The 115,343-nt window shown below is 55.9% G+C and carries 86 protein-coding genes, 1 tRNA gene and 2 pseudogenes (2 of these 89 cut by a window edge); 48 read left to right on the top strand and 41 right to left on the bottom strand.

What is annotated here, in order from left to right; translation table 11 throughout:
• The 8 genes from RIKMI_RS0102595 to RIKMI_RS0102560 form a co-directional block, all read left to right on the top strand.
• Positions 1-5,591, top strand: the 3' portion of a protein-coding gene (locus RIKMI_RS0102595) for an N-6 DNA methylase (protein ID WP_004291462.1). It extends 226 nt beyond the left edge of the window; the window shows 5,591 of its 5,817 coding nt (coding positions 227-5,817); the start codon falls outside the window, past its left edge; the stop codon is at positions 5,589-5,591.
• Positions 5,592-6,248: 657 nt separating this feature from the next.
• The gene (gene tet(Q), locus RIKMI_RS0102590) at positions 6,249-8,174 is read left to right on the top strand and encodes a tetracycline resistance ribosomal protection protein Tet(Q) (protein WP_004291466.1); all 1,926 of its coding nucleotides are present in this window, start codon (positions 6,249-6,251) and stop codon (positions 8,172-8,174) included.
• Positions 8,174-10,492, top strand: a complete 2,319-nt coding sequence (locus RIKMI_RS0102585; RefSeq protein ID WP_004291467.1) for a hybrid sensor histidine kinase/response regulator — start codon at positions 8,174-8,176, stop codon at positions 10,490-10,492. The genes tet(Q) and RIKMI_RS0102585 overlap by 1 nt, the downstream gene beginning before the upstream one ends.
• Positions 10,485-11,807, top strand: coding sequence for a sigma-54-dependent transcriptional regulator (locus RIKMI_RS0102580; RefSeq protein WP_004291471.1), 1,323 nt, complete (start codon positions 10,485-10,487; stop codon positions 11,805-11,807). Before RIKMI_RS0102585 ends, RIKMI_RS0102580 begins: the two co-directional genes overlap by 8 nt.
• A 279-nt stretch (positions 11,808-12,086) precedes the next feature.
• Positions 12,087-12,509, top strand: a complete 423-nt coding sequence (locus tag RIKMI_RS0102575) for a dihydrofolate reductase family protein (RefSeq protein ID WP_004291474.1) — start codon at positions 12,087-12,089, stop codon at positions 12,507-12,509.
• A 238-nt stretch (positions 12,510-12,747) separates the two neighbouring features.
• Positions 12,748-13,353, top strand: a complete 606-nt coding sequence (locus RIKMI_RS0102570) for an RteC domain-containing protein (protein WP_004304269.1) — start codon at positions 12,748-12,750, stop codon at positions 13,351-13,353.
• Between the two features lie 301 nt (positions 13,354-13,654).
• Positions 13,655-14,785, top strand: a complete 1,131-nt coding sequence (locus tag RIKMI_RS0102565) for an ATP-binding protein (RefSeq protein ID WP_004291480.1) — start codon at positions 13,655-13,657, stop codon at positions 14,783-14,785.
• A 16-nt stretch (positions 14,786-14,801) separates the two neighbouring features.
• Positions 14,802-18,056 carry a P-loop NTPase fold protein gene (locus RIKMI_RS0102560; protein WP_004291481.1) on the top strand — a complete coding sequence of 1,085 codons (3,255 nt, stop codon included), beginning with the start codon at positions 14,802-14,804 and terminating at the stop codon, positions 18,054-18,056.
• Between the two features lie 131 nt (positions 18,057-18,187).
• Here RIKMI_RS0102560 and mobC read toward each other — a convergent pair.
• From mobC to mobA, 3 genes and pseudogenes are all read right to left on the bottom strand, one after another.
• Positions 18,188-20,198 (bottom strand): annotated as a pseudogene (gene mobC, locus RIKMI_RS14800) (conjugal transfer protein MobC).
• Between the two features lie 30 nt (positions 20,199-20,228).
• A complete protein-coding gene (mobB, locus tag RIKMI_RS0102550; protein WP_004291483.1) occupies positions 20,229-21,476 on the bottom strand; it encodes a conjugal transfer protein MobB in 1,248 nt (415 codons plus the stop codon).
• Positions 21,455-21,883, bottom strand: coding sequence for a conjugal transfer protein MobA (gene mobA, locus RIKMI_RS0102545; RefSeq protein WP_004291488.1), 429 nt, complete (start codon positions 21,881-21,883; stop codon positions 21,455-21,457). The genes mobB and mobA overlap by 22 nt, the downstream gene beginning before the upstream one ends.
• A gap of 421 nt (positions 21,884-22,304) precedes the next feature.
• Here mobA and RIKMI_RS0102540 point away from each other — a divergent pair, with 421 nt between their 5' ends.
• From RIKMI_RS0102540 to RIKMI_RS15265, 19 genes are all read left to right on the top strand, one after another.
• The gene (locus RIKMI_RS0102540; protein ID WP_004291492.1) at positions 22,305-23,354 is read left to right on the top strand and encodes a ParA family protein; all 1,050 of its coding nucleotides are present in this window, start codon (positions 22,305-22,307) and stop codon (positions 23,352-23,354) included.
• Between the two features lie 2 nt (positions 23,355-23,356).
• The gene (locus tag RIKMI_RS0102535) at positions 23,357-23,797 is read left to right on the top strand and encodes a DUF3408 domain-containing protein (protein ID WP_004291503.1); all 441 of its coding nucleotides are present in this window, start codon (positions 23,357-23,359) and stop codon (positions 23,795-23,797) included.
• A 2-nt stretch (positions 23,798-23,799) separates the two neighbouring features.
• Positions 23,800-24,153: a DUF3408 domain-containing protein gene (locus RIKMI_RS0102530; RefSeq protein ID WP_004291505.1), complete on the top strand. Its 354-nt coding sequence runs from the start codon at positions 23,800-23,802 to the stop codon at positions 24,151-24,153.
• A 16-nt stretch (positions 24,154-24,169) separates the two neighbouring features.
• Positions 24,170-24,898 carry a hypothetical protein gene (locus RIKMI_RS0102525; protein WP_004304280.1) on the top strand — a complete coding sequence of 243 codons (729 nt, stop codon included), beginning with the start codon at positions 24,170-24,172 and terminating at the stop codon, positions 24,896-24,898.
• Between the two features lie 201 nt (positions 24,899-25,099).
• A complete protein-coding gene (locus RIKMI_RS0102520) occupies positions 25,100-25,417 on the top strand; it encodes a DUF4134 domain-containing protein (RefSeq protein WP_002560983.1) in 318 nt (105 codons plus the stop codon).
• 10 nt (positions 25,418-25,427) lie between these two features.
• Entirely contained in the window at positions 25,428-25,760 is a 333-nt protein-coding gene (locus RIKMI_RS0102515) for a DUF4133 domain-containing protein (RefSeq protein WP_004291514.1), read from the top strand.
• A complete protein-coding gene (locus RIKMI_RS0102510) occupies positions 25,757-28,261 on the top strand; it encodes a TraG family conjugative transposon ATPase (RefSeq protein ID WP_004291515.1) in 2,505 nt (834 codons plus the stop codon). Before RIKMI_RS0102515 ends, RIKMI_RS0102510 begins: the two co-directional genes overlap by 4 nt.
• Before the next feature lie 40 nt (positions 28,262-28,301).
• The gene (locus tag RIKMI_RS0102505; RefSeq protein WP_004291516.1) at positions 28,302-28,682 is read left to right on the top strand and encodes a DUF3876 domain-containing protein; all 381 of its coding nucleotides are present in this window, start codon (positions 28,302-28,304) and stop codon (positions 28,680-28,682) included.
• Positions 28,683-28,705: 23 nt separating this feature from the next.
• Positions 28,706-29,335 (top strand): DUF4141 domain-containing protein, encoded by a 630-nt coding sequence (locus RIKMI_RS0102500; protein WP_004304283.1) that lies wholly within the window; start codon positions 28,706-28,708, stop codon positions 29,333-29,335.
• Positions 29,336-29,338: 3 nt separating this feature from the next.
• On the top strand, positions 29,339-30,343 hold the full coding sequence (gene traJ / locus RIKMI_RS0102495) for a conjugative transposon protein TraJ (RefSeq protein WP_004291518.1): 1,005 nt from the start codon (positions 29,339-29,341) through the stop codon (positions 30,341-30,343).
• Positions 30,344-30,374: 31 nt separating this feature from the next.
• On the top strand, positions 30,375-30,998 hold the full coding sequence (gene traK, locus RIKMI_RS0102490) for a conjugative transposon protein TraK (RefSeq protein ID WP_004291519.1): 624 nt from the start codon (positions 30,375-30,377) through the stop codon (positions 30,996-30,998).
• Positions 30,999-31,025: 27 nt separating this feature from the next.
• Positions 31,026-31,313, top strand: a complete 288-nt coding sequence (locus tag RIKMI_RS15090; protein ID WP_018697145.1) for a TraL conjugative transposon family protein — start codon at positions 31,026-31,028, stop codon at positions 31,311-31,313.
• Positions 31,294-32,646, top strand: a complete 1,353-nt coding sequence (traM, locus tag RIKMI_RS0102480) for a conjugative transposon protein TraM (RefSeq protein ID WP_004291521.1) — start codon at positions 31,294-31,296, stop codon at positions 32,644-32,646. Before RIKMI_RS15090 ends, traM begins: the two co-directional genes overlap by 20 nt.
• Positions 32,647-32,680: 34 nt before the next feature.
• Positions 32,681-33,667 (top strand): conjugative transposon protein TraN, encoded by a 987-nt coding sequence (traN, locus tag RIKMI_RS0102475; protein ID WP_004291522.1) that lies wholly within the window; start codon positions 32,681-32,683, stop codon positions 33,665-33,667.
• A gap of 2 nt (positions 33,668-33,669) precedes the next feature.
• The gene (locus RIKMI_RS0102470; RefSeq protein WP_004291523.1) at positions 33,670-34,245 is read left to right on the top strand and encodes a conjugal transfer protein TraO; all 576 of its coding nucleotides are present in this window, start codon (positions 33,670-33,672) and stop codon (positions 34,243-34,245) included.
• 7 nt (positions 34,246-34,252) lie between these two features.
• Entirely contained in the window at positions 34,253-35,155 is a 903-nt protein-coding gene (locus RIKMI_RS0102465) for a toprim domain-containing protein (protein WP_004291524.1), read from the top strand.
• A complete protein-coding gene (locus RIKMI_RS0102460) occupies positions 35,152-35,655 on the top strand; it encodes a DUF3872 domain-containing protein (RefSeq protein WP_004291525.1) in 504 nt (167 codons plus the stop codon). Before RIKMI_RS0102465 ends, RIKMI_RS0102460 begins: the two co-directional genes overlap by 4 nt.
• Positions 35,652-36,179 (top strand): glycoside hydrolase family protein, encoded by a 528-nt coding sequence (locus RIKMI_RS0102455; RefSeq protein WP_004291526.1) that lies wholly within the window; start codon positions 35,652-35,654, stop codon positions 36,177-36,179. The genes RIKMI_RS0102460 and RIKMI_RS0102455 overlap by 4 nt, the downstream gene beginning before the upstream one ends.
• A 64-nt stretch (positions 36,180-36,243) precedes the next feature.
• Positions 36,244-36,633, top strand: coding sequence for a hypothetical protein (locus tag RIKMI_RS15265; RefSeq protein WP_004291527.1), 390 nt, complete (start codon positions 36,244-36,246; stop codon positions 36,631-36,633).
• Between the two features lie 33 nt (positions 36,634-36,666).
• On the opposite strand, the gene RIKMI_RS0102445 is transcribed toward RIKMI_RS15265, so the two are convergent.
• The 12 genes from RIKMI_RS0102445 to RIKMI_RS0102390 all read right to left on the bottom strand — a co-directional run bounded on the left by RIKMI_RS0102445 (position 36,667) and on the right by RIKMI_RS0102390 (position 43,804).
• Positions 36,667-36,975, bottom strand: coding sequence for a hypothetical protein (locus tag RIKMI_RS0102445; protein WP_004304290.1), 309 nt, complete (start codon positions 36,973-36,975; stop codon positions 36,667-36,669).
• 53 nt (positions 36,976-37,028) lie between these two features.
• Complete coding sequence (locus RIKMI_RS0102440; protein ID WP_004291529.1) at positions 37,029-37,274, bottom strand: DUF6956 domain-containing protein; 246 nt, start codon at positions 37,272-37,274, stop codon at positions 37,029-37,031.
• On the bottom strand, positions 37,271-37,504 hold the full coding sequence (locus RIKMI_RS0102435; RefSeq protein WP_004304291.1) for a DUF3873 domain-containing protein: 234 nt from the start codon (positions 37,502-37,504) through the stop codon (positions 37,271-37,273). The genes RIKMI_RS0102440 and RIKMI_RS0102435 overlap by 4 nt, the downstream gene beginning before the upstream one ends.
• Positions 37,505-37,523: 19 nt before the next feature.
• Positions 37,524-37,781, bottom strand: a complete 258-nt coding sequence (locus RIKMI_RS0102430) for a hypothetical protein (protein ID WP_004291531.1) — start codon at positions 37,779-37,781, stop codon at positions 37,524-37,526.
• A 24-nt stretch (positions 37,782-37,805) separates the two neighbouring features.
• Complete coding sequence (locus RIKMI_RS0102425) at positions 37,806-39,137, bottom strand: PcfJ domain-containing protein (RefSeq protein WP_004291532.1); 1,332 nt, start codon at positions 39,135-39,137, stop codon at positions 37,806-37,808.
• Entirely contained in the window at positions 39,134-39,550 is a 417-nt protein-coding gene (locus RIKMI_RS0102420; protein WP_004291533.1) for a PcfK-like family protein, read from the bottom strand. Before RIKMI_RS0102420 ends, RIKMI_RS0102425 begins: the two co-directional genes overlap by 4 nt.
• A gap of 13 nt (positions 39,551-39,563) precedes the next feature.
• Positions 39,564-39,785, bottom strand: a complete 222-nt coding sequence (locus RIKMI_RS0102415; protein ID WP_004291534.1) for a hypothetical protein — start codon at positions 39,783-39,785, stop codon at positions 39,564-39,566.
• A gap of 11 nt (positions 39,786-39,796) precedes the next feature.
• Entirely contained in the window at positions 39,797-40,012 is a 216-nt protein-coding gene (locus RIKMI_RS0102410) for a hypothetical protein (RefSeq protein WP_004291535.1), read from the bottom strand.
• Between the two features lie 161 nt (positions 40,013-40,173).
• Positions 40,174-40,560, bottom strand: coding sequence for a hypothetical protein (locus RIKMI_RS15075; RefSeq protein WP_009126113.1), 387 nt, complete (start codon positions 40,558-40,560; stop codon positions 40,174-40,176).
• Between the two features lie 441 nt (positions 40,561-41,001).
• Positions 41,002-42,366 (bottom strand): ABC transporter permease, encoded by a 1,365-nt coding sequence (locus RIKMI_RS0102400; RefSeq protein ID WP_211224109.1) that lies wholly within the window; start codon positions 42,364-42,366, stop codon positions 41,002-41,004.
• Between the two features lie 849 nt (positions 42,367-43,215).
• Positions 43,216-43,569 carry a hypothetical protein gene (locus tag RIKMI_RS0102395; protein ID WP_037291386.1) on the bottom strand — a complete coding sequence of 118 codons (354 nt, stop codon included), beginning with the start codon at positions 43,567-43,569 and terminating at the stop codon, positions 43,216-43,218.
• A gap of 161 nt (positions 43,570-43,730) precedes the next feature.
• A tRNA-Arg gene (locus RIKMI_RS0102390) sits at positions 43,731-43,804 on the bottom strand.
• 81 nt (positions 43,805-43,885) lie between these two features.
• Between RIKMI_RS0102390 and RIKMI_RS12770 the strand changes: the two genes are divergently transcribed.
• Positions 43,886-44,644, top strand: a complete 759-nt coding sequence (locus RIKMI_RS12770; protein ID WP_051214263.1) for a tetratricopeptide repeat protein — start codon at positions 43,886-43,888, stop codon at positions 44,642-44,644.
• A 548-nt stretch (positions 44,645-45,192) separates the two neighbouring features.
• Here RIKMI_RS12770 and RIKMI_RS12765 read toward each other — a convergent pair.
• From RIKMI_RS12765 to RIKMI_RS0102330, 6 genes are all read right to left on the bottom strand, one after another.
• Positions 45,193-46,095, bottom strand: coding sequence for a Clp protease ClpP (locus RIKMI_RS12765; RefSeq protein WP_084135308.1), 903 nt, complete (start codon positions 46,093-46,095; stop codon positions 45,193-45,195).
• A gap of 1,384 nt (positions 46,096-47,479) precedes the next feature.
• Entirely contained in the window at positions 47,480-48,472 is a 993-nt protein-coding gene (locus RIKMI_RS0102360) for a DUF6712 family protein (protein WP_027290312.1), read from the bottom strand.
• Between the two features lie 993 nt (positions 48,473-49,465).
• Positions 49,466-50,662, bottom strand: a complete 1,197-nt coding sequence (locus RIKMI_RS0102350; RefSeq protein ID WP_027290310.1) for a phage portal protein — start codon at positions 50,660-50,662, stop codon at positions 49,466-49,468.
• 779 nt (positions 50,663-51,441) lie between these two features.
• A complete protein-coding gene (locus RIKMI_RS0102345; RefSeq protein ID WP_027290309.1) occupies positions 51,442-52,434 on the bottom strand; it encodes a hypothetical protein in 993 nt (330 codons plus the stop codon).
• Between the two features lie 933 nt (positions 52,435-53,367).
• Positions 53,368-54,828, bottom strand: a complete 1,461-nt coding sequence (terL, locus tag RIKMI_RS12750; RefSeq protein WP_037292072.1) for a phage terminase large subunit — start codon at positions 54,826-54,828, stop codon at positions 53,368-53,370.
• A 437-nt stretch (positions 54,829-55,265) separates the two neighbouring features.
• Complete coding sequence (locus tag RIKMI_RS0102330; RefSeq protein WP_147288448.1) at positions 55,266-55,604, bottom strand: hypothetical protein; 339 nt, start codon at positions 55,602-55,604, stop codon at positions 55,266-55,268.
• Positions 55,605-56,887: 1,283 nt separating this feature from the next.
• Between RIKMI_RS0102330 and RIKMI_RS0102320 the strand changes: the two genes are divergently transcribed.
• The gene (locus tag RIKMI_RS0102320; protein WP_027290306.1) at positions 56,888-57,727 is read left to right on the top strand and encodes a helix-turn-helix transcriptional regulator; all 840 of its coding nucleotides are present in this window, start codon (positions 56,888-56,890) and stop codon (positions 57,725-57,727) included.
• A gap of 822 nt (positions 57,728-58,549) precedes the next feature.
• Complete coding sequence (locus tag RIKMI_RS14780) at positions 58,550-58,924, top strand: hypothetical protein (protein ID WP_147288449.1); 375 nt, start codon at positions 58,550-58,552, stop codon at positions 58,922-58,924.
• 84 nt (positions 58,925-59,008) lie between these two features.
• On the opposite strand, the gene RIKMI_RS0102305 is transcribed toward RIKMI_RS14780, so the two are convergent.
• The 3 genes from RIKMI_RS0102305 to RIKMI_RS12745 all read right to left on the bottom strand — a co-directional run bounded on the left by RIKMI_RS0102305 (position 59,009) and on the right by RIKMI_RS12745 (position 64,472).
• The gene (locus tag RIKMI_RS0102305) at positions 59,009-61,171 is read right to left on the bottom strand and encodes a RelA/SpoT family protein (protein ID WP_037291370.1); all 2,163 of its coding nucleotides are present in this window, start codon (positions 61,169-61,171) and stop codon (positions 59,009-59,011) included.
• 552 nt (positions 61,172-61,723) lie between these two features.
• Positions 61,724-62,761 (bottom strand): UDP-glucose 4-epimerase GalE, encoded by a 1,038-nt coding sequence (gene galE, locus RIKMI_RS0102300; protein WP_027290303.1) that lies wholly within the window; start codon positions 62,759-62,761, stop codon positions 61,724-61,726.
• Between the two features lie 574 nt (positions 62,762-63,335).
• On the bottom strand, positions 63,336-64,472 hold the full coding sequence (locus RIKMI_RS12745; protein WP_084135149.1) for an MraY family glycosyltransferase: 1,137 nt from the start codon (positions 64,470-64,472) through the stop codon (positions 63,336-63,338).
• Positions 64,473-65,153: 681 nt separating this feature from the next.
• Here RIKMI_RS12745 and lysS point away from each other — a divergent pair.
• The 4 genes from lysS to RIKMI_RS0102270 all read left to right on the top strand — a co-directional run bounded on the left by lysS (position 65,154) and on the right by RIKMI_RS0102270 (position 70,234).
• Positions 65,154-66,875, top strand: a complete 1,722-nt coding sequence (gene lysS, locus RIKMI_RS0102285) for a lysine--tRNA ligase (protein ID WP_027290301.1) — start codon at positions 65,154-65,156, stop codon at positions 66,873-66,875.
• Between the two features lie 474 nt (positions 66,876-67,349).
• On the top strand, positions 67,350-68,285 hold the full coding sequence (gene ispE / locus RIKMI_RS0102280) for a 4-(cytidine 5'-diphospho)-2-C-methyl-D-erythritol kinase (protein ID WP_027290300.1): 936 nt from the start codon (positions 67,350-67,352) through the stop codon (positions 68,283-68,285).
• Positions 68,286-68,333: 48 nt separating this feature from the next.
• Positions 68,334-69,881, top strand: coding sequence for an acyl-CoA carboxylase subunit beta (locus RIKMI_RS0102275; RefSeq protein ID WP_027290299.1), 1,548 nt, complete (start codon positions 68,334-68,336; stop codon positions 69,879-69,881).
• A gap of 23 nt (positions 69,882-69,904) precedes the next feature.
• Positions 69,905-70,234 carry an acyl-CoA carboxylase biotin carboxyl carrier protein subunit gene (locus RIKMI_RS0102270; protein WP_051214257.1) on the top strand — a complete coding sequence of 110 codons (330 nt, stop codon included), beginning with the start codon at positions 69,905-69,907 and terminating at the stop codon, positions 70,232-70,234.
• Positions 70,235-70,639: 405 nt separating this feature from the next.
• Here RIKMI_RS0102270 and secA read toward each other — a convergent pair whose 3' ends face one another.
• From secA to RIKMI_RS0102250, 3 genes are all read right to left on the bottom strand, one after another.
• Entirely contained in the window at positions 70,640-73,987 is a 3,348-nt protein-coding gene (gene secA, locus RIKMI_RS0102265; RefSeq protein ID WP_027290297.1) for a preprotein translocase subunit SecA, read from the bottom strand.
• A 1,777-nt stretch (positions 73,988-75,764) separates the two neighbouring features.
• Positions 75,765-77,249 carry a sulfatase family protein gene (locus tag RIKMI_RS12735; protein WP_037291366.1) on the bottom strand — a complete coding sequence of 495 codons (1,485 nt, stop codon included), beginning with the start codon at positions 77,247-77,249 and terminating at the stop codon, positions 75,765-75,767.
• A gap of 39 nt (positions 77,250-77,288) precedes the next feature.
• On the bottom strand, positions 77,289-77,690 hold the full coding sequence (locus RIKMI_RS0102250; protein WP_027290296.1) for a hypothetical protein: 402 nt from the start codon (positions 77,688-77,690) through the stop codon (positions 77,289-77,291).
• Positions 77,691-77,832: 142 nt separating this feature from the next.
• On the opposite strand from RIKMI_RS0102250, the gene RIKMI_RS0102245 reads away from it, so the two are divergent.
• Positions 77,833-78,549 (top strand): S24 family peptidase, encoded by a 717-nt coding sequence (locus RIKMI_RS0102245; RefSeq protein WP_051214255.1) that lies wholly within the window; start codon positions 77,833-77,835, stop codon positions 78,547-78,549.
• A gap of 645 nt (positions 78,550-79,194) precedes the next feature.
• On the opposite strand, the gene RIKMI_RS0102240 is transcribed toward RIKMI_RS0102245, so the two are convergent.
• Both RIKMI_RS0102240 and RIKMI_RS0102235 read right to left on the bottom strand, forming a co-directional pair.
• On the bottom strand, positions 79,195-80,703 hold the full coding sequence (locus RIKMI_RS0102240) for a transglutaminase-like domain-containing protein (RefSeq protein ID WP_027290294.1): 1,509 nt from the start codon (positions 80,701-80,703) through the stop codon (positions 79,195-79,197).
• Positions 80,704-81,202: 499 nt separating this feature from the next.
• A complete protein-coding gene (locus tag RIKMI_RS0102235) occupies positions 81,203-83,623 on the bottom strand; it encodes a TonB-dependent receptor (RefSeq protein ID WP_027290293.1) in 2,421 nt (806 codons plus the stop codon).
• Positions 83,624-84,146: 523 nt separating this feature from the next.
• On the opposite strand from RIKMI_RS0102235, the gene RIKMI_RS0102230 reads away from it, so the two are divergent.
• From RIKMI_RS0102230 to RIKMI_RS0102195, 6 genes are all read left to right on the top strand, one after another.
• Positions 84,147-85,145: an AAA family ATPase gene (locus RIKMI_RS0102230; protein WP_027290292.1), complete on the top strand. Its 999-nt coding sequence runs from the start codon at positions 84,147-84,149 to the stop codon at positions 85,143-85,145.
• A gap of 466 nt (positions 85,146-85,611) precedes the next feature.
• Entirely contained in the window at positions 85,612-86,502 is an 891-nt protein-coding gene (locus tag RIKMI_RS0102225; RefSeq protein WP_027290291.1) for a DUF58 domain-containing protein, read from the top strand.
• A 912-nt stretch (positions 86,503-87,414) separates the two neighbouring features.
• Positions 87,415-88,500, top strand: coding sequence for a hypothetical protein (locus RIKMI_RS12730; RefSeq protein ID WP_051214253.1), 1,086 nt, complete (start codon positions 87,415-87,417; stop codon positions 88,498-88,500).
• Positions 88,497-89,288 (top strand): tetratricopeptide repeat protein, encoded by a 792-nt coding sequence (locus RIKMI_RS0102215; RefSeq protein ID WP_037291360.1) that lies wholly within the window; start codon positions 88,497-88,499, stop codon positions 89,286-89,288. Before RIKMI_RS12730 ends, RIKMI_RS0102215 begins: the two co-directional genes overlap by 4 nt.
• A gap of 1,047 nt (positions 89,289-90,335) precedes the next feature.
• Entirely contained in the window at positions 90,336-91,334 is a 999-nt protein-coding gene (locus RIKMI_RS0102205) for a vWA domain-containing protein (protein WP_027290288.1), read from the top strand.
• A gap of 825 nt (positions 91,335-92,159) precedes the next feature.
• Positions 92,160-93,176 (top strand): vWA domain-containing protein, encoded by a 1,017-nt coding sequence (locus tag RIKMI_RS0102195; protein WP_027290286.1) that lies wholly within the window; start codon positions 92,160-92,162, stop codon positions 93,174-93,176.
• 455 nt (positions 93,177-93,631) lie between these two features.
• Here the strand turns inward: RIKMI_RS0102195 and RIKMI_RS14990 are convergent, their stop codons facing one another.
• The gene (locus tag RIKMI_RS14990; RefSeq protein WP_169715489.1) at positions 93,632-93,886 is read right to left on the bottom strand and encodes a hypothetical protein; all 255 of its coding nucleotides are present in this window, start codon (positions 93,884-93,886) and stop codon (positions 93,632-93,634) included.
• On the opposite strand from RIKMI_RS14990, the gene RIKMI_RS0102185 reads away from it, so the two are divergent.
• The 3 genes from RIKMI_RS0102185 to recR are packed head-to-tail and all read left to right on the top strand — an operon-like array spanning position 93,866 to position 97,370.
• Positions 93,866-95,764, top strand: a complete 1,899-nt coding sequence (locus tag RIKMI_RS0102185) for a BatD family protein (RefSeq protein WP_051214252.1) — start codon at positions 93,866-93,868, stop codon at positions 95,762-95,764. The genes RIKMI_RS14990 and RIKMI_RS0102185 overlap by 21 nt on opposite strands.
• A gap of 8 nt (positions 95,765-95,772) precedes the next feature.
• The gene (locus RIKMI_RS0102180) at positions 95,773-96,780 is read left to right on the top strand and encodes a tetratricopeptide repeat protein (RefSeq protein ID WP_211224108.1); all 1,008 of its coding nucleotides are present in this window, start codon (positions 95,773-95,775) and stop codon (positions 96,778-96,780) included.
• Positions 96,780-97,370, top strand: a complete 591-nt coding sequence (gene recR / locus RIKMI_RS0102175; protein ID WP_027290283.1) for a recombination mediator RecR — start codon at positions 96,780-96,782, stop codon at positions 97,368-97,370. The genes RIKMI_RS0102180 and recR overlap by 1 nt, the downstream gene beginning before the upstream one ends.
• An 829-nt stretch (positions 97,371-98,199) precedes the next feature.
• Here recR and RIKMI_RS0102170 read toward each other — a convergent pair.
• The 7 genes from RIKMI_RS0102170 to RIKMI_RS15070 form a co-directional block, all read right to left on the bottom strand.
• Positions 98,200-99,465: a DUF2851 family protein gene (locus RIKMI_RS0102170; protein WP_027290282.1), complete on the bottom strand. Its 1,266-nt coding sequence runs from the start codon at positions 99,463-99,465 to the stop codon at positions 98,200-98,202.
• Positions 99,466-99,597: 132 nt separating this feature from the next.
• Positions 99,598-100,632, bottom strand: a complete 1,035-nt coding sequence (locus tag RIKMI_RS0102160) for a TlpA disulfide reductase family protein (RefSeq protein WP_027290281.1) — start codon at positions 100,630-100,632, stop codon at positions 99,598-99,600.
• Positions 100,633-100,799: 167 nt separating this feature from the next.
• Positions 100,800-101,384: a crossover junction endodeoxyribonuclease RuvC gene (ruvC, locus tag RIKMI_RS0102155; protein ID WP_051214549.1), complete on the bottom strand. Its 585-nt coding sequence runs from the start codon at positions 101,382-101,384 to the stop codon at positions 100,800-100,802.
• 401 nt (positions 101,385-101,785) lie between these two features.
• Positions 101,786-102,841: a UDP-3-O-(3-hydroxymyristoyl)glucosamine N-acyltransferase gene (gene lpxD / locus RIKMI_RS0102150; RefSeq protein ID WP_027290279.1), complete on the bottom strand. Its 1,056-nt coding sequence runs from the start codon at positions 102,839-102,841 to the stop codon at positions 101,786-101,788.
• 25 nt (positions 102,842-102,866) lie between these two features.
• Positions 102,867-104,042, bottom strand: coding sequence for a TlpA family protein disulfide reductase (locus RIKMI_RS14200; protein WP_051214249.1), 1,176 nt, complete (start codon positions 104,040-104,042; stop codon positions 102,867-102,869).
• A gap of 760 nt (positions 104,043-104,802) precedes the next feature.
• The gene (locus RIKMI_RS0102140) at positions 104,803-105,420 is read right to left on the bottom strand and encodes a porin family protein (RefSeq protein WP_027290278.1); all 618 of its coding nucleotides are present in this window, start codon (positions 105,418-105,420) and stop codon (positions 104,803-104,805) included.
• Between the two features lie 25 nt (positions 105,421-105,445).
• Positions 105,446-105,688, bottom strand: a complete 243-nt coding sequence (locus RIKMI_RS15070; RefSeq protein WP_027290277.1) for a hypothetical protein — start codon at positions 105,686-105,688, stop codon at positions 105,446-105,448.
• Between the two features lie 27 nt (positions 105,689-105,715).
• Between RIKMI_RS15070 and RIKMI_RS0102130 the strand changes: the two genes are divergently transcribed.
• Positions 105,716-106,450 carry a YebC/PmpR family DNA-binding transcriptional regulator gene (locus RIKMI_RS0102130; protein ID WP_027290276.1) on the top strand — a complete coding sequence of 245 codons (735 nt, stop codon included), beginning with the start codon at positions 105,716-105,718 and terminating at the stop codon, positions 106,448-106,450.
• 1,652 nt (positions 106,451-108,102) lie between these two features.
• Here RIKMI_RS0102130 and bioA read toward each other — a convergent pair.
• The 4 genes and pseudogenes from bioA to RIKMI_RS0102105 all read right to left on the bottom strand — a co-directional run.
• A pseudogene (bioA, locus tag RIKMI_RS12715) lies at positions 108,103-109,392 on the bottom strand (adenosylmethionine--8-amino-7-oxononanoate transaminase); the annotation flags it as partial.
• A gap of 405 nt (positions 109,393-109,797) precedes the next feature.
• Positions 109,798-110,364 carry an aminoacyl-tRNA hydrolase gene (pth, locus tag RIKMI_RS0102115; RefSeq protein WP_027290275.1) on the bottom strand — a complete coding sequence of 189 codons (567 nt, stop codon included), beginning with the start codon at positions 110,362-110,364 and terminating at the stop codon, positions 109,798-109,800.
• A gap of 122 nt (positions 110,365-110,486) precedes the next feature.
• Complete coding sequence (locus RIKMI_RS0102110; protein ID WP_027290274.1) at positions 110,487-111,065, bottom strand: 50S ribosomal protein L25/general stress protein Ctc; 579 nt, start codon at positions 111,063-111,065, stop codon at positions 110,487-110,489.
• 542 nt (positions 111,066-111,607) lie between these two features.
• A complete protein-coding gene (locus RIKMI_RS0102105) occupies positions 111,608-112,195 on the bottom strand; it encodes a superoxide dismutase (protein WP_027290273.1) in 588 nt (195 codons plus the stop codon).
• Positions 112,196-112,295: 100 nt separating this feature from the next.
• Between RIKMI_RS0102105 and RIKMI_RS0102100 the strand changes: the two genes are divergently transcribed.
• The 3 genes from RIKMI_RS0102100 to RIKMI_RS0102090 form a co-directional block, all read left to right on the top strand.
• Positions 112,296-113,426: an ABC transporter substrate-binding protein gene (locus RIKMI_RS0102100; protein WP_027290272.1), complete on the top strand. Its 1,131-nt coding sequence runs from the start codon at positions 112,296-112,298 to the stop codon at positions 113,424-113,426.
• A gap of 695 nt (positions 113,427-114,121) precedes the next feature.
• Entirely contained in the window at positions 114,122-114,412 is a 291-nt protein-coding gene (locus RIKMI_RS0102095) for a DciA family protein (protein ID WP_027290271.1), read from the top strand.
• 34 nt (positions 114,413-114,446) lie between these two features.
• Positions 114,447-115,343 carry the 5' portion of a glycosyltransferase family 2 protein gene (locus RIKMI_RS0102090; protein ID WP_027290270.1) on the top strand. The gene runs 132 nt beyond the window's last position, so 897 of the gene's 1,029 nt are visible here — the first part of the coding sequence; its start codon is at positions 114,447-114,449; its stop codon lies beyond the right edge, outside the window.

Raw genomic sequence — 115,343 nt, 5'->3', positions numbered from 1 at the left:
TGCACAGGCTTATCCGTGAGAACAGCAAGGACGAAACAGAGTACAAGCGGTTTGTGGATTCGCTGAAAGCGTCCGTGCTGACCGCTTTCTACACCCCCAAAGAGATAACCGACACCATCGCGGACGTGCTGGCAGATTACAGCGTCCGCCCCGCCCGTATGCTCGAACCGTCGGCAGGTGTCGGCGTGTTCGTGGATTCCATGCTGCGGCACAGCCCCAATGCGGATGTGATGGCTTTCGAGAAGGATCTGCTCACGGGTACAATCTTGAGGCATCTCTATCCCGACCAGAAAATGCGCACCTGCGGTTTTGAGAAAATCGAAAGACCGTTCAACAATTATTTCGACTTGGCGGTGTCCAACATTCCGTTCGGTGACATTGCCGTGTTCGACGCGGAGTTTCAGCGGAGCGACTCTTTCGGCAGACGCTCCGCCCAGAAAACCATCCACAACTATTTCTTTCTCAAAGGACTGGATGCCGTGCGTGACGGCGGTATCGTGGCGTTCATCACCTCGCAAGGGGTATTGAATAGCACCAAGACCTCCGTGCGTAACGAGCTGTTCAGTCAGGCCAATCTGGTATCCGCGATACGCCTGCCCAACAACCTGTTCACGGACAACGCGGGCACGGAGGTGGGCAGTGACCTGATTGTCCTGCAAAAGAACCTCAGCAAGAAGGAAATGTCGCAGGACGAGCGGCTGATGACCGTGATACAGACGGACACGAAAACCGCCCTGACCGACAACGCCTATTTCATCCACCACCCGGAACGCATCGTGCATACGATGGCGAAACTTGACACAGACCCCTACGGGAAGCCCGCTATGGTTTATCTGCACGAGGGCAAGGCAGCAGGCATCGCCGGGGATTTGCGCCGTATGCTCGACGAGGATTTCCATTACAGGCTTGCCATGCGCTTGTATTCGGGTTCAATCCGGCAGGCAGGAACGGAAGAAAAAGTTGCCGTTCAAAATAAAGTAGAGCGTCCTGCCATAAAATTGGAAACAGTATCCTCGGCGCAGACGGTGGAAACTCCGACAGAAAAGCCGCAACCCGCAGATGAAAAGCCGGAGATAGAACCGCGCCCGCAATATTCCGCAGGCGTGCAGCTCACCCTGCTTGACCTCTGGGGGATGACGGAAGAGGTCAGCCAACCGAAAACCTCCAAAAAGAAAAAGACGGTGAAAAAGGCAGTTACGGCAAAGTCCACTCCGCCCAAACCGAAAGTCACGGTTACACCGACAGCTCCAACTGCAAAACCCGCAATGGAGAATAAGGAGGTGAAAGCGGAGAACACCGCCAAGCCTGCCGACCCGGACGACATCTATGCCACACTGGACTGGGATACCAATCCTCCCATCAACGGTTTCTATGAAATGATGATGGGTTTGACGCCGGAGCGTAGGAAAGAACTTCGGGAACTGGCAAGGCAGCATAACGAGAAACAAGTGGCGGAAAAGACGGAAGTGAAAGCCGTGCCGGAAACTTCCCGTGAGCAGCCACGACAGGAGGAAACACAGCCGGAGGCAGTCGCCGCACCTGCCGTTACAGATACCCCATCGGAAGCGGTGGGGACTTTCCTTTTCCCCGACATCGAAGCGGAAAAGCCGAAGGAGGAAGTCGTGGACCTTTCTCCGCGTGCCTACCACCGCACGCCGGAGATGCACCTGCGCGAAGGGTCGCTGGTGGCTGACCGGGGGCGTCATAACATCGGCTACCTGAAAGACATCACGCCATACGGGGCGACATTCCAGCCGCTCGACCTGAAAGGATACCAGAAGGAAAAGGCGTTGTTGTATGTGTCGCTGCGTGACGCCTACGAGCGTCTGTACCGTTATGAATCGCTCCGGCGCGAGGCAAATGTTCCGTGGCGAGAGCATCTGAATACCTGTTACGATGAGTTTGTCATGCGCTACGGCAACCTCAACGCCAAGCAGAACGTGAAGTTAGTGATGATGGATGCGGGCGGGCGCGACATCCTTTCGCTGGAACGGATGGAAAACGGAAAGTTCGTCAAGGCGGACATCTTCGAGCATCCTGTTTCCTTCGCGGTGGAGAGCCATGCCAACGTAGGCTCTCCCGAAGAAGCCCTGTCTGCGTCGCTCAACAAATATGGTACGGTCAATCTCGACTATATGCGGGAGATAACCGACAGCACGGCGGAGGATTTGCTCACTGCCCTGCAAGGGCGCATCTACTACAATCCGCTCGTGACCGGTTACGAAATCAAAGACCGTTTCATCGCCGGAAATGTCATAGAGAAAGCGGAACGCATAGAGGCATGGATGGGTGACAATCCCGAAAATGAGCGTATGCCGGAGGTGAAGCAGGCGTTGGAGGCTCTGAAAGATGCCGAGCCGCAGCGCATCGCCTTCGAGGATCTGGACTTCAATTTCGGGGAACGCTGGATTCCGACGGGTGTCTATGCCGCCTACATGAGCCGGCTGTTCGACACGGAGGTGAAAATCGCCTATTCCGCAAGCATGGACGAGTTTTCGGTGGTGTGCGGCTACCGCACCATGAAAATCACGGACGAGTTTCTGGTGAAGGGGTATTACCGGAACTATGACGGTATGCACCTCCTAAAACACGCCCTGCACAACACCTGCCCTGACATGATGAAGTCCATCGGCAAGGACGAGCATGGCAACGACATCAAGATGCGCGACAGCGAGGGAATACAACTCGCCAACGCCAAGATTGACGAGATACGAAACGGCTTCTCCGAATGGCTCGAAGAGCAGTCGCCGCAGTTCAAGGAGCGGCTTGTGACGATGTATAACCGCAAGTTCAACTGTTTCGTGCGCCCGCGCTACGACGGCTCCCATCAGACCTTTCCCGACCTCAACCTGAAAGGGCTGGCAAGCCGGGGTATCAAGAGCGTCTATCCCTCACAGATGGATTGCGTCTGGATGTTGAAACAGAACGGCGGCGGAATTTGCGACCACGAGGTGGGAACCGGTAAGACGCTGATAATGTGCATCGCCGCGCATGAGATGAAGCGTCTGAATTTGGCACACAAGCCGATGATTATCGGGCTGAAAGCCAACGTTGCGGAGATTGCAGCCACCTATCAGGCGGCATATCCCAACGCACGTATTCTGTACGCTTCGGAGAAGGACTTTTCGACCGCCAACCGTGTGCGCTTCTTCAATAATATAAAGAACAACGACTACGATTGCGTCATCATGTCGCACGACCAGTTCGGCAAGATACCGCAGTCGCCGGAATTGCAGCAGCGCATCCTGCAAGCAGAGCTTGACACGGTGGAGGAAAACCTCGAAGTGCTACGGCAGCAGGGAAAGAACGTGTCGCGGGCGATGCTGAAAGGATTGGAGAAGCGCAAGCACAACCTTGAAGCGAAGCTGGAGAAGGTGGAACACGCCATAAAGTCACGCACGGACGACGTGGTGGATTTCAAGCAGATGGGCATCGACCACATCTTCATAGATGAGAGCCACCAGTTCAAGAATCTGACTTTCAACACGCGCCACGACCGTGTGGCGGGATTGGGAAACAGCGAGGGAAGCCAGAAGGCACTTAACATGCTCTTTGCCATACGCACCATACAGGAGCGCACAGGAAAAGACTTGGGTGCGACCTTCCTCTCCGGCACGACTATCAGCAACTCACTGACTGAATTGTACCTGCTGTTCAAGTACCTGCGCCCGAAGGAGCTGGAACGGCAGGACATAAGGTGTTTCGACGCTTGGGCGGCGATATTTGCCAAGAAGACGACGGATTTTGAATTTAACGTGACGAACAATGTGGTCCAGAAGGAGCGTTTCCGCTACTTCATCAAAGTGCCGGAGCTTGCCGCCTTCTATAATGAAATCACGGACTACCGCACGGCGGAGGATGTGGGCGTTGACCGTCCTGCCAAGAACGAGATACTGCACCATATACCGCCCACGCCGGAACAGGAGGACTTCATACAGAAACTGATGCAGTTCGCCAAGACGGGCGATGCCACCTTGTTGGGCAGGCTGCCGCTTTCGGAAACGGAAGAAAAGGCGAAGATGCTCATCGCCACGGACTATGCCCGGAAAATGGCACTCGACATGCGCATGATAGACCCGAATTACGAAGATCATCCCGACAACAAAGCGAGTCACTGTGCCAAGATGATCGCGGAGTATTATCAAAAATACGACGCCCAGAAAGGCACGCAGTTCGTTTTCTCTGATTTGGGGACATACCAGCCGGGCGACGGGTGGAACGTCTATTCGGAAATCAAGCGCAAACTGACGGAGGACTACGGTATACCGCCAAGCGAGGTGCGCTTCATTCAGGAGTGCAAGACCGACAAGGCGCGGAAGGCGGTGATAGACGCCATGAACGCCGGGACGGTGCGTGTGCTGTTCGGCTCTACCTCTATGCTCGGAACGGGTGTGAACGCCCAGAAACGGTGTGTGGCTATCCATCATCTCGATACGCCGTGGCGACCGTCCGACTTGCAACAGCGTGACGGACGCGGAGTTAGGGCAGGTAATGAGATTGCCAAACATTTCGCCGGGAACAACGTGGATGTAATCATCTACGCGGTGGAGAAGTCACTGGACAGCTACAAGTTCAACCTCCTGCACTGCAAGCAGACTTTCATAAGCCAGCTCAAAAGCGGTGCGATGGGTGCGCGTACCATCGACGAGGGGGCAATGGACGAAAAATCGGGCATGAATTTCTCGGAATACATGGCGTTGCTCTCCGGCAATACCGACCTGTTGGACAAGGCGAAACTGGAAAAGCGGATCGCATCGCTCGAAGGGGAACGCAAGTCGTTCAACAAGGGCAAGCGTGATTCGGAGTTCAAGCTGGAGTCAAAGACCGGCGAGTTGCGCAACAACACGGCTTTCATAGATGCCATGACGGAGGACTGGAACCGCTTCCTGTCGGTGGTGCAGACCGACAAGGAGGGCAACCGCCTTAATATAATAAAGGTGGACGGAGTGGATTCCGCCGATGAGAAGGTCATCGGAAAGCGTTTGCAGGAGATAGCCAAGAATGCCACGACCGGAGGGTTGTACACGCAGGTCGGTGAACTTTACGGTTTTCCGATAAAGGTGGTGAGCGAAAGGATACTCAAAGAGGGATTGGAGTTCACCGACAACCGCTTCGTGGTCGAGGGGAACTACAAGTACACCTACAACAACGGGCATCTGGCGATGGCTGACCCGTTGGCCGCCGCCCGCAACTTCCTCAACGCGATGGAGAGGATACCCTCCATCATCGACCAGTACAAGGCGAAGAACGAGGTGCTGGAGATGGAGATACCGCAGTTACAGGAGATAGCGGGTAAGGTGTGGAAGAAGGAGGACGAGCTGAAGCAGTTGAAGTCCGAACTTGCCGCCCTTGACCGAAAAATTCAGCTGGAGCTTGCGCCACCCACGCCCGAAGTCGCAGAAAAGGAGAATGAAGGGCAACAGCTCAAGCCGGAAGCGGAAGATGTGAGGAACAGGCAGGCGCAATATCCCGAAAATGCACCGCCGCAGATACGCAGTCCGGCGGATAGTATCGTTGCCAACCATGTCATAATCGGGCGTCCGGGACTGTATGCCAAGGAGGAAACCCGGTCCAAAGGATTGAAAATATAACCTAAGGAATTTTATCTGAAGTATTAATAAGGGCTATCCCAAAAGGTCTAAAAGTAAATTTTATCCTTTCTGCAAGTATCTATAGGATGGCAACTGCATTTTTTTCTTTTTGGGCAGCCCTTATTAAAATTTATTCTTATTTTAGGTTATATACATTCATGTCCATTTATGTAAAAAATTCCTGCTGACCTTGTTTATGTCTTGTCAGTCACCATTTGCAAAACCATATTTGACCCTCAAAGAGGCTGAATTTGATAAGTAACTTGCTACATACTCATAATAAGGAGCTAAATAGAACACGAATGGGAAATACACAAATGCTAAACTAAAGAAGATATTGGCCAAAATAAACGCTATACCGAGAGAGAAACTTGATTTTTCAACTTCCTAAAACGGTGTTGTTCAAACATTTCTACTTATTTGTACTTGCCAGTTGAACCTACGCTTCCCTAATAAAATGTCTATGGTAAAAAGTTAAAAAATCCTCCCACTTTTGTTAGATATATTTTTTTGTGTAATTTTGTAATCGTTATGCGGCAGTAATAATATACATATTAATACGAGTTAGTAATCCTGTAGTTCTCATATGCTACGAGGAGGTATTAAAAGGTGCGTTTCGACAATGCATCTACTGTAGTATATTATTGCTTAATCCAAATGAATATTATAAATTTAGGAATTCTTGCTCACATTGATGCAGGAAAAACTTCCGTAACCGAGAATCTGCTGTTTGCCAGTGGAGCAACGGAAAAGTGCGGCCGTGTGGATAATGGTGACACCATAACGGACTCTATGGATATAGAGAAACGTAGAGGAATTACTGTCCGGGCTTCTACGACATCTATTATCTGGAATGGAGTGAAATGCAATATCATTGACACTCCGGGACACATGGATTTTATTGCGGAAGTGGAGCGGACATTCAAAATGCTTGATGGAGCAGTCCTCATCTTATCCGCAAAGGAAGGCATACAAGCGCAGACAAAGTTGCTGTTCAGTACTTTACAAAAGCTGCAAATCCCGACAATTATATTTATCAATAAGATTGACCGTGCCGGTGTGAATTTGGAGCGTTTGTATATGGATATAAAAACAAATCTGTCGCAAGATGTCCTGTTTATGCAAACTGTTGTCGATGGATCGGTTTATCCGGTTTGCTCCCAAACATATATAAAGGAAGAATACAAAGAATTTGTATGCAACCATGACGACGATATATTAGAACGATATTTGGCGGATAGCGAAATTTCACCGGCTGATTATTGGAATACGATAATCGCTCTTGTGGCAAAAGCCAAAGTCTATCCGGTGCTACATGGATCAGCAATGTTCAATATCGGTATCAATGAGTTGTTGGACGCCATTTCTTCTTTTATACTTCCTCCGGCATCAGTCTCAAACAGACTTTCAGCTTATCTCTATAAGATAGAGCATGACCCCAAAGGGCATAAAAGAAGTTTTCTTAAAATAATTGACGGAAGTCTGAGACTTCGAGACGTTGTAAGAATCAACGATTCGGAAAAATTCATCAAGATTAAAAATCTAAAGACTATTTATCAGGGCAGAGAGATAAATGTTGATGAAGTGGGTGCCAATGATATCGCGATTGTAGAAGATATAGAAGATTTTCGAATCGGAGATTATTTAGGTGCTAAACCTTGTTTGATTCAAGGATTATCTCATCAGCATCCCGCTCTCAAATCCTCCGTCCGGCCAAATAAGCCCGAAGAGAGAAGCAAGGTGATATCCGCTCTGAATACATTGTGGATTGAAGACCCGTCTTTGTCCTTTTCCATAAACTCATATAGTGATGAATTGGAAATCTCGTTATATGGTTTGACCCAAAAGGAAATCATACAGACATTGCTGGAAGAACGATTTTCCGTAAAGGTCCATTTTGATGAGATCAAGACTATCTACAAAGAACGACCTATAAAAAAGGTCAATAAGATTATTCAGATCGAAGTACCACCCAACCCTTACTGGGCCACAATAGGGCTGACTCTTGAACCCTTACCGTTAGGGGCAGGGTTGCAAATCGAAAGTGACATCTCCTATGGTTATCTGAACCATTCTTTTCAAAATGCCGTTTTTGAAGGGATTCGTATGTCTTGCCAATCTGGTTTACATGGATGGGAAGTGACAGATCTGAAAGTAACTTTTACTCAAGCCGAGTATTATAGCCCGGTAAGTACACCTGCTGATTTCAGACAGCTGACCCCTTATGTCTTCAGGCTGGCTTTGCAACAGTCAGGTGTGGACATTCTCGAACCGATGCTCTGTTTTGAGTTGCAGATACCCCAAGTAGCGAGTTCCAAAGCTATTACAGATTTGCAAAAACTGATGTCTGAGATTGAAGACATCAGTTGTAATAATGAGTGGTGTCATATTAAAGGGAAAGTTCCATTAAATACAAGTAAAGACTATGCCTCAGAAGTAAGTTCGTACACTAAGGGCTTAGGCATTTTTATGGTTAAGCCATGTGGGTATCAAATAACAAAAGACGGTTATTCTGATAATATCCGCATGAACGAAAAAGATAAACTTTTATTCATGTTCCAAAAATCAATGTCATTAAAATAATGGAGCGGTCAGGAAATTTCTATAAGGCAATACGGTTGGGATATATACTTATCTCCATTCTTATCGGATGTATGGCATATAATAGCCTCTATGAATGGCAGGAGATAGAAGCATTAGAACTTGGCAATAAAAAAATAGACGAGCTCCGAAAAGAAATAAACAATATCAATATTCAAATGATAAAATTTTCTCTATTGGGTGAAACAATACTGGAATGGAACGATAAAGATATCGAGCATTACCATGCACGGCGTATGGCAATGGACAGTATGCTCTGCCGTTTCAAGGCCACCTATCCAGCAGAGCGCATCGATAGTGTGCGCAGTCTTTTAGAGGATAAGGAACGACAGATGTTCCAGATAGTCCGGTTAATGGATGAACAACAATCTATTAACAAGAAGATAGCCAATCAAATTCCGGTTATTGTACAGAAAAGTGTGCAGGAACAGTCCAAAAAGCCAAAACGAAAAGGTTTCTTAGGCATATTCGGCAAAAAAAAGGAAGTAACTCCAGCAGTATCAACCACTATCCTTCATTCGGTCAATAGAAACGTAATCAGCGAACAGAAAGTGCAGGATCGCCAATTGTCGGAACAAGCCGACAGCCTTGCAGCTCGTAATGCAGAACTTAACAGACAACTGCAAGAATTGATTTGCCAAATAGAAGAAAAGGTACAAACCGAACTGCAAAGCCGGGAAAACGAAATAGTTGCCATGCGTGAAAAGTCATTTATGCAAGTAGGCGGTTTAATGGGATTCGTTCTTCTATTGTTGTTAATTTCCTACATCATCATACATCGTGATGCAAAAAGCATTAAACAATACAAGCACAAGACAACTGATTTGATAAGGCAACTGGAACAATCCGTACAACGGAACGAGGCACTGATAACGTCAAGGAAGAAGGCGGTACATACTATCACCCATGAACTGCGCACACCGCTGACAGCAATAACAGGCTATGCCGGACTGATACGGAAAGAACAGTGTGAGGATAAGTCCGGGCAGTATATCCAAAACATACTGCAATCCTCCGACCGTATGCGGGATATGCTTAACACTTTGCTTGACTTCTTCCGCCTGGACAACGGCAAGGAACAGCCCCGTCTGTCACCCTGCCGGATTTCAGCAATCACGCACACACTTGAAACGGAGTTCATGCCTGTTGCCGTGAACAAAGGGCTGTCCTTGTCCGTGAAGACTGGACACGATGCCATTGTATTGACCGACAAAGAGCGAATAATACAAATCGGGAATAACCTGCTGTCAAACGCTGTCAAGTTCACAGAAGAAGGCGGTGTTTCTTTGATTACTGAATATGATAATGGAGTTCTGACACTGGTCGTTGAAGATACAGGTACAGGCATGACAGAAGAGGAACAGAAACAAGCGTTCGGTGCGTTTGAACGTCTATCAAATGCCGCCGCAAAGGAGGGTTTCGGGCTTGGGCTTGCCATAATGCGTAATATTGTGTCGATGCTTGGCGGAACAATCCGTTTAGACAGCAAGAAAGGGAAAGGCAGTCGTTTCACAGTTGAAATTTCTATGCAGGAAGCTGAAGAACAGCTTGGATATACAAGCAATACACCTGTTTATCATAACAATAAATTCCATGATGTTGTCGCCATTGACAATGATGAGGTATTACTTCTGATGCTGAAAGAGATGTATTCCCAAGAAGGAATACACTGCGACACTTGCACCGATGCTGCGGCACTGATGGAAATGATACGCCAGAAAGAATACAGCCTGTTGCTGACAGACTTGAATATGCCCGATATAAACGGTTTCGAATTGCTGGAACTGTTGCGTTCGTCCAACGTGGGCAATTCACCAACAATCCCGGTGGTTGTGGCAACCGCTTCGGGCAGTTGTAACAAAGGGGAACTATTGGCAAAAGGCTTTGCCGGATGCCTGTTCAAACCGTTCTCCATATCGGAACTGATGGAGGTTTCCGACAGGTGTGCCATAAAAGCGACACCGGACGGGAAACCGGACTTTTCCGCCTTATTGTCCTATGGCAATGAAGCCGTCATGCTGGAAAAGTTGATAACTGAAACAGAAAAGGAAATGCAGGCGGTACGGGATGCAGCAAAAGAAAAAGACCTGCAAAAGCTGGATTCCCTGATCCACCACCTGCGCAGTTCGTGGGAGGTGCTCCGTGCCGACCAACCGCTGAATGTACTTTACGGATTGCTTCGTGGCGATGCTCTCCCGGATGGTGAAGCGTTAAGCCATGCCGTGACTGCCGTGCTGGATAAGGGAGTGGAAATAATACGGTTGGCAGAAGAGGAAAGGAGAAAATACGAAGATGAATAAGACAAAAATAATTGTGGTGGAAGACAACATCGTGTATTGCGAATATGTCTGCAATATGCTGTCACGGGAGGGCTACCGCAATATGAAGGCTTACCACCTCTCAACCGCGAAGAAACATCTGCAACAGGCAACAGATAATGATATCGTGGTTGCCGACCTGCGTCTGCCTGACGGCAGTGGCATAGACCTTTTGTGCTGGATGCGAAAGGAGGGAAAGATGCAGCCCTTCATCATTATGACCGACTACGCCGAAGTTAATACCGCCGTGGAAAGCATGAAACTCGGCTCGATAGACTATATTCCCAAACAGCTTGTGGAGGATAAACTTGTCCCCCTGATCCGTTCCATACTGAAAGAACGTCAGGCAGGACAACGCCGTATGCCTATATTCGCCCGTGAAGGTTCCGCCTTTCAGAAAATCATGCACCGCATAAGGCTGGTAGCCGCCACCGATATGAGCGTGATGATATTTGGTGAGAACGGCACGGGCAAGGAGCATATTGCCCACCTGTTGCATGACAAGAGCAAACGTGCAGGCAAGCCATTTGTGGCGGTGGACTGCGGTTCACTCTCCAAAGAGCTTGCACCGTCGGCTTTCTTCGGACACGTCAAAGGTGCATTTACAGGTGCGGACAATGCCAAGAAAGGATATTTCCATGAGGCGGAAGGCGGCACGTTGTTTCTGGACGAGGTAGGAAACCTCGCGTTGGAAACCCAACAGATGTTGCTCCGTGCCATACAGGAGAGGCGGTATCGCCCGGTCGGAGACAAGGCAGACCGGAATTTCAATGTCCGCATCATCGCTGCTACCAATGAAGATTTGGAGGTATCGGTGAATGAAAAGCGTTTTCGGCAGGATCTTCTGTACCGCCTGCACGACTTCGGGATAACCGTTCCTCCGTTGCGTGACTGTCAAGAAGACATTATGCCGCTGGCAGAGTTCTTCCGTGATATGGCAAACAGAGAGCTGGAGTGTAGCGTGAGCGGGTTCAGTTCCGAAGCACGTAAAGCGTTGCTGACACACGCATGGCCGGGCAACGTGCGGGAACTTCGGCAGAAAGTTATGGGTGCTGTATTGCAGGCGCAGGAAGGTGTTGTCATGAAAGAGCATCTGGAACTTGCCGTGACGAAACCGACCTCTACTGTCAGCTTCGCCTTGCGCAATGACGCGGAGGATAAGGAGCGGATATTGCGTGCGTTGAAACAGGCAAACGGCAACCGGAGTGTCGCCGCAGAACTGCTCGGCATAGGCAGGACAACACTATACAGCAAACTTGAAGAGTATGGACTTAAATATAAATTCAAGCAATCATAGCCCGTAATTCACTGAATTTGGCTATCTTTGCATAACATTTGAGAAAAACGGCGATTGGCAGGAGCTTTTCGCCGCCAACATATAGGATAAGACCGCAAGGCGTTTCAAGCGAAAATCTGGTAAATTGGAACTACGGAGACGATTGCGTGATGCTTATGCTATGCTTACGCATAGCGTGCATTCACGTACTCTCCGTAAAGGCTTTACCAGAGCCATCGCTTGAAGGTAGTGTGAATTGCACGCTACTTTTTTACCCTTGCCTAACGAAAGGAAACGATTATGGGTAAAGTTCAGATTCTCGCCGTACTGACGATGGACGGATGTCTTTCTTCAGAGTTATATGATAAAGCACATCAGGATTTGTGCCTTGACCGTTGCGGTCTTGATGAAATCAGGAAGAAAGCCTTTTACCGTGTGACACCGGACTATTCCATTTCAATGCTGCACGAATGGAGAAAAGACTGCACAAACATCCGTTACCTCGCGGAAGCCACACCGGACACGGCAGACTATATAAACGGACTGCTGCGGATGCACGCTGTGGATGAAATCATACTATACACCGTTCCTTTCATATCCGGAAGCGGACGACATTTTTTTAAGTCGGCTCTGCCAGAGCAACACTGGACGCTTTCCTCTTTGAAAAGCTATCCCAACGGTGTATGTCGCATTATCTATATCCTTGATAAAAAAGCAAGATAGCCAAAATGTGCGGCAAGCATACATTTCTATTTTCAGGAATAGAATAAATGTTCCGATTACAAACAATTTAAGTCGGAGATAATTTGTCCTTGTGAAAAAATACTGAATTTTATACCTCTGAAATCCAGCACTTTGTAAAATTGAGTGTTGGATTTTTTATTTTCTGCCGCGTTTTTTGCCAATTATATTCATGTGCGCACGCAGAAAACAAAGTGTAATTTTCAAAATTGACAGAACCATGAATTATTTCTTGCTGGCGGAAACCGACTTTTTCCGCCTGATAAACGAAGCCGGCGACTGCAATATGGAAACGGCATACACGGCTTTCGCCACCCAAGTGATCGAACTGTGCAACGGCGGCATGGACATGAACCTTACCGTCATCGCGCTTGCCTACATCGAAATCGAGTTGCAGCACCATCCCGTACGTAATCTGTCAGAAGAAAAAAGAGAGATTGCCGCCTACGTCAGCAAGGCTCTGTCTTTCGTAAGAAAGATGCAGAAATTCCTTGCCACGCCCCAAGTGCCACCACTAATATCCGCCAACAACGCAACAGAAACCACCGCCAGCCTTCTTCAATGGACGGGCAATGCCATCGACCTCGTGGAACTTATCTACGGCATAGACGTGATGGGCTGCATCAACAACGGCAATATGCCGCTCAAACAGCTCGCCCCACTTCTCTATAAGATATTCGGGGTTGATTCTAAAGACTGCTACCGCTTCTACACTGATATCAAACGCCGGAAGAACGAAAGCCGCACCTATTTCATTGACAGGATGCAGGAAAAACTGAACGAGAGAATGTTGCGTGATGAGGAGTTGGAGCGGATGAGAAAATAAAAAAATATCCATTACATATGAGAAGACAGGAATACTCGTATCCTGTCTTTTTATTTTCATTTAATTATATATTAATTAGCACAATATATGTGAGTTTTTCATTCCTATAAGGACAAATTTCAGAAACGTATGTCTGGTAAATTATTGAGTCATCATAGTATGAACATATATCATTACTAAAAACAATGAAACAACTTCCATAAGATTGTGGTTGTAAAAATCGCCATTTAATAGCCCGTTTTTTTTGTAAAATTCGCCAATTAAAAAAATATGATTATCTTTGCATTATATTTTATAAGGTATGGAAACAGTAAATAGAATACTTCAAGAGAAGATTACAGCACGAATCGCGCCCAATAAAGCAGTACTGATTTTTGGTGCTCGCCGTGTTGGTAAAACGGTAATGATGCGTAAAATTGTGGACAACTATTCAGGTAGGACGATGATGCTCAACGGCGAAGACTACGACACATTAGCACTATTGGAGAATCGCTCAATAGCCAATTATCGGCATTTATTGGATGGTATTGATTTGCTGGCTATTGATGAGGCACAGAACATACCACAAATCGGTAGTATTCTGAAGTTGATAGTTGATGAAATACCGGGAATAAGTGTCTTGGCAAGTGGTTCTTCGTCATTCGATTTGCTGAATAAGACTGGTGAACCGTTGGTCGGCCGCAGTACGCAATTTCTCCTTACACCATTCTCGCAACGGGAAATCGCACAGACGGAAACGGCACTTGAAACCCGCCAGAACCTCGAAGCGCGCTTGATTTACGGTTCCTATCCCGAAGTAGTAATGATGGAGAACTATGAACGTAAAACAGACTACCTACGTGATATTGTCGGTGCATACCTGCTTAAAGATATCTTAGCAATTGACGGCTTAAAAAATTCGAGCAAGATGCGCGATCTACTGCGATTGATAGCTTTTCAGTTGGGCAGCGAAGTTTCTTACGAAGAGTTAGGTAAACAACTCGGCATGAGCAAGACGACCGTTGAAAAATACCTCGACCTATTGGAAAAGGTCTTCGTTATCTATCGTCTGGGGGCTTATTCGCGTAACCTACGCAAGGAGGTTACAAAAGCTGGCAAGTGGTACTTCTACGACAACGGCATTCGCAATGCCATTATCGGGGCTTTCTCACCGCTGGCCATTCGGCAGGATGTCGGTGCGCTGTGGGAGAACTACATCATCGGAGAGCGGCGCAAAGCGAACTTCAATGAGGGACTGCACAGGGAGTTCTATTTCTGGCGCACCTACGACAAACAGGAAATCGACCTGATTGAGGAGAGTGCCGACAGTCTTACCGCCTTGGAGTTCAAGTGGGGAAATAAAATGCCGGCCGCACCGAAAGCCTTCCAAGAAGCCTATCCCTATGCCGAGTTTCATGTGGTAAATCGGGAGAATTATTTGGAGTTCGTATAATCAATAAATTACGTATATGGAAACAAAACTACAATCCAAACAGCAATATCCGCGGTTTATCCAAAATAAACCGTGTGGTATTGACAAATTCGATGGAGGTTCGCAAGAAAGGTTGGCAAAAACTATTGCTCGCCATTTTTGTCAGAATGATTCATTGGATGAGGAATGTACTTTACCTCGAATTATCGGCATCGAAGGTATTTGGGGATCTGGAAAATCCAACGTGGTTAAAATGTTGGAACGTGAATTATCAGACGACTATTACTTTTTTGAGTATGACGCATGGGGACATCAAGAGGACTTGCAACGCCGCTCTATATTGGAATTGCTTACAAGCAAACTTATTGATGATGGTATCCTATCTGGAAATGCAACAATAAAAGTCAAAGGTGGAGGTACGAAAACCGTATCATGGTCTGAAAAGCTGAAATATTTATTAGCCCGTAAAACGGAGACCGTAACCGAAAAATATCCCCTTATCAGTAATGGTATGGTTGCGGCATTTTTGGTTGCAGTTTTAACTCCGATATTTACATTTATTGCGTATGCAGTAAAACCTACACCCACAACATGGTGGTTTTCTTTATTGTCTATTATCATAGCTGCACTGCCAGTTCTTATTGCATTGTGCGTTTGGAAATGGGCATATAGCAAAGATCATAAATATGGATGGAGTTATATGTTAGCTATTTATCAAGATAAAGTCGAAAAGGACGTTTGCTATGAGACTTTGAGCGAAGACGAACCAACGGTTTACGAGTTCAAAACATGGATGCAAGACATTTCTGATTTTATCAAGGAAAAAGGACAACGTAAATTAGTCCTTGTTTTTGACAACATGGATCGTCTCCCCGCTGAAAAAGTAAAAGAATTATGGTCTTCTATCCATACGTTCTTCGCCGATAGCGGTTTTGAAAATGTTTGGGCTGTTATTCCTTTCGATGAAACACATTTAGCTTGTGCATTCGGAGATGAGACCGACGAACAAACGAAACAACTGACCAAGTATTTTATCAATAAAACTTTCCCTATTGTTTATCGTGTTGCTCCTCCTGTTATTACCGACTATCGAAGTATATTCAACAAACTGTTTGTTGAAGCATTTGGAGAAACAGAAAATGAAGCGAAAGAAACTATAAATCGGATATTCAGATTGGTAAATCCTAATGCCAATGTTAGGGAAATTATATCATATATCAATGAGATGGTCGCTCTTAAACAAGAGTGGTGTAACGAAATTTTGATGATAAACATAGCATTGTTCTGTTTGAAGAAGACGGATATTCTGGCAAATCCAGTAGAACAAATATTGTCCGGCGACTATCTGAATGGCATTCAAACAATAATTAACAATGATCTGCAAACACAACGCGAAATTGCAGCTTTGGTATATGGTGTCGATGTTGAAGATGCTCGACAAATTCCATTGAAAAAATATATTGAAGGCTGCATCAACGGAGAAGAAGACCACGACATAAATCAATATGCAGAGACTAATAAACAATTTGACACTGTATTAGAAGAAGTTATACAATGTATGGACAATGCGCTTATCGATAAGATTATACATTGTTTGCATAAATTAACTCGAAAGAGCGATGTTATTCTGCGTGTATGGCAAAGAATAGCACAATTGAAATTAAAAGAATCCATAGAGAAGCAGGTGTTCCCTGTCGAATACCAAGAACTGCTGTTGCATTTAGACACGGAAAGCCAAAACCATGTGATTGCTCAATTATATAAGAAGATAGTTCGGTTCAATGACTTCAATGGCGGCGACTATTTCAAAACGTTAGATGCAATAGACAGGTTTATTGCGCAAAATAAGTTGGCGTGCGATTTTACGTCATTGATTGAAGCAAAAACAGTCAAGCCAAATACATTTATCGATTATATTCAAGCTGCAAATGCAACAGATGCTGCCTATCGGGATAACGCGACAACTAAAGCATATAAATATTATCAAGTAGCAACAAATTCGGAGGCGCTCGATAATTATTTGGCAAACTTACTACCCGATAATTTCGACCATGCAGATATTGTAAAAACGTTAAAAGATAATTCTACCTATACGTTTCCAACGCTTTTGCAAGCGATCACGAATTGCATTGATGAACAGAATGTAAATAAAGATAATATAGGGGCTATATTTACAACCTATCGTTTATTGGCATCTGACGAAGAAAGACCTTTACCTGTAACGTTAGATTCAACCTACATAAATCAGTTGCATTCTGAATTAGAAACTGATGGCCGAAACATTAAAGAGTCTGGATATTACGATTTAGTCGCCATGCAATTGGCACATGGTCATTCCGTTTCCTTAATAGAGGGTGGAGATATAAAATATGTTGCAGAACTCATGGACTATTATGTGGATCATGGAGACTTATTAGTAAATAGTGTGGGATGGAATATACCGCTATTAAATGAAACACTACAATACATGGTAAATCATAAACTTGGCTATAAATTATTGCTCTCAGACATATTGCCCCAATTTGAAGATATTAAGAACAGAATAGGTGTAACGGATGAGGTATTTATCGAGCATTTAGCAGAGTGGAATACCGATTTGGATAAGTATATCACTAAGAACAATATTAAAGATGTAATTCCTGACGCATCTTTTTACGATTTGACCACTAAAATAAGCAATGTCCTGACCGATCATATCAATAAAATAGCGTTCGAAGCGTTGTCTGAAATAAGTGTTGATACATTATACGCCCAAAGAACAGCACATACATCATATTATTGGTTTGTCGCAATAAAACATTTACTGGCTAAAATCAAATCCTTGCCAGATAACTTGACTGAATTTGGCAAAAAGATTCTGATGGATATTGCTTCTGGAACTCAAAGTTTGAATCCTTTCCCTAATTGTTTCAAGAATATAGTTGAAAGATTGGATAAACGAAAAATTAAATCGACAGTTACCGATATAAGAAATGATTTCTGCATCGGTAAAAAGACTATCAATGCAATAAAGTTTCAATTTTTCGAAACATGGCTTAGATCGCATGGTAATTTGAAAAGTCAAGCTGGAGACGTTATTGATAAAATAGTGAAACCTGTAATTTCCGATGGGGCATGCCGTTCATTGATTCTGCAAAACAAAGATTTTTATATGGATTTAATAAATACAGCAGGGGATGATGCTTATGAATTGAAAAAGAGTCTCCGAAACCTCATACAAAAAGATTCAGATCCGCAATTGGTTAAATTTGTCAATTCGATAGATTCAGTACCTGAGGTTGAAACCGCGTAAGTATTTGTCTAACAAGTCCGAATTTTACGATTTTACCCGTCAGAACTGAAGTGCCCCCCAAAAAAATTGTATCCAACTTTTGGGGGTCACTTCAAACTTCGATAGGGATAATTTTCAATTTTGGGGACTTGTTAGACAGTCTCATTATCTGGTAGCAGTTTACACAGCACCGGATCGTTTTTGATACGCTCCAGTTCCTCCTGCACAATCTGCTTCACCTCTTCCTTGATGCGCCGGTAGTTCGCCTGCACCGTTTCCTTCATGCGGTCGTTGCCGTCCTCGTCCGTGAAGTTTGTAATGACGGGAATTTTCTTGTAGGCACTTTCTTCCCGTTTCACCTTTTCGGCATCCACCACAATCTCGCAATGAAAAATCTTCTGCTCGATACGCTCGTTGAAGTTGTCGGATACAGAACCGACAAACATTCCCTGCGTAAGCCCGGAAATCTTACTCGGTGGAATGAGCGCGTCCATCTGCGTGTTGATGGAGGTGGAAACATCCTGCCGGTTGATGGAGATGGACTGCCGTTTCTGCAACACCTTACCGAACCGCTCGGAGAGCGTCTTGGCTGTTTCCCCCACCACCTGACCGGAGAAAATATTGCCGACAGTGTTCATCACCACTTTCGCCTCTTTGTCCCCGTAGTCACGCACTAACTGGCTGAAATCCTGAAAGCCCAGACACACGGCAACCTTGTTGCTTCGGGCGGTAGCTATAAGATTGTCCAACCCTTTGAAGTATATTGTGGGCAACTCGTCGATGATGACCGATGACTTCAGCATCCCCTTCTTGTTGATGAGCTTCACGATACGGGAATTATACAGACCGAGTGCCGCACCGTAGATATTCTGACGGTCGGGATTGTTACCCACGCAGAGGATTTTCGGCTCTTCGGGATTGTTGATGTCCAGCGTAAACTCGCTGTCTGACATCACCCAGTAGAGCTGCGGTGAAATCATCCTCGAAAGCGGGATTTTTGCCGACGCTATCTGACCCATGAGCTGCTCCGCAGCCCCTCCAAGCCACGCATCCATGAACGGCGAAAGGTAGTTCTCCAGCTCCGGATAAGAGGTCAGTATCGGAAATATATCCTCGTAACGGCGGTTCAGAAACTCGATAGCATGGGGAAACGTGCAAAACTTCCCGTTCTGATAGATTTTGAGATACCAGATAATACTGGCAAACAGAATGATAGGTGACTCCACGAAGAAGTCGCCCTGCTTTTGCACCCACGTTTTATTGAGGTTGAGCATTATTGTGTAGGCACTCTCATAGGCATCCGTAATATCTTCCATAAAATCCGGGTGAATGGGATTGCACCGATGAGAGCGTCGCGGGTCGTCGAAGTTGATCCTTCGGCTTTACCTTGTAGCCGTCCGGGTGGTTCAGCAAATGGTTGTAGGCAATAGTAGATAGGTCGGGATACTTGAAATCGTAGATGTATTGACTAAAGCCCTTTTCAATCTGTTGCTTGATAAAATTGTTTACCACGGCATAGGACTTGCCGCTGCCCGGCGTACCCAACACGATGGACGCACGGAAGGGATTAACTACATTGATCCAACCGTTGTTCCAGCGTTTCCTGTAATAGAAACGTGTCGGCAGATTGACCGAATACTCGCTTTCGATAAGCCTCGTTTCCTGCATGAAACTCTCGTTCTCGTTGTTGAAAACATCCTCCATCAAATTGTGTTTCAACAGGCGGCTCATCCACAGACCACCCATCAACAGGCAGACATAGCCCGTTCCAATGGTAAGGACATACAGTCCCGTCACCGCTTCAAGCGGCAGCGGCAGGGGCAGCAACCACCAGTTCAGGAAAAACAGCACGAACCCGACGGCAAATGCTGTCCAGATTCTCCCCCAAGTGATTTTCTCACCCTTGACACCCTTCGTACCCAGACAGGACAAGGCAAGCAAAAGGACGGAAAACAGCTTCGTGTAGAGAATGGAATGGAACAGCCCCGCCGTGCGGTCGAAGTTCAGAAGGATTTTGTCCACCACGCCGATGTTCACGCCCCACAGCCGGATGGCTTCGTAGCAGAACCAGTACACGTTCATGACCACTAAAATGATACTCACGGCACGCAGAAAATCCATGATTTTCGCCAATGCCCTCAAATCGTCTTCTTGTTGTGACATACATTGATTTTTTAATTGTTGATACTCTGATTACATACCCAAGCCCTTGCGTTTTTTCTTCTTTTTGCGCTTCATCGCCCGGATGAAAGCCTCTTCCTCGGCATCTACCGCCGGACCTTCGGGAGTGAGCAAGCCCATACCGCCCGATATATCTTCACTGTCGTAGGCGGTCTGCCCGTGTGCCTTGTCCGCAGCATCCACAGGGATGGATAGCGGTATCGGCGGTTGTCCGGCGTATGGCAGGGTGAAGTGTTCCTGCAAGGCATTCGCCGAAAGCTCCTTACCCATGCGCGAACCGTTCAGCACGCATCCCGTGCGGTGGTCGATGAAGGTAGCCCCATAGATGCGCCCTTCCTCTGTGTAGCGCAGTACGGTGTCGATGCCCTTCTCTTTGAGTTGGGATACAAATTTGTCCTTGTCATAAGTGCCTTGCAGCACGGAAAGGACGGTGCGTTTCGTCATGTCTGCCAGTTTCCTATCCTTGATTTCCGATTTGGAACGGACAAACTTCTTCTGTACGGCTTCATAGCCTGCGGACTTCCCGAAAAGCGAGGATTTGAACGGGTTGCCCACCTTGTTACCCTTGTCGTCCGTGACGGAATAGACCAGCCCGTGATACTCCCGTCCGCGCACGTTGCCCCTCGCTTCCTCCACCGTCATATTATATAAGGAAAGGAGCGCACGGTATTCGCCCATCGTCTGGAAACGGTACTGCCCATTCAGAGCCTTCACGGTGTTGCCTACCTGCTTCTTCACATCACCTGCCGATGCGGCCACCTTGCGCAACGGATTATCCAATCTCTGATTTTTACGTTCTGCCGGATGCAATCCGTACTTCTGTTCCAGTTCCCTGCGGATACGGTCGCTGCGGCGGTAGAGAAAATCCCGGTTGAGCCTTTTCCCGTTCTCGTCCACGTTGACCGTCACGATGTGCAGGTGGTGGCGGTCGATGTCCTCGTGCTTGAATACAAGATAAGGCTGGTTTCCGAAACCGAGTTTTTCCAGATACTCGCGGGCGATATTCTGCAACTCAATATCGGTCAGCACATCCTCCGGGTGCGGGTTGAGAGAGATATGCACCACCGGCTTCTCGATCTTCATCTGCGGTGGCAGGAAGGTGAGAAAACCCTCCATCGCCTTGCCTATGTCCACCGTTCCCGAACCGTCATTGTAGATGCGGTTGGTGGTGAGAAGCCGCCCCTGCGCCTCGTTAATCTTCTCCCCGTTGTAGGCAATCGCGCCGTACAACGAACTTCCTACACTGATTTTTGCGACCATTTTGCCTCCATTTCCCTTGAAAGTTCCACAATCCGGCGGCTCAGTTTCACGAGTTCGACGGTGTGTTGCTCTAATTTGTAGAGCAACGCCATCGCCTTTTTCTCTGAAAAATGCAGCCTCAGTTCCTTCACGACTTGGTTGTAATTCGTACCCACGGCACGGAATTGTGCATGAAAATCCGACAGTTTGGTGTAATAGTCCACCAACGTCTTGTCCACCTTCAGCACCTTGAACGGTTGCCCGAAGAAGTGCGCTTTGAGGAAAACAGACCGTGCATAGACACCCGATTTTCCGAACATGGCGAGGAAACGGTTGTGTTCCTCCTCGTTGAAACGGACGGTGTACCGGTACACCGCCGGATCAAGTTTGGGATTTCTCCCTGATTTGCTTTTCCTTTTCTCTTTCATATTACTTTGGATTTAGCGGATTGACGGCATAAGCCGCCGCTTCGGATTACAGCACCGCAGTTCTGAAAGGCTTCCCGACTTCGGAGGGAAAGCCCGCCCCCTGCAAGGGCAAGTGCTTTTCGTGGCTGCTCAAAATATTTTGAGCGGCTGAAAAGACATCTTGCTATGTTCAGGTGAACATAAAAATCCGTCAGGGGACGGATTGGGAAAATACCTTTCAGGACTCCGGGCCGCGCGTCATCGGCGAACCCTGCTGTCCGGGTGCAAAGTTACGCCCTTAAAGCGGTATCGGACAGATGCTTGACCCGGTCAATGACTGCCAACCGGCGCAACGTGCCGCCACTTGCCGGAGAAGTGATACAGGTTCCAAAATATACTTGTTTATTTGCAGCATGATTCAAGAAACGAACGATTTGAAGATATGATAAACGGAACATTCAAATACCCGGAAATCCGCTTCTTCGGATACTTGCCGAAACGGATACCCGAACCGTCGGAAACCCGGTTCTCCGACAATTCGGTGACGTATGGATTCAATGACTTCATGACGCAATGTCGTCAATCACCATTTGTCCGACGCACCGCTTCACCACAGAACCGGATACGCGACGACCCGCCTGCGTGTGTAGTCACGGAAGCGGATGGTGCGACAGCCAAATCCGTATGGAAACAGAAAAACAAATCATCAACAATTAAAATAAATGGAACTATGAGTAAGGAAATCTTCGTTGCATTCGCAACACAGAAAGGTGGCATCGGCAAATCCACTGTCACGGCACTTGCCGCCAGCTACCTGCACAACGTGAAAGGCTACAATGTCGCCGTCGTGGACTGCGACGACCCGCAGCACAGCATCCACGGGCTGCGCGAACACGAAATGGGGCTTATCGACAGCAGCACCTACTTCAAGGCTCTCGCTTGCGACCATTTCCGCCGGATCAAAAAGAACGCCTACACCATCGTCAAAAGCAATGCGGTGAACGCCCTCGACGATGCCGAGAGGATGATTGCCACTGAGGACGTGAAACCCGACGTGGTGTTCTTCGACATGCCCGGCACACTCCGAAGCAACGGCGTGATAAAGACGCTCTCGCAGATGGACTACATTTTCACTCCGCTGAGTGCCGACCGCTTTGTCGTGGAGAGTACCCTGAAATTCGTCACGATGTTCCGCGACAGGCTGATGACTACCGGACAGGCGAAAACAAAGGGGCTGCATCTGTTCTGGACGATGGTGGACGGCAGGGAGAGGAACGACTTGTACGGCATCTACGAGGAAGTGATAGCCGAAATGGGCTTTCCGGTACTTTCCACCCGCTTGCCCGACAGCAAGAAGTTCCGCCGTGACCTTTCGGAAGAGCGCAAGAGCGTTTTCCGCTCCACCATCTTCCCGATGGACACGGCACTGCTGAAAGGGAGTGGCATCCGGGAGTTTTCCGAAGAGATAAGCGACATCATCAGACCGCAGTGAGCATGGGCAGCAGGAAAGTGAACACGGAAGGCATCGACGAGGAACTGCTGTTAGCCTCCATCGGGCGGCGCACACAGGACGGGACACTGCGCCCCGCACAGGAAGTACCCGCAGCTGCACCGACCGAAGAGGACACCGCCGCACCGGAACCATCTCCTGTGCAACCCGTAACACGGGAAAAAGCGCAGAGGGAAAGTGGACGCCGGAAAAGGCAGGACGAGGACTACAACGAGCTATTCCTGCGCCGCAACGAGATAAAGACCCGCCAATGTGTCTATATCAGCCGTGACGTCCACGGCAAGATCCTCAGAATCGTGAACGACATCGCCGGAGGGGAAATCTCAGTAGGCGGATATGTGGATACCGTGCTGCGCCAGCATCTGGAACAGCACAAGGAGAGAATCAACGAACTGTACAAGAAACAACGTGAAGATCTGATTTGAAAATGGAAAAAGAAATGACACCGAATGAAAAAAGACCACAGCAAGACTGCGGAGGTATGTTTACCCAAGTGCAGGCGAGTGTGGAAATACTGTCGCCTGTCCCGGTAAGCGGCAAATGCAGTGAGAAGGACTATGAACGCCTGTTCATCCGCGACCCGGAAGTAAAGGCACGTGAGGGGAAGATGGCGTATGTGCGCCCGGAGTACCACGAGCGTATCATGCGTATCACCCGTGTAATCGGGCATGACCGGCTTACGCTGTCCGCTTACATCGACCATGTGCTGACGCACCACTTCAACCAGTGCGAAGATGCGATAAAGAGCCTTTATGCCCGAAATTACAATTCAGTATTCTAACCAAAAACGGAAGGATATGAATTACACAATCAGCATGACAGACATTCTGCTGGCGGTATCGGTCGGCTGCAACCTCTGGTTCCTGTTCCTGCTCCTTTACGAGCGCATCATGGACACGCGGATTGTCCGCTTCTTCAAGGGCATTGTCGGATTATGGCGGTCACTGGACGGGAATGAGGCTAAACGCATAGCGGCACACGAGGAAGTCCCTGCGGAAAAGGCGGACATCATCGGCAAGAGCCGTTTCAGGATGGCATCCACCCGGACAACCGCTGCCATACCGACGCAAGAAGCCGCCACTATTGAAAAAGGCATTGAGCTGTCGGAGGAAGAGGCTACTTTTGACGACGGAAAAACGGGAAACGCATCCCGCCCGGCACAAGTCCCGGAGGAAAAACTCGATGAGACCTTCACGAGCATACCGCCGGAGGAACTGGGATACGGGGACGACGAACCGGAAGAGGACGCCTCGGACACGCCACGGGCTTCGGGCAGCAGCTTTGACGAGATTGACGACGCCTGCAAGACCGCCAAAAACCCGGACGCGACACAGGCGGAACGTGAAAAGGCGGCTAAGGTGTTCACCGACATGGAGGGCACGGAGTTGTACGAGAAAATGATGGAAGGCTCTTCGGAGATAGGCATCCGCATCAAGGGGCTTATCGAGATTCGGCTGAAGAAATCTGAAAAGGAGTTCGTCGTGCCGGACAACATCGAGGAGTTCGACATTCGCAACTATGTATGACAACAATAAAAGAAATGAACATGAAAGAATGACATCAACCCACGCGGCGAGGAAACGCAAGGCGCATCCCCATCCGCAACGGACACGCCCACGTCCGTGGAAACAAACGGGCATCCACTAAAACCAAAGTAAAGAAACAAAGTATCAACCGCCCGACAAAGGACCATCCACCCTTTTGACGGCAAAAAACAAGAACAGTTTATGAACAAGAACATCTTGAAAAACAGAAAAGCAATCCTCTCCGCGGCACTTGTCATCGCCGCAACCGCCTCCGCTTTCGCGCAGGGAAACGGCATCGCGGGCATCAACGAAGCCACCTCTATGGTGAGTTCTTATTTCGACCCCGGAACTAAACTGATATACGCCATCGGTGCAGTCGTCGGGCTTATCGGGGGCGTAAAAGTGTACGGCAAGTTTTCATCGGGCGACCCCGACACCAGCAAGACAGCCGCCTCGTGGTTCGGCGCGTGCATCTTCCTGATTGTTGCCGCCACCATCCTGCGCTCATTCTTCCTTTAATAAATAATGTATGGCTGAATACCCAATCAACAAGGGTATCGGCCGTCCGGTAGAGTTCAAGGGCTTGAAGGCACAGTACCTCTTCATCTTCTGCGGAGGTCTGCTGGCTCTCTTCGTCCTGTTCGTCATCCTCTACATGGTCGGTATCGACCAGTGGATATGTATCGGCTTCGGCGCGGCATCGTCCTCCCTCCTTGTATGGCAGACCTTCGCGCTGAACGCCCGGTACGGTGAACACGGGCTGATGAAATTAGGAGCGGCACGGAGCCATCCCCGATACCTTATCAACCGGCGGCGGATAACCCGTCTGTTCAAACGACAACGAAAGGAAGAAAGACAATGAGGAATACATCGAAAATGACAACACTGGAAAACAGGTTCCCACTTTTAGCGGTGGAGCATGGCTGCATCATCTCAAAGGACGCCGACATCACGGTGGCTTTCGAGGTGGAACTACCGGAACTTTACACCGTGACGGGTGCGGAGTACGAGGCGATACACAGTTGCTGGTGCAAGGCTATCAAGGTGCTGCCGGACTACTCCGTCGTCCACAAACAGGACTGGTTCATCAAGGAACGCTACAAACCGGAGCTTCAGAAGGACGACATGAGCTTTTTAAGCCGCTCTTTCGAGCGTCACTTCAACGAGCGTCCGTACCTGAAACACACCTGCTACCTCTACCTGACCAAGACAACAAAGGAGCGTAACCGGATGCAGAGCAATTTCAGCACGCTGTGCCGGGGACATATCATCCCGAAGGAGCTGGACAGGGAAACCACGACCAAGTTCTTGGAAGCCTGCGAACAGTTCGAGCGCATCATGAACGACAGCGGGCTTGTCAGGCTGCGCCGCCTCTCCACCGATGAGATTGTGGGTACTGAGGGAAAGACGGGACTTATTGAACGCTACTTCTCGCTCATGCCGGAAGGTGACACCACCTTGCAGGACATCGAGCTTTCGGCAAGGGAGATGCGCATCGGCGACAACCGCCTGTGTCTGCACACCCTCTCCGACGCGGAAGACCTGCCGGGCAAGGTGGCTACCGACACCCGTTACGAGAAGCTCTCCACCGACCGGAGTGACTGCCGACTGTCATTCGCCTCCCCGGTGGGGCTTCTGCTCTCCTGCAACCATATCTACAACCAGTATGTGCTGATAGACAACAGTGAGGAAACCTTGCAGAAGTTCGAGAAGTCCGCCCGTAACATGCAGTCGCTATCTCGCTATTCAAGGAGCAACAGCATCAACCGCGAGTGGATAGACCAATACCTGAACGAAGCCCATTCCTACGGACTGACCTCGGTACGGGCACACTTCAACGTCATGGCGTGGAGCGACGATGCGGAGGAACTGAAGCATATCAAGAACGACGTGGGCAGCCAGTTGGCAAGCATGGAATGCGTGCCGCGCCACAACACCATCGACTGCCCGACACTCTACTGGGCGGCGATACCCGGCAATGCGGCGGACTTCCCGGCGGAAGAGAGTTTCCACACCTTCATCGAACAGGCGGTGTGCCTGTTCACAGAGGAAACCAACTACCGCAGCTCGCTCTCGCCCTTCGGCATCAAGATGGTGGACAGGCTCACGGGAAAACCGCTGCACCTTGACATCTCCGACCTGCCCATGAAGCGAGGTATCACGACCAACCGCAACAAGTTCGTGCTGGGTCCTTCGGGCAGCGGCAAGTCTTTCTTCATGAACCACCTCGTGCGCCAATATTATGAGCAAGGCGCACATGTGGTATTGGTGGACACGGGAAACTCCTATCAGGGCTTGTGCGGCATGATCCGACGCAAGACAGGCGGAGCGGACGGTGTGTATTTCACCTACACGGAAGATAAGCCCATCAGCTTCAACCCGTTCTACACCGACGATTACATCTTCGACGTGGAGAAGAAGGACAGCATCAAGACCCTGTTGCTGACGCTCTGGAAGTCGGAGGACGACAAGGTGACAAAGACGGAGAGCGGCGAGCTGGGCAGTGCCGTGAGTGCCTATATTGAGCGCATCCAATCCGACCGTAGCATCGTGCCGTCGTTCAACACCTTCTACGAGTATATGCGTGACGACTACCGCAAGGAACTGGCACAGCGTGACATCAAGGTGGAGAAGTCCGACTTCAACATCGACAACATGCTCACCACCATGCGGCAGTATTACCGGGGCGGGCGTTACGATTTCCTGCTCAACTCCACGGAGAACATCGACCTGCTCGGCAAGCGGTTCATCGTCTTCGAGATAGATTCGATTAAAGAAAACCGCGAACTGTTCCCCGTCGTGACCATCATCATCATGGAAGCCTTCATCAACAAGATGCGGCGGCTGAAAGGCGTGCGGAAACAGCTTATCGTGGAAGAGGCTTGGAAGGCCCTCTCATCGGCGAACATGGCTGAATATCTGCGCTATATGTATAAGACGGTCAGAAAATATTACGGCGAGGCAATCGTGGTGACGCAGGAGGTGGACGACATTATCAGTTCTCCGGTGGTCAAAGAGAGCATTATCAACAACTCGGATTGTAAAATCCTGCTTGACCAAAGGAAATATATGAACAAGTTCGACCAGATACAGGCGTTGCTCGGACTGACGGAAAAGGAGAAGTCGCAGATACTCTCCATCAACATGGCGAACAACCCTTCACGGCTCTACAAGGAGGTGTGGATAGGCTTGGGCGGCACGCAGTCGGCGGTCTATGCCACGGAGGTCAGCGCGGAAGAGTATCTGGCGTACACCACCGAGGAAACGGAAAAAGTGGAGGTTTACCGTCTGGCGGAGAAGCTGGGCGACGACATCGAAGCCGCCATCCGGCAGCTTGCCGAAAGGCGGAGAAACAAGGAATAACTAAAAAACAGAATGTATCAACCAAAAAAGAAAAACGCGTATGAATTTACCAAAAGTGAAAATGCTGCAAGTCAGCAAGTGCCTTATCGGATTGGCGGTCATGATGCTGCAATCCTGCGACGTGGCCGACAACCGCCGCGACATGCTGTGCGGGAACTGGGAGAGCGTGGAGGGAAAACCTGACGTGCTTATCTACAAGGAGGGCGAAGCCTACAAAGTGACGGTGTTCCGTCGTAGCGGTCTGCGCCGCAAGCTCAAGCCGGAAACCTATCTCTTGCAGGAGGAGAACGGCAACCTGTTCATGAACACCGGCTTCCGCATCGACGTGTCCTACAACGAGGCCACGGATGTGCTGACTTTCTCGCCAAACGGGGACTATGTGCGGGTGAAGCCGCAGCCGGGACATCCGACCGAAGAATAACAACCACTAAAATCCAAAGTAACATGAGAACAAGAATAACAATGATTATCTGCCTGTGCCTGCTTTTCGCGGGCAGGGCAAGCGCACAGTGGGTCGTAAGCGATCCGGGCAATCTAGCGCAGGGCATCATCAATGCCTCCAAAAACATCATCCATACCTCCAAGACCGCCACGAACATGGTGAGCAACTTTCAGGAGACGGTGAAAATCTATCAGCAGGGCAAGAAGTATTACGATGCCCTCAAATCGGTGAACAATCTGGTCAAGGACGCCCGCAAGGTGCAGCAGACCATCCTGATGGTGGGCGACATCACAGACATCTATGTGAACAGTTTCCAACGGATGCTCCGTGACGGGAATTTCAGACCCGAAGAGCTTTCCGCAATCGCTTTCGGCTACACGAAACTGCTGGAGGAAAGCAACGAAGTGTTGACGGAACTCAGGAACGTGGTGAACATCACCACGCTCTCCATGACCGACAAGGAGCGCATGGACGTGGTGGAACGCTGCCACTCGAAGATGAAGCGTTACCGCAACCTCGTGAGCTACTACACGAACAAGAACATCTCCGTGAGTTACCTGCGTGCGAAAAAGAAGAACGACCTCGACCGCATCATGGGGCTGTACGGGAACATGAACGAAAGATACTGGTAGCCTATGAAGTTCGACAACCTTCATCAGATTTTACGTTCACTTTATGAGCAGATGATGCCGCTGTGTGGGGACATGGCTGGTGTGGCGAAAGGCATCGCCGGGCTGGGTGCGCTGTTCTACGTCGCCTACCGGGTATGGCAGTCGCTGGCGAGAGCTGAACCGATAGACGTATTCCCGATGCTCCGTCCTTTTGCCATCGGTCTGTGCATCATGTTCTTCCCGACTGTGGTGCTGGGCACGATAAACAGCATCCTCTCACCCGTCGTACAGGGCACGGCAAAGATGCTGGAGGCGGAAACGCTGGACATGAACCGATACCGGGAGCAGAAGGACAAACTGGAATACGAGGCGATGGTACGCAACCCCGAAACCGCCTACCTCGTGTCCAACGAGGAATTTGACAAGCAACTGGAGGAACTCGGCTGGTCGCCCTCCGACATGGTGACGATGGCGGGAATGTATATCGACCGGGGAATGTACAACATGAAGAAGAGCATCCGCGACTTCTTCCGCGAGATACTCGAACTGCTGTTCCAAGCCGCCGCCCTCGTGATAGACACCGTCCGCACCTTCTTTCTCGTGGTGCTGGCGATTCTCGGTCCGATAGCCTTCGCCCTGTCGGTATGGGACGGTTTCCAAAACACGCTCACGCAGTGGATATGCCGCTATATACAGGTCTATCTGTGGCTACCGGTATCGGACATGTTCAGCACCATACTGGCGAAGATACAGGTTCTGATGCTGCAAAACGACATCGAGCGGATGCAGGCAGACCCGAACTTCTCGCTGGATTCGAGCGACGGGGTGTATATCGTATTCCTCTGCATCGGCATCATCGGCTACTTTACCATTCCCACCGTTGCGGGCTGGATTATCCAAGCCGGAGGCATGGGCGGTTACGGTCGCAACGTGAACCAGATGGCGGGACGAGCCGGAAGCATGGCGGGCAGCGTGGCGGGTGCAGCCGCAGGAAACGCAGTCGGACGTGTCGGCAAATTGCTGAAATAATCAATGTGCAATCATAAATTGGAAAATATAAATGGAATTCAAATCACTTAGAAACATCGAATCGTCGTTCAGGCAGATACGCCTGTTCGGTATCGTCTTCCTCTCGCTGTGCGCCGTGGTGACGGTGTGGAGCGTGTGGAACTCCTACCGTTTCGCAGAGAAGCAACGGGAGAAAATCTATGTGCTGGACAACGGCAAGAGCCTGATGCTCGCCTTGTCTCAGGATTTGTCGCAGAACCGCCCGGCGGAGGCACGGGAACATGTGCGCCGTTTCCACGAGATGTTCTTCACGCTATCACCTGAAAAAAGCGCGATTGAACACAACGTGAAACGTGCCTTGCTGCTGGCGGACAAGAGCGTGTACCACTATTATTCGGACTTCGCGGAGAAGGGGTACTACAACCGCATCATCGCCGGGAACATCAACCAAGTGCTGAAGGTGGACAGCGTGGTGTGCGACTTCAACGCCTATCCCTACCGTGCCGTGACCTACGCCACACAGAAAATCATCCGGCAGAGCAACGTCACCGAGCGCAGCCTCGTGACCACCTGCCGCCTGCTGAACGCATCGCGGTCGGATGACAACCCGAACGGTTTTACCATCGAGGGTTTCACCATCATTGAGAACAAGGATTTACAGACTATCAAACGGTAACAGGACATGAAAAGTATCAGAAAATCAATGTGGGGCATGTATTGGAAACTCCACGACAAACGGAAACGCTTGGCGGCAAGTCTCAAAGGGTATCTGGACGGCTTGCCGCCGGAAACACGCCGCCGCATCGTGCTGGGGATGTTCGCCGCCTTCGCGGTGCTTGCCCTTTACACCTTCGGCAGAGCCGTCTATGACATCGGCAGGAACGACGGCTCACATATGGAAACGGGACACGCCGGACGGGTGGAACTGCCGACCCCGGCGGAAACAGGCAATCACTTAACACCTTATTTATATGGAACAGACAAAGAATGAACCGACGAAAGAGAACAAAGCTGCTCCCGAAACGGGGAAACCGAAAAAGGAGCGCGAACCGCTGACAGAGGCGCAACGGCTGAAACGGCAGAAGATGATCGTGCTGCCCGCTATGGTGTTGGTGTTCATCGGGGCGATGTGGCTGATATTCGCCCCGTCCTCCGGCAAGGAGCAACCGCCGGGAACGGACGGATACAACACCGAGATGCCCGACGCTGACAAGGCGAACCGGCAGATTATCGGCGACAAGCTGAAAGCCTACGAGCATGGGGAGATGGAAGAGCGTCAGGAGAGCCGCAACCGTGCCATCGGGCAGCTGGGCGACATGTTCGACCGCGAGATAGCGGGAACGGAGAACGGAGTGGACTTCGACCTCGCCAATCCGGGCGGCAAGGAAGAAAGGGCAAAGCCAGCCACGCCGCAGACCATCCAGTCCTCCGCAGCCGCCTACCGTGACCTGAACGCCACGCTCGGAAACTTCTACGACCAGCCGAAAAACGACAATGCGGAGATGGACGAATTGTTGGAGCGCATCGCATCGCTGGAGTCGGAACTGGAAAGCGAGAGGGGCAAGGCTTCCTCTATGGACGAGCAGGTGGCTCTTATGGAGAAGTCCTACGAGCTGGCGGCAAAGTACATGGGCGGTCAGAACGGAGGACAGCCATCGGCGGAACAGAGGGCAGAGCCAACTACCGTGCAGAAAGGGAAGAAGAACAAGGCAATGCCTATCAGACAGGTGGAGCATCAAGTAGTTTCTTCACTCTCACAGCCTATGAGTAACGCGGAGTTTGTCGCCGCCTTATCGCAGGAACGCAACCGGGGTTTCAACACGGCTGTCGGCACGGCGGAGGTATTGGACAGGAACACCATACCGGCGTGCGTGCATGGGGCGCAGAGCGTGACGGACGGGCAGACGGTAAGGCTGCGCCTGCTGGAGCCTATGGCGGTGGCAGGCAGGACAATACCCCGGGGTGCGGTGGTGGTCGGCACGGGCAAGATACAGGGTGAGCGGCTCGACATCGAGATTACCTCGCTGGAATACGACGGCACGATTATCCCCGTGGAGCTTGCGGTCTATGACACGGACGGACAGCCCGGCATCTTCATCCCGAACTCGATGGAGATGAACGCCGTCCGGGAGGTCGCCGCCAACATGGGCGGCTCGCTGGGAAGCAGCATCAACATCTCCACCAATGCCGGGGCGCAGCTCGCCTCCGACTTGGGCAAGGGGCTGATACAAGGCACGAGCCAGTACATCGCCAAAAAGATGCGAACCGTCAAGGTGCATCTGAAAGCCGGGTACAGGGTCATGCTTTACCAAGAAAAATATTGAAAACAATAAAAATTACCACTAAAATCCAAAAGTAATGAGAAAAGTAATCATCATGTTTGCCCTCGCTATGGGCATCATAACTGCCAACGCGCAGGAGAATGTAACCGTTGAAACGACCAACGGAAGTGAACAACCGACCTTGACGAAGGAGGTCTATCCGCAGAAGGAGGCGGACGGCGACCTATATCACGGGCTGTCACGCAAGCTGACCTTCGACCGCATGATACCGCCGCACGGTCTGGAAGTGACCTACGACAAGACCGTCCACGTCATTTTTCCGGCGGAGGTGCGCTATGTCGATTTAGGCTCGCCCGACCTGATTGCCGGGAAAGCCGACGGAGCGGAGAACATCATCCGTGTGAAGGCTACCGTAAGGAATTTTCCCAACGAAACGAATATGTCCGTCATCACGGAGGACGGCAGTTTCTACACCTTCAACGTGAAGTACGCCGCCGAACCGCTGTTGCTCAACGTGGAGATGTGCGACTTCATCCATGACGGCAGCACGGTGAACCGCCCGAACAACGCGCAGGAAATCTATCTGAAAGAGCTGGGCAGCGAAAGCCCGATGCTGGTGCGCCTTATCATGAAGTCCATCCACAAACAGAACAAGCGCGAGGTGAAGCATATCGGCTGCAAGCGTTTCGGCATCCAATACCTGTTGAAAGGCATCTACACGCACAACGGCTTGCTTTATTTCCACACGGAGATAAAGAACCAGAGCAACGTGCCTTTCGATGTGGACTACATCACTTGGAAAATCGTGGACAAGAAGGTTGCGAAGCGTACTGCCGTGCAGGAGCAGATTATTCTGCCGCTCCGCGCGCAGAACTACGCCACCCTCGTGCCGGGCAAAAAGAGCGAGCGCACGGTCTTCACGATGGCGAAGTTCACCATCCCCGATGACAAGTGCCTCGTGGTGGAATTGAACGAGAAGAACGGCGGCCGTCACCAGTCCTTCGTGATTGAGAACGAGGATTTGGTACGCGCGGGTACCATCAACGAACTTCAAGTACGCTGACCATGAGAAAGTACATCGCAATAATCATCGCGTCGCTTGCCCTTTTTACAGGGCAGGCGCACGCCCAGCGGTGTCTGCCGAAGATGCAGGGCATCGAGGTGAGGGCGGACATGGCGGACGGCTTCAATCTCGGCGGCAAGGACGGCGGGTACAGCTTCGGGGCGGCTCTCTCCACCTACACGAAGAAGGGGAACAAGTGGGTGTTCGGTGGCGAATACCTGTTGAAGAACAATCCCTACAAGGACACCAAGATACCCGTGGCGCAGTTCACGGCGGAGGGCGGCTATTACTTCAAGATACTGTCGGACGCCCGAAAGATTGTTTTCGTCTATGCCGGGGCTTCGGCTCTCGCCGGATATGAGGCGGTAAATTGGGGGAAGAAGGTGCTGCATGACGGCTCCACGCTGCACGACCGGGACGCCTTCATCTACGGCGGTGCGCTGACGCTCGATGTGGAGTGTTACGTGGCAGACCGTATCGCCCTGCTTGCCAACCTGCGGGAGCGTTGCCTTTGGGGTGGCGACACACGGAAGTTCCACACGCAGTTCGGGGTCGGTATCAAGTTCATCATCAACTGACACGGGCATGGAAAGGACGGAAATAGATGCTGTCAGAAGGATGCCGCTTGCGGATTTTCTCGCACGGCTGGGGCATGAGCCTGTCAGAAGGAGCGGTAACGAGCTGTGGTATCTTGCCCCGTACAGGGGCGAGCGCACATCCTCTTTCCGTGTGAACGTGGCGAAACAGCTCTGGTACGACTTCGGTTTGGGCAAGGGCGGCGACATCTTCACGCTTGCCGGGGAGTTTCTGCAAAGCGATGACTTCATGAAGCAAGCGAAGTTCATAGCGGAAGCCGCCAATATGACGGTTGCCGGATGGGAAAAGCCCGTCTATCTCTCGAAGCCGACCGAATCCGTTTTTGAGGATGTGGAGGTCGCTCCGCTGCTCCGCTCACTGCTGACGGAGTATTTAGAGGAACGGGGCATCCCTTACGCCATCGCATCCCGTCACTGCTGCCGCTTGAACTACGGTGTGCGTGGGAAACGGTATTTTGCCGTTGGCTTTCCGAACATGGCAGGTGGCTATGAAGTCAGAAGCCGATATTTCAAGGGTTGCATACCTCCGAAGTCTGTATCACTGGTAAAGGCGAATGACATCCCGGCTGACGAGTGCCTCGTGTTCGAGGGCTTCATGGACTTTCTCTCTGCCGTGACGCTTGGTGTAACCGGTAACGCTGACTGTCTTGTGCTGAACTCAGTCGCCAACGTGGAGAAGGCGGCGGGATTGCTGGACGGATACGGGCGCATCGGCTGCTTCCTCGACCGTGACGAAGCCGGACGGCGGACGCTTGCCGCACTTACCATGCGATACGGGGAACGTGTCACCGACCGTTCCTCCCTCTATGACGGTTGCAAGGACTTGAACGAGTACCTGCAACTGACAACGAAAAAACAGAAAAACAACCATCTAAAAATCGAAGAACAATGAACATACTGAACAACAGAAACAAGAGAACATCAATATTCAAGGCAGTGGCGTTATGCCTGATAGCCGCCATGTCATTCACCCTCGTGTCATGTGACGATGACATGGACATCCAGCAGTCCTATCCCTTCACGGTGGAGGTCATGCCCGTGCCGAACAAGGTAGTAAAGGGGCAGACAGTGGAAATCCGCTGTGAACTGAAAAAGGAGGGCGACTTTTCGGGTACGCTCTATACCATCCGCTATTTCCAGTTCGAGGGGGAAGGCTCGCTCAAAATGGATAACGGCATCACCTTCCTGCCTAACGACCGCTACCTGCTGGAGAACGAAAAATTCCGCCTGTACTACACGGCGGCGGGTGATGAGGCGCATAATTTCATCGTGGTGGTGGAGGATAACTTTAGCAACTCCTACGAACTGGAATTTGACTTCAACAACAGGAATGTAAAGGACGACGATCTTACCATCGTTCCCATCGGCAACTTCAGCCCCTTGTTGAAATGATGCGTGTATTCATGACAATGCTCTGTTCACTTCTGACGGTCTGTTCTGTGTCCGCGCAGATCAGCCGCCAAGAGGGAACGGACGGGCAGGCGGCAATCTACCGACTGCCGCTTATGGAACGTGCTTTTTTATGCTGCCGCTACTTTGAAGGCTGGCACTCAGAAAAACACTACCCATACGTCGGTTGGGGTCACAAACTTTTGCCAAACGAGAAGTATTCGGCACGAACCATGACAAAACGGGATGCGGATGAACTTTTGCGGAAAGACCTGCGCAAATTTGTCGCCATGTTCCGTAAATTCGGGGTTGATTCGATTTTGCTTGGCACGTTAGCTTACAATGTGGGACCGGCGAAGCTGTTAGGCAGCAAAACAATCCCCAAAAGCACCTTAATCAAGAAGCTGGAAGCTGGTGACAGGAACATCTACCGTGAGTATATAGCCTTCTGCAACTACAAAGGAAAACGCCACGCCATGCTGCTCAAACGGAGAAAGGCGGAGTTTGCGCTGTTGTATATCCCATAAAAGGACTGACAAAACTGGCAAAAGACGTGCCATATTTAACTTGGCACGTCTTTTGCTCTATCACTTGATAGATTATCGTAGGATTTTCTCGTTAATTGACATCGTTGAGCCATTTTTGCCTATCGGTTTCCAAATAACACTTCAAGTTGTAAGTGTTGTGAGAGCAATACAAAACATAGTTATTAACCATAAAAAGTATAGCGAAATTATGAAGAAAGTATTTAGGAAAATTCAGAAAGGAACAACAAAAATGATTGAACGTATCAAATCGTTGGGGGAAATGGAGACGAAGCAGAAATGTGTAGTTCAACGGTTCGAGATTATCATTCCCCTCCACCAAAAAATAACGACCCAATATATAGCCTCCGCAAGTTTTACTTGCGGATTTTTTAGTTATCGCAGATTGGACAAAGGTTTCTTTGCTACTTTCTTTGTCCGCCATCATGCTCACTGAAAGAAAGTAGGGCGGCTCTCGCCGCCCCGCCACTCAAAAGCGTGTGTAAAGTCCCGTCACCATCGTGAACATTTCCTCCAGCATATCAAAATAGATACCCTCGTGTACGGCAATGTCCTTTGTCTTGCACTCAAAGGTCTTTTTGCTGAACGTCCTGCGGTAGAAGCGCATATTGTAGAGGTCTGCCCCTTCGTCATAGATGATGTCAAGGCGGTTGGCACTTGTTTTGTTCCTTGCAAGGCTCATCCGTAAGCCGTTGCCCATATCTATGAAATCACGGCTACCTGTCATGGCGGTGAAGCGTTTTCCGCCTATCTGCTGTAATATCGTCTTGGCTATCATATCTTTTGTTTTTAGGGTTTTAAGTATTGGCGGTGCGGACACCGCCATCCCGTTCAAAATTCTCGCATTTCGGAAATGGGGGTCTGCCGTTGTAGCCACTCTTTCACACATTCCATATTGTACTCGCTCGTGATGACTGCCGTATGGCTGTCGGTGGCGGTGAAACGTGTGCTTTCGTAATCATCTATCCACCCCTTGAGGGTGTCCGTTCCCCACGCTCCGGTATCGTCAAAGATACCGTCCAATGCCGTGATAGGTTCGCTGAACTTGACTATCAGCGTTTGATAGGTCGTGTTCATAGTCTGTCCTCCTTTCCCTTCTTTGCGTTCAGCCACTTGTCCCGTGCGGCTCGGCACTCGTCCAACGTGGGTTTGACACAAGAGAACAATTCTCTGTCTATGGGGTGGCGGTAGTCGTACTGCACAAGTGTCCGCCTGCGTCTTCCGATACCCGATTGGAAACGCTCGTATTTCTCCGTACCTGCTTCCGCGCAGGTGCTTACTCCGTTGATGGTCATTCGTGTTGTCATAATGTTGCTTTTTAGATGGTTAAAAATGTACTGACAGAACTCTGTTCTTCATCACCATTTCGGGGTTGCTTGTGTAGCGTTGGTGCAGGTAGAAATGGTGTGAGCCGAAGCCGTAAAGGAAAAACTTGTCAAGTTCGTGCTTCTCGGCAAACTCCTTTACGCTCTTTCTCAATTCCCCCTCACTCGTTGTGAGAGTGAGGAGGTTCACAAATTCAAGGAACATCGTGGGGATTGCATCATCCCACACACAAATCATACTTTCAATTCTTACTTCCATATCAATGTTGTTTTAGGGGTTATGCTATGCCGCTTTCATCCGCTCACGGATAAGGTTGGCGTTCTTGTTCACAAGGTCTATGATGCGCTCGTGATATTCGGTGTCCTGGTTGTGCTTGCCGTGGCACTGCACCACTTCGAGGGTTCGCAAGTCCACCTCTACGGTTTCAATAATCTCATCGCCAATCCTTGCCGATAGTATGAGGGTGTCGGCTTTCTTGTAGTATCCACTGCCAAACACGCAGATGCCCTGCGTCTTGCCCTCGTTGTAATACTCGTCTATGCTTTCAAGCACCTTGACGATTATTTCCTCGTCCGTGATTACCAAGCCGAAGAATTTGGATTTGTTGGCGATGAAATCCTCCGCATCTTTCTTTCGTTGGAGTTGTCGCTGTTGCTCACGCTCACGCCTTTCAATCTCCCAACGGCGTTGCTCTGCGGCTCTTTCCTTCTCGTGTATGGCTTCAATTTTTCGGGTTGCGTTGTCGTGTGCCGCCATGAAATCTTCGGGACAGATGTTCTTCGGGTTACGGAGGTCTTGACCGAGTTTTTTGAGCATACGCAGATAGTCGCACCACATTGAGAGGTTGTCTATCTGATACTTGTGACGCTTGGCAATCAGATATGATGCCCAACATTCATCGGCAGTACGGGTATTGAAAAGAAAGTGTTTCATGACCTCAATCTCACCGCCTTTCATAAGGGTTTCAATTCTTGGGTCTGAAAGCAAGGCTTTGAAAAGACGCACGGGGGAGATGCCGTGGAAATCGCCCTTGAAGCCGTTACGTCTGAGTTGGGGCAATATCCTCATCTTTGGATATGCACAGCTTCTTGCCACCACATCATCGTATAGGCTGTTGTGCGGTCTTACCTCCATATCGCTGCCTAATGCCCACACATCGCAATAGCAGAAAAGGAAGCCACGGAGCAACGCCATGTCCGTAACCTTGCCGTCGGGTGAAATCCAACGCTGCACGACCTCGTGGCAGTAGAAACGCATCGGTTCGCCTTTCCTGCTCTCGCATCTGACCTGCGCCACGCGGATTACCTGATACCCTTTGCAGGTGGTTATCACGCTGAAATTCTGCGTTTCCTTGTAGATGCGTCTGCGTGTGTCCTGCACTTTGAGTTCGGCATGGCATTTGGGGCAGGTGCAGCCTTCAAGGGTGTCGCATAGTCCGCTGTCGCTGTGCCACTCGTGACCGCAGTCGGAACAGGTGATGTTCCCTTTCTTGGTGCGGTAGCCGATATGCTCAACGCAGTGGCGGTATGCCCAATCTATTTGTGTCGCTGATATGGGGCGAAGGTTGGCGGAAAGTCTTGCCACCTCTTTCTGTATCTTGGTCTTCGGTTTCATAAGCCTAAATCAAATAATGAGGGTTGGGGTTGGTTTTCTTTTCTCGCTGACGGTCTGTGGCGGTTCTGCAACTTGCGGAGTTCCTCCTCTTGGTATTTGCGGACAGCGTTCTGACGTGCCTCCGCCTTTTCCTCTGCCGTGAGTTTCACAACGTGGTTCACAACCACTTGGCAGTCCATCGGTTTGCCCACCTCTATCTCGTTTTCCTCATAGTAGTGGATGGCTTGCCCGAATATCTCTCCGTCCGTGAAACCGTTGCAACCGCTTTTCTGCACATAGTTCAGAATGTGGGTCACGCACTCGTCCATGTTCTTGGCAGGGTTGCGGTACTTCTTTGCAAATAGCGCATCTTCCTCCGCACGCTGTTCCAAGTACATATATATCGTTCTCTTGAAATGGTCTGTTCCTTTCATATCGCTGTCATTTTTAGATTATCTGTTTCAGTATCTCTCTCCAATAGGTCGGCTCTACCTCGCTGAGAAGGAAGTCCATGAAATCCCTCCGTGCGTCCTTGTTCAGTTCGTGGTACAATCTTCGGAAAGTTTCAAAATTGCCGTTGATGTACGTTTCCACCATATACACGAAGATGTTGTCCACCTCGTAATATCTGCACTGCTGCGCTGCCGTCTTGCTGTTTCTTTTTGCCATGTCGGTAAGGGTTAAAGGGTGAATAACCAAAGGATGAAGCCAAAGAAGGCAATGGTGGAAAGGATAGCCACGATTACACCTATCGCCACTCGGAACACTCCGTTTACAATCTCTCTGATGATGCCCCAAAGGATGCCGAACACCCCGAAGGCGGTGCGCATCATCAAGCCGCATATCGCCAACCCGATGTGTTGCGCCATTTGTCTGAAATTTGCCGTTGCCGTCATATCTTCGCTGTTTTTGATTTTTTTGTTTTTAATGCGGATTCAAGAGCTGAGGGAGTTGAGTTTCAAACTATCTTATCTGCCTCTCGTTTATCCGACATTTTTTTTATGCGTCTTTCTGTCGCATCGGTCGTTTTCGTTTCGGGTGCTTGAAAAGGTAGGGATTAGGGAATGCAAGGTTTTTCGGTCAAAATACTACCCGCAGGGCTGGAGATTTTTACCGAAAACAGGAGGCTTGACCTTGCTTTCCCGTCCAATCCCGGAATTACCTTTGCGCCCAGAACGAAAATGACTGACTGATGCGGCTTACTGAAAGGCGCAAAATGGAGGTAAACGAAAACAGAGGCAGATTGTGTAGAAAAAAACTTCAGGGGAAAATCCGTAAAAAAAAGAATCACCAAAAGGAAAAAGACATCACCGGAAGCGTGAAAAGGGCAAACCACAACAAAGGAAGTATGATTGTTTCCGATCCGACGGAACTTGTTCAGCCGGGTGGCAACAATCATTCTTCCCGGTTTGTCCGGCTGTGTGTGGGCGCCTGTTTCATTCATGGGGCAGGCTGACACACTCTGCATTCACTTTCCGCTTCCGGCAAAAGAGACAGCGAAAAAAGAAAAATCATTTGAAAACCCGTAAAAGCATCTCTTGGCATAGGCGCAAAAGAAAGGGGCATTGCTTCATCTGTCTAAACATCGTTTAGGCGTGAGGCAATGCCCTTTTCTCCAGCTATGCGGTAGTCGGCACACGTTTGTTCCAAACTCGTTTTGGGCAATGGTGTGCCGACGGACAATACCGCTTTTACGGAAAATTCTTATGAATGAGGGGATAAAAAACGGGAGTTTATATCAAAATCTCGAATTAAATAGCTACTTTTGCATACGAAGAGTTCTTTGAAGGTTACGCAACGCGCAGAAGGATAATGCAGTAGATAACTAACTAAATCGTAACCTATTACTATCAAGAGCAATTAACCTACGCTCATTTCCAATAAATTACACTCTTTTCGTAACTTCGGTCCGCAAATAGTTCAACTGGCCCGAAATGACAAAGACGCATGCCATGATAGCGATACTGGCGACCAGTTGGAATACGATCAGCACCTTACGGAACAGCGCGACGCCGAAACCTGTCTGAGTCCTCTCCGAATAGATTGCCCGTATCGGGTCGATGCTGCTCAAATAAAAAGCGGGATAACTACCGGCGATACACCCGACGGCCAGGCTTCCGCCGACCAGCAACAGCCACTCCCACGGATGGGTCAGCAGAATCGGCGGATACGGAACACCGACAAACAAACCGAACAACGGGAGGATCAGATTGACGATAATCAGCGCCAGCACCATGGCGATCAGCGTCACTCCGACGGACTCGCTGAGAAACTGGACGATCAACTCGCGTCGGGTGGCTCCGTTCACCTTACGCAACCCGATCTCTTTCGAACGGACCAGACTGCTGGCGGTAGACAGGTTGAAGAAATTCATGATCGCCATCAGCAGAATAATAGCGCCGACCACGATCATGGCCATCACTTTGCTGTATTCTCCCCCGGCAAAACGGGTCCACACCTGCGGTCGGTTGAAATAGATATCCGACAACGGATACAGGACGACCCGTTCCACTTCGTACCTCAAATGACCGCGCGCTCGCACCACTTCCTGCATTTTTCGATTGACGGTTTCCACCTCCGCTCCGGGCACCAGTTTGGCGAACACTTCGCAGTCCCATGCTTTCCAATTTTGCCCGTACGGAATACCACCCCCCGGGTTCATATTCGGATTGAAGCGAAAAACGACCGAGAACCGGATCGACGAGTTCAACGGTACTTCTTTCAGTACGGCCGTGACCACATAGGGACCGCGGCCTTCCAAACCTGTCGTAATAACGGTTTGGCCGATCGGATTGTCGTCGCCGAACAGGGATTCGGCCGCACTCTCCGTCAGGGCGATCGAACGGACATCCGGCAACGGGTTGCGCGGGTCGCCGGCTACAACCGGAAAAGTGAAAACATCGAAAAAGTCCGGATCGACAGCCGCGAAGCCGAAACGGGTATTGACCGCCTTTCCGTCGGCCGATTCCAGTCCGCAGATTCCGTTGGTCGAAAAGATATTCGTGATCGCTTCGATTTCCGAAACTCCTCCGGCGATCGTAGTCGCCAGCGGATAGGGAGCCGCCCAACCGGAAATCTTGTAAATGCGTTCAACATCTTGGTGGTACAGATTGACGGTCAGTTCCCGCCAGGCGTACAGACCGATCAGGATCACGGCCGACAGGGCGATGGCGAATCCGAAAACATTTAACTTCGCTGTTCGTCTGTGTCGATGTAAAGCTTGAAAAGCCGCGCGTATATTTTGTAACATAGGTAAGACTTTTATCTTTATCAAAAATAGAAATTTAAAATTAAAATCCACGTATTTAATGGGGATTTTTACAAAAGATAACATTTTATTGTTCGATAGTCAAGATTGATATTCTTTTAACATATGGGGCCAAAATCGGGTGATAATTTTCCGAACCGACCTTTCCCATGTCCATGATGCCTTGCGCATCCCCTAAAAAACGACGGCCTGCATGACAGACGGGAATCGTCGGGAAATTGCCAAATCTGTGGTTCCGGATAAAATCGTATCGATCTAATGTGAATAATATTCGGTACAATCTCCGTTATAATATCATATATTTTTACACAGTATCTGTTTCTCGGCCTGCGTCGTCCCCTCTCCGACAACTGAAAAACGTCTGATGCGGAACCGAAACGGGAGCATATGGAAATCGGTGTAAATTCGTATATAGCCACCTGGCATTAATCCATGTAAGTACCGGCGATTTCATCGGTTGTTTGGTTATACGGGACCTGGGGTGCAAAGATGTCGAAACCGTGGCGGGACCATCGAGCGATGACGACGAATTATCTGTTGAAGGGCTTCTTGAATATTCCGTTCGTTGTCCGACCGGCCGATACCGGCAAGAGAAGACGAGCTTCGGTTTCCTATGCCTGCTTTTCGTAATCGATCGATGTCCAAAGTCGTGCCGCCGCGTTAGGAAGATACGAACTGCAAACGACTAACGCTCCCGGTTTTTACAAACCCTATTATATACTTCAGATATACCTGCTTAGTTTTCGTCGATATTTTTTCGGCTCGCTCCCCGGACGGCTGGAAGCCGTCCGGGGAAACTTATATATTTTAATATTAGGAGTATATACGACTTTACCCTATCTTATATGCACGCTTGATTTTCAGTATATTTCGGCCCGCGCCCGCCTCCTCAAGCAGAGCAAAGCCCCGGTCCCCCGTGCCGAGCGGCACCGCAGGGCCGTTCAGGGAGATCGCTCCCCGATTTTGGGTAAAGTCGTATATAAATATATTATTGGTATATCGGTGTATTGTATAATCGGATTTACAAAATATTTGCCGCCCGTCTGCTTGTTGTCGTACACGACGGCGAAAAGCGATCTCCGTGCAGGCAACCCATAGAATAATACCATAAAATACCGAGCCCGGAAATACGGCCACTGCTTTTTTCAGACAGTGGGATAGGACGTTGGTGCGGAAGGTGGCCATGGGGTGTGACATATTTGTGAAATATCCCGCTGCAAACTTGGCCGTTTTTAAGGATTTCGCATAAAAAAGGACTGCTCGAACCGTTCTTTTGTGTCTCTTCCGGAGGCTACGACATGGTAATCCGGTATGCTGAGATTCCTCCTCCGCCCCCTCTTCACTTGTGATCCCGACAGGATTCGAACCTGTGGCCGACAGATTAGAAATCTGTTGCTCTATCCAGCTGAGCTACGGGACCTCCGTTCCGGTGCAAAAGTAACATTTCGCCGCCGGGTTTCCAAATCCGGTCGCTATCTTTGTATCCGAAACATTTTCCGGCATGAAAACTCCGCTCCGTATCGAACCCGTCATCGACACCGTTTACAAACTCGTCCCGGCCCGACCCGCACGCCGACTTCCTCCGGATGCGGACGAAAATGCCCTGCGCGAGGCGCTGGCTGCCAATCCGGCCCATTTCGCCGCACGCGAAGCGCTGGCCGACCGCCTGACCGCCGCGGGCGAGATCGGCCCGGCCTGCCAGCTCCGGCTGGAGGGGTGCCGGCTGGTCGCCGACCTGATGGACGGAACGGACGACGATTTCGTGACGCTCGACTGGGAAGACCCCTACACGGCGCAGGCGCTGACCATGGTGTACGACTCGGCGGAAGACCACTTCCTGATCGGCGATTTCGAGATGGCGGCGGCCATGCTGGAACTGCTGGCCGACCGCGACCCGGAAGACCATCTGAACGCCTCGGAGCTGCTGGCGTTCTGTTACGGGGCGTTGGAGGAGTGGGAGCTGTTCGACGAAACGGTCGCCCTGCTCCCTCCGGATGCGCAGGCGACCCGGCTGGCCGCATACTGGGCCGTTTTCCGGCGGGCGGAGACCCCGGCGGCCGACCTGCGCGAAGCGATGCGCCGGGACGACCCGGCCCTGCTGCGCGAATGGACGGCGACCGACCACGAAGTTTCGCAGGAATATCTCGCCGACATCCGTTCGAAACGTCCGGCGGCCGCCGCCGCTGCCCGCCACCTGTGGCTGCGGACGGAACCGTTATGGCGGGCCTTCCCGGAGTTTCCCGCCTGGTTGAAGGCCTGACGGCAGACCGAATTTTCGGATATTCTTCCGGATAAGCGGCGGCGTTTCCATACGTTTTTCAGGGGCGGCACCTCCTTTCGCCCGACTTTGCGGCGGCGTACCGGCCGGGAAAAATCCGGACATAAACATCAGACGATTCGCCCGTGATCATACTGCCCCGGACGGGCGGTTACTCGCCCGCTCGAGTGTAGGGGGCGGCCCGATTTTTTGGGGGGGGGGGAGTACCGGCCCATTTTTTCGGAATCATCCCCTTTTGTGTTGTAAGATGAGTCGGTCCGTAGCCGGCGGAGGATGCGAGCGAGCGTAAGCAAGCAGAGCGGCCCTCCGCACCGGGCGGCTGCGGGCCGACGCTCTTCGGGGTACCCCGAAGAACGCAACTTTCCTCCAACAACACGCGATGGGATAATGCTTTTTTGGGGGGGGCGTTTTTTAGAGGGACGACCCGTTTTTTGGGGGAAGTACCAGCCCATTTTTTTAGGAGGGGGAGGCCCGGGTCGTTCGCCGATACGTAGACCCCATGCGTCGGTGACAAGTTATCAACACAGTTATTAACAATCCGTGCGTATCCGGGCCGCATCGTTTTCATAAGCGGAGCCGTTGCGGGAACAGCCGTTTCCGAACGCATCGCCCGGCAGACCGGCGGCGACCACCGCAGGGTCTTCGCAAGGACGGGTGGCCGAAGCCTTTACCTGCGACCTCAATATGCTGCCGGTTTCGGCCGGTCGTTCCGCAGTCTCCGGCGGCAGGCGCTCCGCGCAGACCGCAATTTCCGGAACGGTCTGCTCCGTTCCGCTCTCTTCGTTCCGTCGGTTGCGGAACATCCCCCGGACCGTCTCCGCCACCTTGTCGTACGCCGCCGATAACGGCGAGGGACGGTACACCCGGTCGGCCAGCCCTGCGGCCACCGTTTCGGCAGCCGACAGCCATTCGCCGCGGCCTCCGTTGCGGGCCATCAACGCGCGGAACGATTCGAGGTCCCGGCCCGAACGGGCGGCATAGATTTCCGCGATACGCTCATCCGTTTTGTCGAGCAGCTGCACGGCCCGTTCGGCGTCCTGGCAGTTTCCCTCCACAGCCGTCACGGAGTTGTGGATCAGGTACAGGGCGTTGGCCGAAACCAATCGTCGGCCGGGCGAAGCGGCCTGGGCTACGACGGTCGCGGCCGAAGCCGTATAACCGTAGCACAGGGTGGTGATTTCCGCCCCTTCGGCAGCCAGGGCGCACAGGGCTTCGTACATCAGCAACGCGTCGTGGACGTCGCCGCCGGTCGAACGGATATTGACCCATATCTGCCGTGCCCCGCTGCGACCGATACGGTCGATCTGTTCGCGGAATTTTTCATAGGTGGCGGCCTGTTGGACGTCGCCGTCCTGCGGAAGGCCGATAGGGCCTTCGATATCGACGGTCAGCCGCTTGCCGCCGTTGATGCGGATCGCTCGGTCTCGTTTCATCGTCATTTTTCCTCAGATAGTTTGTTAAACAATAAAAGATCGGATACATACGATTTCCCGATCATATACACTGGTATGCAGGAGATGTGGGGTATGGAGATATTTCCCGGTTTTGCAGCGCGGGTGGGTGCAAACCCCGGCAAAAAGGCCCGGAGGGGCCGGGCGGACCGGAATAGCAGCATTCATGTATATAATCGGAAAGTTTGGTTTTAAACGTAGGGTTGAATGACAGGGCTATGCTTTGCGACCTTTAGGTCGCTCAGGCCGGAGCCACCCCGGGCGGCGGCCTGCAACTGCGCTGCGCTTGTTTCGGCTCCGCTGGCTCCGACCATAATCAACCGTAGGATTAAAATGCTTTCCTCCGTTCGGCTTTGCGCCATCCCCCGAAGCGGCGGAGCCGCTTGGGCGCATAAGCCGGCGATTCGGAAGAATCGCAGCAATAAAAACGTACTTTTAATTTGCAGATTCAAGGCCGGAGCCAGCGAGGACTGCTTGCAGGCCTACGCCGGGGGTGGCTCCGGCCTGACAAAGGGAAAACAGTGAAATAAACCGTAGGCTTAAATAAGTATTTCTTCCGATGCCTTACTCTGTACCCGAAGTACGGGCAAAGACTGCCGAACCGGGAATGTGCGATTTCTCGGCCCGACACCAGAGTCGGGAACGGGGAATCGCATTCCCGGCGAGTTTTTTGCCTTCTTTTTTGCTCGTCCAAAAAAGAAGGTGCCCCGCCGGCATGAGGCGTCAGGAGAAACCGGTGCCCCTGCGGCATAAGCGGACGAAGAAAAACAAACGCCCGTCGGCGAAAGACATATAATTAAACCTAGGTTTAAAAAGTACTCCTGGCTTCTTTCTTGGTGCCGAAGTAGGGTAAAATCTGCTGACCCGGGAATGTGCGATTTTCCGATCCGACGTGAGTCGGGAACGGGGAATCGCATTCCCGGCGACTTCTTTGCTTGCTTTCTTGGTCGCGCAAGAAAGCAAGTGCCCCCGCGGCATGAGCGGGAAAGAAAGAACAAGCGCCTGTCGGCGAAAGACATACAATTAAACCTACGGTTAAATTAGGCTTCCGCGTCAGCGGGCGGGCCGGACGCCTCCCCTCGGGAGGCCCGCAATTCGTCGCTCTACGCGCCGAAAGTTGCGACCGCTCCCGGGCGTCCGACCATAAAAATAATTGTAGGGTTAAATATTATGTTTGCAAAGGGCCGCGGCCTGCGGGGAATAGGGTACTTTCAGCCCGGCTGGAGTGCCCGGCGGCACCGGGCCTCCTCTGCGGAAGATCGTCCGGGGTGGCTTCGGCTATAAAATTAACCGTACCGTTCCATGCCTCCGTTTTTACCCTGTTCGTTTATCGGGTAAAGAAAACCTTAGGGCTTTCGGTTAAATATTACATAACAATGCCTCCGATGCAACGCCGCGAACACGAAGCGCCGAATCCCGGCAAAGGGGCGTATTCGGGAAATTCGTCGCGGTGCGACTCCACATACTCCACGGCATAACGCAGAAATGTACGCGCATCGCGCAATGCCTGCCGTGCCAGGAGCTGCCACTCTCCGGTCGTCGCAGCCCCGAACGTCCGGCGCAGGGTGGTCCCCGTTCCGTTGTTTTCGGTCTGCCCGGTAGACCGGGCGGTAACTTCCCGGGTGGTCACGTCGTTCTGTTCGGAGGTGGTTTTCGTCGAAGCCGTATCGTTGCCCGACACTTCACTGGTACTTTCGGATGTTTCGGAACGAGTGGAGGCCCCGGCCTCTTCCTCCGAGGCGGTCGTGTCGTCGGTGGTCTTCCGGGTTCCGTCGCTCTGATCGACGACGCTCTCTTCGATGGCGATGATCGAAAGCTCCGTATCGGATTGTTCGGCCCTGTCGCTTTCCGACGTGGTACGGTCGGTATCGCTGATGACGGTTGTCCGTTGCTCTTTTTCTTCGCGGAGCAGGCTCTCGTCGGAGTTTTGTTCGCTGGAGGAATGGCTGGTCGTCGTGCGCCGGGTCGTGTCGGAGGCGGTCTTGTCGGCCACCTGCATCCGGCTGAGTTCCTGTCGGGAAGTATCCGTACGATCCTGTTGGTCGCTGCGGGTGGCGGAGGTGGTCTGCTCGCTCTCTTCGGCGGAGGGACGCACCGCGCCGCGGTCGGAAACCCGGACGGCCAGTTCCCCGATCAGTTCGTAACGGACGTAATGGGCCAGGGCCGGCCGGATGTATCCGCTGACAAAACTGTCGTATTGTTCGAGAATCATCTTACGGTACATGGCCTCGCCGAATGCGGGACGAATATACCGCAATTGGGCGGCTTCGATCCGATAGGCCCGTATGTGGGCGGCTTCGATGGCGTCGTCGGGCGAAAATGCCAGCCCGAGCACCTCTTCGGGGGTAATCAGTTGCATAAGTTTCGATATACGTAAAAAATAAACGATATAGGAAGGTCGCTCCGACCCCAGGTTACCTTGTGCCGGAGACCTCGCACCCGTTGTCGGTCGGGTAGTCGTACGGTTAAAAGGCCGGGGCCAGCGAGGCCCAAACGAGTATCGCGAGTTTCAGTTGCAATTAACCATACGGTTATTGACTCAAGGTCGCAGCCTGCGGGGAACGCAACAATCGCGTGAGCGATTGATTTTGCGGGCCTCCACTGCGGGAGGCTGCGGCCCGCCCGCTATCGCGGAAACTTGTTTTAACCGTAGGTTTAAAAGCACTTCCGGCTTCTGACACTGGTACTGAAGTACGGGCAGAGGCTGCTGGCCCGGGAATGTGCGATTTCCCGCTTCCGACTCCCGTCGGATCGGGGAATCGCATTCCCGGCGAGTTTTTTTGCCTTCTTTTTTGCTCGCCCAAAAAAGAAGGTGCCCCGCCGGCATGAGGCGTCGGGAGAAACCGGTACCCCCGCGGCATGAGCGGGAAAGAAAGAACAAACGCCTGTCGGCGAAAGACATACAATTAAACCTACGGTTCTTTGTGAAGAATCCGCGTTAGCGGGCGGGCCGGACGCCTCCCCATCGGGAGGCCCGCTACCGTCGTACACTCGGAGCGGTCTCCCGGGCGTCCGACCCGAATAAGAAATAACTGTACAGTTAATTTTATGGCCGGAGCCAGCGGAGCCAAAACAAGCGTAGCGCAGTTGCAGGCCTTCGCCCGGGGTGGCTCCGGCCTGACTAAGGGAGAACGTTGCAATAAACTGTACGATTATAACACCGCATTTATCTATAACACCGCATTTATCGACGTTGCGACCTCATCGGAGCAAACTCCCGGTCCGGCGTCGGGCTTCCGCACGGAAGGCTGAGGCCTGCTCGCTGACACGGGAGCAGCGGGTCAAAACCTCCGGCCCGTCAGGGGATACATTGATACGGCTCCGGCACCGTTCTCACCCCGGTTAAAACACGCTAAATCTGCGACAGGAAAAGCTGTTGAGCCGGGTCGTCCGGATCGTAATCGAAGCCGTCCGCCTTGCGGGCCTCCCATACGCGCATATAGTCCGGCTTGACCTCGAACGGCGGCCGGTTTACGAATGCCAGCGACGAGGTATGCTCCCGGAACAGGTCGGCGCACACCGCCCGCACGGGTTCGATGATCTCCTGTTGTTCGACCCGTATCAGCGTGTTCAGCGCGATATTGTACTCGTGCCGCACGCGGTCGGCCGAAAAACCGGTCGAATATTCCAACCCGCTCAACGTCCGGAACCAGCTGTGAGCCACGATAATATCCGAAACGGCCTGGTCGTGGAGCGATTTCCAGTCGCCGTCGCTGGAAGTCTCGATCGGAACGAATTTGGTCGTATCGCCCTCGATGCCGTTCTTCACGAGAAACATCACCTGCCCCGGTTTTCCGGCAAACTTCTCTTCGGCCAGCTGTGCGATCCTGGCCGCTTCCTGTTCGGAATCGGTGTCGCCGTCGAGCACCATCACCCCGGAGGGTTGGAAAGCATTGTCGAGCCGCGAGAGGTTCCATCGGTCGGTCTTCCAGACGATGGCCGAAGCCCCCAGCCCGGCGATGTACTTCGGTACGCCGTAGTGTTCGAACATAGGTTCGTAGTCCTTGTAATGGATCATGGCCCGCAGGGTGCCGTCGGGCCGCTCTTCGAAAGCGGGGTACAGAGGCAGCACGACCGATTCGGACGGCCGGTACTGGCGCCAGTCGTGATGCAGCACGACATGCCCTCCGTCGCGCGATAGACGGCACCGGGTGGCGTCCTGGTGATAGAGGGAGAGAAAGTTACGGCCGGAGTCGGTGACGATCTCCAGAAAAGCGTTGCCGAACAGGCAACGGTCGAGGGCGATACGCTGGATAACGGTACGCAGGCTTTGCCCGTCTGCGTTGGCCTCTTTCACGAGCGCGGCGGTGCGGGGGCTGCTTTCGTCGACGGTCAGCCCGCTGCCGCTGATGTAATCGGCTTTATCGTTGATAATACGGCGATGGATCGTCGAACTGCGCGAAAGGGCGGCGAGCGCTTCGGGCAGCCGGTTGTCGGCCCCCCACCGCCAGACGTCGCGCCGGGCGGCGGCGACTACGGGCCGGGGCACCGGCGCGGCGGCCTGTCCGACGACGAAAATCCGGCCGTTATGTTTTGTTGCGGTTGTCATCATGAATAAGATTAGGCGACTATATACGACTTTACACGAACCCGGTTTCGGCTCAGCGGTGCCGCCGGGCACTCCGACCGGGAATTTTCTTTGTCGCAAAGGGGCGGCGCGAGCCGAAAAATCAGGCCGTGTAAATGGCATATGATGATCTGAGATTAATGCAATAGGTTGCTGTAAACAATCGGGTGCGAACCGAAGTTCCATTGCGAACCGGGGTTCCGTGAAGAAACGTTCGGATCGTCCGCCGGGTTTAAATCATGTTACGTTTAAAATCGTACAATTATTTTTATGGTCGGACGCCCGGGAGCGGTCGCAACTTTCGGCGCGTAGAGCGACGAATTGCGGGCCTCCCGTGGGGAGGCGTCCGGCCCGCCCGCTGACGCGGGAACTGATTCTTAACCGTAGGTTTAATTGTGTGTCTTTTGCCGACAGGCGTTTGTTTTTCTTCGCCCGCTCATGCCGCGGGGGCACTTGCTTTCTTGCGCGACCAAGAAAGCAAGCAAAGAAGTCGCCGGGAATGCGATTCCCCGTTCCAGACTCCCGTCGGAACGGAAAATCGCACATTCCCGGGTTTGCAGCCTCTACCCGTACTTCGACACCAAGAAAGAAGCCAGGAGTACTTTTTAAACCTACTTTTAATTTGCAGATTCAAGGCCGGAGCCAGCGAGGACTGCTTGCAGGCCTACGCCGGGGGTGGCTCCGGCCTGACTGAGGGAGAATATTGTAATAAACCGTACGGTTAATCGTCTGCGTGCCGGGCAGTGCCGGGCAGTACCGGACTACGGTTCCGGAACAGCCGAATAGGAGACCACGATCAGCTCCGGAAGCAGATAGTCGCACCCCGCCATGAACGTGGCCCGCTGCCGGTTCTCCATCTGGTCCGGATTATACCACATCGACACCTCGGAACCCGGGAAATCGGACGTATTGACCGCTACGGCCAGGTTTCGGCTGTCCGTCAGGATCGCCCAGGACTCGGGGAGGTCTCCCACCGCCGTCAGGTAAGCATCGGCCTGAATATCCACTACCGGAATGCCGCGGAACGACAGACGGTCGATACCGTTGATCCTGGCCGCACGCACGCTGTCGAGCGAGCCGCTCAGGAGGCTCTCCTCGTAATTCTCGGCCACGTCGCGCGTTACGAGCAGTACCAGATGACCGTCGGCTTTCATCCCGCGCAGAGAGGCCGGCGCAGCCGCATACATCGCCTGGAACAGCTTTTCGGCATTGCCCGCCGTGGCCATCGAGGTCATTTCCACCTTTTTCACATCGTCCGCCGCAGCGCCGGTGTCGTCGATCAGCCGTTTGAAAAAGCCGTCGAAGGTATTGAAGCCGCTCGCGCGTTCGGTGTCGCCCACCCACATGGTCGCGCGTACAGACTCGGCGATCGCTTCGCGGAACAGGGCCGTTTCGGCCTCTTCCAGCTCGGTGCCGGACAGGTCGCCGAGATTGACGTCGGGACGTCCCACGATGCGTTCGTAAACCATCGAGAAGTAATCCTCGGCGGCATAGCCCATTTCGGCTTTCACTTTGTGCAATTCGATGATTTTCTGGTATTTGTCCGATGCGGCGGAGCCGTTCCAGCCGGCGCTGTATTTCTGGAGCAGGTCGGTACCCCGTTTCCAGAAGTTGAGCGTGGTGGGTACCGGCATGTTGTACATCATGCGGATACCGAGTTCCAAAGCATCGGGACCGCTTACGAGCGGGCGGAAAAAGACGGTTTCCAGTTCGTTGCCGGTGTAGTTCTTGGGGTTGGCGATAATTTTTCCCATAGTTTTATGAATTTTGGTTTCGGTTTCGCCGCTTCTCTATCCGGAATATACCGAACGGATCGGCGGCATTTTGTTAATAAAATTGTTAATAAGTACGCATACCGGAATGGGCACCGGCAGAGAGAGCGTTCGCGATGGAACTGTCAAGAATAAATCACAGGCTGCAGGCCGGAAGATGCAGCGGGTTCTTTCGGATCGACAACCTCCGTTTGGGCGAGCGGGGTTCGGCTTTACTCGGCGGAGGCCCGGCGAACCGGGTTTAACTACCCTAAATTACGGTCCCTTCCGGATACCCGATTTCAGAAATAACCGTACGGTTAAAAACAAGTTTCCGCGCCAGCGGGCGGGCCGGACGCCTCCCCCTCGGGAGGCCCGCAATTCGTCGCTTTACGCGCCGAAAGTTGCGACCGCTCCCGGGCGTCCGACCGTAGAAATAATCGTACGGTTAATTGTCCGCGTAGCGGTCAGCCCGGAGCCACCCCCGGCGAAGGGCTGCAACCTGCGCTGTGCTTGGTCTTGCCTCCGCTGGCTCCGGGCAGGCCTCCGCTTGTCCCTTTGGGGCTTCGACTTCGGACAGAGGCTGCCGGCCCGGGAATGTGCGATTTCCCGGTCCGACGGGAGTCGGGAACGGGGAATCGCATTCCCGGCGACTTTTTTGTCTCCTTTTTTGGTCGTGTAAAAAAGGAGATGCCTCGCCGGCATGAGGCGTCCGGAGAAACCGGTGCCCCACGGCAGGAGCGGGCGAAGAAAAACAAACGCCCGTCGGCGAAAGGCAGTACTTTTAACCGTACTATTTTATTCATTTCGGGCAGGCACACGGGAGGCTTCGGGCAGTTACAGCCCGGCGAGATCGGAACGATCCCCGCCCGGAAACACGGAGGCTCGCAGCCCCGGAGACCCGAAGATCCGAAGGCACGCAGCCGGCAGCGACAGTCATCGCTTCGAGAATCCCCCCGCCAGAATCCTCCCCCCGCGCGGAGCCAGTTCCGTCTCCACGATACCCGTCAGCGCATCCGGCCCGTCGTCGTGCGCATTCGCCCGGAACACCCGCCGGAACCCGCACACGTCCGCCGCGAACTCCGGCCAGCGCACCCGCCAATCCTCCGGCATACGTACCTGCCGCACCACCGTAGCCGCATGCGTCAGGATACGCGCCTCCTTATTGCTCCGCTGGTGGAACAGCCTCAACGTACAGCTCCGCACCCCCGCCTCGCGCAGCCGCCGTTCCACCGCTCGTCCGAACCCGCGCCCCCCGTTGTTGCTCTCCACCTGGGCCAGCGTCGTCCCGTTGCGTTCCAGCATCGCCGCCACCGCCGCTTCCGTCTCCTCCATCGGCCGCGACGTATAGACCACATCCGTCACGTAACACAATCCATCCTCCGCCACCGCGTAACAGATCGAACAGAGGCGGTCTTCCCCCGTATCCGCCGTGTCCGTGTAGTTGGCCCGGCGCAGCAGGCCCGCCGGCAACGCCGCGTACGTTCCGAAATCGCCGTACAACAACCCCTCGCGCACCACCGGGTTGCCTTGGAACAGCGCCTCGAACAGCGTCGGGTCGGCGCTGCGCCGCTGTGCCAGCCACCCCGCCGAATGACGGCCCGGCCAGAGCGCTTCGCCCTCCTCCCGCGGATCCAGTTCCGTCGGCGGCCCCGTCTTTAGCGCCTCGAACGACACCGCCACCCAGGTTCCCGTCGGGACCCCCTCCGTCTGGCCCCACTCCGATAACTCCACCACCCGTTCCGTCCGCTTCAGGCGTCCGATCAGGTCGTCCTCATGCCAGCGCGTGCCGACCAGCAATTCCCGCGAAGCATCGTGCAGCCGCGTGCGCGCCACCGCATGGTACCACTCCCATATCCGTTCGCGTACCAGCGGCGAATGAGCCTCCAGCGCATCCTTGTACAAGTCGTCGGCGACCAGCACGTCCACCCGGTCGCCCGTCAGCGATCCCGTGCGCCCGACCGCTTTCAGACCGCCCCCGAACCCCACGCAGTCGAATTCCTGTGCCGTGCGCCGCGCCGTCCGTTCCTGTTGTACGCGCGGTCCGGTCCCTTTGATGAGCGTGGCGGGGAAAACCGTCCGGTAGCTCCCTTCGGACATCAGCCGCTGCACCTGCTGCCCGAAGCGGCCCGCCAGCGAAAACGAATAGGATGCCACCGCGATGCGTATCCGGGGATCGCGTCCCAGCAGATAGGCCGGCAACAGTACCGACGCGCCGAAACTCTTGCCGTGCTGCGGCGGCACGCTGACCATCATCCGCCGGATACGCCCCTCCGCAAAGGCGTCCAACAGCCGGTAGTAGGCCCGATGGAACGGCGTCCATTCCACGTCGGGCCGCACGGTCGCCGCGAACGCCGCCAGCGAACGCCGCGCCCACTCCTCCTGCGGACGATTCATCCCGATGACCGGAGTCTGCCCCCGCTTACCGTCCCCGCACCTCTTCGGGCGGCCGTCGTTTCCGGAGGCGGAATCCCCGCGCCCGACGGCTGCAAGGGTGCTTCCGCCTCCATCGGCCGGAATACGGCTGCCCCCGTCCGCAGGCCCGCGTCCGTTTCCTGCAACCCGGAAATGTCCGGTTTCGTATCCGGAACCATTGCCGAATTCCGTTCCGGGGCTGCCCCCGTCGTCCGGGACTCCGCTCCTGCAGGCCGAAATATTTCCGTTTCCGTTGCCGGACGAAACACCGTCGCCACCGACGATTCGGCGCTCGTCGCAGTCACTGTCCGCTCCGTCGCGGGAACGGTATCTTCCGTGCAGACTTCCGTCGTTGCCGACGACAGGACCGGCCCTCTTTTCCGATACGGCGTGCAAACCGCTCCGTTCCTCTTTTCGTGTCATTCCCCTTTACCGTCCTCCTTTCCCTCCCGCCACAGCGCCGCAGGCACTAAGGCGGCCTCGACCTCGCGCAAGGCTCCGTCCGACAACCGGCTCAAATCGACCGTCGCCAACGGCTCGTCCGCTTCCGGCTCCGGCAACCGGCCCGCTTCACGAACCATTCGGAGGCGCAGTTCCGTACAACGTTCCAGCCCGCGCAAAGCCGCCATATAAGCCCGTGCCTGCGGTACGAGGTTTTCTTCCATTTCCGAAGGCCTGACCCATTCGGCCGCCTGTCGGTAACACGCTTCCAGTGCCGCGACGTTCCGCAATTCTTCTTCCAGAAAATTCGTCCTCATCGCGGCCTCCTTCCCGGCCTCCCGACCGAACTGCCGTACATCCGCCGTCCGCATCGGGACAAAGAAAACAAAGACATAACCGAATAAATTTTGTCAATTATATATTTTACATAGCATCTCTTTTTTCGGTCCGCGCCGCTCCCGACCGTCGGGAGCCGTGCGGGCCGAAAAGCCGGCGATTTTTCAGAATTGCATCAATAAAAACCGTACAATTAAATGGCAGGACATGCTTTGCGACCTTCAGGTCGCGCGGGCCGCAGCCTCCCGCAGCGGAGGCCCGCAAAATCAATCGCTCACGCGATCGTTGCGTGCCCCGCAGGCTGCGACCCTTAGCAAACAGAATATTTAACCGTACTTTTAATTTGCAGATTCAAAGCCGGAGCCAGCGGAGCCGCAACAAGCGCAGCGCAGTTGCAGGCCTACGCCGGGGGTGGCTCCGGCCTGGCTAAGGGAGAACATGGTAATCATGCAGGCTTAAAAAATACTCCCGGCTTTTCCCTTGGTATCGAAGTAGGGACAGAGGCTACCGGCCCGGGAATCGCATTCCCGGCGGGTTCTTTGCTTGCTTTCTTGCCCGTTCAAGAAAGCAAGTGCCTCCGCGGCACGAGCGGGCGAAGAAAGAACAAAAGCCCGTCGGCGACAGACAGTACATTGAAACCTACGTTTTCTTGTATAGGCCCGCCGCCCGCGGCAACCGGACAATCCATGGACCGAAACCACCCCCGGCCAAAGGCTGGGCTGCAGCGGGAGACTGCGGCCCGTTCTCATTCCGGATACATAATTCCATTAAAAAATATCACATTAGGTGATTTTTTTATTTATTACGGACAATTCCGGTACGCAGTTTGTGAGTAGAAAATTAGTATGACCCATTATCGAAATATGTCAGATTGTCCGTATACCGGCACAGCCGTGTCAGGCGGCCCGTCCCTGCCGTTCCCGCGCCGCCGGCCGGAATATCCTTCCCGTTTCCGGCGTGAAATTTCCGGGCCGCATTGCACGGAGCAACGATTATTTATATATTCGCAACATATAATAATCGGTCTGCCGTATTGTTTTACAAAGATACGCCCCGTTTCCGCCGCAGGAAAACGGATGCGAATCCTATTACACTATTAATTATATCGCATAGCTTATGTCCTCTTTCCGCTTTCCGCCGCAATCCGCAGGCCGGGCCACGGAATAATTCTCCGTCCCGTTCCGCCCGCGCCGTTTCCAGCCCCAGCCAGCCTAAAAACGCGATATATATTTCTATTCGTTTATTTCATATAAAATTCATCTTTATGGACAATACCACACCCTCCGTTATTTTCCGCCATCAGAGCGATTCCAATGTCGGCATACAGACGGTCCGCTACGGCCGCAACGCCATCGGATATATCGAGCAGGGCACCAAACTGATCCATTTGGCCGACAAATACGTCACCGTGCAGGCCGGCGAACTTTTCCACCTGAACCGGGGCACCCATTATGTCGAAAACAGCCCCCAGGACGCCTCCCATCCGTTTCGGCAGACCCTCTTCTTCTATACTCCGGCCGACCTGCGCAACAGCTTCACCCCACAGGAAAATATCACCGCGGTGAACCGTCTCTGCGCCCTGTGCCGCAACCGCACCGAGGTCTACACTTACCCGGCGTGGCCCGTGATCGAAGATTTTTTCCGCTCCGTACACCGGTTCGTCGCCGCCCAGGTCCATCTTTCCAATCCCGAACTGGGACACCTCAAGCTCTGTGAGTTGGTACAATTGCTGATGACTCGGCCCGGATGCTGTATTTGCCGTCCGGTGTGCGCGTCCTTTTCGGACGGCCCTCACACCCTGCCCGAAGTGGTGCGCGAGAATGTCCTCTCCGGGGCCGGGCTCCAGGAATTGGCCGCCTTGTGCGGCATGAGCCTGAGTATGTTCAAGAATGAATTCCGCCGCCATTTCCACACTTCGCCCCACAGGTGGCTCAACGAACAACGGTTGGCCCACGCACGGCTTCAACTGATTACCTCGCCCCGGTCTGTAGCCGAAATCGCCCGCGAATGCCGTTTCAACAACCCCTCGCATTTCATCAAGCTGTTCCGGGAACGTTTCGGTGCGACGCCTTCCGCCTATCGCCGTAATTACGACAAGAAATAACCGGTTCCGACCGGCAAGTGTTTACACGGAACATACCGGACACAGCGAGTTCCGTTTCCCGGTGACTACAGCCAAACGTACCCGTTGTTTCTCAGGTCGGACGCCCGGGAGCGGTCGCAACTTTCGGCGCGTAGAACGACGAATTGCGGGCCTCCCGAGGGGGAGGCGTCCGGCCCGCCTGCTAACGCGGAAATTTATTTTTAACCGTACGATTTAAAATCAGTCTCCGCGTCAGCGGTCAGCCCGGAGCCACCCCCGGCGCAGGGCTGCAACCTGCGGTTTTGCCCTCGCTGGCTCCGGGCGGCAACATATATTAATCGTACGGTTATTTACCCAAGAGCGCAACCTGCGGAGAACGGAAACAAGTCTTGCGAGCGAGCAGGCTTCCGCAGGCTGCAATCTTCCTCCCGCAGAGATTCGCTCCGCCTGTCGTTCGTTCCCTTGCAGCCTGTCCCCTTTGTACCTGATGGCGGAAAAGCTGTGTAGTCCGTCGTAAACCGGGGGATAATCATCGCGAGCACGATCGCGTTTCGACCCGCTTGCCGCACCTGAAACGAGGCTTTGCGTGGCGCCGTAAGCCAGCCATCCGCAAACAGAACCGCAAGCAGAGCCGGCAACAGAACTGCAAATAGAACCGGTAACAGAACCGGAAGCACTTTCCGCCAACCGTACGGCAGCAACCGTCAAACCACCGTGTCCGTTCGCCAATTTCATTTGATTCGCAGTCCCGTCCCTTTCACCTTTGTCAGCGCAAGGCTTGCACGGGGCGTACCCGAAAACCCCGCAGACAGAGTAGGGAACACTTTTTTATAGCTTGAGATTATGTATCTGATTATCTGCAGTGGCGGTGTACTGCTACCACGAAAACTTAACATTCCGGTCTGTGCTGCCGGAATCAAGCCGGAGAATAACATCGCGGTTAAAGAGTGGCGCTGGCCGTACGCAAATTCACCCGGAGACGTGTTGGCCGCCTTCGGCCCCGGAATGCCTTATTGTTCCGATAATTCCGGCAACCTTGAATCCGACATGACCCTGGAATTCCAACATCCGGAAGACGGAGTCTATTTTCTGGAAGACAACAAATGGCAGCCCTTTGCCTTAAAGGGCGGCGAGGCTGCACTGAAGAATAATCTCCTCGAACTGATCCAACAATGTGCTCTCAGTTCGAAACCGATTTTCCTGGCCGTTTATAAGTAGGCCGGTTTATGCGGTCCATAGTTTCGCCGGGCGCCCTTATTCGGAGCGCCCGGACTTCTTCGTGCGTCAGGCAGTTCCCTCGGTTCAATTGACCCGGAACGCCCGTGTGACGCCATTTACTTTCTTGAGTTTGTAAAGTACCATATCGACCGCCTGGGCGCTTGTCACTTCGATCGAGAGCTGCCCCTCCATGACGCCCCGCTGCGCCCCGAACGACATCGAACGGATATTCAGTTTCAGCTCCTGCGAAATCAGGTCCGTGACGCGCCCCGCCAGTCCCGGCACGTCATCGCCCTGTACGCGGATCGTGGCCCGGAAAGCCCCCGACGAAGAGGTCGCACGCCACCGGGCGCTCAGCACCCGGTACGGATACAGCTCCCTCAGACGCGCCGCGTTCGGGCAATCCGTGCGGTGAATCGTGATGCCGTTATGGATGGTCACGAAACCGAATACCGGGTCGCCGTAGATCGGATTGCAGCAGCGGGCCAGCTTGTAGTCCACGTTTTTCAGCGTCTCGTCTATGACCAGACAGTCGTCCCCTTTCGACGAAGCCGCCTCGCCCTCCGTTTTCGTCCGGCGCGGCTGTATCTCCGGCGCCGCCGCGCCCCCGTTTTCCGCATATCGGGCCAGTACCTCCTTGACCTCCGCCATCGGTACCCGCTGTTCCGAAATCAGCGCATAGACCTCGAACCCGGTTTTGATTTTGTAATGTTTCGAAAGGGCCGTTACCGCCTCTTCGATGGTCAGCGGCAGTTTCCAGTTTTTCACCTTCCGCTCCAGCTCCTCGCGGCCCAGCTGGGCGTTGCGGGCCTCGTCCTCGCGCAGGATCTGCCTGATCTTGGCTTTCGCCTTGGAAGTCACCACCACGTCCAGCCATCCCGCCTTGGGCCGCTGCGAACGGGAGGTGGCGATCTCCACCACGTCTCCGTTGCGCAGCCGCTCGCGCATCGACACGTTGCGCCCGTTCACCTTGCCGCCCGTGCACATGGCCCCCAGGTTGGAGTGGATATCGAAAGCGAAGTCGAGCAGCGTGGCCCCCTCCGGCAACTTGCGCAGGTCGCCCGTGGGGGTGAAGACGAACACCTCGCGACTGCTCAGGGCCAGGTCGAACCGTTCGGCGATGGTCTCGGTGGCCGACGCCGTTTCGACCAGTTCGCGCAGGCGGGCGAGCCACTGCTCGCTGCCGAGGCCCCCGCCGCCGACCCCCTTGTAACGCCAGTGGGCGGCGACGCCCCGCTCGGCCACTTCGTCCATCCGCCGCGTGCGTATCTGCACCTCGACCCACCGGCCCTCGGGCGTTACGACCGTGGTGTGCAGCGACTCGTATCCGTTGGACTTGGGGATCGAAATCCAGTCCCGCATCCGGTCGGGATTGGGGGTGTAGAAATCCGTTACTACGGAGTAAACCGACCAGCACTGCATCTTCTCTTCGGCGGGCGGGCAGTCGATGATGATGCGGATGGCGAACAGGTCGTATACCTCCTCGAAAGGCACCTTCTGCTTGCGCATTTTGCGCCAGATGGAATAGACCGATTTGGTGCGGCTTTTGAGCTTGTAGCGGATACCGAGGGCACGCAGGCGCTCTTCGACGGGCTGTACGAAACCGGCGATGAAGCGTTCGCGTTCGCCGGCCCCTTCGGAGAGTTTGCGCACGATGTGGTCGTACTCTTTCGGTTCGAGGTATTTGAGCGAGAGGTCTTCCATCTCGGACTTGACGGCATAGAGACCCAGCTTGTGGGCGAGCTGGGAATAGAGGTTGAGGGTCTCCCACGATTTCTTGTTGCGCTTGAGTTCGGGGAAGCTCTCCAGGGCGCGCATCACTTCGAGCCGGTCGGCCATCTTGATGAGAATCACGCGGGGATCAGTGGAATAGGAGACGATCAGTTCGCGGAAATTATCGGCCTGGAGGGTAGAGGTCTTCGGATCGACTTCGGAGATATTGTTGAGGCCCCGGACGATGGCTTCGCACTGAGGGCCGTACTCCCGGCCGATCTGTTCGGGGGACATCAGTCCGGTACGGGCCACGTCGTGCAACAGAGTGGCGACCACGGAGTTGCGGCCGAGGCCGATTTCGTCGGCGACGATCTGCGCGGTCTTTACGCTGTGGAACACGAAAGGGGTCCCGTCGTAGCGTTTCTGGCCGGCGAGGGAACGCACGGCGGCGTGCAGGGCGCGGCGGATATCGTTATAGGAGGCGTCGCTGAAAGCGGCGCGGGTACGGGTCAGGAAATCGCGGTACAGGCTCATGGTTCGATCGGATAAGTAATTAGGAATAAAAGTTCGGTTATATACCTGGGTACGCCGAATAGGTTCGACGGCAATTTTTCTTTTCGATTATATATTTCGGCATACCGACAGTTTTCGTCGGCGTTTCTTCGGCCTGCGCTCAGGCAGTTCCGCCGCTTCGGGGATGGGTACGGGCCGAAACATACTGAGAATCAATTATGCATATCGCACAGGGTAAAATCGCAGGTAATTATATACTATTTTACACTATGGTAATTTTTCGGCTCGCGCCGGACCCTCCGGGTCTTTTGCCCGGGTTTGCACCGCCTCGTGCCGTCCGGCGCCGAGCCGAAACAGGGTTGTCGGGAAACTTGTGCAAGGTTGTATATAGTCGCCAAATCGTATATAGTTACCGGATTAATACGAAAAAATCCGCACTTGTCGCATGGTTCCGGCAGCCGGGAGAGAGCGGTCTCCGTATTTCGTCGTACGGAAAAGGCCGGCTTGCGAAGGCCGGCCTCTGTTTTTTCAGACAGGACGGCCGTCCCGTCGTCGGAACCGCCCGCGTCCGGGCTATAATCCCCGGATATGTTTTTCCCAGGCCCACGCCGCGCGCAGGGTATCCCCCAGATCGCGTTCGGCCCGCCAGCCCAGTTCCGAGTTCGCCAGATCGGTCGAAGCCCATATCTTTTCCACGTCGCCCGGACGCCGCGGGGCGATCTTGTGCGGCACCGGCACGCCGTTCACCTGTTCGAACAGCCGCACCAGTTCGAGCACCGACACCGGTTTGCCCGTACCGATGTTGAAAATTTCGTAGCGTTCCGTCGAACGCCCCTGTACCATGCGGTCCACGGCCACCACGTGCGCCCGCGCCAGATCGACCACGTCGATGTAGTCCCGCAGGCACGATCCGTCGGGGGTATCGTAGTCGTCGCCGAATACCGACAACTCTTTGCGGATACCGGCGGCGGTCTGGGTGATGAACGGCACCAGGTTGGCCGGCACGCCTTTGGGCAGCTCGCCGATCAGGGCCGAGGGGTGCGCCCCGATGGGGTTGAAATAACGAAGGGCGATGGCTTTCAGGAAAGGTATGGCCGCCACGGTGTCCTGGATGATGTCTTCGCTCATCTGCTTGGTCAGGCCGTAGGGCGAGTTGGCACGCTGGCGCGGGGTCTGTTCGGTGGCGGGCAGCGTTTCGGGCTGGCCGTAGACGGTCGCCGACGACGAGAAGACGATGTTCGGCACGTCGAATTCTTTCATCAGGCTCAGCACGCACAGCAGCGAGTCGAGGTTGTTGCGGAAATATTTGAGCGGCTCGGCCACCGATTCGCCGACGGCTTTGTAGGCGGCGAAGTGAATCACGGAGTCGAACGCGTACCGGGCGAATACTTCCCGGCGCAGGGCGTCGATGTCGCAGCAGTCCACCTGTACGAAAGGTACGGGGCGGCCGACGATCTGTTCGACGCCTTTCACGGCGGAGAGGTCGGAGTTAGAAAGGTTGTCGGCGATGACGACGTCGTAACCGGCGTTGATGAGTTCGACGGCGGTGTGGGTGCCGATGTACCCGGCTCCGCCGGCTACGAGCACGGTCTTGTTCTTGTTGGATGACATATCGTTAGTATTGTTGATTCATACTTTCCGCCCCGAGGGCGCTTTTCGGCCGGAGCCGGCGGTATTTTCCGACACTCCGGGTGTCATTATCCTTTTCGGGCCGCAGCCGGCGGTCTCTTTGGATACTCCGCAGGGAGGGGCAATATCCTTTTCGGGCCGCAGCCTGCGGAGCCGAAACGAGTCTTGCGAGTTGCGGGCCTCCGCCGCCGGAGGCTGCGGCCCGCCCGCTGTCGCGGAATCCCGGCAGCCCGCTCCGCATCCTATTACGCTCCTTCGCCCTTTCAAGGTATTGCAAACTTTCGGAGCGGGTGCCGCTCGGCACCTCGGCCCGCCCGCTGCCGCGGGGCACTCCGAACGAGAGTTTGCATCGCCCTAACGGGAAGCCCGGTGATACCGTCGAACACCCCGGGCTGTAATTACTCTTTTCGCCCGGAGGGGTACGGCCTGCCCGCTGCCGCGGAATCTCAGCCACTCGCCCCGCATCCTATTGCGGCTCCGCGCTTACGCGTTCCGCCGCCGGAAACGTCCGACCCGTGCGGCTATGCAAGCCGCAATAAAACCGCCCCGCCCGAAATTACGGTTTCTGCATCACTTCGTGTTCGCCCAGTTCCCGTCCGTAACGGCCGATCAGCCGGTTCAGCGTTACGTTCACCCCGATGCCCAGCGCGATGTCCGTCAGCAGCACCCAATTGATTCCCAGTCCGGCGAATTCCGCCAGAGAAAAATTCAGCAGAATGAAACCGATCTCCATCAGCAGGAGGATACCCGTGCTCTGAAGGTGCGTCCGGTTCAGTTGGAGCAATTTGTGGTGCACATGGTTCTTGTCCGGATAGAACGGCGACTTGCCGCGCGAAATGCGGCTCACGAATACCCGACAGGTATCGAACACCGGTACGAACAACAGTCCCGCCACGATCGCCATCGTCGAACGGATGCCTAAGGTGATGAATGTCGTGTTTTCGAGGTTCATGAACTTCAGGCTCAGGAAGACGATCATGTAGCCCAGCGTCAGCGATCCCGTGTCGCCCATGAAGACTTTGAGCCGCGTCCCCAGCACGTTGTACTGGAAGAAGGCGATCAGCACTCCCACCATGCCGAAGGCGAACATGGCGTACACGAACAGTTGGTAATAGATGAAAAGAATGCCCAGCGAGGTCAGTATAATGGTTCCCAGCCCCGAGCAGAGGCCGTCCACGCCGTCGATCAGGTTGAAGGCATTGACTGTCAGTACCACGACGATAATGGTGAGCAGCGCGTCCAGCGCGAAAGGCAGCCGGTGCACGCCCAACAGCCCCTGAAGGTCGAATACCGTCACGCCGGCCAGCACCAGACAGGCCGCCGCGAATATCTGCACCACGAATTTGTTGCGGTACCCCACGCCGATCAGGTCGTCGGCCATCCCTACGAAGTAGAGGATCAGCATCCCGGCCATCACGAACAGGAATTCGGTCAGCAGTTCGATCTGCAGGTCGAGCGCGATGTCGTATCCGTAATAATACCTCAGCCCCAGCACGAAAGCGAACGAGAACAGGGCCGCCGGAAAGAACGACAACCCGCCCAGGCGCGGGACGGCGCCTTTGTGGACTTTCCGCGAGTTGTGTTCGTCGAACAGGCGTTTCATCTTGGCGATAATGACGATACGGGGAATGACGAACCATCCGATGGCCGCCGAAATAGCAAACGTCAATATCACGAATAGCACGTACATCATACAATAATGCTCGGTGGTGTTAGCACTGACAAATATAGGTATATATCCGGAGCCGTCCAACTCGTTTTACGGTCCGTCCTTTTTGATTATCTTTGCATGGTGGTTTTCGGCGGTGCGAGAGGAGCCCGGAAGCGCGGAGGTTCCGCGCTTCGTCGGGAAACGGGGCGTATTTAACCCTACGTTAATTTTATGGCCGGAGCCAGCGGAGCTGCAACAAGCGCAGCGCAGTTGCAGGCTTACGCCGGGGGTGGCTCCGGCCTGATCGCTACGCGGACAATTAACCCTACGTTTTTAACATTGCGATTCTTCCGAATCGCCGGCTTTTGCGCCGAAGCGGCTACGCCGCTTCGGGGGGTGGGCGCAAAGCCGAAGGAGTGAAACAGTTTAATCAAACAAATAACCATACGGTTATTTGTTTGGGGTCGCAGCCTGCGGGGAACGGGAACGAGCTTTGCGAGTGAAGCGGGCCTCCGCTGCGGGAGGCTGCGGCCCGCGCGACCTAAAGGTCGCAAAGCATGTCCCGGCCATTGAACCGTATGGTTATTTGTACGGTTAAAAACCGATTTCCGTACCGGCGGGCGGCAAACAGGAAAACATTCATAGTTCCGGCCGGACGGACGAACCGGAAATATCGGGCCCTACCCGATAAAAACGACGACAAACAGAGCACATACGACATATATGGAAATCACGGAACTGAGCGAGCAGGAGATCCTGCGGCGCGAATCGATGAACAAGCTGCGCGAAATGGGTATCGATCCCTATCCCGCGGCCGAATACAAAGTCACCGCGACCGCGGCGGAGATACGGCAGGGCTTCACCCCCGAAGCTCCGAATTTCCAGGATGCGGCCATCGCCGGACGCATCATGAGCCGCCGCATCATGGGCAGCGCGGCCTTCTTCGAACTACAGGACCACACCGGCCGCATACAGGTCTATATCAAGCGCGACGACATCGGTGTGGAAATGTACAATACCGTTTTTAAAAAACTGCTCGACATCGGCGACATCGTTGGAATCAAAGGGTTCGCCTTCATCACCAACATGGGCGAGCTGTCGGTGCACTGCCGCGAACTGACCGTGCTGAGCAAATCGCTGCGGCCGCTGCCCATCGTCAAGGAGAAAGACGGGCAGGTGTTCGACGCCTTCAGCGACCCCGAACAGCGCTACCGCATGCGCTACGTCGATCTGATCGTAAACCCTCAGGTAAGGGAAGTTTTCCTCAAACGGTCGAAAATCATCGCCACCATGCGCCGCTTCTTCGACGAACGCGGCTACGTGGAGGTCGAAACCCCCATCCTGCAACCCATCCCCGGCGGCGCGGCGGCGCGGCCCTTCATCACCCACCACAACACGCTCGACATCCCGCTGTACCTGCGCATCGCCAACGAGCTGTACCTCAAACGGCTCATCGTGGGCGGTTTCGACGGCGTGTACGAGTTCGCCAAGGACTTCCGTAACGAAGGGATGGACCGCACCCATAATCCGGAGTTCACCGTGATGGAGATCTACGTCGCCTACAAAGACTACCGGTGGATGATGGAGTTCACCGAACAGATGATCGAAACCGTGGCCCGCGAACTGCACGACGGGAGCACGACGGTGCGCATCGGCGATCGCGAGATCGACTTCCGGGCGCCGTTCCGCCGCCTCTCGATGACCGACGCGATCCGCGAAAAAACCGGATTCGACATCACCGGCAAGAGCGAAGAGGAGCTGCGGACGGCCTGCCGCGAGATGGGTATCGAGACCGACGCCACGATGGGCAAAGGCAAGCTGATCGACGCCATTTTCGGCGAAAAATGCGAGGAAGACCTCATCCAGCCCACCTTCATCACCGATTACCCGATCGAGATGTCGCCGCTGTGCAAACGCCACCGCGACAATCCCGACCTCACGGAACGTTTCGAACTGTTCGTGAACGGCAAGGAGCTGTGCAACGCCTATTCGGAACTGAACGACCCGGTGGACCAGCTGGAACGGTTCCAGGACCAGCTGCGACTCTCGGAAAAGGGCGACGACGAGGCGATGTTCATCGACATGGATTTCGTGCGGGCGCTGGAATACGGCATGCCGACCTGTTCGGGCATGGGGATCGGCATCGACCGCCTGACGATGTTCATGACCGACCAGGCGTCGATTCAGGACGTGCTGTTTTTCCCGCAGATGCGGCCCGAAAAGAAGGTCGTGCGCGACGAGCCGGAGGTATACGCGGCGCTGGGCGTCCCGGCCGAATGGGTCGCCGTGTTGCAGAAAATGGGGTACGTGACGGCGGCTTCGCTGGGCGGCCTGGCCCCGGGCAAGCTGTTCAACGACCTGTGCGGTTTCAACAAGAAGAACAAGCGGGGCCTCAAAAACCCGTCGGCGGACGAGGTGAAGGGCTGGATCGAGGCGGCGCAGTAAGAACCGACGTGTGCCCTGCATGACGGACGACAGGCGCCCCGGAACTTCAATTCCGGGGCGCCTGTCTGTATCCATGTTCCACCGGATCCCCCCGGGTCGGCGGCCTCTACCCGTATTTCGACACCAAGTAAGAAGCCGGGAGTACTTTTTAAATCTACAATTAATATATGTTGCCGCCCGGAGCCAGCGAGGGCAAAACCGCAGGTTGCAGCCCTTCGCCCGGGGTGGCTCCGGCCTGACTAAGGGAGAACATTGAAATAAACCGTACGTTTAATTTGCAGATTCAAGGCCGGAGCCAGCGGAGCCGCAACAAGCACCGCGCAGTTGCAGGCCGCCGCCCGGGGTGGCTCCGGCCTGCCCGCTAACGCGGAATCCTAAATTAAAATCGTAGAATTATTCGTAACTTTAGTCCTCAGTTCCGCCGCTTTCCCTGCCGGCTGTTTCCGGCCCCCGAGACACGACAAAAACAGCATCATGATCCTTTTCCCGCATTGCAAAATCAACCTCGGCCTGCATATCCTCGCCCGGCGGCCCGACGGCTACCACGACATCGAGACCCTGTTCTATCCCGTGCGCGGCTTGTGCGACGCCGTCGAAATACTCGCCGGCCCCGACAATGGCCCCGACAACGGCCACGATTCCGATAACCGCCCCGGCAAAACACCCGGAAACCATCCGGAAACCATCCCCGGAAAAACCGGCGAGAGGGAAACCGACGACGGAATAACCTTTACCTCCACCGGATTGACTGTCGATTGCCCCCCCGAAAAGAACCTGTGCGTCCGGGCGTGCCGCCTGTTGCGCGAAGCCTTTCCGGAACCATTCGAAAAAGCCCGCGGGTTGCGCCTCCACCTGCACAAACGGATCCCCTTCGGCGCCGGACTCGGCGGCGGATCGGCCGATGCCACCGCCGTGCTGAAAGGGCTGAACGACCTGCTCGCCCTCGGCCTGACGACCGAAGGACTCGTCCCCTATGCCGCCCGGCTGGGCAGCGACACCGTCTTTTTTCTCCACGACGAACCGATGCTCGGCACCGGCCGCGGCGAACGGCTCGCCCCCTGTCCCGTACCGGACCTTGCCGGATGGTGGCTGCTGCTGGTCAAACCCGACGTCGGAGTCTCCACCGCCGAGGCCTACTCCCTGGTGACTCCCCGCTCCCCCCGGAGACCCCTGCCCGAAATACTGCGCCTGCCCGTCGAAGCGTGGCGCGGACGGCTCGTCAATGACTTCGAAGCGCCGCTCTTCGGGAAACTGCCCCTGCTGGGCGAAATCGAAGCCGACCTTTACCGCCTCGGCGCGGCCTATGCCGCCCTGTCCGGCTCCGGTTCCACCCTCTTCGGCCTGTTCCGCGAAAAACCCGCAGCGGAAGGGTTGAGTGTGAAATTTTTCACACATATCGAGCGGTTGTAAAGCGGAAAATGTTATATTTGCCTGAATCATTTAACCAAAAACCTACCTATGGCAGTAGATAAGAAAATCCTCGACCTCAAACAGAGGAGGGAGAAAGTCTACAACGGCGGCGGTATGAAAGCCATCGAAAAACAGAAAGCGATGGGCAAAATGACCGCGCGCGAACGTATCATCGCGCTGCTGGATGCGGACTCTTTCTATGAATATGACATCTTCGTGGAACACTCCGGCACCGAGTTCGGCATGCAAAACAAAGAGCTGCCGGGCGACGGGGTCATCATCGGCACGGGTTCGATCTGCGGCAATCCGGTGGCCGTCTTCGCGCAGGACTTCACCGTGGCGGGCGGTTCGCTGGGGCTGATGCATGCCCGCAAGATCGCCAAGATCATGGACTACGCCCTGAACATGCGCATGCCGCTGATCGGCATCAACGACTCCGGCGGGGCGCGTATCCAGGAGGGGGTGAACGCCCTGGCCGGATACGGCGAGATTTTCTTCCGCAACACGCTTTCGAGCGGGGTGATTCCCCAGATTTCGGTGATCCTCGGCCCGTGCGCGGGCGGGGCGGTCTATTCGCCGGCGCTGACCGACTTCGTGTTCGTGGTGGACAAGATTTCCAAAATGTTCATCACCGGGCCGGAGGTCATCAAGACGGTGCTGGGCGAGGAGATCTCGATGGAAGAGCTGGGCGGCGCGCGCGTGCACTGCGAACAGACGGGCAACGCCCACTTCTTCGCCGAAACCGAAGAGGAATGCTTCCGCCAGATCCGCCAGCTGATCTCGACCATCCCGCAAAACAATACGCAGCCGGCCGAACGCACCAATCCGGAGGAACCGCTGACCAAGAAATACAACATCGGTAAAATCGTGCCGGCCGACCCGGCTCAGCCGTACGACGTGCGGGACATCATCCGTTCGGTAACGGACGGCAGCGAGTTCGTGGAGGTAATGGAGCTGTTCGCGGCCAACATCGTGGTAGGCTTCGGCCGCGTGAACGGCGAAACGGTGGGTTTCGTGGCCAACCAGCCGCTGGTGATGGCGGGGGTGCTGGATTGCGATTCGTCGGACAAGGCGGCCCGCTTCATCCGCTTCTGCGACGCGTTCAACGTGCCGATCGTCACCATCGAGGACCTGCCGGGCTACCTGCCGGGCGTGGACCAGGAGCACGCGGGGGTCATCCGCCACGGGGCGAAGCTGCTCTACGCCTATTCGGAGGCTACGGTGCCGAAGATTACGGTCATCCTGCGCAAGGCGTACGGCGGCGGCTATATCGCGATGAATTCGCGCCACCTGCGGGCGGATTTCGTTTTTGCATGGCCGCAGGCCGAAATCGCGGTGATGGGGCCGGAGGGCGCTGCGAACGTGATCTTCCGCAAGGAGATCATGGAGGCGGAAAACCCGGAGGCGATGCGCCAGACCAAAATTCAGGAGTACAAGGACAAGTTCGCCAATCCGTACGTGGCGGCGGCCAAAGGTTATATCGACGCGGTGATCGAACCGACCGAAACGCGCAAATGCCTGATCCACGCGCTCCAGGTGGCGCAGCACAAAACGGTGCTCCGTCCCGAAAAGAAACACGGGATCCCGCCGTTTTAATCGATTCATAAAGAGAAGACACTATGAGTACAAAGAAAGAGGCGGCGCCGGAGCTGGAGACCTTAGCGACCAAGCACGGCACCTATAAGACCACCCTGACCGCCAAATACCGGAACCGCACTCCGTGGCACGCCAAGGACCCGCGACAGGTATTCTCGTTCATCCCCGGCACCATTACCACCGTTGATGTGAAACCCGGCGACTCGGTGAAAGAGGGAGACGTGCTACTGACTTTCAAAGCGATGAAGATGCACAACACTTATCGTTCGCCCATTGCCGGGCGCGTGGCGAAAGTCCATGTCACCGAGGGCGACGTGGTGCCCAAAGGCGTACTGCTGCTCGAATTCGAATAGCAGCGTTTTCTTTCCGGCATGGCCGGCCATGCATTCGGGGCCTCTTTCCGCGATGGAAAGAGGCCCCGAAACATATATCGGTTGCCCGTCGGCAACCGGCACGCGAAGCAGAAAACGGGTTCGAAGAGGCACCGCGGCAGCAGGCGGATCATAGCCTGCGGGAAGGGCGGAACAAAGCTCATTTCAGCAATATCGCTCGTTCCACCGCGAGCACGCGCGACCTTCAGGTCGTACGGGCCGCAGCTTCGCCCTGCAGCAGTTATGAATACCCCACATTGCAGCATAAACGCCTCGCACTAAGACATAAACGTCCGCCTTCCCCGGTAAAGAAGCGGTCCCCTTCCGACTCGTAAGCCGGAAGGGGACCGCTTTTCTGTGGGGACAACGCTGTTACGAGCCGGAAACTCAGGCTGCCCCGTGGCAGTTCTTGTACTTTTTACCGGAGCCGCACGGACACGGGTCGTTGCGGCCTACCCGTTTCTCCGCATGGGCCGGAGCCGGTTTGGCGCTCGTCGAAGAGGCCGAACCGCCGCCCGCAGCCACAGGCGGAACCGGGCCTTCGTTGCGCGACGTCTGCATCCGGCTCATATCCGGACGGTTCCGCGCCGGAATCGCCTGTTGCGGCTGCGCCTGCTGGGGCTGCGGCACGGGCTGCCCCTGCTGCGGAGCATCCGCCGGAGCCACCGGCAGGTAAACCTTCAGCAGCATCGACAGCACCTCGCGGTTGATCTTTTCGATCATCTTGCGGAACAGCTCGAACGACTCGAACTTATAGATCAGCAACGGGTCTTTCTGTTCGTAAGCCGCATTCTGCACCGACTGTTTCAGGTCGTCCATGTCGCGCAGGTGTTCTTTCCAGTCGTCGTCGATCGTGATGAGCATCATCACGCGGCTGAATGCCTTGTGAATCTCCATTCCTTTCGACTCGACCGCCCGTTTGAAATTCACCGGCACGTTCAGCCCCCGCTTGCCGTCGGTCAGCGGCACCGAGATATTCTCGAAACGGTCGCCCTGCTCGCGGTATATGGCCTCCAGCACCGGATAAGCCTGCTGGGCGATCTGGCTCGCACGCCGCTTGAGCGCGCTGCGCATGTCGCCTAAAAGCAACTCGGCCAGCTGCGGGTCTTTCAGGTCGTTGTACTCCTCCTCGGTAAACGACGGCTCGATCGAAATCTGACGGATCAGCTCCACCTTAAACTCGTCGAAAGGCAGGCCTCGGTAATTTTCGACGAAAGTTTCCGCGAAATCGGTCATCATGTTATTGACGTCCACCTCGATGCGTTCGCCGAAGACTGCGTTGTGGCGCCGCGTGTAGATCACTTCGCGCTGCGAGTTCATCACGTCGTCGTATTCGAGCAGCCGTTTGCGGATGCCGAAGTTGTTCTCCTCGACCTTGCGCTGAGCGCGTTCGATAGCGCGGCTCATCATACCGGCCTGGATCACCTCGCCCTCCTTGAGGCCCATCGAGTCCATCAGCCGCGCAATGCGTTCCGATCCGAACAGGCGCATCAGGTCGTCTTCGAGCGAGACGAAGAACTGGCTCGAACCGGGGTCGCCCTGACGTCCGGCGCGGCCGCGCAGTTGGCGGTCCACACGCCGCGACTCGTGACGTTCGGTACCGATAATGGCCAGACCGCCCGCTTCGCGGACTTCCGGAGTCAGCTTGATGTCGGTACCGCGGCCCGCCATGTTGGTGGCGATGGTCACCTGTCCCGGCCGGCCGGCTTCCGCGACGATCTGGGCCTCCAACTGGTGCTGTTTGGCATTCAGCACGTTATGCCTGATTCCACGCAGTTTGAGCATCTTCGAGAGCAGTTCGGAGATTTCGACCGACGTGGTGCCGACCAGCACCGGACGTCCGGCTTCGACGAGCCGGACGATTTCGTCGATCACGGCGGCGTATTTCTCGCGTTTGGTCTTGTAGATCAGGTCCTGGTAGTCCTTGCGGATCACGGGACGGTTCGTGGGGATCACGATCACGTCCAGCTTGTAGATGTTCCACAGCTCGGAGGCTTCGGTTTCGGCCGTACCGGTCATCCCGGCCAGCTTGTGGTACATGCGGAAATAGTTCTGGAGCGTGATGGTGGCGAAAGTCTGGGTCGCGGCCTCTACCTTCACCCGCTCTTTGGCTTCGATGGCCTGGTGCAGCCCGTCGGAGTAGCGGCGTCCGTCGAGGATACGGCCGGTCTGTTCGTCCACGATCTTCACCTTGTTGTCCATCACCACGTATTCGGTGTCTTTCTCGAACAGGGCGTAGGCTTTCAGCAGCTGGTGCACGGTGTGTACGCGTTCGGACTTGAGGGCGTACTCGTTCAGCAGCTTGTCCTTGGCGGCGAGGCGCTCTTCGACGGTCAGGTCGCTCTTTTCGAGGGTGGCGATTTCGCTGCCGATGTCGGGCAGGATGAAGAACCGCTTGTCGTTGATGTTTCCGGCCAGGGCGTCGTGACCCTTGTCGGTGAGTTCCACCGAGTGGAGCTTTTCGTCGATGATGAAGTAGAGGTCGTCGGTCACCTCGTGCATGCGTTTGCTGTTGTCCTGCATGTAGAAGTTTTCGGTCTTCTGCATCAGGGCTTTCATGCCGGGTTCGGAGAGAAATTTGATAAGCGGCTTGTATTTGGGCAGCCCTTTGTGGACGGCCAGCAGCAGTTTGCCGCCTTTGGAGTCGTCGCCTTCGGCGATCACTTTGCGGGCTTCGGCCAGCAGCGAGGTGCAGAGGTTGCGTTGCAGACCGTAGAGCGATTCGACCTGGCCGCGGTACTCTTCGAAGAGCTGGTCTTCGCCGCGGGGCACGGGGCCGGAGATGATCAGGGGGGTGCGCGCGTCGTCGATCAGCACGGAGTCCACCTCGTCGACGATGGCGTAGTGGTGCGGACGCTGTACCAGGTCGCCGGGTTCGATGGCCATGTTGTCGCGCAGGTAGTCGAAACCGAATTCGTTGTTGGTACCGAAGGTGATGTCGCAGTTGTAAGCGCGGCGGCGTTCGTCGGAGTTGGGCTGGTGCTTGTCGATGCAATCTACGGTCAGGCCGTGGAACTGGTAGATGGGTCCCATCCATTCGGAGTCGCGCCGGGCGAGGTAGTCGTTCACGGTCACCACATGGACGCCTTTGCCTGCCAGGGCGTTCAGGAACACGGGCAGGGTGGCCACGAGGGTTTTCCCTTCGCCGGTGGCCATTTCGGCCACGTTCCCGCGGTGGAGGGCCACGCCGCCGAAGAGCTGCACGTCGTAATGGATCATGTCCCACGTGATTTCGTTTCCGCCGGCTGTCCAATGGTTCCGGTAGAGGGCTTTGTCGCCGTCGATCGTGACGAAGTCCTTGCCTTCGGCGGCCAACTCGCGGTCGGCGTCGGTGGCGGTCACCGTGATGGTCTCGTTTTGGGCGAAACGCCGCGCGGTGTCTTTAACGATGGCGAAGACCTCGGGCAGGATTTCGTTCAGTACGGTCTCGACGGTTTCGTTCACGTGCTTTTTGAGGCGGTCGATTTCGGTGGCGATGCGCTCTTTTTCGTCGATTTCCACGTCGGCTTCTTCGAGCTTGGCTTTCAGTTCGACGATGCGGTCTTCGTCTTCTTTGAGGCGTTGGCGGATCAGCTCCCTGAATTCGGTCACGCGGGCGCGCAGCTCGTCGTCGGTAAGCCGTTCGATTTCGGGATAAACGGCCAGGATCTTGTCCACAATCGGCTGGATGGCCTTACGGTCTTTGTCGGCCTTGCTTCCGAAAAACATCTTCAGCAGGCTTGCTGTTACACTCATATCTTAGGGTTGTCTCGTTTTAATTAGCTGTTTCACAGGGAATTCCATTTCCCTTCAGGGGCGATGCCCGTTTGAAAGTACCAAAGATAGCGATATTTCCGCGATTTGAAATGCTTTCGGGGCGGGAAAGTTGCGTCCGGAGTGTGCGGAAAACGTCCGGGAAATGCCGGAAGAGCCGCTTCCTGCATGAATAGCGGGGTTTCTCGTATAAGGCCGCGGCCTGCGGGAGGCGGAGAGTTACGGCCCGGATACCGAACGGTACCACGCCTCCGCGGGGTGAGACGGCGGAGGACGGTGGAGCCCCCATGCAAGAAATCGTAGGATTTTTGTTGATGCGATTCTTCAGAATCGCCGGCTTTTGCGCCCACCCCCCGAAGCTGAAAGAGTGACAGCTTAACCGTACGGTTAAATTGAGGTAAGTATATACGACTTTACCCGGAATCGGGAAATGATCTCCCTAACCGGCCCTGCGGTGCCGCTCGGCACAGGGGATCGGGGCTTTTCTCTGCTTAAAGGGGTGGGCGCGGGCCGAAATATACTGAGAATTAAGCGGGCACATAATATAGGGTAAAGTCGTATATACTTACCTAAATTTATATGTTGTCGCCCGGAGCCAGCGAGGGCCAAACCGTAGGTTGCAGCCCTTCGCCGGGGGTGGCTCCGGGCTGACCGCTACGCGGATAATTAATCGTACGGTTATTTGTCTGGGGTCGCAGCCTGCGGAGCACGGGAACGAGCTGTGCGAGTGAGCGGGCGCCTCCGCTGCGGGAGGCTGCGGCCCGCGCGACCTGAAGGTCGCGATATTCGCCCTATCGCATACCCCTACGGTTTTCAGTCAGGTTTCCGTATTAGCGGGCGGGCCGGACGCCTCTCCACAGGGGCCCGCAACACGTCGCTCTGCGCCGCCGAATGTTGTGCCCCCTCCCGGGCGTCCGACCTGCGGGTTTAATTATATACCTGTGGGCGAAAAACAGTACGGTTTAATTGTACTGTCTTTCGCCGACGGGCATTTATTTTTCTTGGCCCATTCGTGTCGCAAGGGCACCGGTTTCTCCGGACGCCTTATGCGGGCAGGGCACTTACTTTTTTACCTACGGTTTGCCGGCGGCTGCCTCGCCATAGTCCGTAAACGGCCTTTGGCCTCGGTACGCTGCTCGGTTCCTCCTGGCGCCTCGGCCATACGAATAAGTTCGATGGCGCTCGGCTGCTGCGTCGGTTGCGCGACCAAAAAAGGAGACAAAGAAGTCGCCGGGAATGCGATTCCCCGCTCCCGACTCCCGTCGGACCGGGAAATCGCACATTCCCGGAGCAGCAGTCTCTACTCGTATTTCGATACCAAAGTAAGAAGTCGGGAGTAGTTTTTAAACCGTACGATTTTTGTTAATGCGATTCGAAAGAATCGCCGGCTTTCGCGCCCAAGCGGCTACGCCGCTTCGGGGGTGGGCGCAAAGCCGATATTATGGTATTAAACCGTACGATTTCTTATATAGAACTGTCGCCCGCGACAACCGGATAAGCCCGCCGCCCGGCTCGAATGTCCGGCGGCACCGCCTGTGCCGGGTAGAGGGAAACAGCCGCCGCCCCTGTCCGTATATCCAAATAGGTAACTATATCATCGAAATACGACTTGATCCGGAATCCGGACAAGGATTTTCCCGAACAGCCCCGCAACGCTGTGCGGGAAAACCGTGACCCGACTCCGCGCCGGGTCACGCGTGAAACCCCGCTCCGGAAGCAAAACCGATTACAAACGGCATCAAGGCTGCCGCAAGCGGAATCATTTGATCAGATTGACCCCGTCCGTCCAGGAGATCTTTTCATTCTTGTCCCACCACGACCAATGGTCCCCCTGCGGGCGGTCCAGATCGCAGAAATCGTTCCCCTTTTTCATCTCCTCGCGGAGCGCCGCGCGAAACCTTTCGGCCAGCTTCAGTGACCTTTTCGACGGCGTGCCCGCCAGCAGATTCGTCATCTCCCACGGATCATTCTCCAGGTCGAACAGTTGCTCCGTAATCCTACCCCCCACATTATAGACGATATACTTCATACCGTCCATCACCAACGCCCGGTGGATGCTCGAATAAGCCAGCCAGAGGCGGTCGCGCTGCGTTTTGCCCTTCGCCCCCCGGCGCAGCGCCCGCGCGAGCGAACGGCCCGTCACCGACTCCGCCGGAGCGATACCCAGCAACTCCGACAGCGTCGGATTGATGTCATACAGATAACACAATCCCTCGTTGCGCTCCCCCTTCGGGACGCCCGGCGCCCAGACCGCCAGCGGCACCTTGATGCTGTGGTCGTACAGGCTCTGTTTGCCCATCAGCCCGTGCTGCCCCATCGCCAGCCCGTTGTCCCCTGCGAACACCACGATCGTATTGTCCAGCTTCCCGCTCTCGCGCAGGGCCTCGATCACCCGGCCGATCTGCGTATCCACCTCGCTGATCATTCCATAATAGTCCGCCAGTTCCTTGCGCACCGTCTCCTTCGAACGCGGCGCAGGCACCACCACCTCGTCCCTTACCCGCATCTCGCCGTTGTCGAACGCATGCCTCGGACGGTAATTGACCGGCAGGGCCAGCGTATCCGGATCGTACGGCGTGCCGTACCACGGATGCCGGTTGCGCGGGTCGTGGGGCGAAGTGAACGCCACGTAAGCGAAGAACGGCGTCGTATCGCCCGCCGACCGTTTCAGGAAATCGACCGCCGCGTCGGCATACATCTCCGACGAGAACTTGTCGCCGACGAACGGTTGCTGATTCTTGTAATCCCCTTTCGGATCGTAGTGCATCAGGCGCGGCGTCGCATGGCCCCCGTCCTCATAGGGGTGCATCCCTCCGAAATAGATGTTTTCGGCCTCCGAGAACGCCCGGTTGAACGACTCGAAATCCGAATGCCACTTGCCCGTCTCGAACGTGCGATAGCCCAGCCCCCGAAGCTGTTCCGGCAGCATCGTGTGGCGCGGCGAGATCACCCATCCGTCCTGCGCGATCTCGAACATCCCGCGCCCGGTCATGATCATCGCGCGGCTGGGCATCGACAGCGCCCCGCCGATCGCCCCGTTCGTATAACAATTCGTAAAAGCCGTTCCCTGGCTGTAGATATAGTCGATATTCGGCGTGCGCACGTCTTCGCGTCCGAGGGCATGTATGGCATTGTTCTGGAAATCATCCGTGAGGATGAACAGCACGTTCATGCGCTGCTGCGCCGAAGCCCCCGCGCCGACCGACGCCAGGACCGACAGGGTAAGTAAAGTTTTCTTATCCATCGAAAAATCGCTTGAGTTCGGGTGTTAGTCCGGCGAAAGTTACAAAAATTTCCGCCACAGTTTCCATCCTGCCCAACAAACTGCCGCTGCCGCGATCCCGAAACACCACCAGAAAAACTTCGGCACGTGCCTGACGACCTTCGTCACCTCGCGTACCTCTACCACCGTCGCGGTATCGTGCACTTCGCGGACACGATCCACGTATTTCGTCCGCCACCGGGTAACCACCTTCAACTCGCCGTCCCTGAGCTGCGTCTCCATTTCGGCCATCCGGCCTTTGGCGTCGTGCAGCTCCGCCAGCCGCACGTTGCCCAGCGAATCGCACTCGAACAAGGCCCGCAGCACCGCGCTGTCCGCGACGGGCCGCACCAGCGTATCCACGATTTTTTCGGACCTGACCGCCGGTTCGTACACCGTCCGCGTGCAGGAAAAACAAGACATACAAACCGCCGCCGCACAAAACACGGCCAAATTCGGATTTTGATTTACCATAATTTATAATACCTTTGTAATTATAATTTTTACAAATTTAATACATATTGTATTACAACCGCCGCCTCGGCAAAACATTCATGCCAAGGCAATGCACAAAATCCGCACGATGACCGACGCACAACGCATCCGGACCCTGCTCGAATACACCCGGCTGAACGGCAAGAACTTCGCCCTGCGCATCGGGTTGAACTACCCCGACACGATCTACCACATCCTGCGCGGCCGGAACGGGATTTCCGACAAACTCGCCGACCGGATCGTCATGGCCTTTCCGGAGATCGACAAGGGGTGGCTCCGCAGCGGCGAAGGCGAGATGCTCCGCGCCGCGACGGGCCGCCGCCTGTCGGTGTTCGACCCGGCCTCGGGCCGCAGCGACGGCCGCCGCCTCCAACGGCAGGAAGTACCGCTCTACGACTTCGAAGCCGTAGCCGGCCTGGTACCGATCTTCACCAACCGGAACGCCCCGATCGACTATATCTCGATCCCCGACCTGCCCCGCTGCGACGGAGCCGTTTACGTGCGGGGCGATTCGATGTACCCGCTGCTCAAATCGGGCGACATCGTGATGTACAAACAGATCCAGGACTATTACAATATCATCTGGGGCGAGATGTACCTCATTTCGTTCAGCTACGAAGGCGAAGAGTACATCACGGTCAAATTCATCAAGAAGGTGGAGGAACACCCCGACCGGGTGCTGCTCGTGAGCCACAATCCCCACCATGCGCCGAAAGAGATCCCGGTCGCGGCGATCCGGGCGCTGGCGCTGGTCAAAGCTTCCATCCGGTTCAACACGATGGGCTGACGCCCTCCGCCGCCAAACCGAAAGAGGAACGACCCGTCCGCGGGCCGTTCCTCTTATATTTTCGGCTGATCCCGATATGTTTCCACGCCGGTTGCGTCATCCGTTTTATCCGAACACGACATATACTATAAAATAGTCGAAAAATATTGTTTTTCACACCATCGTTACTTATCTTTAGAGAACCGCCTGCAAATATGCCGATTTTCCGACAGACCTCCGGTCGATTCCGCCCGGCGGAAAAAGGCCAACGGTACGAAGCGAAAAACAGAAGGTAACCATATACGACTTTACCCTATCTTATATGCACACTTGATTCTCAGCGCATTTCGGCCCGAGCTCCCTTAAGCGGAGAAAAGCCCCGGTTCGAGTGCCGAAACAGATTTTCCGGAACTGCCATTTCCTTACGGTATTATAAAGTCGCACGGATATCCGCTTTATTATAACCTATACCATATGACTATCCGCGTATTATTTATCCATGTATTCCTATCGATCCCCCGGACCTACCGGGGGATTTTCATTCCCGCCGACACAAAAAAAGGAGAGGGTGCCTTGACAGAGACACTCTCTCCCCGAACACTGACGATCCCGAGTTCCCCTGCCCGGCCGCACACCGACGCCACCTCCTCCCGCCGCCGGGCTGCGTCAATACCGCTGTATCCACCAACCGTCGGTGGTGAAAGGACGGTTGCGATAGTCGCGTCCCGTCGTCCGGTCGTGCAGCCGGTAGAAAGTCCGGCCCGGCACGTCCCGTATCAGATAGGCCGCCCGGTTCTTCGGATTGGTCTCGACCCTCCCCGGATGCTCCTTCCAGTCGCCGTCCGCCCAGTACAACAGCCGGTAATCGTCCGGCCGGAAAACGACCGTATCCGTAAGCAACGTAGTCAGGTGCAGCGTGATCCGATGCGACGTATCGGGACGTATGTAAGCGATATTGCCTTTGTAGTCCAGCGTGAACGGCTCGCCCACCGGATAGGTGTATCCGCCGCGCACGACTGCCGGCATATAGAGGATGCTGCGACCGATACGGCTGAAATGGGCCACCGGACGCCCCGACTCCCCGTCCGGCCAGAGAGAGACGCTGTCGGCCATGACCCCTGCCCGCCAGGAACGGCTGCCGTAAACCGCCAGTCCGAGGCTGGAACGCTCTTCCGGCCCGAAAGCGGTCGTATCCACCGGAATCCGGATATCGGACGTATTCGTATATAACGCGGTCACATCTTCCCAAAACGGGGAGACGCCCCGTGCGGCCGCTTCCCGGTCGGCATGCTGCCGGGAGTAACGCACCCGGTAGACTCTCACCGGTTTCGCCCCCAGATTGCTCCCGGTCGTCAAAGTAACCGGATTCCCGTACTCGTCGAAATAGGCCGCCTCGGCATGTCCGCCGCGCGAAGTGCCCCACACCGGGATCACATCCGTAGCGGCGGCGATGCCCACCGCCCGCAGCCCCAGCACGAACATGTTGGCCATCGAATAACATTCGCCCTTGCCGTACACGTATGCCTCTTCCGGCGTCGGCATCGTTTCGAGGGTCAATACCCCCGAATCGTACCGGTACCATTTCTGAATATCGGAAATGACCAGCGCAGCGACATTCTCCACCGTCCGCGGCGCCGACATCGTGTCGATCATCGGTCGGTAACGATCGGCCAGGAACGAACGCCAGTCGGAGATCCGCTCGTCCGCCACCCGGTACGGCAGAATGTACTCCCGGAACATCTCTTCGGAATAAAGGCGCGACCAGGAGTTGTTTTTCCAACTGTCGAAAGCGAGATCGATGTCTCGGATCAGGTAATCGGCGGTCAGGACGGCGGCATCCGGAAGGGTACGGCGGCGAAGCCGCAGGCCGGCCGAATCGAGCATGTCCTGATACCTGCCTGAAGTCGCGCCGGCCCGGTAAAGCGAAAAACCGGAAGCATTCCCCGCGGAATCGACCAGTTCGAAGGTACGCGCCTCGTGTCCGGCCACGTTTTCCAGCAGAAAAGCTACGGCGGTCAGTTTTTCCGGATCGTCTTTGTAATGTTCGACCAACCGGTACATCTCGGGATTTCCGGTCGCGTCGGCAGCCTGACGGGCCGAACGAAGCCGACCGTCGCACGCCGTAAGAAAAACGGCGCAGGCCGCCGTTGCGACACAATATTTAAAGAAAAACATACCCACCTGAGTTTAAATTCGACACCTATAGACGACTTTATCTTTCCCGATTCTATACACGGATATACCCAATATACCAAAATACAGACTTCCCGGTCGGCTCAGCGCCGGACGGCATGAGGCGGTGCAAACCCGGGCAAAGGACCCGGAGGGTCCGGTACCAGCCGAAAAACGGCTGCGGAAACGAATGGGTATATCGAAGTATACAACCAGGTTATATTTGATCTAAACACATGATTCTCCATGTATTTCGTTTCCAAAACAACTCTACCGCCTGTGCGCAGGGCTGTCTAGGGCGATTATTGCCGCCCTGAGGTAAAGTCAGATACACCTCTACCGGCAAAAGTATTATTTTTTGTCCCAAATCCCGCATAATCGCCGTCGCAAAGATTTTCCGCCCGAAGCCCGTCTCCCGCCGTCTGCCGTTCGACAACCGAAACCCGGGCCGGGGACGGGCTTTTCGTCGCCTGCCGCCCCGTTTCCGCCCCCGGGCAAACGGTCAGAATCCCACGGTGATCCCGAACGTAGGGATGATCGTCCCGCCCAACTCGTCCTCATAGGTCATCATCTTGTAATGGCCCGGCCGCGCCGGGTCCGGCACATACTGGCCCGTCGCGTCCCGCTCCGGCATCAGCCCCGGCTGCCCGTACGCCTTATAATTGTACGCGTTCTGGATGTCGAGGTACACCCCCAGCGTCCAGCGCCGGAAATACCACGTTTTATCGATCCGCACGTCCAGCTGGTGGAACGCCGGCAACCGCTCGCTGTTCACCAGCGAATAATCCGCCACCGGCCGGTGCGACGCCTGCCACGAGTCGATCTCCGACGACAGCTCCGCATCGTAAGGCGTGTACGGGCCTCCGCCCGCATAACGCCACCTCAGCCCCACGTCCCACCCCCGCGGCAGGCTCCGCATCACCACCAGCGACAGCAGGTGGCGGTAATCCCAGTTCGAAGGCGTCCACGCCCCCCGCGGCGCCGGCGTCCCCCGCTCCCACCGACGGAACTCCGAATGATAATAGGTGTAAGCCGCCGTGAACAGGAAACCCCACAGGTCGTCGTTACGGTACTCCGCCTCCAGCCCGTAAGCCCGGGCCCGTCCGTCCGACACCGCCGGCTCGGCCCCCACGGCGAAGACATCGGCCCCCTTCGAACCGATCGCCGTACTGTCGATCAGCGACATCGGGTAACGGTCGTAATGTTTGTAGAACCCCTCCAGCGAGAGCCGCGAACGGCGCGTCGGCTCGAACGCCACGCCTACGGTCGCCTGGTCGCTGCGGATATAACGCAGCCGCTGCCGATTGACCAGTCTCCCTGTCCCGTCGCGGTACCCCATCGAGGTGTATGGCGGCTCCTGGTAATAACGCCCTGCGCTGGCCGATACCGTCCACCGGGGCGCGAAACGGTAGCTCGCCCCCAGCCGCGGCGAAAACTGCTCCAGCGGATCGGCCGTCTGCGCCGAATAGCTGTTGCCGTCGAGCCTCAGTCCGACATTCACGTGCACGCGTCCTCCGGCCAGCGACTTGTCCACCGACGCGAAGGCCGCATAACGCACCAGCGAAATATCGGTCGAGTACCGCTCATCGACCGCTACCCCGTCGACCGAGAGCCGGCGGAACGTGCGGTTATCGTAGGCCGCCCGCTGGAGGCCGCCCCCCGCGCTGAGGGCGAAACCGCGCCCCAGATCGGCGTCGTATTCGGCCCGGAACCGAAGCCCCGATTCGTTGGAACGATAATCGATGTTTTTACCCTGAGCGGGGTCGTTGTTCTGCCACTTCTGGAGGCTGTTGTTCAGGCGATCCGTGCTGGCTACGATGTTCAGCGAACCGCCGGACGTATAACGGGTATAGACGGCCCCCAGCACATAGCTCCACTGATCGTTCTCGGGCAGATACTCCAGAATCTGTTGCCGGTCCGGCGTCAGGTCTTTCATCGAAAAATTGAGCCGGCTGCGGTCGAGCGATCCCAGCCCGACGATGTAGAGGTGGTTGCGGCTGTCGAAATGGTGCGAGTATTTGATCTGCGCGTCGTTGTAGGTGGGCAGGAACGGCAGTTCGAGCAGGCCGAAGAGCACTTGCAGGTAACTCTGCCGCACGGAGGCGATGATACTGCCTTTCTTCCCGACAGGCGAATCGATGGTCAGGGCCAGGTCGGAGGCGCCGACAGTGGCTTTGACCCGCAATTTTTCGGAATTTCCCTCCCGCATCCGCAAATCGAGCACCGAACTGAGGCCCGATGCCCGCCCCACGGGAAAGGTGGAGGTGTAGAGCCGTGCGGCAGCCAGGAAGTCGCTGTTTACGATACTCACGTTCCCGCCGCTGGCGCCTTGTGTCGTGAAGTGGTTGAGAATGGGGATTTCGATACGGTCGAGGTAGAATTTGTTTTCGTTGGGGCCGCCGCCGCGCACGATCAGGTCGTTGCGCTGGATGGGGGTGGCGGCCACTCCGGGCAGGTTCTGCACCACTTTGGAGATGTCGCGGTTCCCGCCGGGGCTTTTTTCGATCTGTTGCAGGCTGAGCGCCCGGTTGCCCAACAGCTGGTTTTCGGTATGCCGCATGGCACGTCCCGTCACGACCACTTCGCCGGCCCGGGCCGCTTCCATTTCCAGTTCGATATTCACTTCGCTCGCGGCAGAGGCGGTGACCAGAAAAGAGGGGGTGATGACTTCCCGGTACCCGACGCTGGCGGCTTTCAGGCTCCGGTAACCGGTCGGCACGCGCTCGATGCGGTAACGGCCGGCGGAATCGGCCAGGGCGCCGACGGAACCGCCTTCGACGACGACCTGCGCGAAGGGCACCCCTTCGTGCGTGACGGCGTCGGTGACCGTACCGTACACCGTCCCGCGCAGGCCCTCGCCCTCCTGCGCTCTCGATCCGACGCATAAAAAGACCAGCAATAAAGCAAACAGATAATTTCGCATAGATTATATATCCTGTTCGGTAAATATATGCGATTTTACCCAAAGTCGGGTAATGATCTCCCCGAACGGCCCTGCGCCGCCGCCCGGACGGCCCCCCCTGCCCGCGTATCGAAAACCCCGGCGAACGCGCACGATCCCACCCCATGCTTGCTCGGAGGCCGTCCGTTCCCGCACGTTTTTTTGCGGACGGCTCGTTTCCGATGCAAAAAATCCCGCGCCGATTCGAAAAATCCGCTAACTTTGTTTAGCGATGCCAGCGTAAAAGGCATCCAATATATACGCTCGCACCCGCATGAACCGATATCCGATCCCGACGGATTCCGGCCTGCGCCTCTCCCCGGAAACCGCCGCCTGCGACAGAGACGGTCGGGCGAAAAGAGGAACGACCGCCCGACTTTTCGGGTAAATCGTACATAACCGCAAAATAAATTCCCCCGCCGGTCGTTTAAAGTAGTCGGGGCTACTTTAAACACGTCGAACAGGACAGGAAAAACAACCAGGCAACCAACAACCAGAGAGAAATATGAGCGAAGTCGTAAACATCCAGGAGCTCAATGCACGGATCGAACAGCAGAGCGCTTTCGTCGATCTGCTGACCCTCGAAATGGGAAAAGTCATCGTCGGTCAGAAACACCTTGTCGAAAGTCTGCTGATCGGATTGCTGAGCGACGGTCATATCCTGCTCGAAGGCGTGCCGGGGCTGGCCAAGACCCTCGCCATCAATACGCTGGCCGATGCCGTGGACGCCAAGTTCAGCCGGATCCAGTTCACCCCCGACCTGCTGCCCGCCGACCTGACCGGCACGCTGATTTACAGCCAGAAGAACGAAGAGTTCACCGTCAAACTGGGGCCGGTCTTCGCCAACTTCGTCCTCGCCGACGAAATCAACCGTTCGCCCGCCAAAGTACAGTCCGCCCTGCTCGAAGCCATGCAGGAGCATCAGGTGACTATCGGCGAAACCACTTACCCCCTGCCGCGTCCTTTCCTCGTGATGGCGACCCAGAACCCCCTGGAGCAGGAAGGTACCTATCCCCTGCCCGAAGCGCAGGTGGACCGTTTCATGCTTAAAGTCAGGATCGGCTACCCCAAAAAAGACGAAGAACGGCAGATTATCCGTCAGAACATGCTCGGCGCCAAGTTCCCCAAAGCCTCGAAAGTGGTGACGCCCGAAGCCATTCTCCGGGCGCGGGAGGTGGTCGGCGAGGTGTATATGGACGAAAAGATCGAACGCTACATCGTCGATATCATTTTCGCCACCCGCGAACCGGCCTCCTACGGCCTCGACCGCCTGGCGACGATGATCGGCTACGGCTGTTCGCCCCGCGCGTCGATCGCGCTGGCCAAAGCCGCCAAAGCCTACGCTTTCATCAAACGCCGCGGATACGTGATCCCGGAAGACGTCCGGGCCGTATGTCCCGATGTGATGCGCCACCGCATCGGACTGACTTACGAAGCCGAAGCCGAGAACATTACCTCCGAGGACATTATCACCGAGATACTGAATACCGTTGAGGTGCCGTAGGAATACTACCGGCCGAAGCCGTATCGGGAGAAATCCGGGACGGGCGCGGCCGGCTTCCGCCGCGAGCGGCCGGGCATGACGAAAGGGTGCCGCAAAAAGCGTACGGTTAAGACTAAATTTCCGCGTTAGCGGACAGGCCGGAGCCACCCCGGGCGTAGGCCTGCAACTGCGCTACGCTGGTTTCGGCTCCGCTGGCTCCGGCCATAAAATTAACCGTACGTTTCTTTGCACAGGGTCGCAGCCTGCGGGGCACGCAACAAACGCGTGAGCGATTGATTTTGCGGGCCTCCGCGGCGGGAGGCTGCGGCCCGTGCGACCCGAAGGTCGCAAAGCTTGTCCCGGCCATTTAACCATACATTTTAACATTGCGATTCATAAGAATCGCATGACCCCAAAAGCCGACGCTTCGGCAAAAAATCCCCGGGGGAGATGAACCCCGGTCCCTGATGCGAACCAGGCAAAGCCCATGAAAGAGAACGAAGAAGACATACTCCGGAAAGTCCGCAAGATCGAGATCAAGACCCGCGGTCTTTCGAACGACATCTTCGCCGGTAAATACCATTCGGCCTTCAAAGGGCGCGGCATGGCCTTCAGCGAAGTGCGCGACTACCGCATCGGCGACGACATCCGCGACATCGACTGGAACGTCACCGCCCGCAACCGCAAACCCTATATCAAAGTTTACGAAGAAGAGCGCGAACTGACCATGATGCTCCTGGTGGACGTCAGCGCCTCCCGCATGTTCGGGACGCAGGGCCAGCTCAAGAAGAACCTCATCACCGAGATCGCCGCCGTGCTCGCCTTTTCCGCCGCCCAGAACAACGACAAGATCGGATGTATTTTCTTTTCCGACCGCATCGAGAAATACATTCCTCCCAAGAAAGGGCGGCAGCACGTCCTGCGCATTATCAGCGATCTGGTCGATTTCCAGCCTGAAGGCCGCGGCACCGACCTGAACGGCGCCCTGCGTTTTTTTACCAACGTGATGAAGAAACGCTGCACCGCATTTCTGCTCACCGACTTCATGGACCTCGTCCCCGGCGCCGACGGCACCCGCTTCGAAGAGGGGCTGAAGATCGCCTCCTCGCGCCACGACTTAGTGGGACTGCGCATCTACGACGTGCGCGAAACCGCCCTCCCCGACGTCGGCATCGTCGAGATGCAGGACGCCGAAACCGGCCGGAAAGTGTGGGTCGATACCGCCTCGCGCAGGACCCGCGACAGCTATGCCGCCTACTGGGAACTCGCCTCCGCCGCCATCGCCCGTACCCTGACCAAATGCCGCGTGGACACCGTATCCGTGGCTACCGGCGAAGACTATGTGGCCGCCCTGCTGCGGCTTTTCAAGATGCGATGATACGGCGGTGGTCGGAGCAGCGACCGCCCGGAATTTCCGCGATGCCGGATATCCCGAAAGGCAGGCCGGAGCCGGGCCGGGGCGGTCGATACGATTTTTAGGTTATGCGATTCGAAAGAATCGCCGGCTTTCGCGGTGCCTCCGGGCACTCCGACCGGGAGTTTGCTCCGATGGGGCGGGCGTAAAGCCGAGTGAGTAAAGTATTTAAACCGTACGTTTCTTTGTAATGGGTCCGCAGCCTGCGGGGAACGCAACAATCGCGCGAGCGATTGATTTTGCGGGCCTCCGCGGGGTGAGGCTGCGGCCCGCGCGACCTAAAGGTCGCAAAGAATGTCCCTGCCATTTAACCGTACTTTTAATTTGCAGGTTAAAGCCCGGAGCCAGCGAGGGCAAGACCGAGCTTCGCGAGTGTTGCAGCCCTGCGCCGGGGGTGGCTCCGGGCTGCCCGCTACGCGGATAAATAACTGTACGATTATTTCTACGGTCGGACGCCCGGGAGGTTTCGGGTAATTACAGCCCGGTTGGAGTGCCCAGAGGCACCGAGCCTCCCGAGGGGGAGGCGTCCGGCCCGCCCGCTAACGCGGAAACTTATACTTTAACTGTACGGTTAATTTTATGGCCGGAGCCAGCGGGGCCGAAACAAGCACCGCGTAGTTGCAGGCCGCCCGGGGTGGCTCCGGCCTGACAAAGGGAGAACATTGAAATAAACCGCAGGATTTCCTGCATCGGGCTACGCCTGCCGCGGGGTTGTAAATGGATAAAAAGTAGTAAGGCGACTATATATGACTTTACACAAACCCCGTTTCGGCTCGACGCCGGACGGCTTCCAGCCGCCGGGAACCACGCGGGCCGGCAAAACGAATACTGTAATAAGGACATAATGACCACACATTCAAGCATCTCAGCGAACGAATGAAACGATACAAGATATTCTACCTTTTGATGCTGGCCGGCATGGTCAGCTTCGGCCTTTCGCTGAGCCAGGCCGCCCTCGGTCAGGGCCGGGCACCGGAAGTACACACCCGTTTCACGCCCGACACCGTCATGATCGGCGATCAGTTCAGCCTGTACCTCGACATCGACAAAGACGTCGCCCAGGAAATCCAGCTGCCCCAGTTCGAGAAAAACCGGATCACCCCCCAGATCGAGATGCTCGGCATCGACCGCATCGACACCCTCCGGCAGGACGGACGGCGGCTCCGGATACGCGTAACCTACCGTCTCACCTCTTTCGATGAAGGCACCCATACCCTGGGCGGATTTCCCGTCGTGTGGTCCCCCTCCCTCAGCGACGCCAAAGCCGGGGAAGGAGATACCGTATTCGCCCCCGAAACCATGCGCCTGACCGTCGGCACCTTCGAGATCGACACCGCCAAACAACAGATATTCGACATCAAACGGCCCCTGAATACCCCCCTTATTTTCGACGAAATCAAAGAGTACGTCTATTGGGGCGCGGCCGCTGCCGTCCTGCTGGCCGTGATTATCTATCTGGTGATTAAGTATGTCCGCCGCAGGAAAGGCCGTACCGGTCCCAAACGGGTCGTGCCGCCCCACGTAGCGGCCATCCGCGCTCTGGAGAAACTCCACAGCCGCAAACTGTGGCAGAACGGCAAACATAAAGAATACTACTCGCAGCTGGCCGACATCGTGCGTATCTATATCGAACGGCGTTACGGCATCGGAGCCATGGAGATGACCTCCGACCAGATTCTGGAGGCGGTCCGCGAAGTGAACGACGAGCGGCTGCGCGAAAAGCTGCGCGAACTGTTCTCGTTGGCCGACTTAGTGAAATTCGCGAAGATGGCGCCCGCGCCCGAAGATAACGAACAGGCCTATTTCGACGCCTATTTCTACGTCGAGGAGACCAAAGAACTGCCCGAACCGGGGCAGGCGTCCGCCGCTCCCGGCGCGACGGCGACCGAGGCCACCGAAATACCCGGCGACGACCCGGAACCCGTCTCCGGAAGCGAACCAGAAGAGGAGGGCAAACGATGACCAGAAGACTATGGATCGCAGGCGTCCTGATATTCGCGCCTGCCGCGCTGTGGGCGCAGAAAGAGCGGGCCGACATCCGGGCGGGCAACCGCGCCTATTACGAAGGTAAATACCCGGAGGCCGAAGTAGGTTACAAACGGGCTATCGAGAAGAACATCAGCTCTTACGAAGCCAATTTCAACCTGGCCGGCGCCCTGTACAAACAGGGGCGGTACGACGATGCTGCCGCCACATACCAGAAGCTGGCCCAGGACGGCACCGATACGGAACGCCAGGCATCGACCTATTACAATATGGGGAACACGTATGTCAAACAGTGGAAACTGGACGAAGCGATCGAGGCTTACAAGAACGCCCTGAGGCTGACTCCTGACGATAAGGAGGCCAAGTTCAACCTCGCCTATGCCAAGAAGCTGAAACAGGACGAGGACAAGAAGAACGACCAGAATCAGAATCAGGACCAAAATCAGGATCGGAATCAGAACGGCGGTGGCGGCGGGAACGACGACCGGAACCGGGACAAGAATCAGGATCGGAACAAGAATAACGACAAGAACCGGAACAACAACGATCCGGACAAGAATAACGACAAGAATAATGACAGGAACGGCGACCGGAACGAGGACAAACCGGACGGCGGACAGTCTCCGCAGCAACAGCCGTCAGCTTCGCGCGACGAATCCGAGCGGTTGTTGCGTGCGATCCAGGCCAGCGAGGACAAGACCAAGAAAAAGGTCGATGCCGAGAAGGCCCAGGCGGTGGGCGCCCGCGGAGGAAAACAGTGGTAGCGGCGGACGACTAACGTACGATTATTTTTCATTCGGGTCGGACGCCCGGGAGGTCTCGGGTAATTACAGCCCGGCCCCCTGTGCCGAGCAGCACCGGGCCTCCCGAGGGAGAGGCGTCCGGCCCGCCCGCTAACGCGGAAACTTGTTTTATCTCTACGGTTTAATACCGTAGTATCGGCTTTGCGCCCACCCCATCGGAGCAAGCTCCTGGTCGGAGCGCCCGGAGACACCGCGAAAGCCGGCGATTCGAAAGAATCACATCAATAAAAATCGTACGGTTAAATTTTATGGCCGGAGCCAGCGGAGCCGAAACAAGCGCAGCGCAGTTGCAGGCCGCCGCCCGGGGTGGCTCCGGCCTGACTAAGGGAGAACCTTACCTAAAATCGTACGGTTACATGGCCGGGACAGTTGCGACCTTTAGGTCGCGCGGGCCGCAGCCTCCCGCAGCGGAGGCCCGCAAAACCAATCGCTCACGCGATCGTTGCGTGCCCCGCAGGCTGCGGCCCTTGGCACACAGAATATTTGATCGTAGGATTAAAAAGCACTTCCGACGTTTTACTTTATACCGAAGTACGGATAGAGGCTGCAAACCCGGGAATGTGCGATTTTCCGTTCCGACGGGAGTCGGGAACGGGGAATCGCATTCCCGGCGAGTTTTTTGCCTTCTTTTTTGCTCGCCCAAAAAAGAAGGTGCCCCGCGGCATGAGGCGTATAGCAAAGCAAGTGTCCCGCGACACGAACGGGCCAAGAAAAATAAATGCCCGTCGGCGAAAAACAGTACATTTGATCCTGCGACTCATTTCCGGACTACAGCCCGCCTTGCCAAAGGCCGACAGACAACGGACTGTAAGTCGATAGAAAGATTCGTCGTGCAGGCCCGAGCCGGCGGTATACGCTCGGAAATATAACGCTCCGTGGAACGGAACCGCTCCGAAAACATACCGCCGGGCGACTCGGCGGATGCGGAGCAAGCCCTCGCGCCCCCGCTGCCCCGCATGTCCGGTGCAAAACCGCCGGAAAAAAGATGAATTACCTAACAGAGCTTAGATGTTCGATATAGTAAGATTCGAGAATCCCCGCGTATTGTGGCTGCTGGTCGTACTGGCGCCGATGGTCGCGTATTACGTTTACCGCACCGTACAGGGACGGGCAGCCATCCGGGTTTCCACCGTCGGCGGCGTGCAGCGCCTGCGCCGCACCTACCGCTACTGGCTGAGGCATGCTCCCTTCGTGCTCCGAAGCCTGGTCGTGGCTCTGGTGATTTTCGCCATGGCGCGGCCCCAGTCTTCCGAAGACCGGCAAAACGTCAATGCCGAAGGGATCGACATCGTGATGGCATTGGACATTTCCGGGTCGATGCTCGCCCGCGATTTCACCCCCGACCGGCTCACCGCCGCCAAAGATATCGGGTCGAAGTTCATCATCGGGCGTCCCACCGACCGGATCGGCCTGGTCGTTTTCGCCGGCGAAGCCTTCACCCAATCGCCCATCACCACCGACCACGTATCGCTGGTGAACCTGATGAACCAAATCGAGAGCGGCATGATCGACGACGGCACGGCCATCGGCAACGGGTTGGCCACCGCCGTAAACCGACTGAAAGAGAGCGACTCGCCCAGCAAAGTCGTCATCCTGCTGACCGACGGGGTGAACAACAGCGGACAGATCGACCCCCTGACGGCCGCCGACATAGCTGCCGATTACGGCATACGGGTCTATACCATCGGCGTGGGTACCGAGGGAGTCGCCCCGATGCCGGCCCTGAACGCCTGGGGCGGCGTGTCGTTCGTGCAGTCCAAGGTAGAGATCGACGAGAAAATGCTGCGCGAGATCGCGGACAAGACCGGCGGTCGCTATTTCCGGGCCACGGACAATACGAAACTGGCAGAGATATACGCTGAAATCAACCAATTGGAAAAGGCCAAGGTCGAGGTCGAGAATTTCGTGAAATATTCGGAAGTGTACCACCTGTGGTTGCTGCTGGCCGTAGGGTTGCTTTTGGTCGAGATTCTGTGCCGGTACCTGTTCCTACGGCAGATACCGTAACGGTAACCGTTCATTAAAAAAGAACGGAAGTATCCCCATTCGACTTGTTCCGGTTTCCGGACGGTTGTCTCGGTTGCGGGCAAGCCCGTAAGGCGGCAGGGGGACGCGCACCGAGATATCGAAGGCCGGGAACTCTGTCAAGTACAAGCCTGAAGGGGGGGTATTTCCGAAAAAGAAAGGCGCCGACGCTTTTGCCCGGGCCGGCCCGGTAGTTCCGCCCGTTCGCCTGTTCAGGCCGCAGGGATACGAAACGCCTGCCTGCGATTGCCCAAACTCTGTTTCACGGTCGTCGCGAACAATCGACGACCGGAACCAGCGGAGCCGAAACAAGCACCGCGCCGTTGCAGGCTGCCGCCCGGGGTGGCTCCGGCCTGACAAAGGAAGAACATTGAAATAAACCATACGATTAAAAAGTACTCCCGGCTTCTTACATTGGTATCGAAGTACGGGTAGAGACTGCTGACCCGGGAATGTGCGATTTTCCGTTCCGACGGGAGTCGGGAGCGGGGAATCGCATTCCCGGCGACTTTTTTGCTTACTTTTTTGGTCGCGCAAAAAAGTAAGTGCCCTGCCCGCATAAGGCGTCCGACCCGCCCGCTGACGCGGAAATTTAGTCTTAACCGTAGGTTTAATACCATAATATCGGCTTTGCGCCCACCCCCCGAAGCCGCAAAAGCGGCTTGGGCGCGAAAGCCGGCGATTCTGAAGAATCGCATCAACAAAAATCGTATGGTTAAAATTTACCCATCCGGCTTCGTGCGCTCCCCCGAAGCCGAATAATAGAAGAGGGAGATTCAAAATACGGTCGAAGAAAAATAGTACGATATGTTCAGATTCGCACAACCCGATTATCTATGGCTGCTCCTATCGGTACCGTTCGCCATTGTCGTGTATGTCCTCTACCGCCGCGCCCAGAAACGTCGTCTGGCCCGTTTCGGCGATCCCGACGTGATCCGCGAGCTGATGCCCGAAGCCTCGCCCCGACGCGTGAGGAATAAATTCGTGCTGACCCTGCTCGCCCTGAGCCTGATGATACTCGCTCTGGGCCAGCCCCAGTTCGGCGCCAAACTCCGCGAAGTGACCCGCAAAGGCGTCGAAATCATGCTCGCCGTGGACGTATCCAACAGCATGCTCGCCGAAGATTTCGCCCCCAACCGGCTCGAACGGACCAAAAACGCCGTGAACCGGCTGATCGAACAGCTCGATAAAGACCGCGTCGGGATGGTCGTTTTCGCCGGCGACGCCTATATCCAGCTGCCCATCACCTCCGATTACATATCCGCCAAGAGTTTCGTCTCCGGGCTGAATCCCAATATGGTGCCCGTGCAGGGTACCTCTGTCGCCCGCGCCATCGAGACCGCCACCCGTTCGTTTTCCGATCAGAGCCACCAAAGCCGCGCCATCATCCTCGTCACCGACGGCGAGAGCCATGACGACGACCCCATCGCTGCCGCCCAGCTGGCCAAAGACGCCGGAGTGGTGATCTATACCGTGGGGATCGGCACTCCCCAGGGCGCCCCCATCACCATCGACGGCGAAACAATGAAAGACGAAAACGGCCAAATGGTCGTTTCCAAACTCGACGAACAGACTCTTCAGCAGATCGCCGTGCTGACCGGCGGAAGCTATGTGCGGGCCACCGACCGCAGCATCGGCCTCGACCAGATACTGAAACAGATCGGCCAAATGGAGAAGAAAGAGTTTTCTTCGATGGCTTTTGCGGAGTACAACGACCAGTTCCACTATCTGTTGGCCGCCGCGTTGGTGCTGCTGTTGGCCGAATTTTTGATGCTCGACCGTAAAAACAGATGGCTGGCCCGCATATCGGTGTTCAAATCTTAGGTATTTTTGCACCGTCGTCGATTCCCGACGAGATGCGGCCTGCGGACTCGGCACGACCGGGGCGGTTACCGGCAAACCGTATGGTTTCCGGTCATACCATCCGGCATCCGGAACAGTTGCCGCCCCGGTTGAAATACCGGGCAGCATCGGTCTTCGCGAGGTGAAGCTGCGACCCTGTGCCGAGCGGTACAGGGGGCCGGGCTGTAACTACCGCGGTCTCCCGGACGTCCGACCCGAATGAAAAATAATCGTACGGTTAATTGTCCGCGTAGCGGTCAGCCCGGAGCCACCCCCGGCGAACCGATGCAGTAGCCGAGAGCCATCGGGCTCGCACGAACGGCCGAGGCACAAGGAGGAAAACGAGCGAAGCGAAGTTAACGGCTGCAACTCGCACAGCTCGTTTAGCCCTCGCTGGCTCCGGGCTTTGAATCAGCAAATTAAAAGTACGATTTTATTCATCGCGGGCAGGCGCCCGGGAGACCGCCGTCCGCATGAAACCCGTTGCCGAACAGCAAACGGACCGGGGCAAAAGCTCCCGAAAAAGCAAAGAAAAGCCAAGAAACCGAAAAAGCCGGAAACAACCCGAAAAAGAGCAGGGAAAGGTCGGCTTCCGGAGAAATGCCGGCCGGAAGAAGAAAAGTCCCCGCCCGCAAAAAATAACACCGCAAAAGATTAACTTTGCCACATACATGAAGACGCAGAAGTTCCATCGATATTTATGCCGGTTGTTGGCAACGGCCTGTCTGCTCCTTGTCGGCGGCACAGGCATCGTCCGCGCCCAGGCAGACGTCGAATTCGACATCGACGCCCCCCTCAAGGCCGCCGAAGGCCAGCCCTTCAAGATCGCCTTTACCGTCAGCACGCAGAAAAGCGACATAAGCGACGCCCGTTTCAGCCTGCCCGACATCGGCGGGCTGAGCGTCATCTCCGGCCCGGTACGTTCCGTCGGCGTATTCATGTCCGACGTGAACGGCGTCTCCCAGACCCGCAATACCGTCACTTACACCTATTGGGTGAAAGCTGAACGTACCGGAAAAATCGACATTCCCGCCGCCACCGTCACCGTCGGAGGAGAGACCTACAAGACCCGGCCCACCGCAATCGAAAGCCTGAGCGCCGAGCAGGCGCGCCAACAAAGCGGCAGCTCCGGGGCGGGCGGCGGTAACGCTTCCGACGTCGGTTTCGAACCGGTCGGCAAGACCCGCCTCGCCTCCGACGACATCCTCCTGCGCATCGAAGTCGATAAAACCGACGTTTACCGCGGCGAACCCGTCGTGGCCAGCCTCCGTATCTACACCCAGGTGAATATCGCCGGTTTCGAAAACATCAAATATCCCGCCCTGAACGGTTTCTGGGCGCAGGAGATGGACCTCTCCGGCCAGGGTGACAGCCGCGCCACCCTCGGCGGCAAAGTGTACCACACCCAGATACTGCGCCAGTGGCTGCTTTATCCCCAGCGCACCGGCACCATCGAGATCGAGCAGGCCCAGTTCACCGCCATCGCCCAGCTCGTGACCCAGATGCCCGCCACCGGATCGCCCTACGACCTCTTCTACGGCGGCGCTCCCCAGATTAAGAACGTATCCGCCAGGCTCGTTTCGCCCGTAGTGAAAATCCGCGTGAAGGAGCTGCCCCGGCCTCAGCCCGACGACTTTACCGGCGCCGTCGGCCAGTTCGAGCTGACCGGCGTGGCCACCGGCGACCGTTTCGCCGCCAATACCGCCGGATCGATCACCCTGCGGCTGAGCGGCATCGGCAACTTCCCCCTGGTCGAAGCCCCCCGCATCACCCTGCCCGCCGCTTTCGAACAGTTCGACATGAAGACCAACGAACGGCTGGTCAATACCGCCCGCGGGACTACCGGCGAAAAGACTTTCGAATATCCTTTCATCGCCCGCGCCGAAGGCGACTACACCATCCCCGGCGTGCGCTTTTCCTACTTCGACCCCTCTACCGGCAAATACAATACCCTGACCACGCCCGACTTCCCGATCCGGATATTGCGCGACGAAGGGAACGGAGCCTCCGGCCTCGGCATGGTCTCCGGCGTGACCAAAGAGGACCTCCAGATGCTCGGTTCCGACATCCGTTTCATCCGTATGGGCGATCCCCGGCTGGTGCGGCAGGGCGGTGCTTTCCTCTGGTCGTGGGGCTGGTTCGCCTCCGTGTTCGTGCTGGCCGCCGCTTTCGTCGGGCTGCTTGTCTATCTGCAAAAGAGCATCCGCGAACGGGCCGACATCGTGCGCGTCAAAACCAAAAAAGCCAATAAAGTGGCCCTCCGACGGCTCAAACGCGCTAAAGGCTATATGAACGCCGGCAAAGAGAGCGCTTTCTTCGAAGAATTGCTGCGCGCCCTGTGGGGATACATGGGCGACAAACTCGCCATCGACGTGGCCAACCTGACCAAAGAACGCGTTCTCGGCGAACTGGTCGGACGCAGGGGCATGGATGAAGAGCAGGCGCGGGAGTTCCTGAACCTGATTTCCGAATGCGAATTCGCCCAGTACTCTCCCGCCGCCGGCGTCCCGATGGACAAGGCCTACAATGCCGCCCTCGACCTGATCGGGCGGTTCGAGAATAAGATATGATGACGGTTATGAACAAGAAAGATATATCCTGTATGCTCCATAGCCGCGTTAGCGGCCGGCCCGCAGCCACCCCCGGCGAAGGGCCGCAACCTTCGGTTTTGCCATTGCCGGCTGCGGACCGTAAGAATAAATCAGTCTTGCGGTTGCTCGCCGCAGTGATGCTGCTCGTACTTCCGACAGCCGCACAGGCTGCCGCCGTTTCCGGCACGTCCGGCGCCGACACCGTGGCGCAGGCCGCTACCGATACCGGCGCCGTGCCGGTCGCCACCCTGCCCGCCGTAGCCAGTCTGGACGATATTCCGGCCGACACCCTGTGGACGCAGGCCAACGCCGCTTACAGCAACGGCAGCTACCGCCAGGCCGTGGAACTCTACGACGCCCTGCTCGCCCGCGGCGTACACAGCGGCAAACTCTACTACAATCTCGGCAACAGCTGGTTCAAACAGGGCCGTATGGGGAAAGCCATCCTCAACTACAACCGCGCCCTGCTGCTCGATCCCACCGACGAAGACACGCAATACAACCTCGCTATGGCCAACGCCCGTATCGTGGACAAGATCGACGCCGTGCCCGAATTTTTTCTCAAGACCTGGCTGCGCGACCTCGGCCTGACCCTCGGCACCGACACGTGGGCCGTGCTGGGGCTGATATTCCTCGGCGCGACCTTCGCCGCCGTTATCCTGTGGCTGCTTTCCAATACGCTGGCTCTGCGCAAATCGGGCTTTTACGGGGGGCTGGCCTCGCTCGCGCTCTGTCTGGCCTGCACCTTTTACGCCCATTTCCAGCGCACGCGGCTGTTGCACGGCAACGAAGCCGTGGTGATGAACCTCGTGGCCCCCGTGAAAAGCTCGCCCGGCGCCGGCAGCAAAGATATCTTCGTACTGCACGAGGGTACCAAAGTGCGGATGCTCGAACAACTCGGCGGCTGGACCGAAATCGTCCTTTCGGACGGAAATAAAGGGTGGATCACTTCCAACGCCATCGAAGCGATCGTAAGGAACGGAGGCACCGAATAGTGTCGAAACTGCTGGAAAACGTGGTCGGGGAGTTCGCGAAGCTGCCCGGAGTGGGACGGCGGACAGCCCTCAGGCTGGCGTTGCATCTGCTGCGGCAGGATGTCGAAGACGTGGACCTTTTCGCCGGAGCCGTTTACCAGTTCCGGCGGGACATCCGCTGGTGCCGCCAGTGCCGCAACCTCTCGGATGACGAGTTGTGCCCCATCTGTTCCGACCCCAAACGGGACAAGACCACCATCTGCGTGGTGGAACAGGTCGGCGACCTGATCTCGATCGAAAACACGCGCCAGTACAACGGTTTATACCATGTGCTGGGCGGCGTGATCTCGCCGATACAGGGCATTTCGCCTTCCGACCTGCATGTCGATCTGCTGACCGACAATATCCGCCGGCTGGGGGTCCGCGAAGTGATCCTCGCGCTGGGCACCACCATCGAGGGCGAGACCACTTCTTACTACCTGACCAAGAAATTGCAGCCGTTGGGCGTGGTCGTATCGGTCATTTCGCGCGGCATCGGCTTCGGCGACGAGTTGGAGTACGCCGACGAACTGACCATCACCCACGCCCTCAGGAACCGCCGGCCGCTGTAAAGGAGGCAGGGGGAGATCTTACAGGAGGCTGCCCCTTTCCTGCATTTTCATCTCCAGCCTCCGTGGGGCATAGCTGCCAAGATGCTCCCGGTTGTCGCACAACTCAGCACACGGCTTTTCGCCAGATGGTCGATCAGACTGTCAAATTCAGTCGGATTATTATAACTCGCTTATACAGATAAGATAACCCTATGCGATTTTATCCTGTTTTATACGTACGTCCGGTTTTCAACTTATTTCGGCCCGCGTCCCCTCTCCCGGACGAAGAAAAATCCCGACCTGAGTGTCGGGCGGCACTCGAGCCGGGCAGTAAGATACCCTATTCCCGCAGGCTGAGACCCTTAGTAAACAACTATAGATTTAAATGTACGATTAATTATCCGCGTAGCGGTCAGCCCGGAGCCACCCCCGGCGAACCGACGCAGTAGCCGAGAGCCATCGGGCTTGCACGAATGGCCGAGGCACAAGGAGGAAAACGAGCGAAGCGAAGTTAACGGCTGCAACTCACAAAGCTCGTTTGACCCTCGTTGGCTTCGGGCGACAACATATAAATTTAGGTAAGTATATATGACTTTACCCTATATTATGTGCCCGCTTAATTCTCAGTATATTTCGGCCCGCGCCCACCCCTTTAAGCAGAGAAAAGCCCCGATTCGAGTGCCGAGCGGCACCGCAGGGCCGGTTAGGGAGATCATTTCCCGATTCCGGGTAAAGTCGTATATACTTACCTCAATTTAATCGTAGGTTTAATGTCATATCTGTCGCTGGCGAGCGTAGAAAGTAAGTGCCCCGCCGGCATGAAGCAGGACAAAGAACAGCGGGAAGCCCGTTACCGCAACTTTTTCCAAAGCCGCACCAGCCGCAGCGTTCCCACCGGGCATTTCGCGCAGCCGCCCCGGCCGCAATACTCGGTGCAGAGCTGGATCACCGCCTGCGAATCCGACGCGCTCCGCAGGTTGAAAGCCTCCTGCCAGAGCCGCGTGTAACGGTTCGCTTCCGGGGCGACCTCTTCGTAGAGGCCCAGCGCCCGTTCCTGCAACTGCGCGTCGCCCGTGTCTCGTCCCATTGCCGTGAGCAGCGGGATGACGAAATTGATGATCCGCAGGTCCGTTTTCGCAGGGCTGATGCCCGTTTCCGCCGAGCCGAACAGATCGCGTAAAGCGGCCATCCCTCTCTCCGAAGCCGCCTTCAGGCTGTCGGAAAGTACCGGTACCCGCGCGAGCAATGCCGCCGCATGGCTGAGCATCGCCGGCGGGAGCGATGCCGGTCTTACCCCCGCGCCGGCCCACGACACTATCGGTCGGAGCAGCCCGTACTCTTTTTTCAGCGTCAGGTATATATCCTGCAACTCCCGTATCTTCGGGTCGGAAGCCGACGCCACGTTCAGGTATCCCGACTGTCCCATCAGCAACGCCTCGGCCTGCCGTACATCCCCGGCGCAGCGCACGAGACACCGTAATGGGACCGATCGTGCCAATGCTTCGTACGACCGTTTCTGCCCGCCCATACCCAATGAACGGAGATAACAGACATAGGCGGTCTCGTCCCAACAGCCGCCCAGCGAGCGGCGGATGGCCTCCACTTCGGCCGTTTTCCGCCGCAGCCGTTCGGCCGTAAGCCGCGACAGGATCTGTTCCTGCTGCACGCCGGGAAGGGTGGCGAAAAAGCCGGCGCATCCAGTGCCGCCGCGAACCGCTTCGTCGAGCATCTGTCCGTACAGCGCTTCCATTTCCGCCGCCGGCGTCAGTATCAGCGTCCGCACTTCGCGGCCGTCGCGCACCAGCACCCGGTCGCGCTGTCCCACTACATGGAACAACACGGGATCGAAAGCGGGGTCGGTCATCGCCCCGCTTTCGCGCCACAGGGACGAACGGCTGTCGATACGCACGGCCCCGCAGAGCAGGGAGTCGCCATACCGCACCGCGGCATTCGTAAAGTCGGGGCCGGGCGTTACGGCCTCTCCGGGGCCGGCTTCAGGCGCGTAACCCGGGTTTTCGACGCAGACCGCCTGTTCCGGGGCGGCGATGTCGCTGTCCCGGAACAGGCGGTGACCCCATACGAGGGCGATCAGGTCTCTTTTCTGGCTGTCGGTCATCGTCGGTCGGCGGTTGCTGCCGTCAGATAAGGCTGTGCCGCCGCAAGGCGGCACGGTTTTTCGGAAACGCCCGCCCGACGCTCCGCGTAACGGGGCCGGTGCGGGCGGTTTTCCGAACGGTCGGCGGACGGATTATTTCCCGTCGGCAGCGGCATAAAGTTCGGTCAGTTTGGCGACGAGGGCCTCTCCCCGCAGGTTACGCGCCACGATGGTGCCGTCCGGCCCGATCAGTACGTTCGAGGGGATCGAACGAACGCCGTAGGCGGCGGCCGGCACGCAATCCCAGAACCGGAGGTCGCTGACGTTGGTCCAGGTCAGGCCGTCCTTTTCGATGGCCCGGAGCCAGTCGGCACGGCCGTCGGGACGGTCGAGCGAAACGCCGAATACGGTGAATCCCTTGTCTTTGAATTGATTATAGGCGGCTACCACATGCGGGTTTTCCATGCGGCAGGGACGGCACCACGAGGCCCAGAAGTCGAGCAGCACGTAATTGCCCTGTCCGGCGACGGACGAGAGGGCTACGGGCGTGCCGGTCGTGTCGGGCAGGGTGAAGTCGGTGAACTTATGCCCCGGGCTGGTATTTTCCAGCCGGTCGGCCATCTCTTCGACCAGTTGCAGATAGACCGAGCCGCGCAGGGTACTGTCGAATCCGGCCACGTATTCGCGCATCTCCGGGTATTCCATGCCGGGGGTGACGCGGCGGAAAAATACGTAGGCGGCGGCTGCGCTGCCGGGGTTGTTTTTGACGAAATCACGTCCGAAAACGGTTACCTGCGCATAGCTGCGGAGGGTATCCACGGCGTCGAGGTAGCTTTTGTAGAGGTTCTGTTCGGCGGAGCCGCTGACCTGGACGCTGTCGGGTTCTCCTAAGGGGCCGCTCACGGCGATGGGGCTGTTTTCGAGGAAGAACTGGGCGGCGGGCCGCACGGCACTGTCGCCGACGGTGAGCTGGGCGAGCATCGGCAGGGCGATTTCGCCGGAGAAGAGGGCCTGGCCGCCGCTTACCGAAGCGGAGTCGATCACGCGGGGCAGTTTGCCTTGCAGTACGGAGAGGTAAACGGTCTGGCCCTCTTCGAGGCCGTCGAGGACGGCTTTCACCTGGTAGCCTTTCTTGGCGCAGGCGGCGAGCATCAGGGCCGCGGCGCCGAGCAGCAACGTTTTTTTCATGGTTGAGGTCGGTATTGTGTTTGTGTGTTGGTTTGCTGTCTTTGTGTCTGTTTTTCGAACCGTTTCAGCAACTCGCCGGCGGGCTGCGCATGTCGGCCGGTCGCTTTTCGGCGCCTCCATGCCTCTTCGGACTCCTGCGAGAAGGCGGCACCGGCAATTCGCTGCGTTCACCTGACTTTGTCGGGGTTGTTGCTGACAAAGGCGGCCCAGCTTCCGGCGCCGCCGCTGACACCGCTTTCGCCGCGTCGTTCGCCGGCGGCGGTACCGAGGGGGCTGGAGGCTATGTAATAGTGGCACAGGGCTACGGCCAGTCCGTCGGTGGCGTCGAGTTCCTTAGGGGTGGTGCCGATGCCGAGTATTTTTTGCAGCAGGGCGGCGACCTGTTCTTTCGAGGCTCCGCCCTCTCCGGTAATGGCCTGTTTGACGCGCCGGGGCGAGTATTCGAAGACGGGCACGTCCTGTACCAGGGCGGCGGCCATGGCCACGCCCTGCGCGCGGCCGAGCTTGAGCATGCTCTGCACGTTGTCTCCGTAGAACGGGGCTTCGAGGGCCATCTCGTCGGGTCGGTATTCCCTGACGAGGGCGCTGACGCGCTCGAAGATGTGCCGCAGTTTCTGATAGCGGTCGCGGTATTTGCCGAGGGCGACTACGCCGAGCACGCGGCAGCGGGGCACGCCGCCGGATATGTGCAGCACGCCGTAGCCGAGCACGTTGGTGCCGGGGTCGATGCCGATCACAGTCTTCCCTTCCATGGGGTCGGCGGCGACGGCCTGCTCTTCGCGCTGGGCGCGGCTCCTGCGTATAATCATCTTCTGTCTCTTAACAATCGTTCGTTTATTTGCACTGTTCAGGTTCGAGGTGACTGTTCTCTTTGTGAACAAAGAGAACCAGAAAAACTTTTTGAGATGCTGGCGCATCTCCTGAGCCTGCCGGGTACCCTTTTCTTTGAAGGTTTGTCCTGTAACGAATAGGGGACTGTATAATATGATTTATACCCGATTAGCCCCCTATCCGTTACAGGACAAAGAAGCCCGCAATGCAACAAGACTGCGGCGAACTGAGGCGAAACACAGCTGCTCGAAAGTCTTTTTGGTTCTTTTTCTGAAGAAAAAGAACGGTTGCCTCCGGAGCGGGTAGCGATAAAAACGAACGGTTATTTAGCGGCGAGTTGCTCCTGGAGGGCACGGAGTTGTTTGGCAAGTTCCGCGACCTGTTTACGCAGTTCCGGGAGTTGTTTCACCGACGCCTGGATGCGGTGTCCCTCCAATCCGGGATAAGCCGGCGAACCGAACACCGTAACGCCCGGTGTCGGGATATTGTTCGGGATGCCCGACTGCGAGCCGATTTTGACCCCGTCCGCGATCGTGATATGCCCCACGACTCCGACCTGGCCCCCCATCATCACATGGCTGCCCACCTTGGTCGAACCTGCGATGCCGACCTGGGCCGCCATCACCGTGCTCTCGCCGATCACCACGTTGTGGGCCACCTGGATCAGATTGTCCAGTTTCGCCCCCCGGCGGATACGCGTGGAACCCATCGTGGCACGGTCGATCGAACAGTTGGAACCGATCTCGACATCCTCCTCGATCACCACGTTGCCGATCTGGGGGATCTTCTGGAACGAGCCGTCCTCGGTCGGGGCGAAGCCGAAGCCGTCGCCGCCGATCACCGTCCCGCCGTGTACCGTGACCCGGTCGCCGATCACGCACTCTTCGTAAACCTTTACGCCCGGATAGAGCTTGGCGCCCGCGCCGACCCGTACCCGGTCGCCGACATAGACCTGCGGCCAGATTTCGGTTCCGTCGCCCACCGTGGCCCCTTCGCCGACGACCGCGTATTCGCCGATATAGACGTCGGTCCCCACCGTGGCCGACGGGTGGACGAAAGCCAGCGGGCTGATGCCCGTCTTTTTCGGTTTGTTGGCCACATAAAGGTCGAGCAGCGAGGCGAAAGCCTTGTAAGCGTTATCGACGCGAACCAGGGTCAGCCCTTCGGGTAACGGGTGCTGGGCTTTGAAATCGCGGTTCACGATGGCGATCGTGGCGCCCGTGCGGTAGATGTGTTCTTCGTATTTGGGGTTCGAGAGGAAAACGAGGTCGCCGGCTCCCGCCTCTTCGATTTTGGCGACGGAGCTTACCGCGGCCTCCTTGTCTCCTTCGACGGCACCGCCGAGGTATCCGGCGATGATCTCTGCTGTGAATTGCATGGTCGTATCGTGTATGGAATTGTATTTACCGTGTCGTACGGGCGAGCGAGTCGAGCGTCGTGTAGAAAGCCGGATCTTCGCCGGTGAAGCGGGCGACGATGACGCCCTGCGCATCGAGGATCATTTTGGTCGGGAAACCCTCGATGCCGTAGCGCACGGGCACCTCGTCGTCCGCGGCACGCACGTTGATCCACGGAAGCTGTTGCCCGGCGAGGGTTTGTTTCCACACCTGCGGCGTGTCGCCGCAATCGATGCCGACGAATTCGACGGCCGTCCGGTGTTTCGCATAGGCCTCTTTCATGGCGGGCATCCCCTTCATACACCAACCGCACCAGGTGCCCCAGAAGTCGAGCACGACGTATTTTCCCTGCCCGTAGAGGGAAGAGAGGACGAACTCTTTGCCGTCAGCGTCGGGCAGCGTGAAATCGGGGGCGACGGCTCCCGTTTTTACCGTTTCGCGGGCCTGCCGGGAGGCGACCAGTTTGTCGGACAGCTCTTTTTGCAGGTCGAGCCACTCTTTGAGGGGGCCTTGGCGGACGCTTTCGTCGAGCCGGTTATAGAGGCTGTCGAAACCGGCGTCGTTGGGCAGGGTGGTCAGGAAGAAACCGGATACCGGATCGGCCGGGTGCGCGACGATATAATCGGTCTTGATCTTCCGGATACTGTCGCCCAAGTGCCGTATCTGGAGGTAAACGGTGTCGTTGGGATTCCGGCGGTCGGGCGAAATCATCATGGCCGTGGCGCTGAGCATGTCGAGCCGCAGCTGGAGCGGTTCGACGGCCCGGGTCGCTTCCCGCCAGCGTTGCTGGTCGGCCGAACCTTCGAGGGTGTATTCGATCGCTTTGCTTTTGGCGTCGTAGGCAGCTTCGATGCGGGGTCTCTCGCCGGGCAGCAGGAACAGTTCCATGTTTTGCCGGGGGCCGTCGCCGCGGAAGCTCTGCGGAGCGAGGAATATGCGGTAGAGGTGTTCGCCGTCGGGCAGGTCGATGTCGAATTCGGTCTTATCGCCGTTGCGGGTACCGCCGACCAGAACGGTGGTCATATCGCCCCGTTCGCGGACGGTGGCGGGGGTGAACCAGGAGCAGATCAGGCTGTCGTCGGGCATACCGGAGATGCTGACGCTCAGGCGGCTGTCGCCGCTGCCGGAGCAGGCGCCGAGCAGGGCGGCGGAAAGGGCGAATACGGGGACGAGTTTTTTCATGCAGATATGTCGTTTCGTTCGTTTTATTGTCGGCCGGGAACTGATTGTTAGCCCGGAACTTATTGTGGGTCCGGAACGGTTCGTGCCGCTTGCGGGCGGAATATCCGTTCGCCGGGGTCTCTTCGCGTTGCGGATAATCGTAGGGTTATTTTTCATTCGGGTCGGACGCCCGGGAGGGTCCGGGTAGTTACAGCCCGGCTCGAGTGCCGAGCGGCACCGGGCCTCCCGTGGGGAGGTGTCCGGCCCGCCCGCTGGCGCGGAAGCCTAATTCAACCATACTTTTAACTTGCTGCTTCCGCCCGGAGCCAGCGAGGGCGCGACCGCAGGTTGCAGCCGTTAACTTCGCTTCGCTCGTTGTCCTCCTCGCCGCTCGGCCATTCGTGCGAGCCCGATGGCTCTCGCTGGCAGCGTCGGTTCGCCGGGGTGGCTCCGGGCTGATATCGGGAGAACTTTACATAAAATCGTACGGTCATTTTTCATTCGGGTCGGACGTCCGGGAGACCGCCCCGAGCGTGCGAGGGTTGCGGGCCTCCCGTGGGGAGGCGTCCGGCCCGCCCGCTAACGCGGAAACTTGTTTTTATCCGTACGGTTAAACTGTTTTACCTATTCGGCTTTGCGCCCACCCCCCGAAGCCGCAAAGCGGCTTGGGCGCAAAGGCCGGCGATTCTTTCGAATCGCATCAATAAAAACCCTACGGTTTTATGTAAAGTTCTCTCTTGGTCAGCCCGGTTCGGGCGACGGCCGGCGCCTGGCCGTTCCGTCAGAATCTCAGTCCGACGCTGACCGACCAGTTGCTGCTTTTGGCATGGTTCGACCGCTCGTCGGGGATGCGTACCGTGGAGATGTCGTATCGCACGCCGATATCGAACAGACGGGGGAACTGGAAATTGAGTCCCACCGGAATGGTGAGGTCGAACGTCTTGCTGTCGCCCATCAGATCCTGGCTGTGACTGACCGTACCGGTGGGGGTGCCGTGGATATCGTAAACGGTACTGCTCCACTTGTCCTGCGCCCTCACGAGCCAGTTGAACGAAACCCCGGCTTCGATGTTGAGGCCGCCGATCAGGTAGAGTTTGGCCAGAACGGGTATTTTGATGTAGTTGTACGAATAGATATGGTCGCTGTTGGTCATTTTACTGCCCTGGAGCGAATAGAGGGCTTCGGCTTGCAGGCCGACGATGTCGTTCAGCTTGTAACCGGCCATCAGCCCGAAATTCGCGCGCGCACGGGCTTTGGCATAGGTGGTTTTGGTGACGGTGCTGACGTTCAGTCCGGCACGGGGACCCCAGTAGAAACCTTGCGCGGATGCGGTAGGGTATGCCCCGATGCCGAGCAACAGGACGCCGGCGATCGTCCGAAGACGTTTGGTGATCTGCATAGCGGTCGTAGATTGGTTTTAACTTTCAAAGATAGTATTTATTCGGCAGTTTACCGCGCAGCAGTGAGATTTCGGGCGGGATCGCTGCGATTTTCCTTCCGGCGGGACGCTGCGGGCGTTCGGAAACAGGAGACGCGAAATCCGGGCCGGAATTTCCGGGACGGGGCGCCGGCGGCAAAAAGAGGAACGACGCGAAGTCTCGCGCAAGGTGACTTTCTTTTTTTGCCGGAAAACCGCTACCTTTGCGGCACTTGTAAAACAGTTTCAACTAAACCTCACTGAACCGAATAGAGTTATGGGAAGAGCTTTCGAATTCCGCAAGGCGCGTAAGTTCAAGCGCTGGGGCAATATGGCCAAGACCTTCACCCGGCTGGGCAAGGAGATCGTAATCGCCGTCAAGGCGGGCGGCCCCGACCCGGCGGGCAACCCGCGGCTGCGAATGCTGATCCAGACGGCCAAGTCGGAGAACATGCCCAAAGACAACGTCGAACGGGCCATCAAGCGGGCCATCTCGAAAGATACGGACACGGACTATAAGGAGATCCAGTACGACGGCTACGGCCCGTTCGGCATCGCCATCGTGGTGGAGGCGGCCACCAACAACAATACCCGTACGGTGGCCAACGTGCGCAGCTATTTCAATAAGGCGGGCGGTTCGCTGGGCACCACCGGAAGCCTGGATTTCATGTTCGAGCGTAAGTCGGTATTCAAGATCAAGGCGCCCGAAGGGCTGGACCTCGACGAGTTCGAGTTGGAGATGATCGATTACGGAGTGGACGAAGTGTTCACCGAGGAGACCGAGGACGGGACGCCGGAAATCGTCATCTACGGGGCTTACGACGCGTTCAGCAGGATACAGAACTACTTGGAGGAGAAAGGATACGAAATCCTGAGCGGGGAGTTCGAACGCATTCCGAACGACCAGAAAGAGGTGACGCCCGAGCAGCGCGAGGCGATTGAGAAACTGATCGAACGGTTCGAAGAAGACGACGACGTGCAGCGCGTTTATCACAATATGAAGGAGGAGTAATCTCTCTCTCCTGCGGACGGATTTTCGGGCCTCCTGCTTTTCGGAAAAGGCGGGAGGCCCGGATTTTTTTGTGCGAAAATTTGCGGTACCTGCCGGGCACCGGCACAAAGCGTGGGTTTCGCGTGCAGGAGGCAGGAACGGTTTCGGGCAGGCAGCGGACAGTGCGTTCCTGAGAGGGGCCGGAACGTCCGGAAGCTCAGGACCGTTATTTGCTGTCTTCGACCTTACCGAAGTACCCTAAAATATTGAGTTATTCTTTAAAGACTGAAATTATAGTTTTAGTCGAAAAGATTTCGCCTTTGCGTAACGAAACTACGAACGCTCTATAAAAGATTGCTTTTAGTTCGCTGCGCGGCGATGTTGCTGTCGTTGCCGCAGGCGGGAACCGCGAAGAGGCCGTAGCAGTTGCCGGACCCTTCGGGTCTTTTGTCCGGTTTTGCACCGCCTCATACCGCCCGGCGCTGAACCGAAACGGGGTTTGTATTCAGTCGTATATCGCCTTACGATTTTAACTATTGGATTCATAAAAATCGTCGGCTTATGCATTCAAACGGCTCCTTTGGGACAATGCAAACCTTCGCACCCTCGGGGCGGTTTCCCGGTCGCCTGCCCGAAATGAATAAAATTGTACAGTTAAAATACTTTCCCTGTTCGGCTTTGCGACTTTCAGGTCGCACGGGCCGCAGCCTCGCCCCGCGGAGGCCCGCTTGCTCGCAAGGCTCGTTCACGGTCTCACAGGCTGCGCCCCTTAGTAAACAACCGTATGGTTCTTTATAGTCCGGACGCCCGGGAGCGGTTGTGGTTTGGGGTAGTTGCAGTCCGGCTGGAGTGCCCAGCGGCACCAGGCCTCCCGATGAGCAGACCGGAGCCAGCGGAGCCGAAACAAGCGCAGCGCAGTTGCAGGCCGCCGCCCGGGGTGGCTCCGGCCTGACTAAGGGAGAACATTGAAATAAACGTACGATTATTTTTCATTCGAGTCGGACGCCCGGGAAGTCTCGGGTAATTACAGCCCGGCCCCCTGTACCGAGCGGCACCGGGCCTCCCGATGGGGAGGCGTCCGACCCGCCCGCTAACGCGGAAGTCTAATTTAAAAATACTCCCGGCTTTTTACATTGGTATCAAAGTACGGGTTTGCAGCCTCTACAAATAAATGAACGAGGTGAAAACTTAATGGGTACGGTTAATTTTATGGCCGGAGCCAGCGAAGCCAAAACAAGCGCAGCGCAGTTGCAGGCCGCCGTCTGGGGTGGCTCCGGCCTGACCGCTAACGCGGAAATTTAATCTTAACCGTACGGTTAAAATAATAAGTATCCGCGTTAGCGGGCAGACCAGATGTCTTCCCCTTCGGGAGACCCGGTGCCGCTCGGTACTCGAACTGGAGCAGGATCGTTTTAGGGGGTATTGCCCGATTTGGAGTAAGGTCGATGTTTACCTTTCGGGTTTGTTGTCGGAACGATTGCCTGTTTTTCGCGGTTCGCGGAACCGCCGGGTCTCCGTGCCGGACAAATGAAAATCGTCCGGCGCCGAGCCGAAAGGGAAAACCGTTCCGAATATGTTCGGTCGTTAAAGTGTACGATCAGGAAGCTGTATATAGTTGCTTCCGTTTTTCGAAAATTGTACCGTAGGCCCCCTGTCGGAAACGAGGAAAGAGATTAGCGACAGGCGGCGCGGACGACGCCGACCACCGCCCGGCAGAGCGTGCGCAGGTCGGCGTCCGAAATGACATAAGGCGGCATCACGTAGACCAGCCGGCCGAACGGCCGCACCCAGACGCCCGCTTCCACGAACGCCCGCTGGATCGACGCCATCTCTACCGGTTCGGCCGTTTCGACCACTCCGATCGCTCCCAACACCCGCACGTCGCGTATCTTGCCCGCAGGAATGAGCGCACGCAGCGGGGCCAGTTCGTCGCGCAGAATCGTTTCCATCTCCGCTACGCGCGGCAGCAGCCACCCTTCCGACAGCATCGTCAGCGACTCGCAGGCCACCGCGCACGCCAGCGGATTGCCCATGAACGTGGGGCCGTGCATGAACGGGCCGTCGATGCCCCGCGCCACGCGGCCCGCGGCCAATACGGCCGCCAATGTCAGGTAGCCCCCCGTCAGCGCTTTACCCACGCACAGGATGTCGGGTACCGCGTCCGCCCACTCGCAGGCGAACATCCGTCCCGTGCGGCCGAAGCCGGTGGCGATTTCGTCCGCGATCAGCAGCACGTCGTGTTCCCGGCACAGTTTCGCGATCCCTCGGAGATATTCCGGATGGTAGAACCACATGCCTCCGGCCCCTTGCACGATCGGTTCCAGAATGACCGCCGCCAGCGTTCCGCCGTGTCGTTCCAGCGCTTTCCGCATCGGTTCCAGAGCCTCCGGCTCCCAAGGCAATCCGAACGGCACCGTCGGCCTCGGCACGAAATGCTGGACGGCCAGCCGGCCCCGCCAGAGGCTGTGCATCCCTCCGTCGGGATCGCAGACGCTCATGGCGTTCCAGGTGTCGCCGTGGTAACCGCCGCGGATGGTCAGGAATTCGTTCTTTTCCGAGCGGCCCTGCGAGTGCTGCCACTGCATGGCCATTTTCATCGCCACTTCGATCGATACCGATCCGGAATCGGCGAAAAAGACGTATTCGGGTTTGCAGGGATCGTCTTCCGGCAGGTCGGCTCCGGGTACCATAGCCAGCAGCCGGCGCCCCAGTTCGACGGCGGGGCGGTGGGTCAGCCCGCCGAACATGACGTGGGACATCTCGTCTATCTGTCTTTTGGCGGCGGCGTTGAGGCGCGGATGGTTATAGCCGTGCACGGCGCACCACCACGACGACATGCCGTCGATCAGGCTCCGGCCGTCTTCGAGTTCGATGCGCACGCCTTCGGCCCGCCGCACGGGATAGACGGGCAGCGGTTCGACGGCGGAGGTGTAGGGGTGCCACAGGTGGCGGCGGTCCCATTCCAGCAGGGTTGCCGTCTTTTCGTCTCGATATTCGTTCATGGTCGGTTCGGTGTCCGGTTCGTGTTTCAGCGTTCGGATTAGGGTGGAAAACCCTTGTGCGGGACTTTTTGCCGGGGTTATCCGGAGATATTTCAGGCGGGTGTCCCGGAATCGTTGCCGTGGAGATCGCAGGTAACGGGTTATTGTCAATTGACCGGCTGCATCCGGAGGCGACAATGCCGGTCCGTACAGCCTGAGGTTGCAGTTAATCGTACGGTTATTTATCCGCGTAGCGGGCAGGCCGGAGCCACCCCGGGCGGCGGCCTGCAACTGCGCGGTGCTTGTTGCGGCCCCGCTGGCTCCGGCCTTGAATCTTCAAATTAAAAGTACGTATAAAGGGTAAAAGTCGTATATAGTTACCGACCGCTATTTTTTCGTATTGAACCTGTTCATCGCGCGGTCCGGGCCTTCGGCGACGAACGACAGCACCGCCTCGCCCGCCGTTTTCAGCAACTCCGGCAACTGTGCCTTCTCCTGCGCGGTCCATTCGCCCAGCACATAATCCACCTGAGCCCCTTTCGGGAAATCGCCTCCGATACCGAATCGCAGACGGGCATAATTCTGCCCGCCGAGACACTCCGCAATGCTTTTCAAACCGTTGTGCCCCCCGTCCGAACCGCTCTTGCGGATCCGCAGATGGCCGAACGGCAGCGCGATGTCGTCCACCACCACGAATACGTTCTCGGCCGGGATGCGCTCTTTCTGTATCCAGTATCGCACCGCCTTGCCGCTTAGATTCATATAAGTGAACGGTTTGAGCAGGAAAACCTCCTGCCCGCGGTGGCGGAGCGTCGTCACCGCGCCGTAGCGGTCCGAACTGAACGTAGCCCCTGCCGTGCCGGCCAGCGCGTCCGCCACTTTGAATCCTATGTTGTGGCGCGTCTCGGCGTACTCGGCACCGATATTCCCCAGCCCCACGATCAGATATTTCATTTCACGAATCGCATTAAAAAAGGTTCCTGCCCCTCCGCACCCCCGAAAGGGCGGAAAAGCAGGAAACAAAGTTATGCAAGCGGAACCGCAAAAACAAACGCGGCGAACTGCCTGCTAAGGATTTAGGCCTTCGCGGCGGCAGCCTGTGCACCACGAGCGGCACGAGTCATACGGACGGCGCAGATGGCGGTCGAAGCCGGAGTCAGGATCGCCAGACCCGGAATATGCAGGTCGCCCACGAAGATCGATTTGCCGAGGCCCAGCGAAGTCACGTCCACTTCCACGGTGTCGGGCAGGTCTTTCACCAGCGCTGAAACGCGCAGTTTGCGTTTGCTGAGGGTCAGCTTACCGCCGAGTTTGACGCCTTCCGAGTTACCGGTCAGCACCACCGGCAGGTCGATGGCCACCGGTTTGGCTTCGTCCACGCGGTAGAAATCCACGTGAAGCACGTCGCCCGTCACCGGATGATACTGCACTTCGCGCATCACGGCCAGCTCTTTTTTGCCGTCGATATCGAAATTCACCAAATAAGAGTGCGGCGTGTAGATCAGCTGCTTGAATTCCGAAGCCGGAACCGAGAAATGGATCGTTTCGCCGCTGCCGTAGATGACGCACGGCACGTTGCCCGCGCGGCGTACCGCACCGGTGCTCTTCTTGCCGAATTCGGTACGCGGGGTACCTTTGATTTCCAGAGTTTTCATACTTTAAAGGTTGAAAAACATTAACAAACGGGACGTTACTCAGTCGATCCCCGGCAATGAAGACCGCCCCCATCACGTCCTATCTTTCGGCTCCACGGCCGAAAGCGCGGCAAAGGTACGAAAAAATTCCTGACAAGACCAATTATCTGCGCTCATATACCGGACATGGCCGGCGATAATCTGCCTCTGCCGATCCGGCGCCGGACGGCATGAGGCGGTACAAACCCGGAGGGGCCGGCGCGGGCCGAAAAAGCAGCGGATAAATGGTCTGCAGATCGACAGGTATCCGACTCAGGCAGGCACGGCTTTACTCTTTGGGTAACTACGTACGACTTTACCCTAATTTATATGCGTGCTTGATTCTCAGTATATTTCGGCCCGCGTCCGCCTCCTTAAGCAGAGCAAAGCCCCGGTCCCCTGTGCCATACCGGCCTGAGCCGGCCGGAAAAGCCTCCGGATACGGCAATCATATTATATGAAAACCGCGCCCCCGTCTTCCGACGGCAGGCGCGGTCCCCTGATCGTACCGGAGAAAAGCCGTTTTAAAGCGTATCTTCGTACCGTTTCTCGATCACCTTCCAATCCACCAGGTTCCACAGGGCGGACAGGAAATCTGGCCGGCGGTTCTGGTAATCCAGATAATAGGCGTGCTCCCATACGTCCGCCGTCAGGAGCGGAACCGCCCCGTTTTTGAGCGGGTTATGCGCATTCGGCCCCTGCGTGATCTCCAGCTGGCCGTCCGGTTTCACCGACAGCCACGCCCAGCCCGAACCGAAAAGCGTGGCCCCGGCCTTCGCGAACGCCTCTTTGAAAGCCGCGAACGAACCGAAATGCCTGTCGATCGCTTCGGCAAGCGCTCCGCCCGGTTCCTTTTTGCCGTTCGGCGCCAGTTGGAAAAAGAAAAAGATATGGTTCCACGCCTGCGCCGCATTGTTGTAAATCGGCCCGTCCGACTTGCGCACGATCTCCTCCAGCGTGTCGTTTTCCAGCGGCGTGCCCTCGATCAGGCCGTTCAGGTTGTTGATGTAGGCCGCTTCGTGTTTTCCCCAGTGGAATTCTATGGTACGTGCGCTCATGGTCGGTTCCAGTGCATTGACCGGATAAGGCAGAGCAGGAAGTTCGAATTTCATAATATACAGTTTTTAGTGTGGTTGAATGATTGTCGATTCTTAAAGAGCAAAATCCGTTCCAAATCCCTACCTTTACCGGCATAAAGTACGGAACCGAGCTATGAAACGCATTTGCCTTTTTTCCCTTTTCCTCCTTTCGGTCCTCGCCGGCGCGGTCTCCTGCGGCGGCGACGGCGGGTCCCGGACGGACGACGACACGCTGCGGCCGTTGTACGAAACCCGCCACGCGCAACGGTTCGCGCTGCTGACCGATGACCGGGGCCCCGTTCTGCGTGTCATGAATCCGTGGCAGGGAGCCGACAGCGTGGCGTACGACTACCGTCTGGTGGCCGACACCGCCGCCGTGCTGCGATCGGGCGAAATCCGCTGGCCGATCCGGTCGGCCGTCTGCATGTCCTCGACCCACGTCGCTTTCCTCGATGCCGTGGGACGCGCGGATGCCGTGAAAGGAGTATCCGGGCTGGATTTCATCACCAACCCGGCGGTGCATGCCGCCGGAGCGAAAGAGGTGGGATACGACAATAATCTCGATTACGAGACCATCGTCGCCTTGCGTCCGGATGTCGTGTTCATGTACGGTCTGACGGGCGAGAATGCGGCGGCGGCCAAATTGAGGCAGCTGGGCGTGCCGGTCGTGTATATCTCCGACTATCTGGAGAACGACCCGTTGGGGCGTGCCGAATGGATCGTACCGTTCGGATTGCTCGCAGGACGGATGGAGCAGGCGGTGGAGCGGTTCATGCACACGGAGAACGAGTATAACACCCTCGGCGAACGGGTGGCGTCGCAGGTCGGGAAACGGCCCGGGGTCATGCTCAATGCGCCGTACAAGGATGTGTGGTACCTGCCGGGCGACCGGAGCTACATGGTGCGTTTGCTGGAGGATGCGGGGGGCGATTACCTCGGCAAAGGGGAGGATACGGACGTAAGCCGCCCGGTGAGTGCTGAAAAGGCATTACTGATGATGGCCGATGCCGATTTCTGGTTGGGGCCGGGCATGGCGCAGAATATGGCGCAGCTCAAGGCCGACAACCGGCGCTTCGCCGATCTGCCCGTGGTGCGGCGGGGCGACGTGTATAACAACAACGCCCGGACCACGCCGACGGGGGGCAGCGATTTCTGGGAATCGGGGGCGGTACGGCCGGATGTGGTGCTGGCCGACCTGGTGCGTATCCTGCATCCGGAACTGCTGCCGGATCACGAATTGTACTATTTCCGGAAACTGGAATAACCCGTCCCGGCGTTCCGACGGAGCTGCGATGGCTGAACTCACGGGCTCCGACTGGTAACAAACTGTACAGTTAGATTTTATGTTTGCCAAGGGCAGCAGCCTGCGGGGAACGCAACAATCGCGTGAGCGATTGATTTTGCGGGCCTCCGCTGCGGGAGGCTGCGGCCCGCGCGACCATAGGTCGCAGACTAACATAAACGTTACGATTTTAATGTACGGTTTAATACCATAATATCGGCTTTGCGCCCACCCCTCGAAGCCGCAAAGCGACTTGGGCGCAACGGCCGGCGATTCTTTCGAATCGCATCAATAAAAACCGTACGGTTATTTATCTGCGTAGCGGCCAGCCCGGAGCCACCCCCGGCGAACCGACGCAGTAGCCGAGAGCCATCGGGCTCGCACGAATGGCCGAGGCACAAGGAGGAACCGAGCAGCGTACCGAGACCTAAAGGCCGCTTGCGGACTTTGGCGAGGTAGCGCGAGGAAGCCGCCAGGCAAAACGAGCGAAGCGAAGTTAACGGCTGCAACTCGCAAAGCTCGTTTGGGCCTCGCTGGCTCCGGCCATAATATTTAACTTTATTGTTTTATGGTCGGCGGTGCGGCTAACCGCAGACCGAGCGACCGGATTCTGCGGAATAAGAGGGGGAGGGAGAGTGCCGGACCCAATAATTGTAACCGAAATATCAATACCCGATATGCGGCGGACGGAACCGAAAAGCGTGGGCGAATTGCTCGGCGAATTTTTCAGGGAGCGGGCTTTGGGCCCCGCTTCGATGGAGGGGCGGGCCGTGGAATTGTGGGCCGAAGCGGCAGGCGGATATGTCGCGCGCTGTACCGAAGACGTCTATATCCGGAACGGCGTGCTCTACGTCAGCTTCTCGTCGTCGGCAGTACGCGCCGAAGTCTTCATGCGCCGCAAACAGCTCGCCGCGCAGATCAACGCCCTGCTGCGTGCCAAAATCGTACGGAATATCGTCGTGCGCTGAAACGGCGCACGGAAAGATCAATGCAAAACGACCTATGAAAATCAGTATCGTCATTCCGGTTTATAACGTGGCTCCCTGGATCGGAGCATGCCTGAGATCGGTATTCGCGGGAGGGCGGGATTCGGCGGAAAACTCCCTGGAGTGCATCGTGGTGGACGACTGCGGCACGGACGACTCGATGACGACGGTGGAGGCCCTGGCCCCCGAAGCGAAACAGTGCGGCATATCGTTCCATATCGTGAGCCATATCCGCAACCGGGGACAGGCCGCCGCCCGCAATACCGGAACGGCGGTGGCTACCGGAGACTATATCTTCTATCTGGACGGCGACGACGCTCTGGAACCGCGTGCTCTGGCTTCGATGGCGTCAGTCGCGGAATGCGCCGATTTTCCGGACTGGGTGCAGGGCAACTACCGCCGGGTAACCGCGTCGGGCGCGGTGAAAGAGGATACGGTCTATTTCAACCCCGCCGAACCGGTCTATGGCAGTCGGGAAGCCGTTGTCCGCAATTTCGGCCGGCTCAACTTTTCCAACGCGACCAACAAACTGATCAGGCTGGATTTCATCCGGGAAAACGGGCTGGAATTCCGCGACGGGCTGATCTACGAAGACGCGTTATGGTGCATGCAGGCATACGAAGTCGTGGAGCGGATAGCCACCCTCGGGCAGGTCACCTACCGGCACAACCTGCGCGAAGGATCGACCATGCGCAGCGCCATGACCCGGACCAAGATGGATTCGCTGCTCTATATCGTGCAGTACCTTGCGGGGGCGCCGCGGGACGTCAATGTGGAGCGTCAGGCCGTAACCAATGCGGTATACGGTATGAAGCACCTGTATCTCTCGCCGCTGGGCCGGGCGTACCGCAAACGGTGGATGGCGGCCTTGTGGGAGACCGGCGTGCAGCATATGGAGACGGCAGGGGCCGGA

The organism is Rikenella microfusus DSM 15922, assembly GCF_000427365.1.
Classification (GTDB): domain Bacteria; phylum Bacteroidota; class Bacteroidia; order Bacteroidales; family Rikenellaceae; genus Rikenella; species Rikenella microfusus.
This window is presented reverse-complemented; position numbering and strand designations above follow the sequence as displayed.

What these genes read in the sequence shown, in the direction of transcription:
- RIKMI_RS0102095 (WP_027290271.1), top strand. Translation starts at nt 114,122, where the DNA reads ATGCGGCGGACGGAACCGAAAAGCGTGGGCGAATTGCTCGGCGAATTT.
- RIKMI_RS0102470 (WP_004291523.1), top strand. Translation starts at nt 33,670, where the DNA reads ATGAGAAAGTACATCGCAATAATCATCGCGTCGCTTGCCCTTTTTACA.
- RIKMI_RS0102460 (WP_004291525.1), top strand. Translation starts at nt 35,152, where the DNA reads ATGAACATACTGAACAACAGAAACAAGAGAACATCAATATTCAAGGCA.
- RIKMI_RS0102330 (WP_147288448.1), bottom strand. Translation starts at nt 55,604, where the DNA reads ATGAGGACGAATTTTCTGGAAGAAGAATTGCGGAACGTCGCGGCACTG.
- RIKMI_RS0102500 (WP_004304283.1), top strand. Translation starts at nt 28,706, where the DNA reads ATGAGAACAAGAATAACAATGATTATCTGCCTGTGCCTGCTTTTCGCG.
- terL (WP_037292072.1), bottom strand. Translation starts at nt 54,828, where the DNA reads ATGAATCGTCCGCAGGAGGAGTGGGCGCGGCGTTCGCTGGCGGCGTTC.
- RIKMI_RS0102170 (WP_027290282.1), bottom strand. Translation starts at nt 99,465, where the DNA reads ATGACCGACAGCCAGAAAAGAGACCTGATCGCCCTCGTATGGGGTCAC.
- RIKMI_RS0102275 (WP_027290299.1), top strand. Translation starts at nt 68,334, where the DNA reads ATGGCAGTAGATAAGAAAATCCTCGACCTCAAACAGAGGAGGGAGAAA.
- RIKMI_RS0102510 (WP_004291515.1), top strand. Translation starts at nt 25,757, where the DNA reads ATGAGGAATACATCGAAAATGACAACACTGGAAAACAGGTTCCCACTT.
- RIKMI_RS0102230 (WP_027290292.1), top strand. Translation starts at nt 84,147, where the DNA reads ATGAGCGAAGTCGTAAACATCCAGGAGCTCAATGCACGGATCGAACAG.
- RIKMI_RS0102130 (WP_027290276.1), top strand. Translation starts at nt 105,716, where the DNA reads ATGGGAAGAGCTTTCGAATTCCGCAAGGCGCGTAAGTTCAAGCGCTGG.
- pth (WP_027290275.1), bottom strand. Translation starts at nt 110,364, where the DNA reads ATGAAATATCTGATCGTGGGGCTGGGGAATATCGGTGCCGAGTACGCC.
- traN (WP_004291522.1), top strand. Translation starts at nt 32,681, where the DNA reads ATGAGAAAAGTAATCATCATGTTTGCCCTCGCTATGGGCATCATAACT.
- RIKMI_RS0102110 (WP_027290274.1), bottom strand. Translation starts at nt 111,065, where the DNA reads ATGAAAACTCTGGAAATCAAAGGTACCCCGCGTACCGAATTCGGCAAG.
- RIKMI_RS0102570 (WP_004304269.1), top strand. Translation starts at nt 12,748, where the DNA reads ATGAATTATTTCTTGCTGGCGGAAACCGACTTTTTCCGCCTGATAAAC.
- RIKMI_RS0102515 (WP_004291514.1), top strand. Translation starts at nt 25,428, where the DNA reads ATGGCTGAATACCCAATCAACAAGGGTATCGGCCGTCCGGTAGAGTTC.
- RIKMI_RS0102160 (WP_027290281.1), bottom strand. Translation starts at nt 100,632, where the DNA reads ATGAAAAAAACGTTGCTGCTCGGCGCCGCGGCCCTGATGCTCGCCGCC.
- RIKMI_RS0102180 (WP_211224108.1), top strand. Translation starts at nt 95,773, where the DNA reads ATGAACAAGAAAGATATATCCTGTATGCTCCATAGCCGCGTTAGCGGC.
- RIKMI_RS0102445 (WP_004304290.1), bottom strand. Translation starts at nt 36,975, where the DNA reads ATGATAGCCAAGACGATATTACAGCAGATAGGCGGAAAACGCTTCACC.
- RIKMI_RS14780 (WP_147288449.1), top strand. Translation starts at nt 58,550, where the DNA reads ATGTATCTGATTATCTGCAGTGGCGGTGTACTGCTACCACGAAAACTT.
- RIKMI_RS0102250 (WP_027290296.1), bottom strand. Translation starts at nt 77,690, where the DNA reads ATGTCTTGTTTTTCCTGCACGCGGACGGTGTACGAACCGGCGGTCAGG.
- RIKMI_RS0102505 (WP_004291516.1), top strand. Translation starts at nt 28,302, where the DNA reads ATGAATTTACCAAAAGTGAAAATGCTGCAAGTCAGCAAGTGCCTTATC.
- RIKMI_RS12730 (WP_051214253.1), top strand. Translation starts at nt 87,415, where the DNA reads ATGAAACGATACAAGATATTCTACCTTTTGATGCTGGCCGGCATGGTC.
- mobA (WP_004291488.1), bottom strand. Translation starts at nt 21,883, where the DNA reads ATGAAAGAGAAAAGGAAAAGCAAATCAGGGAGAAATCCCAAACTTGAT.
- RIKMI_RS0102395 (WP_037291386.1), bottom strand. Translation starts at nt 43,569, where the DNA reads ATGGCCACCTTCCGCACCAACGTCCTATCCCACTGTCTGAAAAAAGCA.
- RIKMI_RS12770 (WP_051214263.1), top strand. Translation starts at nt 43,886, where the DNA reads ATGAAAACTCCGCTCCGTATCGAACCCGTCATCGACACCGTTTACAAA.
- RIKMI_RS0102400 (WP_211224109.1), bottom strand. Translation starts at nt 42,366, where the DNA reads ATGTTACAAAATATACGCGCGGCTTTTCAAGCTTTACATCGACACAGA.
- mobB (WP_004291483.1), bottom strand. Translation starts at nt 21,476, where the DNA reads ATGGTCGCAAAAATCAGTGTAGGAAGTTCGTTGTACGGCGCGATTGCC.
- RIKMI_RS0102525 (WP_004304280.1), top strand. Translation starts at nt 24,170, where the DNA reads ATGAATTACACAATCAGCATGACAGACATTCTGCTGGCGGTATCGGTC.
- RIKMI_RS0102420 (WP_004291533.1), bottom strand. Translation starts at nt 39,550, where the DNA reads ATGAAAGGAACAGACCATTTCAAGAGAACGATATATATGTACTTGGAA.
- RIKMI_RS0102430 (WP_004291531.1), bottom strand. Translation starts at nt 37,781, where the DNA reads ATGGAAGTAAGAATTGAAAGTATGATTTGTGTGTGGGATGATGCAATC.
- lysS (WP_027290301.1), top strand. Translation starts at nt 65,154, where the DNA reads ATGGAAATCACGGAACTGAGCGAGCAGGAGATCCTGCGGCGCGAATCG.
- RIKMI_RS0102580 (WP_004291471.1), top strand. Translation starts at nt 10,485, where the DNA reads ATGAATAAGACAAAAATAATTGTGGTGGAAGACAACATCGTGTATTGC.
- RIKMI_RS0102345 (WP_027290309.1), bottom strand. Translation starts at nt 52,434, where the DNA reads ATGGGAAAAATTATCGCCAACCCCAAGAACTACACCGGCAACGAACTG.
- RIKMI_RS0102560 (WP_004291481.1), top strand. Translation starts at nt 14,802, where the DNA reads ATGGAAACAAAACTACAATCCAAACAGCAATATCCGCGGTTTATCCAA.
- RIKMI_RS14200 (WP_051214249.1), bottom strand. Translation starts at nt 104,042, where the DNA reads ATGAAAAAACTCGTCCCCGTATTCGCCCTTTCCGCCGCCCTGCTCGGC.
- RIKMI_RS15090 (WP_018697145.1), top strand. Translation starts at nt 31,026, where the DNA reads ATGTGGGGCATGTATTGGAAACTCCACGACAAACGGAAACGCTTGGCG.
- RIKMI_RS0102105 (WP_027290273.1), bottom strand. Translation starts at nt 112,195, where the DNA reads ATGAAATTCGAACTTCCTGCTCTGCCTTATCCGGTCAATGCACTGGAA.
- lpxD (WP_027290279.1), bottom strand. Translation starts at nt 102,841, where the DNA reads ATGCAATTCACAGCAGAGATCATCGCCGGATACCTCGGCGGTGCCGTC.
- RIKMI_RS0102240 (WP_027290294.1), bottom strand. Translation starts at nt 80,703, where the DNA reads ATGTTTTTCTTTAAATATTGTGTCGCAACGGCGGCCTGCGCCGTTTTT.
- RIKMI_RS0102520 (WP_002560983.1), top strand. Translation starts at nt 25,100, where the DNA reads ATGAACAAGAACATCTTGAAAAACAGAAAAGCAATCCTCTCCGCGGCA.
- RIKMI_RS0102350 (WP_027290310.1), bottom strand. Translation starts at nt 50,662, where the DNA reads ATGACAACCGCAACAAAACATAACGGCCGGATTTTCGTCGTCGGACAG.
- RIKMI_RS14990 (WP_169715489.1), bottom strand. Translation starts at nt 93,886, where the DNA reads ATGGAACTTCTGCGTCTTCATGTATGTGGCAAAGTTAATCTTTTGCGG.
- RIKMI_RS0102185 (WP_051214252.1), top strand. Translation starts at nt 93,866, where the DNA reads ATGAAGACGCAGAAGTTCCATCGATATTTATGCCGGTTGTTGGCAACG.
- ispE (WP_027290300.1), top strand. Translation starts at nt 67,350, where the DNA reads ATGATCCTTTTCCCGCATTGCAAAATCAACCTCGGCCTGCATATCCTC.
- RIKMI_RS0102425 (WP_004291532.1), bottom strand. Translation starts at nt 39,137, where the DNA reads ATGAAACCGAAGACCAAGATACAGAAAGAGGTGGCAAGACTTTCCGCC.
- RIKMI_RS12745 (WP_084135149.1), bottom strand. Translation starts at nt 64,472, where the DNA reads ATGATGTACGTGCTATTCGTGATATTGACGTTTGCTATTTCGGCGGCC.
- RIKMI_RS0102205 (WP_027290288.1), top strand. Translation starts at nt 90,336, where the DNA reads ATGTTCGATATAGTAAGATTCGAGAATCCCCGCGTATTGTGGCTGCTG.
- RIKMI_RS0102195 (WP_027290286.1), top strand. Translation starts at nt 92,160, where the DNA reads ATGTTCAGATTCGCACAACCCGATTATCTATGGCTGCTCCTATCGGTA.
- RIKMI_RS0102360 (WP_027290312.1), bottom strand. Translation starts at nt 48,472, where the DNA reads ATGCAACTGATTACCCCCGAAGAGGTGCTCGGGCTGGCATTTTCGCCC.
- RIKMI_RS0102320 (WP_027290306.1), top strand. Translation starts at nt 56,888, where the DNA reads ATGGACAATACCACACCCTCCGTTATTTTCCGCCATCAGAGCGATTCC.
- RIKMI_RS0102305 (WP_037291370.1), bottom strand. Translation starts at nt 61,171, where the DNA reads ATGAGCCTGTACCGCGATTTCCTGACCCGTACCCGCGCCGCTTTCAGC.
- RIKMI_RS0102225 (WP_027290291.1), top strand. Translation starts at nt 85,612, where the DNA reads ATGAAAGAGAACGAAGAAGACATACTCCGGAAAGTCCGCAAGATCGAG.
- RIKMI_RS12765 (WP_084135308.1), bottom strand. Translation starts at nt 46,095, where the DNA reads ATGAAACGAGACCGAGCGATCCGCATCAACGGCGGCAAGCGGCTGACC.
- RIKMI_RS0102585 (WP_004291467.1), top strand. Translation starts at nt 8,174, where the DNA reads ATGGAGCGGTCAGGAAATTTCTATAAGGCAATACGGTTGGGATATATA.
- RIKMI_RS0102440 (WP_004291529.1), bottom strand. Translation starts at nt 37,274, where the DNA reads ATGAACACGACCTATCAAACGCTGATAGTCAAGTTCAGCGAACCTATC.
- RIKMI_RS0102575 (WP_004291474.1), top strand. Translation starts at nt 12,087, where the DNA reads ATGGGTAAAGTTCAGATTCTCGCCGTACTGACGATGGACGGATGTCTT.
- RIKMI_RS0102140 (WP_027290278.1), bottom strand. Translation starts at nt 105,420, where the DNA reads ATGCAGATCACCAAACGTCTTCGGACGATCGCCGGCGTCCTGTTGCTC.
- secA (WP_027290297.1), bottom strand. Translation starts at nt 73,987, where the DNA reads ATGAGTGTAACAGCAAGCCTGCTGAAGATGTTTTTCGGAAGCAAGGCC.
- traK (WP_004291519.1), top strand. Translation starts at nt 30,375, where the DNA reads ATGGAATTCAAATCACTTAGAAACATCGAATCGTCGTTCAGGCAGATA.
- RIKMI_RS0102215 (WP_037291360.1), top strand. Translation starts at nt 88,497, where the DNA reads ATGACCAGAAGACTATGGATCGCAGGCGTCCTGATATTCGCGCCTGCC.
- traM (WP_004291521.1), top strand. Translation starts at nt 31,294, where the DNA reads ATGGAACAGACAAAGAATGAACCGACGAAAGAGAACAAAGCTGCTCCC.
- RIKMI_RS0102270 (WP_051214257.1), top strand. Translation starts at nt 69,905, where the DNA reads ATGAGTACAAAGAAAGAGGCGGCGCCGGAGCTGGAGACCTTAGCGACC.
- RIKMI_RS0102235 (WP_027290293.1), bottom strand. Translation starts at nt 83,623, where the DNA reads ATGCGAAATTATCTGTTTGCTTTATTGCTGGTCTTTTTATGCGTCGGA.
- RIKMI_RS0102435 (WP_004304291.1), bottom strand. Translation starts at nt 37,504, where the DNA reads ATGACAACACGAATGACCATCAACGGAGTAAGCACCTGCGCGGAAGCA.
- RIKMI_RS0102530 (WP_004291505.1), top strand. Translation starts at nt 23,800, where the DNA reads ATGGAAAAAGAAATGACACCGAATGAAAAAAGACCACAGCAAGACTGC.
- RIKMI_RS0102415 (WP_004291534.1), bottom strand. Translation starts at nt 39,785, where the DNA reads ATGGCAAAAAGAAACAGCAAGACGGCAGCGCAGCAGTGCAGATATTAC.
- ruvC (WP_051214549.1), bottom strand. Translation starts at nt 101,384, where the DNA reads ATGGAAGGGAAGACTGTGATCGGCATCGACCCCGGCACCAACGTGCTC.
- RIKMI_RS0102540 (WP_004291492.1), top strand. Translation starts at nt 22,305, where the DNA reads ATGATAAACGGAACATTCAAATACCCGGAAATCCGCTTCTTCGGATAC.
- RIKMI_RS0102565 (WP_004291480.1), top strand. Translation starts at nt 13,655, where the DNA reads ATGGAAACAGTAAATAGAATACTTCAAGAGAAGATTACAGCACGAATC.
- RIKMI_RS0102465 (WP_004291524.1), top strand. Translation starts at nt 34,253, where the DNA reads ATGGAAAGGACGGAAATAGATGCTGTCAGAAGGATGCCGCTTGCGGAT.
- RIKMI_RS0102100 (WP_027290272.1), top strand. Translation starts at nt 112,296, where the DNA reads ATGAAACGCATTTGCCTTTTTTCCCTTTTCCTCCTTTCGGTCCTCGCC.
- RIKMI_RS0102410 (WP_004291535.1), bottom strand. Translation starts at nt 40,012, where the DNA reads ATGACGGCAACGGCAAATTTCAGACAAATGGCGCAACACATCGGGTTG.
- galE (WP_027290303.1), bottom strand. Translation starts at nt 62,761, where the DNA reads ATGTCATCCAACAAGAACAAGACCGTGCTCGTAGCCGGCGGAGCCGGG.
- RIKMI_RS0102455 (WP_004291526.1), top strand. Translation starts at nt 35,652, where the DNA reads ATGATGCGTGTATTCATGACAATGCTCTGTTCACTTCTGACGGTCTGT.
- traJ (WP_004291518.1), top strand. Translation starts at nt 29,339, where the DNA reads ATGAAGTTCGACAACCTTCATCAGATTTTACGTTCACTTTATGAGCAG.
- RIKMI_RS0102245 (WP_051214255.1), top strand. Translation starts at nt 77,833, where the DNA reads ATGCACAAAATCCGCACGATGACCGACGCACAACGCATCCGGACCCTG.
- RIKMI_RS15075 (WP_009126113.1), bottom strand. Translation starts at nt 40,560, where the DNA reads ATGAATGAAACAGGCGCCCACACACAGCCGGACAAACCGGGAAGAATG.
- RIKMI_RS0102535 (WP_004291503.1), top strand. Translation starts at nt 23,357, where the DNA reads ATGGGCAGCAGGAAAGTGAACACGGAAGGCATCGACGAGGAACTGCTG.
- RIKMI_RS12735 (WP_037291366.1), bottom strand. Translation starts at nt 77,249, where the DNA reads ATGGATAAGAAAACTTTACTTACCCTGTCGGTCCTGGCGTCGGTCGGC.